The organism is Methylobacterium sp. AC315 (assembly GCF_979253755.1).
Map to the genome: position 1 here is coordinate 169,835 of NZ_CEEDEA010000001.1, position 112,584 is coordinate 282,418.

Here is a 112,584-nt window from a genome sequence, read left to right on the forward strand (position 1 = left end):
TGGCCGTACATCTTCAACATCGGCGCCAAAGACAGCCCGCTGAAGGACGTGCGCGTCCGCCAGGCGCTGAACTACTGCGTCGACCGGGCCGCCATCGTCGAGCTGCTCAACGGCACGGCCGAGCCGGCCTCGGGCTGGCTCAACGACAAGGACCCGAATTTCGGCGCGCCGAAGAACCGCTACGGGTTCGACGCCGCCAAGGGCAAGGCGCTGCTGGCCGAGGCGGGGTACTCGGAGAAGAAGCCGCTCAGCCTCAAGGTGATGATCTCGTCCTCGGGCTCCGGCCAGATGCTGCCGATGCCGATGAACGAGTACCTTCAGGAGAACCTGAAGCAGGCCTGCAACGTCGAGCTGAGCTTCAACGTGGTCGAGTGGCAGGTGCTGCTGAATTCGAGCCGGGCGCTGCCGGACGCCCCGAGCCTGCAGGGCTCGATGGCCCTCAACGTCTCCTCTCCCTCGTCCGACCCCAGCGTGATGGCGCGCTACTTCGCGGGCGACCGGTTCCCGCCCGGCGGCTTCAACTTCCCGAACTGGAAGGACGATGCGTTCGACGCCGCCCTGAAGGCGCTCGCCGAGACCGACGACGCGAAGGTGATCGATGCGCAGACGGCGCTCGCCCACGAACGGCTGGTGGACAACCCGCCCTGGCTGTTCATCGTGCATGACCTCAACCCACGCGGGATGTCGAAGAAGATTCACGGCTTCGTCTCCCCGCAATCCTGGTTCGTCGACCTCACCCTCGTCAGCGTGCAGTGATCCCGATGGCAGATCTGAATCCCGTCGATGCGTCCGCGGCCGAACTCGCCCGGGCCATCGGTTCGAAGTCCTTGTCCCCGGTCGACGCGGTCGATGCGCTGCTCGGCCAGATCGAGCAAATGGAGCCCAAACTCCAGGCCTTCACGGAGGTGTTCGCCGCCGATGCACGCCTGGCTGCCGAGGGCGCCGAACGGGCGATCCGGTCGGGCCACGCGGTTGGACCGCTCCACGGCGTGCCGGTGGTGCTCAAGGATTTGATCGACCTTGAGGGCCGGATCACCATGGGCGGCTCGGCCGCCCACCGGGCGCGCCGGGCCGAGCGCACCGCGACCATCGCCCGCCGACTGATCGCACAGGGCATGATCGTGCTGGGCAAGACCCACACGGTGGAGTTCGCCTATGGCGGCTGGGGCACCAACCAGCATCTCGGCACCCCCTGGAACCCCTGGGATCTCGAGACGCCGCGCACCCCCGGCGGGTCGAGCAGCGGTACCGGCGTCGCGGTGGCGGCCCGGATGGCGCCCTGGGGCATCGGCACAGACACGGGCGGATCGGTGCGCCTGCCCGCCTCCTTCTGCGGGCTCACGGGCCTGAAGGTCACAGTTGGACGCGTCTCAACCTGGGGGATCGTGCCGCTGTCGACCACGCTGGACACGCCGGGCCCGCTCGCCCGCACCGTCGAGGACACCGCGCTCCTCTACGAAGCCATCTCGGGTCCCGACCCGCTCGATCCCACGACCCGGGGGATCGCCCCGGACGCGCCCTGGTCGATCCTGAACCGCGGCGTGCGCGGCCTTCGGCTCGGGCGCATGCCGGACGCCGAGCGGGACGGTGTCGCCCCCGACATGCTGCAGGCCTACGATGCGGCCCTCGATCTGCTGGCTCGGCAGGGAGCCGAGATCGTCGACGTCGTCCTGCCGTTCCGGTTCAGCGAATGCGTCGCCATGAGCGGCATCACCAACGCCGAGGCTTATTTCGTCAACGGCGCCCTCGCGGAAGACCCGGCCTCGCAGCTTGGCGACGCCGTGCGGGCCCGGATCCTGGCCGGCGCGAAGGTTACGGCCCAGGAGTATCTCAGCACGCTCCAGCGCCGGGCCGCGATGAAGCACGCCTACGCCGCCGCCCTCGACGGGATCGATGCCCTGCTGACGCCGACGACGGAATGCGCCGCCGTAGCCCTCGCCGAGGTCGACGAGGCGCACCTGCCGTCCCGGTTCACCCGCTTCGGCAACCTCCTCGACCTCTGCGCCCTGGCGCTGCCCGACGGCTTCACCGCCGCCGGTCTGCCGCTCTCGCTGCAGATCGTCTGCCGGGGTTACGACGAGGCGACGGCGCTACGGATCGGCCAAGCCTATCAGCGGGCGACCGACTGGCACCTGCGCCGTCCGCCGGTGTGAGGCCACGAACGATCGGCGCCTCATCGCTCTCCGGCTCCGCGGAGGAGCGCCATGCGGCAGGACAGCGTGAGGGCAGCGCGGCCGCACCGCGCTGAACTGACGATGCAGCACCAAGCGGCGCCGCGCACAATCTATCGAGGCAACCCCGAGTCCATCCGGTCCGGGCCGCAAGCGTTCTGACGGTCGGGATCTGCGGCTGGAGCCGCACGTGCAGAAAACCGATCTCACCGACGATACATAGACAGCCGGCCACGCGTGCCGGACCCTCTGCGAGGAGACCGAGCCACCACGTCGCCGCCACGCAAGCGAAGGCGAGGAAGCAGGCGGAAAGCGCAGCACGCGCGGGGTGCTTCCACCGCCCCTGCGCTGATCCGTCGTCGTCCTGGGATGTCGGAGCCATCTGCGGCTCCCGATAATGGAACCGCAACGATCCTGTACGATGAAATTTGGCAATGACCTGAGCACCCAGGCCCATTCCGGGCGGGTCGCCGCTTGGTCGGCGCGGATGGTGACACGGCCCTTCGCGATACGGCCCCTCAAGCGGAGCGAACCCGCGCGCTCAGGCAGCCGGCGCCTGGCCCGACACCACGACGCCGAGTGTATCGAGCAGAGACGACCGCGCCCGGCTGACGCGGCTCTTCACGGTGCCGACCTGGCAACCGAGCTTGCTCGCGGCCTCCTCGTAGGTGTGGCCCTCGGCGCCGACCAAGAGTAGCGCCTGCCGCTGCGCCGCCGGGAGGGTCCCGAGCTGCTTCCAGACGACCTTGAGAGTGCTGGCATCCTCCTGGTCGGACAGGCTGGTCATCTGGCTCGCGTGGGTGCCGTCCACGTCCTCGACCTCGCGCCGGTTCTTGCGCAGCTCCGAGTAGAACTGGTTGCGCAGGATCGTGAACAGCCAGGCGGTGAAGTTCGTCCCGGGCCGGAACCGGGCCTGGTTGGCCCAGGCCTTCACGAAGGTCTCCTGCACGAGGTCGTCGGCCCGGCTGACGTCGCCGACCAGCGACAGCGCGAACGTGCGCAGCGCGGGAAGCGCCTTGATGATGTCGCTGCGGAAATCGAACGCCACGACCTGGCCGTGCGCCGCCACGGCCGCCTCGAAGCGCTCCATGAGAACGGCGAGCTGGGGTGGCAGCGGCTCCTGCTCGACGACCTGGAAATAGTCCCGGATCGGCAAGGCGAGATGCTGGCCGAGGATCGTTGCGTATCGAGGCGGGGTGCTGCCCGAGGGGTTCGATCCATCATCGATCATGCGCGTTCCCTGCGGTCGAAGACTTGGTATACTGGAATGGCTCTAACCCGGTATCTCGGCAATCCTGAACCGTTACCAAACGCTCCCGACAGCATCGGGAAATTTACGCAGACTTGCTGAATGCCGAAGACGGTCGTCGCACCCTCCCTGTGGCGGCCGGGCGCGCAACGATGCAGAATGCGGGTCGCCAGGAGAGCGGGATGAGCCAGGACGACCACGACCACCACCACGCCCACGACCATGAACATCCGCACGGCAGCGAGCTGTCGCCGCTCGAGGCGCGAGTCCGCGCCCTCGAGTCCCTGCTGACAGAGAAGGGCTACATCGAGCCCGCCGCCCTCGACACCCTGGTCGAGCTCTACGAGACGAAGGTCGGGCCCCACGCGGGAGCACGGGTGGTGGCCCGGGCCTGGGTCGATCCCGATTATCGCGCCCGGCTGCTGGCCGACGCCACCCCGACGATCGCCGAGCTTGGTATCGGCGGTCGTGGCGGCGAGCACATGGTGGTGGTGGCCAACACCCCCGAGACCCACAACCTCGTCGTGTGCACGCTCTGCTCCTGCTATCCGTGGCCGGTGCTGGGCCTGCCGCCGGTCTGGTACAAGGCGCCGCCATATCGAGCGCGGGCGGTGATCGATCCGCGCGGCGTGCTGGCCGAGTTCGGCGTTACCATTCCCGAGACCACGCGGATCACCGTTTGGGATTCCACCGCAGAGACCCGCTACATGGTCCTGCCAATGCGCCCTGCCGACACAGAGGGCCTTTCCGAGGAGGCTCTCGCCGCCCTCGTCACCCGCGATGCGATGATCGGCACGGGCCTGCCCGGGCTGCTTCCAGCGGAGATGCCCCTATGAACGGCGCCCAGGACCTCGGCGGCGCGCACGGCTTCGGGCCGGTGGTGCCCGAGCCCGACGAGCCGGTGTTTCACGCCGCATGGGAGCGCCGCGTCTTCGCGATGGCGATGGCCATGGGCTACACCGGCGCCTGGAACCTCGACGGCAGCCGTGCCAACCGCGAGTCGCTGCCGCCGGCGCACTATCTCGCGTCGAGCTACTATGAGATCTGGCTGGCGGCCCTGGAGAAGCAGATCGCCGCCACAGGCCTCGCCACGCCGGAGGAAATCACAGCGGGCCGGGCCTCCGCACCGGCCAAGCCGGTGGCACGGGTGCTCGCCCGGGACGGGCTGGAGGCCCGCTTCCGGGCCGGCTTCCCGAGCAGCCGCGACCCCGCCGCGCCCGCCCGCTTCACGGTCGGCGACGCCGTCCTGGCCCGGAACATCCATCCGACCGGGCATACGCGCCTGCCGCGCTACGTCCGCGGGCGGCGGGGCCGGATCGAGCGCATCGACGGCGCCTTCGTGTATCCCGATACCAACGCCTACGGCGCGGGCGAGAACCCGACTTGGTTGTACACCGTCAGCTTCACGGCTCGGGAATTGTGGGGCGAGAGCGGCGACCCGGGCGGGATCGTCACGGTGGCGGCGTTCGAACCCTACCTGGAGGCGGCGTGAGCGTCCCATCGCCCAAAGCCTTCGCGGCCCCCTGGGAAGCGCAGGTCTTCGCCCTGGTGGTGTCCCTGCAGGAGGCCGGGCTGTTCACCTGGGCCGAATGGGCCGAGCGGATCGGCCGGGAGATCCGGCCGGACGACGGGCCCGAGCGGGCCGCCGATTACGGTGCGTGGCTCGCGACCCTGGAACAGATCCTCGCGCAGCGCGGGGTTGCCCATCCCAGCAGCGTGGCCGCGCGGGCCGAGGCGTTCCTCCGCGCCGCCGCGGCCACGCCCCATGGCCAGCCGATCCGCTTGGAGAACGATCCGCTCTATCGGTCGTGATCCGTGAGGCCCTCGAGGGGCACCGGGGCGGCGTGGGGCCGGCCGGCCAATTGCGCGTCGATCAGCGCCAGAACCTCGCGCCGTCCGCAATTCTTCGCGGCTTCGAAGGGCGTCCAGGTCTGATCGAATTCGAACTGCGCGAAGACGGCGCGGTAGCGTTCCAGTTCCTTCGGCGTGAGCGGCACGCCGCGGACGAAGGCCTTGTGCGCCGAGATCGTCGTGGCCCGGCGCGGGTCGGCGGGGTCGAGCTCGAACTTCAGCGCGTCGCCGCAGAAACAGATCTTTCGGGCCCGGTCGAACAGGACGGCGTGGCCGTCGAAATGGCCGGCGGTGCGGTGCAGTTCCAGGCCCGGCAGCGGCTCCAGGACGTCGTCGTAGGGCCAGCTCACCTGCAGCGCCGCGCTCCAGGTGAAGTCGGCCGCGGGCAAGCACAACTCGGGGTCGAACCGGTCCTGCAGTTGCACGAGGGCGCCATAGGCATGCGGGTGTGAGGACGAGAGCACCTGCATGCCGCCGAGCGTCTCGATCTGGTCCAGGGCGGCCTCGCTGAAAACCGGGCAGCCCTCGAAGCCCATATTCCCGTTCTCGGTGCGGATCAGGTAGGCCGAGGGGCCGATGCCGGAGACGGGCTCGTTCCAGAACCGCCACACGCCAGGCTCCAGTTCCTGCCAGTGGCAGGGAAAGGCATCCTGCGCCTCCCGCGTCGTGCGGAATCGCCAGCCGTCCTGCGGCACCACGTGGCGGGCGTCGAGGCACATCGGGCAGGACGGGGGCGCCTCGAAATGGCGCTGCCAGAACCCGCAATTGTCGCAGGTGTAGGCGGGCAGGTTCAGGGCGCCCGCGAAGGGCAGATAGCCGGGCATCGTCTCGAGCCTCTCCTGGCGAATGGTCCCGGATTCCCAAAGGGCTCAGCCCTTTGGCCGGCTTCGGGGGTGGAACCGCCCGAAGCATCGGGCGAAGCCCGACACCAGGGGTACGCCCTGGACCTGCAAAAGGTCTCAGACCTTTTGAAACCAGGACGTGTCTAGTGGGTCCGGTCAGGTAGCGCAGCGCGCCGCGAGCGGGAGGCCGCCACGGCGGCGCCGGCGAGACCCAGCAGCGCGAGCCCGGCCAAGCCGCCCACCACCGCGTCGCGGGTGCGGCTGGTGACGAACTCGCTGCGGGTCGATTTCATCCGATCGTTGAACCGCCCATCGATGCCGACATCGCCGGGCACCGGGTCGAACAGGTTGCCCGCCATGTCCGGGATCGTCGTGTCGGACAGCTGCGCCGACCACATCGTGGCCGCCTTGCGGTCCGCCAGCGCGGGGGCGAGCGCCTGGGCGGCAGCCATCATCATCGACGAGCGCCCGACCCAGACTTCCCGGCGCGGGTGCTCGGCGGCGTATACGATCGCCTCCGCGCAGAGCCGCGGATCGAACACCGGATCCGGGGCATACTGGCGGTGGCCGGTACGGTTGCGCGCCCAGTTGAACTGCGGCGTGTTGACGGCCGGCAGGTAGACCACGCTGAGGCTCACGGCGACGTTGTCGTGGAGCAGTTCGCAGCGCAGGGCGTCGGTGAAGCCGGAGACGGCGAACTTGGCCGCACAATAGGGCGCCTGGAGCGGCGCCGCCCGGATCGCCAGACCCGAGGAGACCTGGATGATCGCGCCGCGGTTGCGCCGCTTCATGTAGCGAAGCGCCGCGAGCGTACCGTAAACCTGGCTCAGGTAGGTGGTCTCGGTGACCCGCCGGTACTCATCCGGCGTGATCTGGTCGGCCGGGTTCACCACGGTCGCCATGGCGTTGTTCACCCAGGCCCGGATCGGGCCGAGCTCGGCCTCGATCCGGGCTGCGGCCGCATCGACGGCCTCGGCATCGGCGACGTCCGCCGCGATCGCCAGGACCGGCTGGCCGTAGGCAGCGAGCGCCCGCTCGGCGGCGGCGAGCCGCCCGGGATCGCGCGCCACCACCGCCACCGACCATCCGCCGGCGGCGAAGCGATGCGCGGTCGCGAGCCCGATTCCGGCGGTCCCTCCGGTAACGACTGCAACCCGTGCCATCCTGGCCTCGCCTGAGTGGAGAAAATCGCAGCGGCAACGGGTGCCGACGCCCACGGTTGCGCCGCACCGCCGTGCCGGAACGTCACGGCCACCGGTCTTTTTGGAACCCGGCGCGCAACGTCCGCCGACGAGCGCTGTTGATCCTGCGTAGTCGCGCGCTCTCGGCGTGCAGCCGGCCAAAGGATCGCAGCCATGCGCTACGGACGACGGTTCTCCCTGCCGATCGATCCCTGGCCGCAAGCCTCGCTGGGTGAGCGGATGTCGGTCGGCCTGGTCCTGACCTTGCTGCTGCTGGTGCCGTTCTGCGCTGCCAGCGCCGTGATGGTCGTGAGCGCGGCCATCGGAACTTACATCGCCTGGTCCTACGATCTCGGCGCCTCCCTGCGGAGCGCCATTGAGCGCCAAGTCGGCAAGCTCGCAGACAGGCATGGCCGGATCGTCCGGAAAGCTTGACCCGAATCGCGACAGCAATCGGGCTCGGATGTTGGCTGGCCTCGTGCGCCTGCATCGACCCGATGAGATATCAAGACCGAACCGGAGCCGGCTTGCAAAGCTTGACCCCGTCATCGGTCGGATTGGGTCACCTGCACTGAAGCCCCGCTCCGTCTTTGCAAGCAAAGCGCGCTGAGGCAGCGGGCGATCTCCCAACCTTGACGCAGCACCGGCACGATTCCTCGCGCTCTCGAGGACGAAACTGTCGGGATGACGCGCAAACCGGTGTATGGCGACCCCACAACCACCGCGTCACGCAGGTCCGATTTGACCTCGACGCATCGAGTGGGCCAGTCAGGTTCGGAACCGAGAGATCGCCATGTTCCGTTCCCTGATGAGTGCCCGGCGCTTCGCGCCGCTGTTCTGGTGCCAGTTCTTCTCGGCGTTCAACGACAATTTCCTCAAGAACGCGCTGGCGTTCCTGATCCTGTTCGGGATCGGCGGACAGGCGGATGCCCATGCCGGTGTCCTCGTCACCTTGGCGAGCGCGGTGTTCATCGGGCCGTTCTTCATCCTGTCGGGCCTCGGCGGGCAATGGGCCGACCGGTACGACAAGGCGCTGATGGCCCGGCGGCTCAAGTTCGCCGAGATCTTCGCCGCCGGCACCGCGGTGATCGGCTTCCTGCTGCATTCGGTCCCGGTGCTGTTCGTGGCGCTGGGCCTGTTCGGGACGATCGCGGCCCTGTTCGGGCCGATCAAGTACGGGATCCTGCCGGACCATCTGCGCCGCGAGGAGCTGCCGGCCGGCAACGCGCTGGTCGAGGCCGCGACCTTCCTGGCGATCCTGCTGGGTACGATCGCGGCCGGCGCGGCCTCGGCGATGGGCGGCTCCGGCCTCGTGTTCGGTGCCCTGGTGATGGGCTTCGCGGTCCTGTGCTGGCTCTCGGCCCGGATGATCCCGCCGACCGGGGAGGGGGCGCCGGACCTGCACGTCGATCGCAACGTGGCGCGCTCGACCGCCTCGCTGCTGCGCGACCTCTGGGCCGACACGCGCCTGTGGCGCGGCTCCCTGACGGTGAGCTGGTTCTGGCTGGTCGGCGTCGTGGTGCTGTCGCTCCTGCCGGTCCTGGTGCGCGACGCCTTCAACGGCACCGAGACCGTGATCACCCTGCTGCTGGCACTGTTCTCCGTCGGCATCGCGGTGGGATCGGGGCTCGCCTCGTGGCTCGCCAGCGGCCGGATCGTGCTTCTGCCGACGCCGGTCGGGGCGGTTCTGATGGGCCTGTTCGGCCTCGACCTCGCCTGGACGATCGGACATCTTCCGCCGCCGTCCACGGCGGCGATCGGACCGTTGGACTTCCTGCGGACCGGCGACGGCCTGCGCACCGCCATCGGGTTCCTCGGCCTCGCCATGTCGGGGGGCCTCTACATCGTCCCGTCCTTCGCGGCCGTGCAGGCCTGGACCGAGAAGGCGATGCGGGCCCGGATCATCGGGGCGGTCAACGTCGTGACCGCGGCGTTCATGGTGGCCGGCACCCTGGCGCTGGCGGCCCTGCAGGGCGCGGGCCTGTCGATCGCCAGCCTGCTCGCGGTCGTGGCGGTGCTGAACCTGATCGTCGGCGCCGTGGTGTTTGCGACCCTGCCGACCAGCCCGTTCCGCGACGCGCTCTCGATCCTGTTCCGGGCCTTCTATCGGCTCGAGGTCCGCGGACTCGACAACGTCGCGGCGGCCGGGCCGAACTGCATCCTGGCGCTCAACCACGTCTCGTTCCTCGACGCGCCGCTGGCGCTGTCGCTGCTCGACCAGGAGCCGGTCTTCGCGGTCGACAGCGGAATCGCGCAGCGCTGGTGGGTGCGGCCGTTCCTGCGGGTCACAAGGGCGATGCCCCTCGACCCGACCCGGCCGCTCGCCACGCGGACGCTGATCAACGCGGTCAAGAATGGCGAGACCCTGATCATCTTCCCCGAGGGACGGCTCACCGTCACCGGCAGCCTGATGAAGGTCTACGACGGCGCCGGGCTGATCGCCGACAAGTCGGGCGCCATGGTGGTGCCGGTGAAGATCGACGGGTTGGAGCGTACCGCGTTCTCGCGCCTGTCCCGCGGGCAGGTCCGCCATCGCTGGTGGCCCAAGGTGACCGTGACGCTAATGCCGCCGGTGCGGCTCGCCGTGGATCCGGCGCTGCGCGGCAAGGCCCGGCGTCAGGCGGCCGGGGCAGCCCTCTACGGCATCATGTCCGACCTGCTGTTCCGCACGGCCGACACCGACCGGGGCCTGATGGCAGCGCTGATCGAGGCCGGGGACCGCCACGGCTGGCGCCGCACCGCCGTCGAGGATCCGGTCACGGGCCGCCTGTCCTACAGCCGCCTCGTCCTCGGCGCGAACGTGCTCGGCCGCAAGCTGATGCCGCTCGCCCCGGAAGGCGGCCGGATCGGCGTGATGCTGCCCAACGCCAACGGCGCAGCCGTAACCCTGTTCGGCCTGGCATCGGCGGGCCGGGTGCCGGCGATGATCAATTTCTCCGCCGGCGCGGCCAACGTGCTCTCGGCATGCCGGGCGGCGCAGGTCGACAAGATCCTGACCTCCCGGGCCTTCATCGAGAAGGGACGGCTCGGCACCCTGATCGAAGCGATCAAGGGACAGGTCGAGCTGATCTACCTGGAGGACGTGCGCGCCACCGTCACGACGCCGGACAAGATCCGCGCCCTGCTGGCCGGGCGCAAACCCCTGGTGCGGCGCACGGGCGAGGATCCGGCCGCGGTGCTGTTCACCTCGGGCAGCGAGGGTACGCCCAAGGGCGTGGTGCTGGCCAACCGCTGCATGCTCGCCAACGTGGCCCAGGTTGCGGCCCGGATCGATTTCGGCCCGACCGATAAGGTCTTCAACGTACTCCCGGTGTTCCACGCCTTCGGGCTGACCGCCGGGCTGGTCCTGCCGCTGGTCTCGGGGGTGCCGGTCTACCTGTACCCGTCGCCGCTGCACTACCGGATCGTCCCGGAGCTGATCTACGGCTCCAACAGCACGGTCCTGTTCGGCACCGACACGTTCCTCGCCGGCTACGCCCGGGCCGCGCACGCCTACGACCTGCGCTCGCTCCGCTACGTCGTGGCCGGGGCCGAGGCCGTGAAGGAAACGACCCGCAAGACCTGGGGCGAGAAGTTCGGGCTGCGGATCCTGGAGGGCTACGGCGTCACCGAGTGCGGACCCGTCGTCGCGCTGAACACGCCGATGTTCAACCGCTTCGGTACGGTCGGGCGGATCCTGCCCGGGATCGAGACCCGCCTCGAGCCGGTGCCCGGGATCGACGATGCCGGCCGCCTGTCGGTGCGAGGCCCCAACATCATGCTGGGCTACCTGCGGGCGGAGAAGCCCGGCGTCCTGGAGCCGCCGCCGGGTGGCTGGCACGACACCGGCGACATCGTAGCGATCGACGCCATGGGCTTCGTGACGATCAAGGGCCGGGCCAAGCGCTTCGCCAAGATCGCCGGCGAGATGGTGTCGCTCGCCGGCATCGAGGCGCTCGCGGCCGAGCTCTGGCCGAGCCAGCCGAGCGCGGTCGCGGCGGTGCCGGACGCGCGCAAGGGCGAGCGGCTGGTGCTGTTCACGCAGGAGAAGGGCGCGACGCGTCCCGCCTACCAGAGCTTCGCCAAGGAGCGCGGCGCCTCCGACGTGGCGATCCCCGCCGAGGTGGTGGTGCTGGACGCGATCCCGATGCTGGGCAGCGGCAAGGTCGACCAAGTCTCGGTGGTCAAGCTTGCGCACGAGCGGGCGAAAGAAACGGCGGCAGCCTGACCGGCCGTCCCATCCCACCCCCGCGCGTCCCCCAAACGGGGGATGCGGGCGGCATCGCGTTAGCATGGTATCACGAATACAGTCATGATTCGATCAATCTTGAGTGATCGAGATTCAGGGACTGAATTCCGCGATTCGCGCGTGTGTCGACGAGGGGTTGATCATGCAAAAGGGCAGGCGATTTCCGATCTGGCTGACTCGGCGGGCCTACTTCAAGCGTCTCGAACGCTGGGCGAAGCCCGGCAAGGCGCGCAAGCCCGCGCCGCCGAGCGCCGAGATCGCGCCTGCAATGCTGTCGTCCAACGTCGTGCCGTTCCCGATCCACCTGGCCCAGGCGAGCCGGCCGGCTTTCCCGGACCTGCGCGGCGTCGGCATCGGCTGAACCGCCGCCCCGGGCCTTGCCTGCCGCGGCGGATCGTTGAATCTGTGCGCCCTGGCAGACCCGGGATCTGGAGGATGCGTGCCGCACCATGGGCCTGATCCCGGCGCGGCCGCCGCGTCCAGGCTTCGCCGCGCGGCCCGCGCGGGCCGCGCGATGGCGGCACTTCTGGTCGTGCTGGTCTTGGCCGGCGCCGGGCTGGTCTGGTGCTACGCCGCTTCGCTGCCGCCCCTCGACCTGGCGGCGGCCTCAGCGCGCTCGACCGTGGTGCTCGACCGGTCCGACACGCTGCTGCGCCCCTTCGCCACCGCGGACGGCCGCTGGCGGCTTCCGGCCAGAGCGGCGACCGTCGATCCGCGCTACCGGGCGATGCTGCTGGCCTACGAGGATCGGCGCTTCGAGACCCATCCCGGCGTCGACCCGATGGCGATCCTGCGCGCCGCCGGTCAATGGCTGGGGCATGGCCGGATCCTGTCGGGCGGCTCGACCCTGTCGATGCAGGTCGCCCGCCTGGTCGAGCCGCGCCACGGGCGCTCGCTGGAGGCCAAGGTCCGTCAGATGGCGCGGGCTGTGACGCTGGAGCGGCAGCTCGGCAAGGCCGCGTTGCTCGACCTCTACCTGGCGCTCGCCCCCTATGGTGGCCCGCTCGAGGGCGTCCGGGCGGCGAGCCTGGCCTATTTCGGGCGCGAGCCGGCGCGGCTGACGGCGGCGCAGGCGGCCTTGCTCGTCGCCCTGCCGCAATCCCCAGAGACCCGCCGGCCGGACCGCTTCCCGGGCCGCGCCCGGGCCGCCCGCGACAGGGTGCTCGATCGGGTGGCCGGGCGCGGGCTGATCAGCGTGGCCGAGGCCGCTGCCGCCAAGGCCGAGCCGGTCCCGACCGGGCGGAAGCCGTTCCCGATGCTGGCCGCCCACGCCGCCGAGGAGGCGGTCGCGGCCGAGCCCGGGACGGCGGTGATCCGCCTGTCCATCGACGGGCGGCTGCAGGCGCGCCTCGAGGACCTGGCCGCCGAGCGTGCCGCCGCGACCGGACCGGCCCTCTCGGCGGCCATCGTCGTGCTGGACAACCGCGACGGCCGCGTGCTGGCCCAGGTCGGCAGCCCCGGCTACCTGGATCCGAGCCGTCGGGGCGCGATCGATATGACGCTGGCGGTGCGCTCGCCGGGCTCGGCACTGAAGCCGTTCATCTACGCCATGGCCTTCGAGGACGGCCTCGCTCATCCCGAGACGTTGCTGGAAGACCGCCCGGCCCGGTTCTCCGCGAGCTATGCGCCCGAGAACTTCGACCTGACCTTCCAGGGCACGGTCACGGCGCGGCGCGCCCTGCAGCTCTCGCTGAACGTGCCCGCGGTGGCGCTGATGGAGGCTGTTGGGCCCGCACGCTTCATCGCCCGGCTGCGGGCGGCCGGCGCCGGGATCCAGCTGCCCCGCGAGGCCGCCCCGGGCCTGCCGGTGGCGCTGGGCGGCCTCGGCATCACGCTCACCGACCTCGCCCGGCTCTATGCCGGCCTCGCCCGGGGCGGCGGAGTGCCCGACATCCTGCGCCGGGCCGGGGGAGCCGCCGGAGCGGGCACGGAGCGCCGGGTCACGGAGCCGGTCGCGGCGTGGTACGTCGCCGACATCCTGCGCGGGACGCCGCCGCCGGAGAACGCGCTGTCGAGCCGCATCGCCTACAAGACCGGCACGTCGTTCGGCTATCGCGACGCCTGGGCGGCGGGGTTCGACCGGCACGTCACCGTGGCGGTCTGGATCGGGCGGCCCGACGGTGCCGCGGTCCCCGGCCTCGTCGGGCGGGTGGCCGCGGCCCCGATCCTGTTCGATGCCTTCGCGCGCCTCGGGATCGAGCCAGAGCCGGTCCCACAGCCCCGCAACGCCCTGAGCGCCACCGAGGCCGGCGGCTTGCCGCCGCCGCTCCGGCGCCTGCGCCGCGACGGGGCGGAGACGGCCGGCCCCTCCCTCAAGATCGCCTATCCCCCGGACGGGGCCCGGATCGATCTTGGCCTCGCGGCCGATCCGGTCGGGCATGGGGACGGAGGTCCCAGCCTCGCCCTCAAGGCCCTCGGCGGCGTCCCGCCGCTGACCTGGCTGGTCGACGGCCAGCCGGTGGCCCAGACACCCCGCCGGCAGGCCGCGTGGGTCCCGAACGGCGCCGGATTCGCGCGGATCTCGGTTCTCGACGCCACCGGAGCGAGCGACAGCGTCTCCATCCGCCTGGAGTGAAGTGCCGCCTCAGCGTTGCCGACGATCAGAGGCGCCGGGACGCGACATTATGTGCGGGCTAATACGGTCACCAATGTCAGTCTTCATACGAAGATTCATCGGTCATCAACGAATACCGGCCTAATGCTGGCCAGTGAGGTCGGTGATGGCTTGGAAGGTCGGCGCCGCGATCGCGGGGCTTCTCGGTTTGGTGGGTGTGACGGCTGGACTCGGCGGCGGTGCTGATCCGCGCCGGGCCGGCTGGCGCGAGACCTATCGGCCGCCTGCCGAGATCCCGTTCCCGGACGAGAACCCCTACTCGGCCGCCAAGGCCGACCTGGGCCGGCGCCTGTTCTTCGATCCGATCCTGTCCGGCGATGGCACCCGGGCCTGCGCCACCTGTCATCTCCCCGATCTCGGCTGGGGTGACGGGCGCGCCCGCGCCGCGACGCGGATGCAGGGCGACATGGACCTGCGCACGCCGACGCTGATCAACATCGCCTGGCAGGACGGCCCGATGGGCTGGGACGGAAAGTTCAAGACCCTCGAATCCGTCGCGGCGATGCCAATGATCTCGCCGTCCAACATGAACCTGCCGATGGCCGATGCGCTCGCCCGGCTGTCCGCCGACTCGAGCTACGCGGTCGCCTTCGCCACCGCATTCAACGATCCCGCCATCACCCGGGACCGGCTGGAGGCGGCGCTGGCGACGTTCGAGCGCCTGATCGTGACCGGGACGAGCCCGTTCGACCGCTGGATCGCCGGCGACGAGGCCGCCATTGGCGAGCCGGCTAAGCGCGGCTTCGACCTGTTCAACGGCCGGGCCGATTGTGCCGGCTGCCATTCCGGCTGGTCGTTCACCGACAACTCGTTCCACGACATCGGAGTCGGCACCGGCAACGATATCGGCCGGGGCCGCTTCAAGCCCACATCGGTCGCCCTGCGCTATGCCTTCAAGACCCCGACCCTGCGGGAGATCGGCCGCCGGGCCCCCTACATGCACGACGGCTCGTTGGCGACCCTGGAGGCGGTGATCGATCTCTACGACCGCGGTGGGATCGAGCGCCCGAGCCGCTCCCGGGCGATCAAGCCGCTCCATCTCAGCGCGACGGAACGCGCGGACCTGCTGGCGTTCCTCAAGACGCTCTCGACCGAGGCGGCCCCCGACCTGACGACGGCATCATTCACCACCGCGGCCCCGGCACCGTGACGGCGGCAGCGCAGATCACCGCGTCATTCCAGGGCGCCGCAGGCGAGCCCGGAACGACGAGCGGGTTGGTTTGGCACGACGGCAACACCCAAGCCGCGGACACGCATCGCGTTGTCTGCCGCCCGACACCGAGCCCCGATAGGCTCGCGACGGCGACCGTCAGCGCGCCAGCCCCGGCTGCGGCGCTCCGATCGCGCGCCGCTCGGTCGCTTCCGGCGCGACGCCGACGCGAGCCTCGATGACCGCGTAGCGATGGGAGAGGTTCGCGAGGCTGACGATGATCCACACGCTGCCCAGCAGGCTCGCCGCCAGCACGCCGAGCAGGACGTAGACCGTGCGGGTGTTGCGCCGTACTTCGACCGACAGGTCCAAGGCGAGGTCCCGGTTGCCCTGGAACAAGGCGTCCCGCGCGGCGACCAACTCGTTGTGCATCTCGCTGATGACGTGGGTGGCGTTGTAGAGCAGCAGCAGGTGGACGACGAAATCGTCGTCTGTGGTGGTGTTGAGGGCGGCCGCGACGCGCACGGCGAGCTGCCGCTCCCAGGGCAGCAGCTCCCGGCCGTGGACCGTCCGGTAGAACCGCTCGAGGTTGTTCACGGACGGAAGGCCTCGCGCCAGGCCGTGTGGAAGTTGCGCCGCAGGCGCCGGCCCTCGACGCGCAGGCGCATCGGCGCGGTCGTCGCCAGTTCCAGCCAAGTCGTGTGCTGGATCCGCAGCGCCTCGATCAGGCGCTCGCCGATCCGCTCGATCTCGGTGGCGCGGAAGTTCGGTTGCGCCCGCAGCTGCCGCACCACGTCGGAGGCTTCCAGATAATCGAAGTTGGTCGCCTGGGCGGTGTTCTTGGCGAGGATCGCCCGGTCGCATTCGAGCAGCAGCGGACGGAGTTCCCGGAGCACGTCGAGGGCGGTGGGATCGACGGCACCGGCGGCCACGACCACGCAGAGGCGGATCTTCTCCTCGCGGCAACTCTCGACGATGATCTCGGTGCTGCGCCGGGTCGTCTCGGTGTCGCCCGCTGGGAAGTCGACCACGACGAAGCGCTCGGCGGCGTCCGACACGCGCTCGATCAGGTCCTGGACCAGGGTCGGATCGACGCGGCCGGTGGAATCCTCGGCCCGCAGGCGCTGCCGGAAGCAGGACACGCCCGGACGGCGCGGCATGAAGCTCTGGCTGCCCGGGTCGGTCTCACGCATCAGCGCCGTGTGGAAGTGCCGGTTGGCCGGGTCGGTGTCGACCGCAAGGACCGGCCCGACCTCGGCACAGAGATCCGCGATCTGCAACGCGATGGTCGTCTTGCCGACGCCGCCCTTGCCGCCCAGGCACAGGATCAGGACCTTGGTGTTGCCTGGGCCGAGCAGATCCTGCTGGATGTCCTGAAGCTCGGACGGGGTGTACCAGGCCGGAACCTTGAGCTGCGTGACGTCGGTCATGAAAGTCTCCTCGGGTTGAAGGGCGCAGGTCGGCGTCCGCGCGGGCGCTGCTGCGCCGGGCCGGGACGGTCCTGCAGGGGTTTCAGGGTCGGTATCGTCGATCCGGGCTCGTCCGGCGGGCAGCCGGGCCGCCTGTCTGCGCACGGTCGATCGCCGACCGGGACGCGGTGAACGGGCCTCGCGACGGCGGGAGAGCGGGGCCGCGATTTTGGGCGCTTGGGCCGGGCACGCTCAAGCCGGACGCCCGCCCAGGCATCGGCCGATCGCTCGCCCACCGCCCGATGGCCGGCGATCCCCGCACAGTGGCGCAGTGGACGCGGGATTGCGGAACCGGATGTGGCCCCGCCGTGGCATAGCGCCGTACAGGTCGGGACCCGAAATGTTTGCCCTCGTCACGCCTCGCACTCCGTTGCCGGCCCGGTGCCGCGGCGGGACCGCGTCAGTTCGTCGTCTGGCCAGCGTCGCGCAGGAGCGAGAGTTCGCCCAGCGCGGCGACAGAGGCAAGCCTATAATCCGAACTGTTGACAGCTTATCCGTACGTATGATCGCAATTTCTCAGACTCCGTTCGCAAAAAATGTCTCTTTCTTCGATAAAATTCCATCATCTCCGATTTTAAATACATATATATTCAAATATATACATCTAGCGCACATCAATATACGCGGGATCTAAGGCTAAATACCGCCAAATGCTCAGATGATACATCTTGGTCATCGAGGCGTATTGGGACGCCACCGCTGGCGGCGCGTCCTCAGATCCCGTCTCGAAACACGATTGCGGTTGCCGGTGAGGCTCAGGACAGCGGATGGCTTGCCGTTTCCGGATCCGGGATCAGGCCATCGCGGGACCGGCGCGCGGCTCGGCAACGCTTGAAATCCACAGCGTTAACCTTCCACTCATATTCGTTAATAAACCATTGGCGAGAAGCCTATTAACCTATCTAAATAGAGCGGTAACCACGGTGTCGACATGCACCGGTGAGGCTCCGATGCTACCAATCAAGACAAAGCGCACGTCAGCCGGATACGCTCTCACCGCCGCCGGAGCCGCGAGCCTCGCGGCCACCGGCGAGGCCCAGGCCCACGTCAAATGGTTCTGCGCCTACGACGTCGCCGGGCAGCCCCAGGGCCTCGAGCAGGTGCTGTGCGCCAACTTCGAGGGACTCACCGTCCTGGCTCTGGTGTGCCTGATGTTCGGGTGCCTGGCCGAGGGCACGCCGCTGGGCGGCGCCCTGCTCAACGCGCTGGATCGTGTGACCTCCCGGGTCCGGACCGACACCGAGCTGCTGGTCCGCGCCACGCTGGGTTTCTTCTTCGTCTCGCTCTGGGAACTCGGTGGCATCATCCTCACCCCCGAACTCAAGACCGACGTCGCCTGGATCCCGTGGTTCCAGCTCGCGCTGGCCGCCGGCCTGATCTGGCGCCGAACCATGCCGCTCACCGGCCTGGGCATCGTCTTCCTGTTCAGCTTCGCCACGGCGCAATACGGCGTCTTCCACTTGGCCGACTACCCGATCTTCCTGGGCGTGGCCGTCTACCTGATCTGCCGCGGCCTGGACCTCTCGCCCTTCGGCGTGCGCCCGCTCGACATCGTGCGCTGGACCGCCGCCATCACGCTGATGTGGGCGTCGATCGAGAAGTGGGCCTATCCGGAATGGACTGCGCCGCTAATCGCTGCCAAGCCGCAGATGACGCTCGGCGCCACCCCGGAACTGTTCATGCAGGCAGCCGGCGTCATCGAGTTCACCCTGGCCTTCGCGCTGCTCTGGACCCCGCTGGTGCGGCGCGCATCGGCGATCATTTTGGCCGCGATCTTCGTCTCGGCGGTGTTCGAGTTCGGCAAGGTCGATGCGATCGGGCATTCCGGGATCATCGTGGTGCTGATGGCAATCGCCGCCGACGATGTCCGGATCGCGGTCCGGGCCCGCCACGTGGTGCTGGCGCCGGCCTGGTACGGGGCCGCCCTGGCGCTCTTCCTCTTCCTCTACTACGCGGGCCACGCGGCCCTGTTCGGCGGGCTCGACACCCTGCCGGTGATCTGAGGCGCGGATCAGCGCGCTGCGAGGAGCGGCGCGAACACGTCGGTCAGGCCGGTGATCAGGATCTGGGTCCCGACGCAGAGCAGCAGGAACGCGAACAGGCGGCCGGTCACCCGCGCCCGGGCCGGGCCGATCAACGCCACCACCCGGTCGGCCGAGGCGTAGATCAGCGCCACCGCGAGCGCCACGACGAGAGCCGCCAAGGTGACGCCGAGATAGAAGCCGAACCGGTCCGCGTAGGCGGCGGGCCGGTTCGCGCCCAAGCTGATCGCCACCGCGATGGTGCCGGGCCCGGTGGTGAACGGCAGGGTCAGCGGGAAGAACGCGATCTCGGCCAACGGCGCCGGCGCCGGGTCGCGGCTCGCCTCGATCAGGGTCGTCGCCCCGCGGTCCTTCGAGCCGGACGCTTCGGCCTGCTTGCGGGCCTCGCGCGCCTCGGGGCGGTTGAGCTGGGTCCAGGCCGAGGACATCACCACCAGTCCGCCCGCGATCCGCAGGGCCGCCAGGGTCACTCCGAAGAAGTTGAGGATCGGTGTGCCGGCCCAGAGGGCGCCGAGCATCACCAGGGCGGCGTAGACGCCGATCTTGCGCGACAGCAGCACCCGCTCGGCATGGCTGTAGGCGGTGGTCACCTGCGCGAAGATGAAGGCCCCGCCGATCGGGTTCACGATCGCGATCAGGCCCGAGAAGGCGAGCAGGAACTGCTGGATTGTGAAATCGATGCTCATCAGGGCCGCCGCCTAGCCCAACAGGCCTCCGACGACCAGCCTATCGCTCTTCAGCCCGGCGACGGCGCGGGCACCAGCACCCGCGCGGGGGCGAGGCGGCGGGCGCGGCGCACCTGCTGGACCGCGATCGGTCGGTAGAGCTGCTTGGTCGCGTGGACCACGTGCAGGCCGGCGAAGGGCAGGGCCAAGCCTGAGCCAAGCCGCTCCCAGGCGGGACCGGTGCGCAGCATCAGCCGCGAGCGCACCGGCGGCATGTACAGGGTCTCGGCCCAGCCCTCGGGCGAGAACAGCGTGTCCCGCATCAACCGGCCGAGCTGCGAGCGGCTGTAGGGCTGGCCGTGGCCGAACGGCGTCGCCTCGCGCCGGGCCCAGACGCCGCGCCGGTTCGGCACCACCAGGATCATCCGGCCGCCCGGGGTGAGGGTGCGCCAGACCTCCTGCAGCAGTTCCGTCGGGCTCTCCACCGATTCGAGCGCGTGGACCAGGACGACCCGGTCGATGGCGGCCTCGGGCAGCGGCATCATGGTCGGGTCGGCCAAAGCCGTGCAGGACCGGCCGGTGCCGGGCCAGTTCACCACCCCTTGCGTCGCCGGCATGAACGCCAGAGTGCGCTCGGCGATGCAGTGGATCGGCCCGAGATACGGTGTCGCGTAGCCCAGTCCGAGGACCCGCAGGCCCGAGACCGAACCCAGGAACCCGTGAAGGGCGCGGGCGACGACGCGGTGCGTCTCGGCCCCCAGGGGGCTGGCATAGAAGGCGCGCAGGCCGTTGACGTCGAGACGCATGGACGAACAGGACACCGAGCCCGGGACAATGATCAACCTCAATGGTGAGACGCGATGCGCGCCGCAAGCGCCATCGATCCCCCCCGGCGAAGGAACCCGCTCGATCGCCGCCGGTTCACGGCTGACGTTTCGCGCTGCGACGCGCCGGTGCAGTGTCGCAGCCCCGGGAGAGGGAATCCGATGGCTGCCGAGACCGAGATCCGAACCTTCCTGTGCCGCAGCGACAATATCGGGGTCCTGATCCGAGATCCGGCCACCGGCGCCTGCGCGGCGATCGACGTGCCGGAGGCCGGCCCGGTCCTGAAGGCCCTCGACGAGACCGGCTGGCGCCTGACCGACATCCTCGTCACCCACCGGCACGGCGATCACATCGAGGGCATCCCGGCGGTGAAGCGGGCGACCGGAGCCCGGGTGGTGGCCCCCGCCAAGGCGGGCGGCGCGGTGCCGGATGTGGACATCACGGTCCGCGAGGGCGACACGGTGCAGGTCGGCGGGCTGAAGGCCCAGGTCTGGGAGACCCCCGGCCATTGCGCCGACCACGTCACCTACTGGTTCGCCGAGGCCGGCGTCGTCTGCTCCGGCGACACGCTGTTCACCCTCGGCTGCGGCCGAGTGATGGAGAGCCCGCCCGAGACCTTGTGGCGCTCCCTGCGCCGGTTCGAGCAACTGCCCGACGAGACCCGCGTCTTCAGCGGCCACGATTACGTCTTGTCGAATGCCCGATTCGCACTGGCGGCGGACCCGGAGAATCGCGACCTGATGGCGCGCAAAGTGGAGGCAGACCGTGCGAAGGCCGAAGGACGCTTCCTGATTCCCTCGACCATGGGCGCGGAGCGCGCGACCAATCCGTTCCTGCGCAGCAGCCTGCCTGCCCTGGCTAGATCAGTTGAACTCGGAGCCGGCACAGATCCGGAAGCGGTGTTTGTGGCACTGCGTGCGTGGAAGGACCGCTTCTAGAGGCGGTGATAACCAAGAAAATTTTGTTGCGTTCTCAAGCCGAACTGACCCATACCCTGTGCAAGCGGTACCAATCCGCTAAGTCAACGGGCTCCCGGGGGGAAGCCGTAACGTCAACGCGAAGCGCCGGGACGCTTTCGCCGGTCTGATGGGGGTCCGTCTCGCCCTACCACCTGTCCACCTCCCGCCTTCCGCTTCCGTTCCTTAAGCCAGAATCCGACGGGGCTAAGGACGAGGCGCTCAGCGCAAAGACCAAGATTCCTGCAAGCGACACGACCGCCAGTGACGCGCTTCGCGACACCGGCGAGGTGGCAACCCCGTCGCGTCCCCGCGCGCCGGTCGCGGCCGATGTGCGGCTGCTCGGCATCGCCACCGAACACCTCTCCCGCCTTGGGCCCAAGCGCGTGACGGTGGTGGCCGTGGCGGCGGAAGCCGGCATGACGCACGCCAACGTCTACCGCTACTTCCCGTCGAAGGACGCGCTCCTCGACGCGGTGGCAGGGCGCTGGCTGCGCGAGGTCGAAGCCCGACTCGCCGGCATCGCCGACGCACCCGACCCGGCCGACGACAAGATCGAGCGGCTGCTCACCGCCCTGGCCACGGTGCAGCGCGACGCGCTGTTCGACGAGCCGAACCTGTTTGCGGTCCATCTCGACGCCACGGTGTCGGCCCGGCCGATCGCCCGGCGGCACCGGGTCCGTTTGCGGAGCCTCGTCGAGCGGGTGGTCGAAGAGGGAATCACCTCGGGCATCTTTTCGGCCCGGGACCGGGAGCGGGCGATCGCCTACATCTTCGATGCGAGCTACCGCTTCACGCATCCGCTGGCGATTCAGCACGATGCCGACGTACCGCGGGACCTGATCGAGGCGCGATTCGGGGCGGTCATCCACGCGATCCAGCGGGTCCTCCGGTCTGGGATCCTCTGAGGACGGACCACACTCCAGTGTTGGTCGACAACGCTTCGAAAGGCCCGGACATCGCGTCCGGGCCTTTCGCGTTTTTGGCCATGATGGTGCATTATGGCTCAGCGAGTTCGACGGCCCTGAATTTCCTGAAATGACAGGATCTCGGATCTGTTATCTGAGCTTTGCCGCACCGGCGGGGCCGGGTGCAGTGCACCTAAAAGCCTCGTCGCATTGGCGTTTCGTCGCCCGGGCTTGCGCCCTCCACGTCAGGCCCGGGCCAGCCCGGCCAAGTCTGCAACGGTCCATCGGGTTGAAGCGACGAGGCTTTTCGGCCACACAACCGCGCAGATTCCAGAGCGGCGAATCCCGCGCCGGCACCGACCAGTGGACGGTCCCGGCGCCTCGCCGATCCCACCGAAGATGACACGCAGCGGAGGTTGATCCGACATGGCTCGCAACAAGATCGCGCTCATCGGTGCCGGCCAAATCGGCGGCACCCTGGCCCTCCTGGCTGGCCTGAAGGATCTCGGCGACGTGGTGCTGTTCGACATCGTCGACGGCGTGCCGCAGGGCAAGGCGCTCGACATCGCCGAGGCCGCCCCGGTCGAGGGTTTCGACGCGACCTACGCGGGCGCGAGCGACTATGCAGCCATCAAGGGCGCCGACGTGGTGATCGTCACCGCCGGCGTGCCGCGCAAGCCCGGGATGAGCCGCGACGACCTGATCGGCATCAACCTCAAGGTCATGCAGGCGGTGGGCGAGGGCATCAAGGCCTACGCCCCGGACGCCTTCGTGATCTGCATCACCAACCCGCTCGACGCGATGGTCTGGGCCCTGCAGAAGTTCTCGGGGCTCCCCACCAACAAGATCGTCGGCATGGCCGGCGTGCTCGACTCGGCCCGCTTCCGCCACTTCCTGGCCGAGGAATTCAAGGTCTCGGTCGAGGACGTCACCGCCTTCGTGCTGGGCGGCCACGGCGACGACATGGTGCCGCTCACCCGCTACTCGACGGTCGCGGGCGTGCCGCTCACGGATCTGGTCAAGCTCGGCTGGACCACCCAGGAGAAGCTCGACGCCATGGTCGACCGCACCCGCAAGGGCGGCGGCGAGATCGTCAACCTGCTCAAGACCGGCTCGGCCTTCTACGCGCCGGCCTCCTCCGCCATCGCCATGGCCGAGAGCTACCTGCGCGACAAGAAGCGGGTCCTGCCCTGTGCCGCCTATCTGGACGGCCAGTACGGCGTGACCGGCATGTTCATCGGCGTGCCGATCGTCATCGGCGCTGGCGGCGTGGAGCGCGTCCTCGAAGTCACGTTCGACCCGGCCGAGAAGGCGATGTTCGAGAAGTCCGTCGCCTCGGTGACCGGCCTGATCGAAGCCTGCAAGAGCGTCGACGGCAATCTCGCCTGATCACGGGGCGAATAGTGAATAGGGTTTGGCGATTGGTGACCCAGCCGAGGTCCTATCGCACTCTAGAAGCTACTCGCTATTCGCTACCCCCTACTCGCTCCTCCGTATGAGGTCCCGATGAACATCCATGAATACCAGGCCAAGGCCGTCTTGAAGGAGTTCGGCCTGCCGGTCTCCCGCGGCGTTCCGATCTTCGATCCGTCGGAGGCCGAGGCCGCCGCCAAGGAGCTCGGCGGCCCGGTCTGGGTCGTGAAGAGCCAGATTCACGCGGGCGGCCGCGGCAAGGGCACGTTCAAAGGCGCCCCGGAGGGTGCGAAGGGCGGCGTGCGCGTCACCAAGTCGATCGACGAGGTGAAGCTTTACGCCGGCGAGATGCTCGGCCAGACCCTGGTGACGATCCAGACCGGGCCGGCCGGCAAGCAGGTCAACCGCCTCTATATCGAGGAGGGCGCCCAGATCGCCGAGGAGTTCTACCTCTCGATGCTGGTCGACCGCGCCACCGGCGGCGTGGCCTTCGTGGTCTCCACCGAGGGCGGCATGGACATCGAGGCGGTCGCCCACGACACGCCCGAGAAGATCCACACGATCCCGGTCGATCCCGCCACGGGCGTGATGCCCCATCACGGCCGCGCGGTCGCCAAGGCGCTGGGCCTTTCCGGCGCTCAGGCCAAGGAAGCCGCCTCGCTCACCGAGAAGCTCTACGCGGCGTTCGTGTCCAAGGACATGAGCATGCTGGAGATCAACCCGCTGGTGCTCACCGCCGACGGCCACCTCAAGTGCCTCGACGCCAAGATCTCGTTCGACTCGAACGCGCTCTACAAGCATGCCGACATCGTCGCGCTGCGGGACGAGACCGAGGAGGACGCCAAGGAGATCGAGGCGTCGAAATACGACCTCGCCTACATCGCGCTGGACGGCACGATCGGCTGCATGGTCAACGGCGCCGGTCTGGCCATGGCCACCCTCGACATCATCAAGCTCTACGGCGAGAGCCCGGCCAACTTCCTTGACGTCGGCGGCGGCGCCTCCGAGGAGAAGGTGACCGCGGCGTTCAAGATCATCACCGCCGACCCGCAGGTGAAGGGCATCCTCGTCAACATCTTCGGCGGGATCATGAAGTGCGACGTCATCGCCCGCGGCGTCATCGCCGCCGTCAAGGCGGTGGGCCTGCAGGTGCCCCTGGTGGTGCGCCTGGAAGGCACCAACGTCGAAGAGGGCAAGGACATCATCCGGGGCTCCGGCCTCAACGTGATCCCGGCGGACGACCTCGACGACGCCGCCCAGAAGATCGTCGCCGCCGTGAAGGGAGCCTGATCATGTCGGTGATGATCGACGCGAACACCAAGGTCATCTGCCAGGGTTTCACCGGCAAGAACGGGACCTTCCACTCCGAGCAGGCCATCGCGTACGGGACCAAGATGGTCGGCGGCACCAGCCCCGGAAAGGGCGGCGCGAGCCATCTGGGCCTGCCCGTGTTCGACACGGTCGCCGAAGCCCGCGAGGCCACCGGCGCCGACGCCTCGGTGGTCTACGTGCCGCCGCCCGGCGCCGCCGACGCGATCTGCGAGGCGATCGCCGCCGAGATCCCGCTGATCGTGTGCATCACGGAGGGCATCCCGGTGCTCGACATGGTGCGGGTGAAGCGGGCGCTGACCGGGTCGAAGTCGCGCCTCGTCGGCCCGAACTGCCCCGGCATCGTCACAGCCGGCCAGTCGAAGATCGGCATCATGCCGGCCAACATCTTCCGCCAGGGCTCGGTCGGCATCGTCTCGCGCTCTGGCACGCTGACCTACGAGGCCGTGTTCCAGACCACCAACGCCGGCCTCGGCCAGACCACGGCCGTGGGTATCGGCGGCGACCCGGTGAAGGGCACCGAATTCATCGACGTACTGGAGCTGTTCCTGGCGGACCCGAAGACCGAGTCGATCGTGATGATCGGCGAGATCGGCGGCTCGGCCGAGGAGGAGGCTGCGCAGTTCCTGCGGGACGAAGCCAAGCGCGGGCGCAAGAAGCCGATGGTCGGCTTCATCGCCGGACGCACGGCGCCTCCGGGCCGCCGCATGGGCCATGCCGGCGCGATCATCTCGGGCGGCAAGGGCGGCGCCGAGGACAAGATCGCCGCCATGGAGGCGGCCGGCATCCGTGTCTCGCCGTCGCCGGCCCGGCTCGGCTCGACGCTCGTCGACGTCCTCAAGGGCTGAGGCCAGCGCGCCTGCGTTGCGGCCGGCGCAGGGCCGCGACACCCATATCGACCTCGTCGGGGCGCGTTTTTGGCCCCGGGTCAATTTCAGGGCGATCCGCACTGCGAGCGGGTCGCCGACAGGGCAGCTGGCCTGCCCGCGCGACAGGATGAACGGACCATGGCACGCCAGGACGTGAACGAAGCGCTTCTCGAAACCTCGTTCCTCTACGGCGCCAACGCCGCATACATCGAGGAATTGCAGGCGGCCTACGCCCGCAACCCGGCCTCGGTGGATCCGGAATGGCAGGCCTTCTTCAAGGGCCTGGGCGAGGACGAGACCCTCGTCGAGAAGAACGCCGCGGGCGCGTCCTGGGAGAAGCCGAACTGGCCGGTGCCGGCGAATGGCGAACTGGTTTCGGCGCTCGACGGCAATTGGGGCGCGCTCGAGAAGGCGATCGGCGACAAGATCGTCGCTCGGGACGCCAAGGAGCCCAAGCCCGGCAAGCCGGTCGACAGCGTCGCCGCCACCACGGGCGTGTCCGTCGAGCAGGCGGCCAAGGATTCGGTGCGGGCGATCATGCTGATCCGCTCCTACCGGATGCGCGGCCACCTGCATGCCAAGCTCGATCCGCTCGGCCTCGCCCCGCGCGGCGACCACGAGGAGCTGCACCCGCAGCATTACGGCTTCACCGAAGACGCCGACTGGGATCGCCCGATCTTCCTCGACAACGTGCTCGGCCTCCAGTTCGGGACGATCCGCGAGATCGTCGACATCCTTGAGCGGACCTATTGCCAGACGCTCGGCGTCGAGTTCATGCACATCTCCGATCCCGCCGAGAAGGCGTGGATCCAGGAGCGCATCGAGGGCAAGGACAAGGAGATTTCCTTCACGCCTGAAGGCCGTCGGGCGATCCTCAACAAGCTGATCGAGGCCGAGGGCTTCGAGAAGTTCCTGGACCTGAAGTACACCGGGACCAAGCGCTTCGGCCTCGATGGCAGCGAGTCGATGATTCCGGCGCTGGAGCAGATCATCAAGCGCGGTGGCGCGCTCGGCGTGCGCGAGATCGTGCTCGGCATGGCGCACCGGGGCCGGCTCAACGTGCTCACCAACGTGATGGCGAAGCCGTTCCGGGCGGTGTTCCACGAGTTCAAGGGCGGCTCCGCGTCGCCGGCCGAGGTCGAGGGCTCGGGCGACGTGAAGTACCACCTGGGCGCCTCGTCCGACCGCGCCTTCGACGGCAACAACGTCCACCTGTCGCTCACCGCCAACCCGTCCCACCTCGAGATCGTCGATCCGGTGGTGCTCGGTAAGGTGCGGGCCAAGCAGGACCAATGGGCCAAGCCGCATATCCAGCGCGCCAGCGTGCTGCCGCTGCTGATCCACGGCGATGCCGCCTTCGCCGGGCAGGGCGTGGTCGCGGAATGCTTCGGCCTGTCGGGGCTTAAGGGCCACCGCACCGGCGGCTCGGTGCACTTCATCATCAACAACCAGATCGGCTTCACCACCGACCCGCGGTTCTCCCGCTCCTCGCCTTATCCGTCGGACGTGGCGAAGATGGTCGAGGCGCCGATCTTCCACTGCAACGGCGACGACCCGGAGGCCGTGACCTTCGCGGCCAAGGTGGCGGTCGAGTACCGGCAGAAGTTCGGCAAGCCGGTCGTGATCGACATGCTGTGCTACCGCCGCTTCGGCCACAACGAGGGCGACGAGCCGGCCTTCACGCAGCCGAAGATGTACCAGCGGATCCGCAAGCATCCCTCGGTGCTGGAGACCTACGGCCGCCGGCTCGTGGACAACGGAACCCTCGACCAGCCGGCGCTGGACGCCCGCAAGGCCGAGTTCCGCCAGATGCTCGACAGCGAGCTCGACGTCGCCACCAACTACAAGGCCAACAAGGCCGACTGGCTCGACGGCCGCTGGTCCGGCTTCAAGGCCGTGCACGAGGACGTCGACGACCCGCGCCGCGGCCGCACCGCGGTGCCGGCCGAGACCCTGCAGGAGATCGGCCGCAAGATCACCCAGGCGCCCCCCGGCTTCCACCTGCACCGGACCATCCAGCGGTTCATGGACAACCGCGCCAAGGCGGTGGAGACCGGCGCCGGCATCGACTGGGCGACCGCCGAGGCCCTGGCCTTCGGGGCGACCCTGCTCGACGGCAACCGGGTCCGGCTCTCCGGCCAGGACGTCGAGCGCGGCACCTTCTCGCAGCGCCACGCCGTTGTGATCGACCAGGAGAACGAGCAGCGCTTCACGCCGCTCAACGCCATCCGCGACGGCCAGGCCTCGATCGAGATCATCAACTCGATGCTCTCCGAGGAGGCGGTGCTCGGCTTCGAGTACGGCTACTCGCTGGCCGAGCCGAACGCCCTGGTCCTGTGGGAGGCGCAGTTCGGCGACTTCGCCAACGGCGCCCAGGTGGTGATGGACCAGTTCATCGCGAGCGGCGAGCGCAAGTGGCTGCGCATGTCCGGCCTCGTGCTGCTGCTGCCGCACGGCTACGAGGGCCAGGGCCCCGAGCATTCCTCCGCCCGCCTGGAGCGCTACCTCCAGGCCTGCGCCGAGGACAACATGCAGGTGGCCAACGTCACCACCCCGGCCAACTACTTCCACATCCTGCGCCGGCAGCTGAAGCGGGACTTCCGGAAGCCGCTGGTGCTGATGACGCCGAAGTCGCTGCTGCGCCACAAGCGGGCGGTCTCGACGCTCGACGCGCTGGCCGAGGGTTCCACCTTCCACCGCGTCCTGTGGGACGATGCCGAGGAGGAGGGCGCGCCCAACAAGCTGGTGCGCGACGACAAGATCCGCCGCGTCGTCCTGTGCTCCGGCAAGGTCTATTACGACCTGCTGGAGGAGCGCGAGAAGCGCGGCCTGAACGACGTCTACCTGATGCGCGTCGAGCAGCTCTACCCGTTCCCGCTCAAGGCACTCGCCAACGAGATGGGCCGGTTCCGCAACGCGGACGTGGTCTGGTGCCAGGAGGAGCCCAAGAACATGGGCGCCTGGTCCTTCGTCGAGCCCTACCTCGAATGGGTGCTCGGCCAGGCCGGCTCCGCGGTGAAGCGCGCCCGCTACGTCGGCCGTCCGGCCTCCGCGTCCACGGCCGTGGGCCAGATGTCCAAGCACCAGGCCCAGCTCCAGGCGTTCCTCAACGAGGCGCTGGCGGTCTGATTTTATGGAGCCCGGCGGTCATCCGCCCGGGCGCCGCCGCCCTCAACAATTCCAGGCCGTCCGGCACGGCCCAACCGATCCGGAAGTGCGAAAGACCATGGCTACCGACATCCTCGTCCCGACGCTCGGCGAATCCGTGACCGAGGCCACCATCGGCCGCTGGTTCAAGAAGCCCGGCGACACGGTCGCGGTCGATGAGCCGATCGTCGAGCTCGAGACCGACAAGGTCACCCTGGAGGTCAACGCTCCGGCGGCCGGCCAGCTCGGCGAGATCCTGGTCAAGGACGGTGAGACGGTGGAGCCCGGCGCGCTGCTCGGCTCGATCGTTGAGGCCGGTGCCGCTGCGGGCTCCGGCGGCGGCAAGAAGGCCGCCGCCAAGGAGGCCCCGAAGGAGGCCGCCGAGACCAAGTCCGAGAGCCGCAGCGAGGCGCCGAAGCCGGCCGCCCCCGCGAAGTCCGAGGCGCCCGCCCGGGAATCGTCCGCCGGCTACGGCAACCACGGCGACGCCGGAGCCCCGGCCTCCCAGCGCCCGACCGGCGACAACGGCCCGGCGGTGGCCAAGCTCGCCCGCGAGAGCGGCGTCGATCCCTCCGGCATCAACGGCTCCGGCAAGGACGGCCGCGTGACCAAGGGCGACATGCTCGGCGCAATCTCCAAGGGCCCGAGCCCGGCCCCGGTCGCCCCCGCCAGGGAGGCCCGCCCGACCCCGCCGCGCGCGCCCTCGGCGCCGGACGATGCCGCGCGCGAGGAGCGCGTGCGCATGACGAAGCTGCGCCAGACCATCGCGCGCCGCCTCAAGGACGCGCAGGACACCGCTGCGATGCTGACGACGTTCAACGACGTCGACATGTCGGCCGTGATGGCGCTCCGCAGCCAATACAAGGACATCTTCGAGAAGAAGCACGGCACCAAGCTCGGCTTCATGGGCTTCTTCACCAAGGCGGTGATCGGCGCACTCAAGGACGTGCCCGCGGTCAATGCCGAGATCGACGGGCAGGACCTCGTCTACAAGAACTATTACCACATCGGCATCGCGGTCGGTACCGATAAGGGCCTGGTCGTGCCGGTGGTGCGCAACGCCGACGACCTGTCGATCGCCGGCGTCGAGAAGACGATCGCCGGCTTCGGCAAGAAGGCCCGCGACGGCAAGCTGTCCATCGAGGACATGCAGGGCGGCACCTTCACGATCACCAACGGCGGCATCTACGGCTCGCTGATGTCGACCCCGATCCTCAATGCCCCGCAATCGGGCATCCTCGGCATGCACCGCATCGAGGAGCGCCCGGTGGTCCGTGCCGGCAAGATCGAGGCGCGGCCGATGATGTACCTCGCACTGTCATACGATCACCGGATCGTGGACGGTAAGGAGGCCGTGACCTTCCTGGTGCGGGTCAAGGAGGCGCTGGAGGATCCGGCCCGGCTCGTGCTGGACCTGTGATCCGGTTTGGCGGGGGAATGATCGTGGCCTCGATTGGAAAGTCTCGCTGATCGCGGTCGACGATCGCCATCGTCGAGGGCGTTCGGATCACGATCTGTCTCAACGATCATCTGCCGCCACATCTGCACGCATTCTTGTCCGGCCAGGAGGCGAAGCATTCGATCATCACGGGCGAAGTCCTCAGCGGGGCTTTGCCGCGTGCGAAGGACAAGGACATCCGGGCGTGGCTGGATGCCAACCGCGAACAGGTTTCCTATGTCTGGCGAGAGATCCGGGCCGGTCGCTACAACGGGGGAATGATCGAATGACGTCGCATCGGATCGCCTCCGTGGAGCCTCTTCATTATCCGGCTCTCCGCGTCACGTTCGTTGACGGCATCGCGGGCATTCTGGACTTTTCGGACTCCATTACGACGGGCGCCATCTTCGCGCCGCTCGAGGACGAAGCCTTTTCCCGGACCGTCGCTGTCGGCGATCACGGACGGACCTTCGGCTGGAAACTCGACGCTGTCGGGCGCGAGATCGGTTTCTGCCCCGACGCCGCACGGATCCGGATCGAGACCCAGATCGTCGAGGTTCTCGCGAGCCGCTACGAGTCGGCCCACGCGGCAGCCGCATGAGTGAGCCCATGAACAGACCCAACGTCGCCATCGTCACGGGCGGCAGCCGCGGCATCGGTCGGGCGGTATCGCTGCTGCTCGTCGAGCGCGGCTACGCGATATGCCTGAGTTACGTGTCGGACACGGCCGCGGCACAGGCGGTGGTGGATGCGATCACCGCCAAGGGCGGCAAGGCGCTGGCCGTGCGCAGCGATGTCGGCGTCGAGGCCGACGTGCTGGCGCTGTTCCAGGCCGCGGACGGGCTCGGCCGGCTCGCGGCGCTCGTGAACAACGCGGGCGTGGTCGATATGAAATCCGACGTGGCCGACATGAGCGCGGCCCGGCTCCAGCGCATGATGACCACCAACGTGGTCGGGAGCTTCCTGTGTGCCCGCGAGGCCGTGCGGCGCATGTCGACCAGGCGTGGCGGGGCAGGGGGCGCCATCGTCAACCTGTCCTCCGTCGCGGCCCGGCTCGGTGGCCCCGGCCAGTTCGTCGACTACGCCGCCTCGAAGGGCGCCATTGACTCGCTGACCACCGGGCTCGCCCGCGAGGTGGCTGGGGAGGGCATCCGCGTCAACGCGGTGGCGCCCGGCATCATCGCCACCGAGATTCATGCGAGCGGCGGCGAGCCCGACCGGGTCGAGCGCCTCGGGCCCGGCGTCCCGATGGGCCGCGCCGGCACCGCCGAGGAGGTCGCCGCGCCGATCGCATGGCTGCTCTCGGAGGAGGCCGCCTACACCACGGGCGCCATCCTCGACGTCGCCGGCGGCCGCTAAGCCGCCCTCGATAACCCTTTCTCTTCGACCGCCCCAGGCGGCATGACCGACCGGAAGCGAATTCTCATGTCCTACGATCTCGTCGTCATCGGCACCGGCCCAGGCGGCTACGTCTGCGCGATCCGCGCGGCGCAGCTCGGCCTGCGGACCGCCGTGGTCGAGAAGCGGGCGACCCACGGCGGTACCTGCCTCAATGTCGGCTGCATCCCGTCGAAGGCACTGCTGCACGCCTCCGAGGCGTTCGAGGAGGCGACCAAGCATTTCGCCGATCTCGGCATCGAGGTGAGCGGCGTGAAGCTCGATCTCAAGAAGATGATGAGCTTCAAGGCTGAGGGCGTCGCCGGCAATACCAAGGGCGTCGAGTTCCTGCTCAAGAAGAACAAGGTCGACACCTTCCATGGCACCGGCAGGATCGCGGGCGCCGGCCGGGTCGAGGTCGTGTCCGAGGATGGCGGCAACCAGATGCTCGAAACCAAGAGCATCGTCATCGCCACCGGATCCGACGTGACGCGCCTTCCGGGCGTGACCATCGACGAGACGGTCGTGGTCTCCTCCACGGGCGCCTTGGAGCTCGACCGGGTGCCGAAGAAGCTCCTGGTCATCGGCGCCGGGGTGATCGGCCTGGAACTGGGCTCGGTCTGGCGCCGGCTCGGCGCCGAAGTCACCGTGGTGGAATACCTCGACCGGGTGCTGCCCGGTATGGACGGCGAGGTTGGCAAGCAGTTCCAGCGGATCCTGACCAAGCAGGGCATCCAGTTCAAGCTGTCGACCAAGGTGACCGGCGTCGAGGTCGGCAAGAAGGGCGCCAGCGTCAGCGTGGAGCCGGCAGCGGGCGGCGCGACCGAGACCGTGCAGGCGGACGTGGTCCTCGTGGCGATCGGCCGGGTGCCCTACACCGAGGGTCTCGGGCTGGACACCGTGGGCGTGCAGCGCGACGACAAGGGCCGGATCCTCACGGATTCCCACTACGCTACCAACGTCACGGGCATCTACGCGATCGGCGACGTGATCGCGGGGCCGATGCTGGCCCACAAGGCGGAGGACGAGGGCGTCGCCATCGCCGAGATGCTGGCCGGCCAGTCAGGCCACGTCAATTACGGCGTTATCCCGAACGTGGTCTACACGTTCCCGGAGGTGGCCTCCGTCGGCAAGACCGAGGAGGAGCTGACCAAGGACGGCATCGCCTACAATGCCGGCAAATTCCCGTTCACGGCCAACGGCCGCGCCAAGGCGAACGGCACCACGGACGGGTTCGTCAAGGTGCTGGCCGACGCGCAGACCGACCGGGTTCTCGGCGTGCACATCGTGGGCGCGGATGCCGGCAACCTGATCGCTGAGGTCGCGGTGGCGATGGAGTTCGGCGCCTCGTCCGAGGATATCGCCCGCACCTGCCACGCGCATCCCACGCTGACCGAGGCGGTCAAGGAGGCAGCCCTGGCCGTGTCCAAGCGCGCCATCCACGTCTGACAGGTCCAGCCGATCCGGCGCGGGATCAGGCGATCTTGCGCCGGGCGTTCGGGAGGTCCGCGATCCGCAGGAGCGCGCTTGGGGCCGGCGGCGCCGTCAGGGCGTTCAGGAGATACGGCCGGCGCAAGCCCAGGGCGTTGTGCAGCGCCAGGTCGATGTCGCGGGCGTAGAACGGCATCCGCAGCACCGCATCGACCCCGAAGTAGCGCCCGGCCTGTGCGATCGGCTCCAGCTCCGACGTGGTCAGCAGGGTGATCCGTGTCGGCAGCCCGAGGGGCTGGATCTGACAGGCGAGTTCCATCCCTTCGATGCCACCGAGCTTCACGTCGAGGAACGCGAAATCGTAGGCACGGAGCTTGAGCTGGCTCAGGGCATGGTGGCCGCAATTGGTCTCTTCGAGTTCGATTGCGAAGCCGCTGCGGGCCACCACCCGGCTGATCGCGGTCCGCCCGGCGGGGGACGAGCAGGCCAGCAGCGCCCGGGTCGGGGTGCGGCGGCGGGCATCGGCATGCAGCAATGGCTCGATATGGCCCGGGTCGAGCGGCGTCTTCAGCACCTCGTAGGCGCCGAGGCTCTGGGCGATCTCCTGCCAGTGCGGCAGCACCCGGTTGGCGACCAGGACCAGGCAGGGCGGCTCGGCACCGGCCCGGCGTGCGACCGCGACCGCCTCGGGCCCGCTCAGGTCGGCGAGCTGGAGCCCCACGAAGGCGAGGCTCGGGCGTTTCTTCAGAAGGATGTCGCACAGCGCCTGACCCGACGTGGCCTCGTCGATCACGGCGCGGGAGTCGAAGCGTTCGACGATTGCCCGCAGGGCGGCGCGGCGTCCCGCATCGCAATCCGCGATTGCGACACGCGCCGGCGACCCCGCCTGATCAAGCTCCATGGCCATGCCCCGACACTCGCATCCCCCAATCCGGATCATGGATGCAGGTGATGACGAAGCCCTTAAAAAGCAGCCTAATAAGCTCAGTCTACGGATTATTCGAACGGACAACCCATAAGAATAGCAACTTGCACTATCACCGACAGTCTAGATCACCGGCCCGCCCGCGGATGCGCCGCCGTGTAGGCGCTCATCAGCCGGGCGGCGTCGACCTGGGTATAGAGCTGCGTGGTCGACAGGGAGGCGTGGCCGAGCAGTTCCTGGATCGCCCGCAACTCGCCCTGGCGGGCGAGCAGATGCGTCGCGAAGGAGTGGCGCAGGGCATGGGGCGTCGCACTTTCGGGCAGGCCGAGCGCCCCCCGGGCGCGGGCCACCGTGTACTGGATGATGCGCGGCGAGAGCGGCCCGCCGCGGGCCCCCACGAAGAGCGGCCCCTCCGGCGGCAGCGGCAGCGGGCAGGCGGCGACGTAGTCGGCCACCGCCCGCGCCACCACTGGCAGGATCGGCACCATGCGCTGCTTGCCGCCCTTGCCGAGCACCGTGACCTGATCGCTGCCTGGGAGCGGGGCGTCGCGCCGGGTGAGGCCGAGGGCCTCGGAGATGCGCAGGCCGGCGCCGTAGAGCAAGGCGAGGACGGCGGCGTCCCGGGCCAGCACCCACGGCGCGCGCTCCTCGCCGGCCCGGATGGCCGTGTCGGTGAGCGCCACCGCGGCGGCGACGGGCATCGGCCGGGGCAGCCGGCGCGGGACCTTGGGCGCACGCACGCCGCCGAGCGCCGAGACGCTGCCGTAGCCCTCGCGCTCCAGGAAGCGCCCGAACGAGCGCAAGCCCGCCAGCATCCGCATCAGCGAGCGTCCGGATACCTCGTCGGCCCGGCGGGCGGCCATGAAGGCGCGGATGTCGCGGACCTTCAGGGCCACCAGCATCGGAATGGTCGGGGTGCCGAAGCGCGAGGCCAGGTGGACCAGGAACTGGCGCAGGTCCCGGCTGTAGGCCTCGACGGTGTTAGGCGACATCCGCCGCTCCCGCGCCAGCCCGTTGGCCCAGGCATGGACCACCTCGCGCAGGCGCGCGTCGCCGGGAATCAGGATCAGGTCGTCTGCCGTGTCGCGCGCGCTCATCGCCTCACTCGACCGGTATTTTATTGTCGGGGACTTAACGCCGCGCAGGGCCGCGCCTCAGTTCAGAATTCCATCCTTGCCCTGGAAACCCGCCAGCGGCGCGGTGAGGACGCAGAGCAGACCGGTCTCCCGGTACTCCAAGGCGACGTCCCCGGCGACCGTGCCCGCGAAGGCGCGCTCGATCAGGCGGGTTCCGAACCCCTTGCGCGACGGCGCGGTCACCGGAGGCCCACCGGACTCGGCCCAGCTGAGCCGAAGGTGCGGATTGTCGTCCCGGGTCTCGATCTGCCAGGTGACGCCGACAGCGCCGGCTGCCGCCGAGAGGGCCCCGAACTTCGCCGCGTTGGTCGCCAGCTCGTGGATCATCAGCGCCAGGGCGAGGGCCGCCTTCGGCCCGATGTCGAGGGGCGGCCCCTCGATCCGCAGCCGGCCGGCGCGGGCGTTGTCGTGGAGCGCCAGCGCGCCGCGGATCACCGCCTCCATGCCGGCCCGCTCGGCATTGCCGGCGAGCAGGATATCGTGCGCCTTGCCGAGCGCCAGCAGGCGCTGCAGCAGGGCGTCGCGGGCCGACGCGACGTCGGGGGCGTCGCGCAGGGTCTGCGAGGCAATTGCCTGGACCATCGCCAGGGTGTTCTTCAGCCGATGGCTGAGTTCCTGGCTGAGCATCTCGCGGTGGGCGTCGGCCTCGGCCTGCTGGGTCGCATCCAGCATCACGCCGGTCATTCGGGTGGCCCTGCCCTCCGAGCCCCGGACGATGATCGCCCGGTTGAGGACGGTGGCATAGCTCCCGTCGGCCCGCCGGAAACGGTATCCCTCGCTCCAGCGCAGGGGTGCGCCGTCGATGGCCGCCTGGACGCTGCGGCGAACGCGGTCGCGATCCTCGGGATGGATGTGCGCGTACCACCAGTCGTTGCTGGGTTCGATCTCGCCCGGCTGAAATCCGTACAGCGCCGACAACCCGTCATCCCAGTGGATCCGGCCCGTCTGCGGGTTCCAGTCCCAGATCAGGTCCGTGGTCGCCCGCGACGAGAGGCGGTAACGCTCCTCGGAGACCGCCAGGGCGTCGCGGACCAGGCGCTCGGCCGCCAGCGCCGCCTCCCGCTCCCGGACCGCGCGGCGCAGTTCGAGCTGCGCCATCACCTGCCGCGCCAGGGCCCGCAGTGCGAAGGCCTGATCCGGCTTCAGCCCGTCCGGCCGAGGTTTCGTGTCGATCACGCACAGGGTTCCGAGCGAGACGCCGTCATCGGTCCGCAGCACAGCCCCGGCATAGAACCGGATGAACGGCGTTTCCGTCACCAGCGTGTTCTCGCGGGTGCGCGGATCGGCCGTCAGGTCGGGGATCACCAGCAGCCCGTCCTCGGCGGTCAGCGCATGGGCGCAGACCGACTGGCTCAAGGGCGTCTCGCAGGATGGGAAGCCGCATTGAGCCTTGAACCATTGCCGGTCGGCCGCGACGAGGCTGACGAGGCCCACCGGCACCGCGCAGATCTGCGTCGCCAGCGTGACGATGTCGTCGAAGGCCGGCTCGCGCGGCGTATCGAGGATACCGTAGCTGTGGAGGACCTGGAGGCGGGCGGTCTCGATCGGGTCTGACATGGCCGGGGTGGTGGATCGGGCGGGGCCCGGGAAGCACGCGGAAGCGATCGGGACAGGTCTTAGCCGATCTTGCGCGCGTGAGCATCTTGCACTTCGGGGTAAGGTTTTCCGAGGATGCGGCGTCGCCCGCTTGTCCATCTCACCTCGCCCCTGGTCGATACCCATGCCAAGGCTCGTGCGATGACGCTCCTCGTCTATGCCGGCGCCGCCCTCGCGGAAATCGCTGGATGCTTCGCCTTCTGGGCCTGGCTTCGGCTCGGCCGCTCGGCCTGGTGGGCGCTGCCGGGGACCGCCTCCCTGGTGGCGTTCGCCGGCCTGCTGACCCTGGTGGACAGCCCGGCGGCGGGGCGCGCCTTCGCGGCTTATGGCGGAGTCTACGTGGCCGCCTCGGTGCTGTGGTTGTGGCTCGCGGAAGGGCAGCGGCCGGACCGCTGGGACCTCGCCGGCAGCGCCGTCTGCCTCGCCGGCACGGCAATCATTTTGCTCGGGCGGCGGGGGTGAGGGCGCCTCATCGCCCCATCGTGTAGAACTCGTCGTTGGGCCGCAGATCCGTCACGCTGGCCAGCCGGTTCGACAGGGCGAACAATGCGGTGATCGCGGCGACGTCCCAGATGTCGTCGGGGCTGAAGCCGTGGCCCGCCAGCACGTCATGGTCCTCGGCCTCGACCGTGTGGGCCGCCTGGGCCACCTTGAGCGCGAAGGCCAGCATCGCGCGCTGGCGCGGGGTGATGTCGGCCTTGGCGTAGGCGACCGCGACCTGGTCGGCGAGCAGCGGGTTCTTGGCGCGGACCCGCAGGATCGCCCCGTGGGCGATCACGCAGTAGAGGCAGTTGTTGGCCGCGCTGGTGGCGACCACGATCATCTCGCGCTCGGCCTTGGTCAGGCCGCCGGGCTTGTCCATCAGCGCGTCGTGATAGGCCATGAAGGCGCGGAACTCGTCCGGGCGGTGCGCCAACGCCAGGAAGATGTTGGGCACGAAGCCCGCCTTCTCCTGCACCAGGGCGATGCGGGCGCGCAGATCCTCGGGCATCTCGGACAGCTTCGGCACCGGAAAGCGGCTGATCGGTGCTGACGCGCTCATGGTCGGGCTCCCTGAATCCCGGTCCCTTGGTGAAACCGGGCGTTCACGATACGTACGGCACGCTCGGGCCGATCGTCGAGGGCGGACGGCCGATAGGATGCGGCCGCCTTTCGGAACACGACGATGGACGAGACAAAAAGCCCTGGAGCGTCATGAGCAGCATCGTCCGCATCCTGGGGATCGACCCGGGGCTCCGCCGCACCGGCTGGGGCCTGATCACCGCGCAGGGCAGCAAGCTGAGCTACGGCGATTGCGGGGTCGTCACCTCGGACGGCGACCTGCCGCTTGCGCTGCGCCTGCGCGAGCTGTTCGAAGGGATCGGGCGCATCGTGGCGGCGCAGACACCCGACGAGGTCGCCGTGGAGGAGACCTTCGTCAACAAGGACGCCCAGGCGACACTCAAGCTGGGCCATGCCCGGGCCATGGCGCTGGTGGTGCCGGCGCTCGCCGGCCTCCCGGTGTTCGAGTACGCCGCCAACCTGATCAAGAAGACCGTGGCGGGCTCCGGCCACGCCGAGAAGGTGCAGATCCAGGCGATGGTCCGCTTCCTGCTCCCGAAGGCCGAATTCCGTGTCGCCGACGCCGCCGACGCGCTGGCCATCGCGATCACTCATGCCAGCCACCGCGACGCGCACGCCCTGCGCAAGACGCACCTGCCGGAGGGCAAGCGGCGCAACCTCACCGGACAGGCGGCCGCTGGGCAAGGGCTGGCCGGAAAGGGATTCTCGGCCGCGGCCGCCGCGCGCATCGAGGCGGCCCTGGCGAAGCAGGTCTGATCGGGCAGGATCTTCAGAAAGCTTGGTGGGGGAAGTAGGACTCGAACCTACGAAGCTTACGCAGCGGATTTACAGTCCGCCCCCTTTGCCGCTCGGGACATTCCCCCAAGGCAGGTTTCTCACCCGCGGCGCCCTTATGGTGAGGGGCTGGCCGGGTGTCAACGCTTGTCGTGGCCGGATCCCGCCTCCCGGGCTGGGTTTACGACACTTCTGCGGGATTGAGGGGGCCGAACCGCTGCGCGGCGCATGCGGTGCTGGGTCCCGGATCAGGTTCCGCTCCGCTCCACATGCCGGGAAAGCGGCGGTGCGGGATGAAACGCCGCTTTCCCGGGCGCATGCAGCGCCCGCGGAATGCGGCCCGGAATTCAACATGGGATGCCCCGCGCAGCGGCTCAATCTGAAAGAACCTGCGCCAGCGACCTCAGCGCCCGGGAAGAAAACGCGAACGTTCCGCGTCCCGAGGGATTCACAAAGGAATCCGGATCGGCCACGGTGCGCCGATGTCGCCCTGCTTCGCCGGCCCTTGACCCGTCCCGCCCCGTCCCTGCGGTCGCACCAGCGTACGTTGATGGCCCTCGTCGCGGCCATGGCGAGCGGGCAGGCGGGGCATGTCCAGAAGATCCTGGCGGCGGTGACGCCTGGCGGCGGCAAGTCGCTGCTCCCGGTGATTGCAGCGCATACGCTGATCGCCGCGGGCCGGGTGGACCGCGTGGTCTGGGTGGTGCCGCGGGACTCCCTGCGCCTCCAGGCCGAGGAGGCCTTCGCCGATCCGCTCTGGCGGGCGACGTTCGGGCATGCGCTCAGCGTGCGCGCGGCCGACAACGAGCGCGATCCCGCCCGGGGCCTGGCCGGCTACGTCACCACCTATCAGGCGGTGGCGGCTGCCCCGGCGCTGCACCTCGCGGAGGCGCGGGCCCACCGCACCCTGCTGGTGGTCGACGAGGTCCACCACCTGCCGGTCCCGGGACGTCCCGGCGCGGAGGAATCCTCCACCGAAGAGGCCGAGGCCGGGGCGTGGTCCCGGGCGATGCTGCCCGTGATGGAGGCGGCCGAGATCGGCCTGTTCCTGTCCGGCACCCTGGAGCGGGCGGACGGGCGGCGCATCCTCGGCCTGCCCTATCGGCCGTCCGCCCTCGGTCGCGGGCCGGAACTGGATCTCGAAGCGCCGGGGCTTGCGGTGATCGGCTACTCGCGTTCGCAGGCGCTGGCCGAGCGGGCGGTGCTCCCGGTCACCTTCGGGGCGATCGACGGCGAGGCGAGCTGGCTCGAAGGCGGCCGCATCGCGGGCGACAGCCCCCGGGTCGGGCCGCACCGGCTGGGCGCCGGCTCGGTGCGGGTCACCACCCGGCCGGCCCTTTTCACGGCCCTGAGAACCGGATTCGCCCGGGATCTCCTCAGCGAATCCTTCTTCGCCACCAAGCGCCTGCGCGCTCGGCGCCGGCTCGAACGCGACCTGCCGGCTGGCGAGATGGCACGGGGACTCGGCAAGCTCCTGGTGGTCGCCCCGGACCAGGCCAGCGCGCGCGCCTACCTGACGACCTTGCGGAGCTGGATGCCGGCCGGGCAGGGCGAGCGCGACGTCCGCCTGGCAACGTCGGGGCAGGGCGATGCCCACGCGGCCCTGGCGGCGTTCCGCCTGACCGCGGAGCCGGCCGTGCTGGTCACCGTGGCGATGGCCTACGAGGGGCTCGACGCCCCCGAGGTCGCCGTGGTGGCAGCCCTGACCCATATCCGCTCCCGGCCCTGGCTCGAGCAGATGCTGGCCCGGGCAACCCGGGTCGATCCGCATGCGGGACCCTACGAGTCCCAGCAGGCGCTGATCTTCCACCCGGACGACCCGCTCTTCGCCCGGTTCCGCCTGGAGCTGGAGACCGAGCAGGGCAGCAGCGTACGGCCCAAGCGCGAGCGGCCGGCCACCGCGCTCGTGCCGGAGCGGACCCCGTGGCGGGACGAGGATCCCGGGGGGATCACGCCGCTGGAGAGCAATGCGATCGGGCTGCGCTACGCTCTGCTGCGCCCGCGCCTCGCCGAACCCGCCCCGGTGGCGCCGGCGCCCGAGCCGCCGTCGGTCACGGAGCGGACCCTGCGCCAGCGGCTGGCCGTCGCGGTGGCGAGCCAAGCCGTGGAAGACGAGGCGTCACTGCGCGTTCCCCGCGGCAGCAACCTCGCGCATCGCTATAACGCGGTGCTGAAACGCGTGCTCGGCAAGGGTCGCGCGACCATGACCCTGCCCGAACTCGAGGCCGCGCTCGCCTGGCTTGAACGCAACCGGCTTTCGGACCATCTCGACCGCCTCGACGGCGATACCCGCTACGCGTGGTCCGCCCGCCAGCGCCGCAGCCGCTGGCTGCCGGAGCGCGCCGCGGGACGCTGACCCGTCGCGGATGGGGAGGAGTGCCCGATGACCGAGACCCTGCCGGCCGCCTTCGCGGCGACGCTGACCAAGCCCGAGCCGCCTTCCGCCTGGCCGGCGCCGCGCGCCGCCCTCTGGTGGCTCGCCAAGGATGGCACCGAGACCGCCGACGCTGCCTGGGCACGGGCGCATGCCCTCGTCCAGGACGCCTCCGGGCCGGACGCCGCCTGGGTCCACGCCCATCTCCACCGGATCGAGGGCGATGCCGGCAATGCGCGCTACTGGTACGACCGCGCCGGCCGCCCGGTGCCGCGCGGCACGCTCGCCGAGGAACGCGCGGAGCTCGCCGCCGCCCTATCGGGCGCGGATTGAGCGTCGAACTCACGGTCGTCGTGGGGCAGGGGAGGGTTCCGGTCCTCAGCCGGTCGGCCAACCCTGCTGATGTCTGCTGCCGACCCTATCGGGGAACCAAGACCGAATATCCGACCGACATATCCTTCAAATGCGGTGTGACAGGATTGATTTTCCGACCGATATTCAAATCGAGAGCGTCAGAGGTTCTACATCGACCGAGTCTGCTCAGATCGAACCCTGTGCATTTCCCGTTGACTACGTGGTCTTCGGTACCGCACAGCGCCCAGATCTGACTAAGGCTGGACCCGTCGAGTTCGGACCACGAGGAACGTGCCGGTCATCGTAATGAGCCTGGGGTGCTTAGTCTGCAGTGTGGGTCTGGCGGGTCTTTCGCTGCGCGACCCGGCGCGCGCCGTCGTCCTCGAACGCTGGAGCGGCATCTTCCTGGTGCTCGGGCTGACCCTGCTGGGGATCGCGCTGCACGGCGCCCGCGGCTAGTCTCGGCACCGCGCAAACCGATTCTCGGAACGCCTGGGCCGACAACCGGTTGACAGCCCGCCCGGCGCACAGGTCGGGCCTCGATTATCGGAGCGGACCTATGAGCCTCCTCGGCAGCATCGTCGGCAAGATCCTCCATCCGTTCGGCGGCGGTTCCGCGGACGCCGCGCCCGCGTCCACGTCGGGCTCCGCGAGCGGCTCGACCGGCTCGGGCACGGCTTCGGCCCCCGGCAGCGCGGGCGGCGGCGAGCCCGTGGACGTGGAGGCGGTGCTCACCGGCCTCGCCGAGAAGAACGGGCAGAAGCTCGACTGGCGCCACTCGATCGTGGACCTGATGAAGCTGCTCGGCCTCGAGTCGAGCCTGACCGAGCGGAAGCAGCTCGCCGACGAGCTGCACTACACCGGCGACAAGGACGACTCGGCTTCGATGAACATCTGGCTGCACAAGCAGGTGATGAAGAAGCTCGCCGAGAACGGCGGCAAGGTTCCGGAAGACCTGAAGAACTAAAACCGAGACCTGAAGGCCCGGCGCATCGAGCGGCGCCGGGCCTTTCTTTCAGCGCCCGGTGCGGACCCGGGTCCAGAGGCGGGTGACGTAGCGCTGCGTCCGGTCGTCCCAGGCGGTGTTGATCGACAGGCGCTGCATCGTCGCCTCGTCCGGGTAGATGCCGGGGTTGCTCAGGATCTCCGGCTTCACGAACTTCTTCGCCGCGAGGTTGCCGCTGGCATAGGCCACGAAGTTGGTGTTGGCCGCCGCCACCTCGGGCCGCAGCATGTAGTCGATGAAGGCCAGGGCCTCGGCCGGGTGGGCGGCATCCTTCGGAATCGCGAAGGTGTCGAACCACATCAGCGCGCCCTCCTTGGGCACCACATACGCGATCTCGATACCGTTCTTGGCCTCCTCGGCCCGGCGCTTGGCCTGCAGCACGTCGCCCGAATAGCCGACCGCCACACAGATATCGCCGTTGGCGAGCGCCTGGACGTATTCCGATGCGTGGAACTTCCGCACGGTGCCTCGGACCTTGTAGAGCGCGTCGGTGACCAGGGTCAGGTCGTCCAAGCGCTTGGAATCGGCCTTCGCGCCGAAGACCGGCAGCATGCTGGGGATCAGATCCTCGGGACTGTCGAGCATCATGATCCCGCAATCCTTGAGCTTGTTCGCGGATGTGGGATTGAGGACGACGGTCCAGGAGTTCAGCGCCGCGTTGACACCCAATCGCTCGCGCACGGCGGCGACGTTGTAGCCGATGCCGGTGGTGCCCCACATGTAGTCGACCGCGTAGGTGTTGCCGGGGTCGTAGACGGCCAGCCGGCCCGCGATCTCGGGCCAGAGATTGCCGAGATTCTTTAGCTTCGCCTTGTCGAGGGGCAGGAAGGCGCCGGCCCGGATCAGCCGCTGGAGATAGGGGCCCGACGGCACCACGATGTCATATCCGGAGCGGCCGGCCAGCAGCTTGGTCTCCAAGATCTCGTTGTTGTCGTAGGTGTCGTAGACGACCTTGATCCCGGTCTCCCGAGTGAAGGCGTCGAGCACCTTCGGGTCGATGTAGTCCGACCAGTTGTAGATGTTGACGACCCGCTCGTCCGCGGCCCGCACGGGCGCGGCCGGGCCGAGGACGAGGAGGGCGGCGAGCAGCGCTGCCATCCCGGTCCGCAAGCCGCTCTCCGAGCGCGCAGCCGCCCAGCGGCGGGCCGGGACGAGGCGCCGGAGCGATCGTCCGACCCGGCCCGTCCCGGCCGCGATCACGCCAGCCTCGCCGCGACGACCACGATCTCGACCAGATATTGAGGATCGCACAGCCGCGCCTCGACGGTGGCACGCGCCGGCGGCTGATCCTTGGACACCCAGGCATCCCAGGCGGCGTTCATCTCAGCGAAATGGCCGATGTCGGCGAGGTAGATCGTTGCCGTGAGGATGTGATCCTTGTCGCTGCCGGCGGCCGCGAGCAGGCGGTCGATCTGGTCCAGGATATTCTGGGTCTGGGCGGTGACCCCGGTGCCGACCGGGTCCGATGCAACCTGGCCGGCAAGGTAGATGGTGTTGCCGTGGATGGCGCCCTGCGACATCCGCGAGCCCGGTTCGATCCGTTCGATGCTCATTCAAGTCTCCAGCCGGCGAAACGCCGGTATCTGCCGCGGCTCCGGGCCGGTCGTAAAGGGCCGCGCGCCGACGCGCCGCGGGAACCGGCGGAAAATTCTCCCTTCGTGTGCAGTTGCGAGCAACCGGTGCCGACCGACGTGCGTTCACACGGCATCGCTTGTCACGCCTTGGGGTTCGTCATGGGTATTCTCTGGACCATCATCATCGGGTTCCTCGCTGGAATCATCGCGAAGTTCCTCATGCCCGGACCGAACGAGCCGTCGGGCTTCATCCTCACCACCATCCTGGGCATCGTCGGCGCCTTCGTGGCGACCTTCCTGGGCCAGGCTATCGGCTGGTACGGACCGAACCAGGGAGCGGGCTTCATCGGAGCCATCGTGGGCGCCGTCGTGGTGCTGTTCATCTACGGCATGATCGCCGGCCGCCGCCGCACGACCATCTGACCGGTTCCGGCACATCGGAAAACGAAGGGGCGCCCCGCGGGGCGCCCCTTTTTTGTGGCCGGTCGATCCGGTCGGACCCTCAGAGGTGATCGGCGGCCGCCTTGACGGCGCAGTGGCCGGTGGCGCCGCGCACTGCCAGGCCGACGCCGACGACCAGCGCCAGCAGGCTGAGGATCTTGTTCGGCCGGGGCTGCGCGGCCGCCGCGGCGATCCCGAGGCCGAGCGCGACCGACACGGCCCGCTCGGTGGTGGACAGGTTCGGCTGCCCACTGAAGATGTCGTTGATCATATCGTTGGCCATGAAACGCTTCCCGTTGTGAGATCGCGGTGCGAACGCGGGCGCGGAGCCAGCGTTCCGTCCGCGCCGCACGATGGAGCGCTGCATATCGCGCACGGCGATCAGTCGTCGCAGCTGAACGCGGCCGGCAATCTCGGCCCCGGGACGGCGGCGGTGCCGGCTGCGCGTCGGCCGTGACGCGGTGCAGTCAGAAATCGGCCTCACCGCGGCAGACATGCGTCGTCACGCATGAAAAAGGCGCGGCCCCGGGGGACCGCGCCTCGCGCATCGTACCCGTGCGGGCCAAAGCCCGCACGGGAATGTCTCAAGCGATTACTCGCCGGTGGGTTCGCGGCGACGCTCGCCACGGTGGCGGCCGCCGTTATCCTCGCGCCGGGGCTCGCCGTCCCGGTCGCTGCGGCTGGAATCGCGCTCGGACTTCACCTTCTCGGTGATGTCCTCGCCGGTCTGCTGATCGACGACGCGCATGGACAGGCGAATCTTTCCGCGGTCGTCCTGACCGAGGAACTTCACCTTGACCTTGTCGCCTTCCTTGACGACGTCCGTCACCTTGGCGACCCGCTGGGCGGCGAGCTCCGAGATGTGGACGAGGCCGTCCTTGGCGCCGAAGAAGTTCACGAAGGCACCGAACTCCATGCACTTCACGATCGTGCCGTCGTAGATCATGCCGTTCTCGGGCTCGGCGACGATCGAGCGGATCCAGTTATAGGCCGCCTTGATCGCCTTGCCGTCGGCCGAGGCGATCTTCACGATGCCGGTGTCCTCGATGTTGATCTTGGCGCCGGTCTTCTCGACAATCTCGCGGATCACCTTGCCGCCGGTGCCGATCACGTCGCGGATCTTGTCGGTCGGGATCTGCATCGTCTCGATGCGCGGGGCGTATTCGCCCAGCTCCGGCCGGGCGTCGGTGAGGGCCTTGGCCATCTCCTGCAGGATGTGGGCGCGCCCGTCCTTCGCCTGGTCGAGGGCGACCCGCATGATCTCCTCGGTGATGCCGGCGATCTTGATGTCCATCTGGAGCGAGGTCACGCCCTCGTCCGTGCCGGCCACCTTGAAGTCCATGTCGCCGAGGTGATCCTCGTCGCCCAGGATGTCGGACAGGACCGCGAAGCGCTCACCCTCGAGGATGAGGCCCATGGCGATGCCGGCCACCGGGCGGCGCAGGGGTACGCCGGCATCCATCAGCGACAGCGAGCCGCCGCAGACCGAGGCCATCGAGGACGAGCCGTTGGACTCGGTGATCTCGGACACGACGCGGATCGTATACGGGAACTCGTGGGCCGGCGGCAGGACCGGCCGGATCGCCCGCCACGCCAGCTTGCCGTGGCCGATCTCGCGACGGCCCGGGGAGCCCATGCGGCCGGTCTCGCCCACCGAATAGGGAGGGAAGTTGTAGTGGAGCAGGAAGCGCTCCTTGTAGGTGCCGTCCAGCGAGTCGATGAACTGCTCGTCCTCGCCGGTGCCCAGCGTGGCGACCACGAGGGCCTGTGTCTCGCCGCGGGTGAACAGCGACGAGCCGTGGGCGCGGGGCAGCACGCCGACCTCGGAGACGATCGGGCGGACCGTCTTCAGGTCGCGGCCGTCGATGCGCGAGCCGGTGTCGAGCACGTTCCAGCGCACGACCTTCGACTGCGCCTCCTTGAAGGCGGCCTTGACCTTCTCGGCCGGGAACTTCTCGGCGTCCTCGGCGCAGAGGGCGGCCATCACCGTCGCCTTCACGGCGTCGACGGCGGCGTAGCGCTCCTGCTTGACGGTCTTGGTGTAGGCGGCGCGCAGCTCGGTCTCGCAGACCTCGAGGACGGCCTTCTCGACGTCGGCGTTCTCGGGGGCCTTGAAGTCGCGCGGCTCCTTGGCGGCCTTCTCGGCCAGGCGGATGATCGCCTCGATGACCGGCTGGAAGTGCTTGTGGCCGAACATCACGGCGCCGAGCATCACGTCCTCGGACAGCTCCTTGGCCTCCGACTCGACCATCAGGACGGCGTCCTGGGTGCCGGCGACGACGAGGTCGAGGCTCGACTCCTCCTTGGTCTCGGTGACCAGCGGGTTCAGCCGGTAGCCGCCGTTGATGTAGCCGACGCGGGCGGCGCCGATCGGGCCCATGAACGGCACGCCCGACAGGGTCAGGGCGGCGGAGGCGGCGACCATCGACACGATGTCGGGATCGTTCTCGAGGTCGTGGGTCAGGACCGTGATGACGACCTGGGTGTCGTTGCGCCAGCCGTTGATGAACAGCGGGCGGATCGGGCGGTCGATCAGGCGGGAGACCAGGGTCTCCTTCTCGGAGGGACGGCCCTCGCGCTTGAAGTAGCCGCCCGGGATCCGGCCGGCGGCGTAGGCGCGCTCCTGGTAGTTCACGGTGAGCGGGAGGAAGTCGATGCCGGGCTTCGGCTCCTTGGTGGCGACCACGGTGGCGAGCACTGAGGTCTCGCCGTAGGTGGCGATCACGGCGCCGTCAGCCTGCCGGGCAACCTTGCCGGTCTCCAGGACGAGCTTGCGGTCGCCCCACATCAGCTCTTCACGTTGAACGTCGAACATTCTTGTCTCTTCCTTACCTTCGGCGGGCCCGGCCCGGCGCCGTCGGGGGCAAGACGGCCAGACACTTCGTCCAATGAAGTGTCTCGCGATCCTGCCCCGACGCTGGCGCCTCGAAGCGGCCCGTTTTCGAGCGGCCGGACCCATTCCGGCAGCCCGAGATTGTGAAACGCGGCCCCGAGCCGGGCTCGGAACCGCGCGTGGTCGGTCTTAGCGGCGGATGCCGAGGCGCTCGATGAGGGCGCGGTAGCGGGCCTCGTCCTTGCGCTTGACGTAGTCGAGCAGCGAGCGGCGCTGCGAGACCATCTTCAGCAGGCCCCGGCGGGAGTGGTTGTCCTTGCCGTGGGTCTTGAAGTGGCCGGTCAGGTTGGTGATCCGCTCGGTGAGGATCGCGACCTGGACCTCCGGGGACCCGGTGTCCTTGGCGTCCTTGCGGTGTTCCTTGATGAGCGCGGTCTTGCGCTCTGCCGTGATCGACATCGCATACCTTTCGGGTTGTGCAGGTCAGATGCGGCGCCCCGATCGGGGCGCTCGAGCTCGGCGTTCGGCCGGTGCCGGGATGTCGTCCAGCACGGTCACAGCGCCAAGCGGCTCAAGCCCCGCCCGGTAACCCGGGCCGAGGCTGCGTGATCCATACACGAAACCACCGGATAAACCAGCCCCGGGCCCGGGCGGTCCGCCGAGGGAAGGTTTAACACCGGCGTGCTAGAGCATCGTCCCGAAAGGTTGCCGCCGGCTTTCGGACAAAGATGATGCAGGATCAGACACTTACGTCTTCATCCCGGCTGCCGGGACGACGCTGGGGCGGGAAGGCCCGACGCAGAGCGGCCCGCCGATGAACGCCAGTCTCACGGACGCGTGCGGGATCCTGGCGGCGACGCTGCTCGGTGTCCCCCTGCTGCTGCTGCCGGGCTACGCGCTGGGCGCTCTGACCGGGATCCTCGGCTTCCGCGCCCTCTCGCCCGGCGATCGGCTCCTGTGCGCGGCTCTGCTGGGCATCGGCCTGCTGCCGGTTCTCGACAGCCTGCTGGTCCAGGCCGCCGGCACCCCGGCCGCCGCGCTGGCCAACCTCGCGCTTGGGCTGGCCGGGCTGGGGCCGGCGATCCGCGCGCTGCGGGGCCGGATCGATCTCTCCGCCGCGGCGTGCGGCCTGGCGCTCGCCGGGCTCTGGCTCGGGATCGTCGGTTACGCGCTGATCGACATCGATACCGGCACGGGCCTGTACCAGCCCGTCACCGTCATCGACCTCGTGAAGCACGCAAGCCTGACCCGCGCGATCGTCCAGGACGGCCTGCCGCCGGTCGATCCGTTCTTCGCCCGGCCCGAGCGCGCCGGCTACTATTACTTCTTCTACGCGCTGTGCGCCCTGATCGACCGGGCCGGCGGAACGCTCGTGGACGGGCGCACCGCCTTCGCGGGGCTCGCGTTCTGGACCGGGGTCGGGCTGCTCGGCCTGTTGGACCGGTTGCTCGCCGCCACCGGCCTGGTGCGGGAGGCCTCCCCGCGCCTCGTACGCCGTGCGACCCTCCTGCTGCTGCCGGCGGCCGGGCTCGACATCCTGCTGGTCCTCCGCGACCGAATCGCCACCGGGCTCTGGATCCCGATGCCGGAATGGCTGAACGACCAGGTCCTGAATTGGCCGAGCTCCCTGGTCTGGGTCCCGCACCACGTCGCCGCCACCCTTGCGGCCTGGCTCGGGCTTCTGATCCTCGCGGAGGCGGCGGACGGCACCCGGCGCGCACCGGGCGTCGCGGTCGCGGTGGCGGGCATCGCCTTCGCGGCCTGCGCGGGCCTGTCGGTCTGGGTGTGCCTGGGCGCGGTCGCGGCGGCCGGAACCTGGCTGACGCTGCTCGCGCTCGAGCGCCGCTGGCGCGATGCCGGACGGCTGGTCGCGGCCGGGCTCGTCGCCGCACTCCTCGCAGCACCCTACCTGTCCGGGCTCGTTGCGAGCCGGCATGAGGCCGGGCAAGCGATCGTCCTGGCGGTCCGGAGCTTCGGCCCCCTGGAGGGATTCGCGGACGGGCCGCTCCTGAGCCTGCTCCGCCTGATCCTGCTGCCGGTCAACTACTACCTGGCCTTCGGCGTCTTCGCTGCCGGCGCGTTCCTGTTCTGGCGTGTCGTCCCCCGGCGCGCTGCGCATGCGCGCGAGGCGGGACGCCTGCTCACCATCGTGGCGGCGTCGTCCCTGCTGATCGGCGGCTTCCTGCGCTCGGCGATCCTCTACAACGACCTGGGCTGGCGCGTGGTGTTGCTGGCGCAGGTCGCCGCCCTGGCCTGGACCGTCGCGGCGCTGGCGCGGGGCGCCGGCACGCGGCTCCGGCTGCCCGGCCTGCTCGCGGCGCTGCTCCTGCTCGGCTATGCGACGACGCTCTACGGCTTCGCCGGGATGCGGGCCTACCGCATCTCCGGCCATCCGAGCTTCGCGTTCCTCAACGCACGCCCCGACATCGATCGTGCCCTGCGGATGGCCTATGAATGGGCCGGCACGTATCTGCCGCGGAGTCTCGTGCTTCAGCACGCGGCCGCCGAACCGCGCGTGTTCGACTTCGGCCTCTACGGACGCCAGCCGGTCGCGGTGGCCGACCGGGAGGCGCGGCTGTTCGGGGCCTCCCCCGAAGCGGTCGCGGCGCGGCTCGCGCAGGTCGGGCCGATCTTCTCTGAGACCCTCGGGGCAGACGACGTCCGGCGCCGGGCCGCCGCCGCCGGCATCGGCGCACTCATCGTCACCGCCCGAGACGCCCCCTGGACGGACCCTGATTCCTGGGTCTGGCGGAGCCGGCCGCTCTACGCGTCGCCGTTGGTCCGGATCCTGTCCGTTCAGGATCTCAGCCAGGACTCGAGCGGGGCAGCGCGATGACCCGGCCCGCCCCCGCACGTCTGAATGGGGCGCTGCGCTGGCTCGCGGCCCAAGGGGCGCTGCATGCCGGAGCAATCCTCATCGGGTTCGGCTGCTTCGTGCTGCTGTTCCGGACGGACCTCGCATCCAACGTGACGATCCTTTTCTATCGCGGCCTGATCCTGCTGCTGGTGGCTTTCGCGGTCACGGCCGGCGCGATGACGACGCTTGCCGGCCTCGGCCGTCCCTGGGGCCTGCATCGCAGGGATGCTCTGGGAGCCTGCGTGCTATCGCTCGCCCTGAACCTCAGCGTGTTCGTGATTCTTCCGGTGACGATCGACCGCTCGATCAGCGTCTTCCTGCTCGGCCAGATGGCGGCCCGTCCCGAGGAGAGATTCAGCGCCGCGCGCGCGCGCGCCTTGTTCGAATCGGTCTATCTCGGGGAGTACCGGCAGATCGAGCGGCGCCTGGCGGAGCAGACCGCCTCTGGCAACGTCGCGCCGTCCGGGGACGGCTACGTGATCACCCCGCAGGGCCGCGCCTTCATTAAATTCTCGGCCTCCGTGGCCCGACTCTTCCGAACCGATCCGCGGATGGTCGAGGTACAGCCGCCGGCCTCGGACAAGGCAACGCCATGAACACGACGCCGGCACCAAGAAGCAGAAAGCTTCAATGTGCCTAAAAATTCGACCTTTTGCATATTTTGTAGTTCGTTTCAGTATAAAAAATCTATTCGATACCAGAAACCGATCAAACACCAAAAAATTACATTGATAAAATTGCGTGATCGATCAAAGATTTTACTGAGTTATAATAGGGGTTGAATTTCATTGGTGCATTGCACTCGTGATATCATGTGGGATCCGGTGCACCAAGCAGGACGCGTGATCCTCGCCAGGTCGGCGGGATCCTCGACCCCGGCGCCGTCGAGTCGGGCGGCCGGCACCGCGGCCACGAAGGCGGACCGGTCCCTGTCGGTGGCAGCCTGCGCGGGGGATGCCGCCTTCGAGGTACAGCGGGCCTCTGCGGCCGCCGCGGAGCTGGGTTCGTCGATCGTCGAGCTCGGCCGGCAGGTGGGCGCGTCGGCGACGTGGCGGCGCTGATCTCTAACATCGCGGGCCAGACCAAACTGCTGGCTCAGAGCGCCAGGATCGAAGCGGCACGGGCCGGGGCTTCGCGGCGGCTTCCTGAACGCCGTACGTGCGGCTTGACGTCGCGGCTCGGATCTTGCTCACCGGGTTCCCATCCGACGCAGCTGATGCCGGACGACCGTGAGCCGCGACATGACCGACACCGCTGCAATCGCCCGGATCGAGAGCCCGGCGAACGGTCATCCCGAACTCGCGCGGAGCCTTACGGCCCCCGGCCTCATCGCCATCGGGCTCGGCGCCACGATCGGCGCCGGCATCTTCGTTCTGACAGGAACCGCGGCGGCGCAATATGCTGGGCCGGCCCTCAGTCTGTCCTTCGTGATCGGCGGCATCGCCTGCGGCTTCGTCGGCCTGTGCTACGCCGAGCTGGCCGCCATGATCCCGGAGGCGGGATCGACCTACACCTACACCCGGGCGACCCTCGGGGTTTTCCCGGCCTGGATCATCGGCTGGGACCTCGTGCTCGAATTCGCCCTGGCGGCTGCCACGGTGGCGGTGGGATGGTCCGGCTACGCGCAGTCGCTCGCGGCGGATTTCGGCCTGACGCTGCCGGCTGCGCTGTCGGGGGCGCCGGGGGATGGCGGCTGGTTGAACCTGCCGGCGGTCGGTATCGTGCTGGCGCTGACCGCGCTCTTGACCCGCTCGACCCGGGACGCCTCCCTGATCAACGGGCTCCTGGTGGTTGCCAAGATCGCGATCATCCTGGCCTTCGTGGGCGTCGGCGCCGTCCATCTGCAGCCGGCGCTGTGGCACCCGTTCGTGCCCGAGAACGCCGGCACCTTCGGCAGCTACGGCTGGAGCGGCGTGTTCCGCGGGGCCGCGGTGGTGTTCTTCGCCTTCATCGGCTTCGAGACCGTGGCCACCGCGGCGGGCGAGTGCCGGGCGCCCCAACGCGACGCGCCGGCCGGGCTGATCGGCTCGCTGGCGATCAGCACGGTCCTGTACGTGGCGGTGGCGGCGGTGCTCACCGGCCTCGTGCCCTACCGGGAGCTCGACGTCGCCGACCCGATCGCCAAGGCGATCGACCGGCTGGCGCTGCCCAGCTTCGCCATCGTCATCAAGATCGGTGCGCTGATCGGGCTGACCACCTCGGCGCTCACCGCGCTCTACGGGCAGGGCCGGATCTTCTTCGCCATGGCCCGGGACGGGCTGCTGCCGCCCCCGTTCTGCCGGGTCGATCCGGCGACCCGGGCGCCGGTGTCGAGCCAGGTGGTGATCGGACTGTTCACGGCGGCGGTGGCCGGGCTGGTGTCGATCGACATCCTGGGCGAGCTCGTCAGCATCGGCACGCTCCTGGCCTTCAGCCTCGTCTGCGCGATCGTGCTGATCCTGCGCCGCACGGACCCAGGCAGGCCCCGGCCGTTCCGAGTCCCGGCGGCGACCCCGATCGCCGTGCTCGGTATCCTGTCCTGCGTGATCCTGATGGCTTCGCTGCCGCCGGACACCTGGATCAGGCTCGCACTCTGGCTGGTGATCGGGCTGGCGATCTACGCTGGCTACGGCCGCCGCAACGCCCGGCTCACCCGAGAAGGTTGAGCGTCGCCCGGCTCACCGTGTCGATCGACGCCTCGGCGCTGAGGTTCAGCTCGTAGTTGCGGATCACGCGCTGCAGGTCGGCCGATTCGAGGGCGACGTTGACGTTGGGCAGGCGGACATAGCCCTGCCGATCGGCGGACACGTTGGTCGGGTCGTAACGCCTGCGGAAGTCGCTCGAATCGCGCACGATGCGGCCGACCGGCTCGCGCCCCGCCTCGACATCGACCGGACGGAACACCGCGATCTTCCGGGCGTAGGGCGCCCCATTGGGATTGGCCGGGACCGAATCGGCGTTCGCGATGTTCTCGGAGATCGCACGGATCTGGCCGCTCTGGATCCGGCGGCCGTAGGCCAACGCATCGGTGGCCGCCTTGAGGGGGCTTGTATCCGGCATGCGATCGGGCTCGGTCGGAACGGGACGTTGGGCTGACCGATCCTTCTCGAAACAGGCTTAAGGGCCGGTTAACCGGCCCGGCCAGACAGGCTCACCGCCTCGCGCAGGTCCCGTCCGTCGGTCAGGCGCAGGCCCCTCCGGCGCAGGGAGGCGAGCAGCGCGCGATCCGGAAACGGACAGTAGGGCAGGACGGCGGTGCTGCGGCCCTCGGGCATGCGGCCGGTGCGGGCGATCTCATCGAGCAGGCGGTCCAGCAGTCCGCGGCCATGGGCGTGGAGCGCCACGGCCGCCCGGGTGGCGGTGGTGTCCGCGGGCAGCGGCACGGCCTCCTGGGCGAGGATAGCCCCGGTGTCGATCGTGGCGGCGAGCCGGTGCAGGGTCATGCCGAAGGCGCCCGGGCCGTCCGCTAGGGCGTGGATCGTCGGGACCGGCCCGCGATGGCGCGGCAGCAGCCCGGGATGGCCGTTGATGCCGCCGAGCCGCGCCAGCCCGATGGTCTCGGCCTTCAGGATCTGATCGAAATGATAGGTCAGGATCAGGTCGGGGGCGGTCTCGCGCACCCTCTGTGCGACCTCGGGACCGTTGACGTCGTCCACCGTCAGGGTCGGGATGCCGAGGCGCCGACACAGGGTCTTGAGCGGCGTCGATTCCGGCGCGTCGCCGCTGCCAGCCACGGCCTGGGTCAGGGGCGCCAGCGGCCGCAGCAGGTCGGGCAGCCCGAAATTCACCGCCAGATACGGAAGGATCCCGGTCCCCGACCGCGTGAGGTGGCGCCGGACCTGCCCGGTCAGCCCGCCGCTCGACGGCCGCTCCGCGTTCGAGAGCCCGACGAAGGCGATGTCGGCGCTGTGATCGGCCACGAACCGGCGCACCACCCGGGCATTCGGCAGCGCCTCCAGCACGAACAGGGCGATCCGGGCGCGGCTCATCAGCGGCGCGGCCGCCGCTGGAACCGGAAGGCGTAGAGCCCGGCCCGGCGAATGCTCTCAGGAAGAAGTAGGACGGTCCTGGCCAGGGCCGCCAGCGCGAACGGGAAGGCGATCACGTCGCGATCCTTGGCGACGCCCTTGGCGATGCGCAGGGCAGCCTGCTCGGCGCTCATCTCCAGGGGCCGCCAGCCCTTCAGCTCGCCGCCCATCGGGGTCTTCACGTAGCCCGGCGCAACGACGTTGACCTTCACGCCCCGTGGCCCGACCTTCTGGCGCAAGGCCAGCCCGTGGGCGACCAGGGCGGCCTTGGCGCCGCTATAGGCCGGGGCATCCTGCAGCGGCGCGTAGGCCGCCAGGGAGGAGACGAGCACGATCTGGCCGCTGCCGCGCTGAAGCATCAACGTCAGGGTGGGCAGCACGATGTTGAGAGAGCCCGTGTAATTGATGTCGGAGGTCTCGAAGGCCGTCTCCTCGGACTCGACCTCGCCCTTCTGGTTACCGCCGTTCACGGCCGCGTTGGCGATCACGAGGTCCAGCGGCTGCGCGGCGTGAAGCCTGTGGATCAGGGCGATCGCGGCGGCCCGGTCACGGGTGTCGAGCCGCACGGGCTCGACGGTCGCGCCGCTCGCCCGGCAATCCCGGGCCACGGCTTCGAGCCGCTCGACGTTGCGTCCGACGAGGATGAGGCTGGCGTCGGCACGCGCGTAGTGGCGTGCGAGCGCAGCGCCGATACCGCTCGACGCGCCAGTGATCAGAATGCGGGGCATGGTGCGGGTGCTACGCCGCGGAGCACGGACAAATCAAGGCCGGGGACGGCTCTTCGGTGACTTAATGGGTCGGCCGGCCCCGGAAACTGTCAGCCGGAACCGACACGTTTGCCGCCACGCTTCAGTAGACGGGCGCGAGTTGCCCGTCGCTCTCGCCGCCTTCGCGGATCACCCGCGCGGCGGCCAGCATCGAATCGGGGAGGGCGGATTCCATCCGCGGCACCGAGCCGGCCACCGCCCGCTCGATCGCCCCCTTGGAGAAGAAGCCGCCGTTGACCTGTGTCCGGTGTAGCACCACGCGGCGGAAATCGGCCATCAGGCCCATGTCCGGCGGGGTCGGGTTCGTCCAGAACCCATCGAGGTCGGCCTGATGGGTCAGTCCGGCCATGTTGTAGATCGCGGTGCCGACCGCATGAGTCGGCCGGCCCATCTCCAGCGACAGCATGCCGACGGTCGAGTTGACGATCACGACGCCGCGGGCGCCCTTGATCAGCGACGGAAGGTCGCCGCCGTCGATGAAGTCGAGCCGGTCGCTGACGCCGTGGCGCCGAGCCGAGGCACGGGCGAACTTGCGCCAGTTGATCAGGCCGCTGTCCAGCGGATGCAGCTTCACGAGGAGGCGCGTCGGCGCCGAGGACGCGTCCGCGAAGGACTTGATCACCCGGTCCATGAAGCCTTCGACGCCCAGGAACGGCGAGTGCACCCGGATCTGGTAGTCGCTGTCGAGCTGGAGCGGCAGAAGGAAGTAGTCGCAGCCGACCGCACGGTAGATCTCGTCGCAGCGCGCTGCCTCGCGGCGGGTGTGGGAGCGGCGGCTGAACTTCTTGATCCAGCCCGCGTACTCGGCCGCGATATGGGTCGGCCGGTGGCTGCGGAAATGTGGGAAGAGATAAGGGAAGGCGATGTTGGCGATGTTGTAGCCGACATCCCAGACGCTGCGGCGGGCCATATCGCCGGTTGAGGGCATCGCCCGGCCGGGCTGGGGCAGGCGGCGCGCCAGCGCGCGGACTTCGGCCGCCGTGCGGGGCAGGGACGAGAAGCCGTTCACCCCGCCGAGCTCGCAGGTGATCCAGTTGGGACGGATGTAGCCTTCCTCGAACACGTGGACGCGCAGGCCGCGGACCTCCGCGATCATCCGGGCCGCCCGGTGGAACGGCCGGCAATCGCCGAACAGCACGATGTCCGTGACGGCCTCGCGGTCGAGATATGATTCGAGATACGTGCCCCACGCCTCGCGGCGGCCGCGGTAATTGTCCGCCTTACCGTTCCAGAACAGCCAGTCGCCGGGGCACAGGTTGATGCGCCGGACCTCGTGTCCACGGGCGCGCAGCGCCGTGCCGAGATCGGAGAAGAACGGAGACGCGATGCCCTGCAGGAACAGAAAGGTTGCGGGGCGGTCGCGGAGGGCGTCGGGGGCGGTCTTATGCATTCCGCGGCGCTTCTATCCTTGACCCTCGGCCGGACGGAGCCGGACCGGAAAGACTGACCTGAGGTGGCACGCCTCGGCGCGAGCCGGCAATCCGAGGCCGCGTCGCAGGAGGGCGTTTCCGCTCCGGCGTGGCCCGTCTGCAACGGTCGCACTTTCGCGGCCCCCGCCTGGATTGAAGGGTCAATCACGGCGACGATATGTCCAAATCCTTTCCGCGACGTGACGCTTTGCGCGAACGGCCGCGCTTGTCCCTGTGATTTCGGTGGTTTTGGGCCGGCCATCCCATGCCGGGGAAAATGCGCTACACGACGGCCCGAACGAGTCAGATGACCGGAGCCGGGCGCCCCATCATGTCCCTTGAACCGACCCCGTCGCTCTATGCGACCGGCCGGACGATCCACCGCCTGCGGACGGAGATCGAGGCCGCGACGGGTCTCGCCTTCGGGCCAATGCGGCCCGGTGCAGTCGGCGCCGTCTGGCAGGCGGGAAGCCTGGCGGCGCGGCTGCTCGCGCTGACCGGCCGGCGCAGGCTCGTCGTCGCGCCGGGTCCCCTGGTCAGCCCGTACGATCGGCCGGAGACGGGCTTCGCATCCCTGCGGATCAGCCTCGACGACGTGCCGCTCGGCGGGGAGGGCGGCATCCACTACCTCGATCCCTGGACCCGCGCGCCGATCGGCCGCGAGGCCTGCGCCGAGGCGGTGGCCTGGCTCGCCGCACGCTTCGCCGAGAACGACCGGCGCGTCGTCTATGTCGGCATGTCACGCTGGAAGAGGCCGGCCCTCGACGTGCTCGGCACCGGGCCCGCCGGGCGCCCGGTCCACACCATGACGGCCGAGGCCGCGGTCGAAGCGGGCCAGCGCCATCACGGCCGGATCCTCGCCTGGGCGACGCGGGCCCCGGGCAAGCTTGAAGACGCCTGCACGCTGGCCGGCCTGCCGCTCGCCCGGGTGGAGGACGGATTCCTACGCTCGGTGGGCCTCGGGGCGAGCTTGCAGCCCGGCGCCTCGATCGTGGTCGACGACCTCGGCATCTACTACGATCCCCGCAGGGAGAGCCGCCTGCAACGGCTGCTGGCCGAATCGGATTTCCCGCCCGAACTCGTGAGCCGGGCTAAGCGCCTGCGTGAGGAGGTCGTGGCCCGCCGCCTCAGCAAGTACAATGTTGGCCTGGACGCCGCATCGCTCGATTGGCCGGCCGGCCGCAGGATCGTGCTGGTGCCGGGACAGGTGGAGGACGACGCCTCGGTGCAGCACGGCTCGCCGCTGGTCCGGTCCAACCGGGCGCTGCTCGAGGCCGCCCGGCGGCGCAACCCCGACGCCTTCCTGCTCTACAAGCCCCATCCCGACGTCGAGGCGGGGTTTCGCCCCGGCATCATCCCGGAGGCGGAGGCGCTGGCGCTCGCCGACCGGATCGTGGCGGGGGTCAGCATCGTCGACCTGCTCGACCGGGTCCACCACGTCGAGACCATGACCTCGCTCGCGGGCTTCGAGGCGCTGATCCGCGGGCTCACCGTGGCCACTCATGGCCGTCCGTTCTACTCGGGCTGGGGCCTGTCCGAGGATCTGGCGCCGGGAGCCGACCGTGGCCGCAAGCTCACCCTGGACGAGTTGGTAGCCGGGGCGATGATCCTCTATTCGCGCTACCTCGACCCCGTGGCGATGAAACCCTGCAGCCCCGAGCAGCTTCTCGACCGGCTGAGCGCCGCCCGCGAGGCCGCACCGCGCAGCGCGCTCTCGATTGGCCGCACCGCCCATTGGGTCATGCGCGCCCGCTACGGCTTGTTCAATCCGATCGTGCGGGCGTTGCGCCGGCGCCGCGGCGTCGGCCGCGAGGCTGGACCGCGCTGAGGGCAGGGAGCACCGCCGTGACATCCGGTGTCCCGGATTTTTCGAGCCCGCAAACGGGGATAGGGCCGGCTTCTCTTGTAGCGGAAGAGGGGGTGACGCCGAGGCCCCCGCTTCACGGAACGTCCCGAAGCCCTTGTTTCAACATGTTCTTCCGTGCCGGGTCGGATGCCGTATCGCTCGCTCGCGCGCTTGCCCCTCTCCGAGTTCCAGGACCTTGACGACGTTCCTCACCGCCGCCAGCCTCGCGCTGGCCCTCTGCCTCGCCCTCGAAGTCTTCGTCGGCGATTCGCTCACCCGGGCCAGTCTCGCGCCGCGCGATCTCGCCCTGCGGTTGCTCGGCTACTCGCTGATCCTGCTGTTCTGGTTCTGCTTCTCGTGGCGGCCGTGGCTGGCTGCCCTGACCTGCGTGGTCTCCGTGGCGGCGCTGATCTATGTCAGCCGCGCGAAGCGATCGGTGATCGGCGAGCCGCTGCTGTTCAGCGACTTCGTCCTGCTGCCGCAGGTGCCGCGACACCCGCAGCTCTACTACATCCCGCCGCTCTGGGATCCGCGCATCGCGGTCCCGGTGATCCTGACCCTGATCGCGACGGTGATCTGGTACCGGACAGAGCCCAGCGTTTTGCCGGGCGGGCCGCTCCTGCGCGTCGCGGCGCTGCTCGGCTTGCCGCTCGCCCTGTGGATCCTGTTCCGCGCCGCGTCCCGGCCGCCGCTCGCTGGCCTCGTCGCGCAATGGTTCCCGGAGCCCGACCTGGAGGCCGACGTCGCGCGGGTCGGCCTGCCGGCGAGCCTGCTCGGCTACACGGCCCGGGCGCTGGCGGGCAGCGCCCCGGTCCCGGACGTGCCGGTGCTGCCGGCCGGCCCGGGCGACGACGTGGTCGTGGTGATCCAGCTCGAATCGTTCATCGACCCGGAGCGCCTCGGCGGCCCGGCACTGCCCGCGATGGAGCTGTTCCGCACCCGGGCTGCGCAATACGGCCGGCTGCGGGTCCCGGCGCACGGCGCCTACACCATGCGCAGCGAGCACGCCGTGCTCACGGGCCGCCCCTCCGAAAGCCTCGGCTTCGGCCGGTACGATCCCTATACCTCCCGCAGCGGCGACGAGCCGACCAGCCTCGCCCGGCTGGCCCGGAGCCGGGGTTACGGCACCCTGTTCCTGCACCCGTTCCACCGGGATTTCTTTCGCCGGGCGAAGGTCATGCAGGCCTTCGGCTTCGGCGACCTGGTGATGGGCGAAACATTCGCGGCCGCCCCCCGCATCGGCCCCTATGTCGGCGACGTCGCCCTCGGGGAGCGTCTGCTCGATGAGGTCCGGGGGCGGCGCACCCCGCTGTTCCTGTTCTGCGTCACGATGGAGAATCACGGACCGTGGAAGCCCGGTCGGCTGCCCGGGATCGACGCCCCGGAGGCGCAGTACCTCCACCACGTGGTCAATACCGGGCGGATGGTCGAGAACCTCGTGGCCGGGCTCGACGCCCTGGCGCGCGAGCGCGGCCAGACCGTCACGCTCTGCGTCTTCGGGGACCACGCCCCCTCGCTGCCGACCTGCAAGCCCGGGTTCGGCGGTCAGGCGACCGATTACGCCCTGTTCCGCTTCGGCGGGCCCCCTGTCCCGCCGAACCGACGGGACATCGCTGCCGATGCCCTGGGACGGGAGCTGCGGTCCACCCTGGCTGGCGCCCTTGCGGACATGCCGGCAAGGACGCGATAAGGTTAAGCTTGACGGTAACAAGCTCGGCAGTGCCACGCTGGTGACGCATTGCCGGCCGATAGCGAAGCTGTCCGAGAAGTGGGTTCCGCACGGCGCCCGCCTGTTCGACGCGGCCGTTAAAGCGATCGCAGCGTTTGGCGGTCACCATGGATGTCCCGGTCCGAGCCAGCGATGGCGCGGAGGCCGGCGAGGAGAAGTCTCTGTGATGCTGCGTAAGACGGCGCTCTCAGCGCTGATGGCCGCCCTCGCGGCAGGGTCCATCGGCGGCTGCACGTACCTGCCCGCGGCGGGTCCGACGGCCAGCGCGATCGAGGCTGGCGCGGAAGTCGCCACCGCCGACGGCGGCGTGCTCGCCCGCTACGAAATCATCGACGTCACCCCATCCGTGGTCGAGGCCCTGCGCGGCCGGCCCCTCGACAGCCTGCTCGCCTCCTTCGGCGACCACCGCCCCTCCACCGAGCCGGTGATCGGCATCGGCGACATGGTCTCGGTCTCGGTCTGGGAGGCCGGTTCCGGCGGCCTGTTCTCCGGCCCGCTGGTGGCCGACCGCTTCTCCGCCGGCTCCAAGTCCGCCCTCATCCCCGAGCAGCCGGTCGGCCGCGACGGCGCGATCTCGGTGCCCTATGCCGGGCGCATCAAGGTCGCCGGCCGCCGGCCCCAGGACGTCCAGGGCCTGATCGAGAACGAGCTCGCCGGCAAGGCGATCCAGCCGCAGGTGCTGGTCTCGGTCACCCGGCCGATCAGCCAGGCGGTGACCGTCACCGGCGAGGGCGCCGCCGGCGCGCGCCTGCCGCTGTCGGGCCACGGCGACCGCATCCTCGACGTCATCGCGTCGGCGGGCGGCAACCGCTCGCCGGTCTCGGAGACCTTCGTGCGCCTGTCGCGCGGGCCGCTCACCGCCACGGTGCCGCTGACCACGGTGGTGTCGAACCCCAAGGAGAACATCTACCTGCGGCCCAACGACGTGCTGACCCTGGTGCGCGATCCGCAGACCTTCCTGGCGGTGGGCGCGCTCGGCCAGGCGACCGAGCTGCCGTTCCAGGCCGACGGGATCACCCTGGCCCAGGCGCTCGCCAAGGCGCGCGGCCTCTCGGACTTCGCCGCCGACCCGGCCGGCACCTTCATCTTCCGGTTCGAGCCCGCCAGCGTGGTGCGCCGCCTCAACCCGGCCACCAAGCTCACCGGCACCCCGCTGGTGCCGGTGGTGTACCGGATCAACATGCGCGACCCCAACAGCCTGTTCACCACCCAGGCGTTCCGCATGCGCAACCGCGACCTGATCTACGTCTCGAACGCCCCGTTCACCGAGGTCCAGAAGGTGCTGACTGCCTTCAGCGGCGTCACCGGCCCGCTCAGCTCCGCGGCCACCGCCTACGCCTACGCCAAGTAGGCTGGCCGACACGCCGGCCTCCGGGCCGGCGTGGGATCCGGAGCCCACATGCAAACAGGGCGCGGATGCCATCCGCGCCCTGTTTGCATGTGGGGTGGTGGAACGCGCCGAGACCGGCGCGGTCCGGATGCTCAGCCGCGCTTGGCCAGAAGCTGCTCGATCAGCGAGCCGCCCTTGTCGATCGCCGTCATCTCCTCGGCCACCGCGTTCACGGTGTCGCGGATCTGGTCCGCGGTGTGCTCGGAGGTGAGGAAGAAGCGCAGGCGCGAGGCCCGCTCGGGCACGGCCGGGTGGATGATCGGCTGCACGTTGATGCCGCGGCGGAACAGGCGGTCCGACAGGGTCACGGCCTTGAGCGAGTCGCCCACGATGATCGGCACCACCGCGAGGCCGAGGCTGAAGCCGGTATCGAGGCCGAGCTTCTTGGCGGTAGCGAGGAACAGCGTGCCGTTCTGGCGCAGGCGCTCGACCCGCTCCGGCTCGGCATGCATCACCGCCAGCGCCGCCTCGGCGGCGGCGGCGAGCGGCGGCGACATGCCGACGCTGTACACGAAGCCGCCCGCCGTGTGCTTGAGGTACTCGATCAGCGCGATCGGGCCGCAGATATAGCCGCCGCATGTCGAGAGCGTCTTCGACAGCGTGCCCATCCAGAGGTCGACCTCCTTCGGGTCGACGCCGCAATGCTCGAACAGGCCCGCCCCGGTGCGGCCGGTGACGCCGAGGCCGTGCGCCTCGTCGACCATCAGCCACGCATCGTAGCGCTTCTTGAGCGCGACGAGACCCGCGAGGTCCGGCGCGTCGCCGTCCATGCTGTACAGGCCCTCGACCACGATCAGCGCCCGGCGGTGCTCGTGGCGGGTGTTCTGGAGCAGGCTCTCCAGGGCGTCGAGGTCGTTATGCGCGAAGGAGCGGCGCTGGGCGCCGGAGAGCTGCGCGCCGGTGACGATGCTGTTGTGGGACAGCGCGTCGTGGAAGATCACGTCGCCGGCTTCCAGGAGCGCCCCGATGGTCGTGACGTTGGTGGCGTGGCCGCTCACCATCACGATGCAGCCTTCGGTGCGGTAGTGCTTGGCCAGGGCCTGCTCGAGGCTGATATGGCCCGGCCGCTCGCCCGCCACCACACGGCTCGCCGACGCGGAGGTGCCGTAGGCGTCGATCGCCTCCCGGGCCGCGTTGCTGACCCGGGGATGCCCGTTCAGGCCAAGATAGTCGTAGGACGAGAAGTTGGTGAAGGTCTTCTGGTCGATCCGCGTGGTCGCACCGGCCTTCGCGTCGTGGACGCGAAAGAACGGGTTGCCCAGCCCGATCAGCTGCGCCGCCTGGCGCTGCAGCTGCAGCTCGCGGTAGCCCGGCAGGTTCTCGAAGTTCTGCGCGGCCGATTGCCCGGCCGGCGAAGCCGCCTTGACGGGCGCCGGGCGCGGCGTCGCGCGTCCGAGGCGGTTCGTCACGAAGCCGGCGAGCGCCGCGCGCCCGCCGTCAGGCCGTGCCGTATCGGTCATGAGTTGGTCTCTTTGAGCTCGCTGTTGGTCTTCTCGATGAGTTCCCTGAGCGGCGCCATCATCTGCGCGTCGATCTCACCACCGATATGCTTCGAGACGAGGCTCATCGCGACACCGGCCGCTTCATCCATGGGCGCGGAAACCGCCTGAATTAAGGACTCCGACAACTCGTTGACCGTCATGCCGGACGACAGGCCGGCGGGCGGCGCATCGAGGGCGAAGCGCTCCTGCAGGCTGGCGCCGAGCTCGACGCCCATCAGCGAGTCGAGGCCGATCTCGGAGAGCTGGCGCACGCGGCTGATATCGTCCTTGGGCAGGCGCAGGATGCGCGCGATGTCCTCGACGATCGCGTCCGACACCGTCTTGCGGACCGCATCCACGTCGCCTCCCTTGAGGAGCGCGCCGATGTTGATCGCCTGGACGCCGCCGGCCTCCGCCTGCTGATCCGACCCGAGACCGGCGTAGCTCGGCGAGCGCATCGTGGCGAGCCGCTCGCGCGCCTTGCCCCAATGCATCGCCGCGATGGCGATCACCGCCTCGTCCGGCGAGGTCCCCTGGCTTTCCAAGGCGTCCGCCATCAGCTCGAGGCAGCGGCGCGCCTCCATCGGTGTAACGCCGACGCGGCCGGCGAGGCCTTCCATGACCGCCTTGTTGCGGGCGAGCATGCCGACATCGCCGATCGCGCCCCAGGCCACCGCCAGCGCGGGCAGGCCGCGACGACGGCGCTGCCGGGCCAGGCCTTCCATGAAGCCGTTGGCGGCGACGTAGGAGCCCTGGCCGGGGTTGCCGATGAACGTCGTCGCCGACGAGAACATCACGAAGTAGTCGAGGCTGCGGTCCCGGGTGGCGGCGTCCAGGTGCTGGGCGCCGACCACCTTCGGGCCGATCACGGCGTCCAGCGCCGCCGCGTCGATGTTGGCGATCAGGCCGTCCTGAAGCACCGCCGCGGCATGGAGAACGCCCGCGAGCGTCTTTCCACCCTGCTCGATCTCCACGATCAGGCGATCCACCGCCGAACGGCTGGTGATGTCGACGGCCTTGGCCTCGACCTTGACGCCGCGCCCGGCGAGTTCGGCGACGATCGCCTTGACCTCGTCGGTGGTCGCGCCCTTGCGGCCGGCGAGAACGAGGTGCCGGGCGCCCCTGTCGACGAGCCAGCGGGCCGCCTCCAGGCCGAAGCCGCCGAGGCCGCCGGTCACAAGGTGGACGCCGGTCTCCGAGACCGTGAACGGCCGCTTGGTCTCCTTGATGATCGTGCCGGCCTTAGGCGGGCTGATCACGATCTTACCGATGTGACCCGATTGCTGCATCAGGCGGAACGCGTCGGAGGTCTCGGCGGCGGTGAACGGCTGGTAGGGCAGGGGCTTGAGGCCGCCGTCGTTGAACAGGGCCATGACCTCCCGGAACATCCGCGCGCCGTCGTCGCCCTGGTGCTGGATCACCTGATCCAGGTCGACGCCGAAGTAGCTGAGGTTCCGCCGGAACGGACGCAAGCCGATATGGGTGTTGGCGACGTAGTCGCGCTTGCCCAGCTCGACGAAGCGGCCGAACGGCCGGAGGGCGTTGAGCGAGCGCTCCATCGCCTCGCCGAACAGGCTGTTCAGCACGATGTCGACGCCGTCGCCGGTGATCGCCCGGATCTCGTCCACGAAGGCGAGGGAGCGGGAATCGAGCACGTGCTCGGCGCCCAGCGCCTTCACCAGGGCCCGCTTCTCGCGGGAGCCGGCGGTGGCGATGACCCGCGCGCCCTTCAGCTTGGCGATCTGCAGCGCAGCGAGGCCGACGCCGCCCGCGCCGCCATGGACCAGCACCCATTCGCCGCGCCGCATCCGGGCGCAGGAGACGAGGCCGTAATAGGCGGTCAGGAACGCCACCGGGACGGTCGCAGCCGCCATCGGGTCGAGGCCCTGCGGGCTCGGCGCGACGACGATCTCGGGCACCACGATGTGGGTGGCGAAGCCCGATTGGGCGAAGGCGACGACCGGGTCGCCGGCCTTGAAGCCCTTCACGCCGGGGCCGACGGCGGTGACGCGGCCGGCGCATTCGAGGCCGAGGCGGGGGCCGGCGAAGCCGTCCTCCAGGATCTCCTCGGGCAGCATCGAGAGCGCCCACAGGACGTCGCGGAAGTTCAGGCCGGTGGCCTCGACCGCGATCTCGATCTCACCCTTGCCGGGGGTGCGGCGCTCGGCCGGACCCCAAACCATCTCGTTGAGGCCGCCGGTGTTGCTGCGCTCCAGGCGCGCGGCCTCGGCCGGGACGGCATCCGCCGGATCCCGGTGCTTCGGCCGGCCGGCATGGAAGCGCACGACCTGCGTCCGCTCGTCGTCGAGGACGATCTCGGTCTCCGGCGTACCGGAGAGGATGAGGTCGCGCAGGCGCTCGGACGCCCGCTTCGACGACATCTCGGGCGAGAGGTCGATGCGGCGCACGTCGAGGTTCGGCGCCTCGTTGGCGAGCGTCCGGGAGAACGCCCACACGCCGGCCTCGATGTTGGTGGTCTGGCCGCCGCGGTCGCGGGTGGCGCCCGGCGCCACGACCCACAGGCGGGTCTGGCGGGCACCGAGATGCTCCGTGCAGCGCTTCAGGCTGAGGCAGCGGTCGCGCAGCCGCTCGGACGCCTCGCCGCCGCGGGTGAAGGCGCCGGCCAGGAACACCACCGTGTCGGGGGTCTCCTTCTCCAGCTCCATCAGCGACGTCTCGGAGTCGAGGATGATCGAGACGTGCACGCCGCCCGCGACCAGCAGGGTCGCCAGGGACGAGGCCGTCTCGGCGGCGAACTCGTCGTCCGAGCCGATCACGAAGGCGAAGCTCTGCGCCGGGGCGGGGCCCGGACGCACCGGGGCCTCGGCGACCAGCAGCAGGTCGTCGCCGTTGGCCGACGCCGCGCGCTCCACCGCGACCTTGACCAGGCCGTGGGCGCTGAGCGTGCGCTGCCAGCCCTCGATATCCTCGAGGCGGCCGACGGGCATGCCGCCCACGGCCTCCTCGAACCAGCCGCCCGTGAGGCCGAACACGAGGTCGCGGAACAGGGACGCGCCCGGCTCCACGGCCACCAGCAAGCCACCGGTGGCGAGCGCCCCGGAGAGCTGCCCCGGCAGGGCGCGGTCGCCGCGATGCAGGCTGCCGGCCGCCAGGATCAGGTCGAAGCTGCCGGGGGCGAGTTCGTCGGCAGCCTCGACGACGGCGGCGCCGTTGGTGAGCGACAGGCGGGCACGCTCGGCGAGCCGGCGATCTGCCTCGAACACGGTGAGCCGGGCCTCGGCCGCGGCGGCGAAGGCCGCAGCCTGGGCGGAGAGCGGGCCGAATCCGACCTGCAGGACCCGCAGGGCGCGCTCCTTCGGCAGGTGTCCGCGGCTGGCCTCGATCAGGCCGGCGACCACGTCGGCCGTGTGGCGGGCGGTGGCCGAGCGCATGACGAAGGCGTCGATCGCGCCCTGAGGCAAGGCCGGGGCCTCGGTCAGCTTGCCCGCGAGCAGGCGATCGACCATGGCGCCGACATCGGCAATCAGCACCAGTTCGGCGGAGAGATCCGGGTGGTCGCCCGCGATCCAACGCATGATCTCGTCGGGAGCCGGCAGAGCCGAGCCGTCTTCGCCCAGGGTCCAGTTCTGGCCGGCACGCTCGGCCAGGCCGCTGCTCTCCAGGGCGTAGAGCGCGTTCAGCACCCAGGGGCGCAGGGCCTCGGGCACCCGCCGGTCGGCGACCGAGACGGTCCCGCCCTCGGCGAGCCCGGAGGCGAGACGATAAGCCAGCGAGGTCGCCCAACCCTCCAGCAGGAGGTGGCCCGGGGACAGGGCGGCGTCGGCCGGCCCCTTCGCCTCGGCGGTGAGCGGACGCAGGCGGGCGGCCACGCTCGGCCGGCGCTCCATTGGGATCGCGGTCGGCTCGGTGGCGAGTTCCGGCACCTGCGAGATCGCGAAGGCCGAGAGGTCGCCGCCGCCCTTGGCGCGCAGGGCCTGGAAACGGCCCTCGCGGATCGTGGCGACCACTGCGCCGTCGGCGTCGAGCAGGGTGAAGTCGGCCAGGATCGAGCGCTCGTTGCAGCGGCGCGTCCGGATGATCGAACGGGCGATCACCGCACCGGGGCGCAGAAGCCGCACCTCGCCGAAGCGCACCGGGATGTAGGCCTTGCCGGCGTTCTCGCCGAGCAGGTCGGCGAACAGCAGGATCAGCCCGTGGAAGCAGGCGTCGAGGCGGGCCGGGACCAGGGTGAACCGGTCGTCGGCCACGGCCGGCAGCAGGTCGGACACGATGGTGGTGTCATCCAGCCGGGCGCTCATGGCGACCTGCTGGAAGCTCGGGCCGAAGCCGAGGCCCGAGGCCCGGGCGCGGCCGTAGAGAGCGTCGCCGGACAGGACCTGCTCGCCGGCGGTGTCGAAGTCGAACCCGTTCAGGTCGGGCGCCTTCGGAGCCGTGAACGTGCCGTCGACGATCTTGGCCTGGGCGTGGAGTTGCCAGGGGGTCTGGGTCAGGCGCGGGCGGCTGAGGACCTGGATGCCGTTGCCGGTCCCCGACAGACGCACCGCGACCTCGCGCAGGGCCTCCTCGGCGAACACCATAGGCGACAGGATCTCGAAATCGGCCAGCACCACCTCGTCGTGGCGCATCGCCTCGCGGACGCAGGCCAGCGCCATCTCGACGAAGCCGGCGCCGGGCATGATCACCTGGCCGTCGACCCGATGATCCTCCAGCTCGGGCAGGGTGGCCGGATCGACGAAGCCGTTCCACTCCAGGCCGTCGAAGGTGGTCCGCGATCCGATCAGCGGGTGGTAGGGGCGGGCGCTCATCGCGCCGACGCTCTCCGGGGTGTCGGCCAGGCGGAACGGACGCCGCTGCCACGGATAGGTCGGCAGGCGCACGTCGCCCCGGGGGGCGTCGCCGAAGAGCAGGGATTCGTCGACCTGCGCGCCCTGGACCAGGGCGGCGCTGACCGCCTTGGCGATCGGGTCGCCGCCCGACGCCTTGCGGTGCATGACGCCGACCGTGGCGGTCTCGATGCCGAGCGGCTCGACCGCGTCGCCGACATGGGACATCAGCGTCGCGCGCGGGCCGACCTCGACGAACACGCGGGCGCCGCGGCGGGTGGCATCCTGCACGGCCTCGCTGAAGCGCACCGGCTCACGGATGTTGCGCCACCAGTAACCGGCGCCGAAATTGTCGCCCTCCAGCACGCTGCCGGTGACGGTGGAGACCATCGCGGTGGTGCCGGCCTTCGCCTTCAGCCCGGCGAGATCGCGCAGCAGCGGCTTCTCGGTCGGGTCCATCAGGCGCCCGTGGAAGGCGTAGGCCAGGTCGAGCTTGCGGCCGCGACGGCGCTTGCGCGACAGCGCTTTCAGGGCGGCCTCGATGTCGGCCACCGGCCCGGCGACCGTGACGGCCTTCGGGCTGTTGTAGGCGGCGATGTCGAGGGACGGGTAGTCCTTGAGGAAAGCCTCGACCTCCTCGGACGGCATCAGCAGCACCGCCATGGTGCCCTGGCCGTGCGTCGTCTCCTGGTGGTGGCTGCGGTAGTAGATGACCCGGACCGCGTCCTCGAGGCTCAGGACGCCGGCCGCCTCGGCGGCTGCGATCTCGCCGACGCTGTGGCCGAGCACGTAAGAGGGGATCAGGCCCTTGGCCTTGAGGGCCGCCGTCGAGGCGCTCTCGATGGCGAAGATCAGCGGCTGCGAGACGCTGGTGAGCGCCAGGCGCTCGTCGAGGTCCTCGGCGTAGAGGGCCTGCTTCAGCGACCAGTCGGCATAGGCCTGGAACAGGGTGTCGACCCGGTCGAAGGCGGCCCGGAAGGTCGGGTTCTCCTCGTAGGCCTCGCGGCCCATGCCGGCCCACTGGCTGCCATTGCCGGAATAGACGAACGCCACCTCGGCGGCGCGGTCGACCGCGGTGCCGGTGAAGGCGTCCTGGGCATCCTCGCCCTCGCCGACGGCGCGCAGGGCGGCGGCCACGTCGGTCTTGCCGTCCAGCGTGATCGCCAGGCGGGCGGGCAGGCGCTCGCGCCGGTGCGCGACCGCGGCGGCCACCGTGGCGATCCGGCCGGGCTCGGCTTCGAGCCGCTCGGCATAGTCGAGGGCGAGCTCGTTCAGCGCGGCGCGGGTCTGGGCCGAGAGCAGCAGAACCTGCGCGGACGGCGCCGGGGTGGCCTCCGCCGCCTGCGTGCCGACGTTGCCGTCGGTGATCACGACGTGCGCGTTGGTGCCGCCGAAGCCGAAGGAGTTCACGCCCGCGTAGCGCTCGCGCGGACCGCGGGTGATCGGCAGCGCCTCGCGGACGACGCTGAGGTTCAACTCGTCGAACGGGATGTCGGGATTCAGCTCGGCCGCGTGCAGCGAGGGCGGCACGAGATTGTGCTCCAGCGCCAGCGTCGCCTTCATCAGGCCGGCGAGGCCGGAAACCGGCTCGGTGTGGCCGATATTCGTCTTGATCGAGCCGATCGGCAGCGGCGCCTGACGGCCGCGCCCGAGCTTGGTCCCGATGGCCGAGGCCTCGATCGGGTCGCCCACCGGGGTGCCGGTGCCGTGCGCCTCCATGAAGGCGAGGTCGTCGAGGCCGATCTCCGCGTCGCGGTACACCCGCTCCAGCAGGGCACCCTGGGCGTAGCCCGACGGCAGCGAGATGCCGGTGGTGCGACCGTCGGAATTGATGCCCGATGCCACGATCCGGGCGCGCACGGTGGCGCCGTTGCGCCGCGCGGCCTCGGCCGATTGCAGCACGAACACCACGCCACCCTCGGAGCGCACGTAGCCGTCTGCGTTCTTCGAGAACGCCTGGCACAGGCCGGTGCGCGAGAGCATCTGCGCGGTGGAGAAGCAGATGAAGTTGAACGGGCTCGCCAGCACGTTGACGCCGGCCACGATCGCGGTGTCAACGCGGCCCGACTGGATCGCCTGCACAGCGTTGTCGAAGGCGACGAGGGAGGACGAGCAGGCCGTGTCGACCGTGAAGCTCGGGCCCTTCAGATCGAAGATATACGAGATGCGGTTCGAGATGATCGAGAGCGTGTTGCCGGTGGCCGCGTAGGCGTCGCCGGAGGCCGCGTCGAGGATGCGCAGGTTGCCGTAATCGAGCGACGAGGCGCCGACGAACACGCCGATGTTGCTGCCGGCCACGCTTGACGGGCGCAGGCCTGCATCCTCGAGGGCTTCCCAGGTCAGCTCCAGCAGCATCCGCTGCTGCGGATCCATCTGCTCGGCCTCGCGGGGCGAGATGCCGAACACGGCCGGGTCGAACGACCAGATATCGTCGATGACACCCGCGGCCCAGGTGTAGCTCTTCCCGCGCTCCTGGGCGCGCGGATGCGCGAACCGGTCGAGGGAGAAGCGGTCACTAGGAACCTTGCTGACGGCGCAGCGTCCCTCGGACAGGAGTTGCCATAGCCCATCGACGCTGGGGGCCCCGGGCAGTCGGCATGCGCGTCCGACGATCGCAATGTCTGTACGTTGTGTCACGTTCGGTTCGCACACGCTCGTTATCGGAAGTCGGCTCGGCTCGCGACGAGTGAGTACCGTCTCACCCCTTACTGTGGCACCATTGCGGTGTCCAACCTGCCCCCAGGCAAGGTCATCCCCGCCCGGCCAGATTGCGCCGCGCTGTGACATGTATTCATCAGACTGCAGTCCAGTGCCGGCGGCCGAAATGCCAAGTTTGCTCGGCATGACGGCCTGTTGAGACGGTCGCGCGACCATCGAAATGCCACAGTTGCGCGTCGGCGGACGGAGCCCGTCTACCCGGGCCGCGAGGGTTTTCCAAAGAGATCTTTGCTGCAGCCTGCAGATCTAGAACCGCAACGGGACGGCTCATCGCTGGTCCGCCAACGCTCAAGACGTGCCCGGAGCGGCATAATCCTTGGCGCTATCCTTGGATCGTCCGACGCCGCGATAGGTGAAACCGTGGCGCTCGGCCGTCTCGGGATCGTAGATGTTGCGCAGGTCGATGAGCACGGGCGCGGACCCGGCCGGCGCCATGGTCTGCCGCAGCCGGTCGAGATCGAGCGCCCGGAACGCGTTCCACTCGGTGACGATCACCAGGGCGTCCGCGCCCTCCGCGCAGGCATAGGGGCTCTCGGCATAGTCCAGGTCCGGCATCAGCGCCCGCGCCTGGTCCATCCCCTCCGGGTCATAGGCGCGCACCTTGGCGCCGGCATCCTGAAGGCCGGCCACGATCGACAGGGACGGCGCCTCGCGCATGTCGTCGGTGTCGGGCTTGAAGGTCAGGCCGAGCAGGGCCACGGTCTTGCCCCGGACGCTGCCGCCGCAGGCCTTGATCACCTTGCGGGCCATGGCGCGCTTCCTCTGGTCGTTGACCGCCACCACGGTCTCGACCAGCCGCAGCGGCGTGCCGGCATCCTGGGCGGTCTTGACCAGGGCGAGCGTGTCCTTCGGGAAGCACGAGCCGCCGTAGCCAGGGCCGGCATGCAGGAACTTGCTGCCGATCCGGTTGTCGAGGCCGATGCCGCGGGCCACCTGCTGCACATCGGCGCCGACCTCCTCGCACAGGTCGGCGATCTCGTTGATGAAGGTGATCTTGGCGGCCAGGAATGCGTTGGCGGCGTACTTGGTCAGCTCCGCCGTGCGGCGACTGGTCACCACGATCGGCGCGGCGTTGAGATAGAGCGGCCGGTAGACCTCGCGCATCACCGCCTCGGCGCGGGGATCCTCGCTGCCGACCACGATCCGGTCCGGACGCTTGAAGTCGGAGATCGCCGCGCCCTCGCGCAGGAATTCCGGGTTCGACGCCACGGCGACATCCGCCTCGGGCCGCAAGTCACGGATGATGCGCTCGACCTCATCGCCGGTGCCCACCGGGACCGTCGACTTCGTCACCACCACGGTGAAGCCCGAGAGCGCCCCGGCGATCTCCCGGGCGGCATCGAACACGAAGGACAGGTCGGCGAAGCCGTCGCCGCGCCGCGAGGGGGTCCCCACCGCGATGAACACCGCGTCGGCCTCGGCCACGGCGTCCTGCAGGCTGGAGCCGAAGGCGAGGCGGCCCTGGCGGACGTTCTCGGCGACGAGGGCGTCGAGCCCGGGCTCGTAGATCGGCATGCGGCCGGCGTTCAGGCTCGCGATCTTGTCCGGGTCGCGGTCGATGCAGACCACGCTGTGGCCGAAATCGGCCAGGCAGGCCCCGGACACCAGGCCCACATACCCGGCCCCAATCATCGCAATCCGCATACGGCCCTCCCGGCGACCCGCCGTGCGGCTCGTTGCACTGCAGCATGATCCGAGACCAGCGACGATGCAACCCGGGCCGCTCGGCAGCGCCCATTTCTATCATGCGCATGCAACACCGCGGAAACACGACTGTTTTTTGACAGCGTCGACGCTCGCAGCTTGACGGGGGCCGGAGCTTGTCGCCGGCGCGGGCCTTCCGCGGGCGCGTTCGCGGCTTCGCAGCGCGGTCGGCTTCCTGTAGAAGCGCGCCCGCCGGCCGAACGAGGCCGGGCGCCGCCAGGCCCCATACATAGGATCGGCGAAGGACCGCGATGACCGAATTGCCGAACGTGCACGTGCGCGCCGAAATCCTGGCCCAAGCGCTGCCCCACATGCAGCGCTACGACCAGGAGATCGTGGTCATCAAGTATGGCGGCCACGCCATGGGCGACCGCGCCGCGGCCGAGGATTTCGCCGAGGACATCGTCCTCCTGGAGCAATCCGGCGTGAAGCCGATCGTGGTGCACGGCGGCGGCCCGCAGATCGGCAAGATGCTGGACCGGCTCGGCATCCAGTCCGAGTTCCGCGGTGGCCTGCGGGTCACCGACGAGGCCACCGTCGAGGTGGTCGAGATGGTCCTGGCCGGCTCGATCAACAAGCAGATCGTCGGCTGGATCTCAGCGGAGGGCGGCCGGGCCATCGGCCTGTGCGGCAAGGACGGCAACATGGTCCGCGCCAAGCGGGCGATGAAGACCGTCATCGATCCCGAGAATCACACCGAGCAGACCGTCGATCTCGGCCTGGTCGGCGAGCCGGACCATGTCGAGCGCGGCGTCCTCGACGCGGTGCTGAAGGCCGAGCTGATCCCGGTCCTCGCGCCGGTGGCCTACGGGGCCGACGGGCAGACCTACAACGTCAACGCCGACACCTTCGCGGGTGCCATCGCGGGGGCTCTGCGGGCCAAGCGGCTGCTGCTGCTCACCGATGTCCCGGGCGTGCTCGACAAGGACAAGAAGCTGATCCCCGAGCTGACCGTGGAGGATTGCCGGCGCCTGATCGCCGACGGCACGATCACGGGCGGCATGATCCCGAAGATCGAGACCTGCATGTACGCAATCGAGCGGGGTGTGGAGGCGGTCGTCATTCTGGACGGCAAGGTCAACCACGCGGTGCTGCTGGAGCTGTTCACCGATTACGGTGCCGGCACCCTGATCCGCCGGAGCTGATCTCCCTGGGACGGCGATGGGCGGATCGGACGCGGCAACGCCCGCGCCGCTCGCGCATTGTCGTCGTCCCGGCTCAGCCTCGCGCAAGCCCGCGCTGCAAGCCTGACCGCTCCAGGGCGCCGATTCCGGAGGGATCGTCGGCCGGGCCCGCATCGCACCGAGGGTTTTGGGCTGCATCCGATTGCAACGCGATCGGGCCTGGCCCTAGAATCCCTCAGGTTCAGGATCTCAAAGGGACACGGTGCACCACCCGGAGAAAGCCCAGTTCACCACACCCGCCTCCCGTGGGTTTGCCGATGTCGACACCTGGGTGTTCGACCTCGACAACACGCTCTATCCGAGCGACGCGCAGGTCTGGCCGCAGGTGGACGAGCGCATCACGCTCTATGTCATGCGGCTCTATGGGATCGATGGCATCTCGGCCCGCGCCCTGCAGAAATACTTCTACCACCGCTACGGCACGACCCTGACGGCGCTGCTGACGGAGGAGGGGGTCGATCCGCACGACTTCCTCGATTTCGCCCACGACATCGACCACTCGACGATCAAGCTCGACCAGAGCCTCGGCGACGCGATCGAGCGGCTGCCCGGGCGCAAGCTGATCCTGACCAACGGGTCGCGCCGCCATGCCGAGAACGTCGCGGCCAAGCTCGGTATCCTCGACCATTTCGAGGACGTGTTCGACATCGCAGCCGCCAACTTCGTGCCGAAACCCGAGCGCTCGACCTACGAACGGTTCCTGGACGCCCACGGGGTCGAGCCGACTCGCGCCGTCCTCTTCGAGGACATCGCCCGCAACCTCGCGGTACCGCACGATCTCGGCATGGCCACCGTGCTGGTCGTCCCCAAGATCGTCGACCCCTACCGCGAGGCCTTCGAGCAGGAGGCGGTGCGCGAGCCGCATATCGACCACATCACGGACGATCTGGCCGCCTTCCTGTCGGCCTGCGTGCTGCCCGAGGCCACGCGGGGCTCAACGGCCGCGGATCGCCCCTGACGCGACGGCCGGCATCGGCAATCGACAAGCCGTCGGGGATCCTGTAGAGGGCTGCGCAACTCACAACAGGATCGCCGAAATCCTGGTGCCGGACGCCCATGAGGGGCGGCACGGCGCAACGGCTGGAGCTATGCCATGAACATCATCGAGCAGCTGGAGCGCGAGGAAGTCGCGCGCCTCGCCAAGACCATTCCCGATTTCGAGCCGGGTGACACGCTCATCGTCAACGTCCGCGTCAAGGAAGGCGAGCGCACCCGCGTCCAGGCCTACGAGGGCGTCTGCATCGGTCGCCAGGGCGGCGGCCTCAACGAGAGCTTCACGGTCCGCAAGATCTCCTACGGCGAGGGCGTCGAGCGCGTCTTCCCGGTGCATTCGCCGATGATCGATTCGATCAAGGTCGTCCGCCGGGGCAAGGTGCGCCGGGCCAAGCTGTACTACCTGCGCGACCGCCGCGGGAAATCGGCCCGCATCGTCGAGCGCACCGATCGCTACAAGTCCAAGGATACCCCGAAGGCGGCCCCCGCCGCCGCCGAGTAAGGCCCTCGGGTACCCCGGCTCGCAGCCGGGGAACCCGCAGTTTTCAACCGGCCCGGCTCAGCCTGGCCGGTTTTTTCATGCAAGCGGCTCAGGCGGCCCGGACCCGATCGAGGAAGTGGGTGATCTCCGCGGAGAGCAGCCTGGACTTCTGCGACAGTTCGGCGGCGGCACCGAGCACCTGCTCGGCCGCGCCCCCGGATTCCTGGGCGGCGGTCGAGACCTCGGCGATGTTGCCGGTCACCGTGCTGGTGCCGTCCGCCGCCTGCGCCACGCTGCGCACGATCTCGCCGGTGGTCGCCTCCTGCTCCTCGATCGCGGCCGCGACGCTGGTGGCCAGCGTGTTGACCTCGGTGACCGTGCGGCCGATCTCCTGGATCGCCTCCACGGCCTGCCGGGTCGAGACCTGCACGGCGCCGACCCGGGTCGCGATCTCCGCCGTCGCCTGCGCGGTCTGGTTGGCCAGTTCCTTCACCTCGCTGGCCACCACCGCGAAGCCGCGCCCGGCCTCGCCGGCGCGGGCCGCCTCGATCGTGGCGTTGAGCGCGAGGAGGTTCGTCTGGCTGGCGATCGCCGCGATCATGCTGGCCACCGCGCCGATCTTCTCCGCGCCCTCGGCGAGGTCGCGCACGATCGCGTCGGTCCGCTGCGCCTCCGTGGCCGCCTGGCCGATCATGGCCGACGAGCGCGCCATCTGGCCGGAGATCTCCCGGATGGTCGTCGACATCTCCTCGGTCGCAGCGGCCACGGTCTGCACGCTGGCGGAGGTCTCCTGCGCGGCCTCGGCGACCTGGGCGGAGCGCGCGCTCGTCCGCGTCGCGCTCTGCGCCATCGTGGCGGCGTTGGCCTGCATCGCCGTGGCGGCGGAGGTCAGGCCCCGCATCAGGGTCCCGGCACTGCCCTCGAACTGCCGGGTCAGGGCATCGAGAGCCTGAGCGCGCTCGATCTTGGCCTCGGCATCCCGGGCGGCCGCGACGTCCATCTCGCCCTTGGCGACCAGGGCCTGGCGGAACACCTCGACGGTGGCGGACATCCGGCCGATCTCGTCGCGCCGCTCGCTATCGGAGACCGGGCTCGTGATGTCACCCTCCGCCAGGGCCTGCATCCTCCGGTGCAGGCGGCCGAGCGGCCGGGTGATGCTGCGCCCGATCAGCAGCGAGCCGAGCACCGAGACGCCGACGATGCCCAGGAGCAGGCCCACCACTGTGATCGCCAGCGACCGGAACGCGGCCGCGATGTCGTCGGTATAGGCGCCGGTGACGATGAAGATGTCCCAGGGTGCGAAGCGGGACGCCACGGACACCTTCGGAAAGACACCCTCCCGTCCGGGCCGGAGGTAGGTGTATTCCAGCATCGTCGAGTCGGACGATCTCAGGCCAGCGATGAAGGCGCGAATGATCGGTATGCCGTTGACCGTGAGATCCAGCTGGTTCTTGCCGACGTCCTTCCGGTTCGGCGCGGCGATGGTCCTGCCGTCCATCGCGTAGATCGATATGTAGTTGGTTCCGCCGCTGTAGCGCATCGCCATGGTCGATTCGGCCAGCTCGGTCAGGGCAGCTTCCCTGGTCATGGTCCCGGCCTTGACCCGCTCGTCGAGGGCCTGGGCGTGCGACTGGATCAGCTCGACCATGGCGCGCAGCGACTGGACGCGCTCGTCCAGCATTTCACGGTGGAATAGATTGAGGCCCAAGCCACCGATCGTAGCAATAATCAGACACGTCAGTATCGTGAGAAGCGAAAGCTTGCGTGACAGCGTCAAATTCGCGAGAGAAAAGCGCATATCGATCTTGATCCTATACGATTGAGGATCAATATGCTCAGCGCAGCGCATAACTCAAGATTCTCTATCAAAAAACCTTTCGCGGACAGTAAAATAATTTCTATATTTGCAACCGCAGTGCGATTAAATACCGACAATCATTATTTGATCTTAAGTAATCGTTCGACCGAACGCAGATCATATCAACAATTTATATTGGAGAGTACGACAGTTCGGATACAGTGCAGCCGATCCATCTCATCGCCGCATGGCAGATCCGCGATGGTGAATGTGAGCGTGCGGATCGTGGCGGCGGGACAGGCCTGGCCCGCAGGGACCGTTCGAGCAGGAGCCGTGCGCCACAAGGGGGCAAGCCGCGCCGATGGCCGTGGCGGTCACCCTCCAACGTCCTCGAGCGCGCGATACTCCGGGCGGCGCGGGGCCGACCAGCGGCGAAGGGCAGGATGCGGGTCTCCCGTCCGATTCGAGCGCGAGACAGGGTGCACCTGTTCCACCGAACCCCGGTCCCTCACCCCGCTCCTTTCCGGAGCGGGGGGGGCGTCACTGCGCTCTCGCGTCGATTCCGGCCCCAAACCTTCGGGGACCATCCTGCCTCTCTTGGCGAGCCAGGATGGCTTCCTTGGCGAGCCAGGATGACTCCCCGCGAAAAACACCGCGTCGGCCGCCGTGCGTGGAGACCCAAGCGGCCTACACCCTCTCAGCTTCCGCGCAGGGCTTCCAGCACCTTGCCGCCGGGGCGACCCGTCGGAGTCATGCCGAGCTTGCGCTCGACGTCCTTGATCGCGTCGCGGGTCTTCTGGCCGACCTTGCCGTCCGGCTCCCCGACATCGTAGCCGCGGGCGGCCAGCCGGGTCTGGAGGTCCCGCCGCTCGGCCCGGGACAGGGGCGGGTCGTCGGTCGGCCAGGCCGCCTGGACGCCGGCCTTGCCACGCAGCCGGTCCGACAGGACCGCGATGGCGAGACCGTAGGATTCGGCCGCGTTGTAGGAGTAGATCGCGTCGAAGTTCCGGGTGACCAGGAAGGCCGGTCCGTCGATGCCGGCGGGTGCGATGATGCCGGCCGGTCCCTCGCCCGAGAGCGAGCGGCCATCCGCCCGGGTCACGCCGAGCGCGGCCCAGTGGGCGATCGGCTTCTTGTTCTTCCGGCCGGCGGAGGCGACGCTGAAGCCGCGGGGCAGCTTGACCTCGTAGCCCCAGACCTGGCCGTTCTGCCACTTGGCCACGTGCAGGAAGTTCGCCGTGGAGCCGACAGCATCGGCCACCGAATCAACCACGTCCCGCCGGCCGTCGCCGTCACCGTCCACCGCGAGCCTTTGATAGGTGGTCGGCATGAACTGGGTCTGGCCGAAGGCGCCGGCCCAGGAGCCGGTGAGCCTCTCCGGCGCGATGTCGCCGCGCTCGATGATCCGCAGGGTGGCGATCAACTCGCCGCGGAAGAAGTCCCGGCGGCGATTGCTCGAGCAGGCGAGCGTCGCCAGCGACTGCACCAGCGGCATCTTGCCGAGGTTCTTGCCGAAGTTGGACTCGACGCCCCAGACCGCCGCGATGGTGTAGCGGTCGACCCCGTAGCGCGCCTCGGCCTGGGCCAGGGCGGACGCATTCTGGCGCATGGCCGCGCGTCCGTCCTCGACCCGCTCATCGTCCACGAGCGCCGCCATGTAGTCCCAGATCGGCGTCTTGAACTCGGGCTGCGCCTGCGAGAGCTCGATCACCTTGTCGTCGAAGCTGATGCCGCGGGTGGCCGCCTGGAAGGCCTGGGCCGACACCCCGGCCGCCGCCGCCTGCCTCTGGATGCCGGCGAGGCACGAATCGAAATCGGCGCGCGCCGGCACCGCGGCGAGGCCGGCGAGCAGACCGACCCCGAGCGCGACGCCCGATCCGAGGGAGTGAATCCGCATCCTGGCGATCCCGTTCGACGTCCGTTGCATGAACTTCGAATCAGGCAACACCAGGGTTAAGGAGCGGTTAGGCCGCACCGAATCCACCGGCCCGCCCGACGGGCCCGGACGCCGCCGCGCTGCGCCCGAAGTCCGGACCGTGAAATTCAATCGTCCGGTCGCGGTGTCAGTACGGAAATAGATTTGGCGGCGGCTTTAGTTTTCCGACAATCGATGCCTTGGTTGTTGCTAATTAATATCTTCTAATACTTCACAAATGCAGCAATATATTAGAATATTCCCGCCTATTCAATCGGCAATCCGCTCGGAACGATGCGATTCTTGACGGCAACTTATTAACCCACGACTGTTCATATAAGACGGAATCAGTTTTTGGACGACGGCAGGAAATCTGGACCATGCGCCTGGTAGATCTATCGATTGCGAAGAAAGTCTTTGGTTCATTCGCTGTTTTAATCATTATCGCGCTGGTAAGCGCGGTTATCAATCATCGGAAACTATCGTTCATCCAATCGTCGATTGGATGGTCGGAGCATACCTACGACGTCCTGAACGTGAACGCGTCCCTGATCACCACGATGGTCGATCGCGAGACCGGCCTGCGGGGCTATCTGGTGACCGCAGACCCGGCGTTCCTCGCGCCGTATCGCAGCGGCACGCAGGCCTTCGACGCGAATCTACAGCGGCTTCGGACGCTGACATCGGACAATCCGGCGCAGCAGGCCCGCATCGCCGAGGTCGAGACCCTGGCGAAGCGCTGACAGGCCGACATCGCCGAGCCGGAGATCGGCCTGATGGGTCAGCCGAGTACCCAGGCGGAGGCCCGCGCACGCGTGGGGGGCGGCGCCGGCCGGGCGCTCATGGACGCCATTCGCGCCAAGGGTGGGGAGATCGAGGCGACCGAGCGCACCCTGCTGACGGCCCGGCAGGCCGACGAGGCCGACGCCTTCTCGACATCCTACGCGGCGACGCTGCTGTCCCTCGTCGCCCTCCTGGCGACCGCCATCGCGGGCGCCTTCCTGCTGACCAAGCTCATCGCCATCCCGACGCGCACGATGACGCTGGTGATGGGGGAGCTGGCCCGGGACAATCTCGACGTCACCGTCCCGAGCAGCGACCGGCGCGACGAGATCGGCGGCATGGCGGCGGCGGTCGAGGTGTTCAAGGCCGCGCTGATCGCCAAGCGGTCAGGCGACGCCGCGACCGCCCGGGAAGCGGATGCCAAGGCCCGCCGCGCCGCCCATCTCGACGCCGTGGTGACGCGGTTCGAGACCGAGGTGTCCGGCCTCACCCAAGCCATGGCCGGGGCCGCCACCGAACTCGAAGCGACGGCGCAGTCGATGACCGGCATCGCCGAAGAGACCGACGCGCAGGCGCAGACGGTGGCGGGCGCCGCCGAGCAGGCCTCCTCGAACGTGCAGACGGTGGCCGCCGCCACCGAGGAGCTGTCGATCTCGATCCGGGAGATCAACAGCCAGGTCACCCGGGCGGCCCAGGCCGCGAGCGCGGCCTCCGACGAGGCGATCCAGACCGACGGGGCCGTACAGGTGCTCGCCGAGAGCGCGGAGAAGATCGGCAGCGTCATCGCGTTGATCTCGCAGATCGCCGGGCAGACCAACCTGCTGGCGCTCAACGCCACCATCGAGGCCGCCCGGGCCGGCGATGCCGGCCGCGGCTTCGCGGTGGTCGCCAGCGAGGTCAAGGAGCTGGCCGGCCAGACCACCCGCGCCACCGAGGAGATCGGCGCGCAGATCGGCGCGATCCAGACGGCCACCGGCCACGCGGTCTCGGCGATCCGGTCGATCGCCCGCATCGTCGGCGAGATCGCCACCAGCTCCACCGCGATCGCGGCCGCGATCGAGGAGCAGGGGGCGGCCACCCAGGAGATCGCCCGCAACGTCCAGCAGGCCGCCTCCGGGACCGAGCGGGTCACCGGCAACATCGTCGACGTCAAGCGCGCCGCCGGCGAGACCGGCTCCGCGGCGACCCAGGTGCTGGGCGCAGCGCGCGGCCTCTCCCAGAACTCGAACGACCTCACCCGCGCGGTCGCGACGTTCCTGGCGGACGTGAAGGCGGCCTAAGCGGAGGTCCGCTCAGACTTGCGAGAGCTTTCGCGTCGCCCGCTCAGGCCCATTCCCGAGCGGCGAGCTTCTGCTCGTAGGCGTCGATCGCGGCGGCGCGCTGCAGGGTCAGGCCGATCTCGTCGAGGCCGTTGAGCAGGCTGTGCTTGAGGCCGCCGTCGATGTCGAAATGCAGGGTGCCGCCGTCCGGCCCTTTGATGGTCTGGGCGTCGAGATCGACCGACAGGGTCGCGTTCGAGCCGCGCTCGGCGTCCTCGAACAGCTTCTCAAGGTCGTCCGGAGCGACCGTGATCGCCAGGATGCCGTTCTTCGCGCAGTTGTTGAAGAAGATGTCGGCGAAGCTCGTGGAGATCACGCAGCGGATGCCGAAATCGGCCAGCGCCCAGGGGGCGTGCTCCCGGGACGAGCCGCAGCCGAAATTGTCGCCGCACACCAGGATCTTCGCGTTCCGGTAAGCCGGCTTGTTGAGCACGAAGTCCGGGTTTTCGGAGCCGTCGTCCTTGTAGCGCATCTCGGCGAACAGGCCCTTGCCCAGGCCGGTCCGCTTGATCGTCTTCAGGTACTGCTTCGGGATGATCCGGTCGGTGTCGACGTTGATGATCCGCATGGGCGCCGCGACGCCCTCCAGCGTGGTGAATTTTTCCATCGTCTGCAGGCTCTTGGTGAAGGCACGGTCTGACGCCGGTTTAGCAGCCTCGGCGGCGGGTCGGAAGCGTCAGGCCAGATCCCCGGCCTCGGCGCTCCGCAGGGTGCCGTCGTGGAGCGCCGAGGCGACCAGCGCCCCGGCGATCCCGGCCGCGCGCAGGGCCCGCAGGTCGTCCGCCCCGCGCACCCCGCCGGCCGCGTAGACCCGGCGGCCCGGGGCCCGCACGGCCCGGAGCGCGTCGAGGTCGGGCCCGGCCCCGGCGCCGACCCGGGCCAGCGTCATCGCGATCACGTCCGGCGGCCAGAGCCCCGGATCGTCGTGGAGCGCGGCCGGGCCGAGGCGCTCGGATCCGCGCGTATCGAGGGACAGCACGGCGCGTTCGCCGAGATCGGTGACGAGCCCGGTATCGTGCTGGCTCTCGCTGCCGATCACGGGCCGCCCGAAGCCGGCGGCGAGGAACGCCGCGACCCCCGCCGATTCGGAAAAGCCCGCATCGACCCACAGGCCGAGTCCCGGGCATGCGCGGGCGATCGCCTCCAGGGCCCGGAGGTCCGGCCTGATCCCGTCGATAATCGCGTCGAGATCGGCGACGTAGAGCGTTTGGGCGGGCCACGCGTCGAGAAGACCGCGCGCGATCGCATCGGGCGCGGAGCCCTTTGCCAAGGGCGTCTCGATCGGGGCATAGGAGGAGCGCTCGCCGCGGCGCGCCCGCACCACGCGGCCGCCGCGCAGGTCGAGCACCGGGATCACCGCGAAGCCGGGGCGCCCGAGTCCGTCATCCATCGAGGCGCGCGTCGCGGTCATATGCCCATGCCAGTCCCAAAGCAGATCGGGTGGGACCTCGGTGGGGTCCACGTCAAGGCCGCGCTGGTCGAGGATGGCCGGGTCGTGGCGGCGGCCCAGGTCCCGTGCCCGCTCTGGCAGGGCGTCCCGGCCCTGGACGGGTCCCTAGCGACCTTGCCCGACTGGGCGCGCGGCGAGGCCCGGCACGCGGTCACCATGACGGGCGAGTTGACCGACTGCTTCGCCGGCCGCCGGGAAGGCGTGGCAGCGCTCTCGGGCTGGGCCGAGCGGCACCTCGCCGGCCCGGTGCGGATCTACGCCGGCCGCTCAGGCTTCGTGGCCCCGAACGCGGCAGAGGAGGTTTTCGCGGACGTCGCCTCGGCCAATTGGCACGCCACGGCGGCGCTCGCCGGGCAGCATGCGCCGGACGCGCTCCTGATCGATGTCGGCTCGACCACTGCCGACCTGATCCCGATCGCCGCCGGCCGCCCGGCGGCCGCCGGCTACAGCGACGCCGAGCGCCTGGAAACCGGGGAGCTCGTCTATACCGGGATCGTCCGCACCCCGGTGATCGCGCTCGCCGACCACGCCCCCTTCGGCGGTCGCCGCACCCGGCTGATGACCGAGACGTTCTCCCACATGGCCGACGTCTACCGGATCCTGGGGCTGCTGCCCGAGGGGGCCGACCAGCAGGCCAGCGGCGATCGCAAGGGCAAGTCCGTCGCCGAGAGCGAGACGCGGCTCGCCCGAATCGTCGGGCGGGACCGCGAGGAGGGCACCCCCGAGACCTGGACGCTGCTGGCGGGCCACTTCGCCGAGACGCAGCTGCGGCTGCTGCACGACGCCGCCGCCACCCTGCTGAGCCGGTCCGATCTCACCCCGGGAGCGCCGCTCATCGCGTGCGGCGCCGGCGCCTTCCTGGGCCCGCGCCTCGCCGCGCGGCTCGGGCGGCCGACCATCCCGCTGGTGAGCCTGCTGCGCGGCCGGATCGCCGGAGAGCCCGACTGGATCTCGACCTGCGGGCCGGCGGTCGCCGTCGGCCTCATCGCCTCGGAGGACGCATTCGCATGAGCGCCATCAAGATCCTGGCCCGGGTTCTGACCAGCCGGGTCGGGCCGCATATCGAACTGGCCGTGGAAACCGAGACCGGTGAGGTCCTGAAGGTGCTCGCCACCGAGGATCAGATCGATCGGCTGGTGGACGAATTGGAGGACATGCTGAACTCGCCCGTGGAGCCGGAGGATGGCGAACCGCCGGAGGCGGCTTGAGGGTCGGCGGGTCGAGACCGGCCATGAGACCGGCATGAGCCTGATCGCCGCCAAGATCGCCATCACCCCGGCCCTGATGTGGGCCGTGTCGGCGGCGGCCCGCCGGTGGGGCAGCCTGGTCGGCGGCCTGCTGTCGGGCCTGCCGCTCACCTCGGCGCCGATCTCGATCTACCTCGCGCTCGAGCAGGGCAAGACCTTCGCGGCCGATGCCGCCGTCGGCTCGGCGGAGGGGCTGGGGGCGGTCACGCTCTGCTATCTCGCCTACGTGGTCTGCGCCCCCCGGATGGGCCCGGTCGCGGCCCTCTGCGCCGCCCTGTTGGCCTTCGTCCTCGGCGGCCTCGTGCTGCACGGGCTGATTCGGCCCGGGCTATGGCTCGCGGCGGCGATCGACCTGCCGGCCATGGCCCTGGTCGTGGCGCTCTGCCCACCGCCCGCCGGACCCGCGCCCGCCGGAGCGCGCCCGATCCCGCCGCGCTGGGACATGCCGGCGCGCCTCGCGGCCGCGACCGCGCTGGTCCTGCTGGTCTCCAACCTCGCGCCGTATCTCGGCTCCGGCCTGAGCGGCCTGCTGGCGCCGATCCCGATCATCTCCTGGCCGCTGATCGCCTTCGCCCGGTTCCAGGACGGCGTCCGCGCCTCCCTCGACGTGGTGCGCGGCAGCGCCCAGGGCGCCTTCGGCGTGCTGGCCTTCTATGGATGCGTGCACCTGTCGCTCGGGCAGACCGGGCTGGTCACGGCCTACGCGGTGTCGATCGCGGTGTCGGCGGCCTGCGTGCTGCCGTGGCTGATCGTGGGGCGCCGCCGACGCGCCAAGCGTTCGGCCGCGCCCCGGCCGGCCTGATCGGACCGGGTCGAGGCGGGGTCACCCGTGTTCCTGGACGTAATCCCAGACCTTCGAAATGACGACCGATCCCTCGCCGACCGACGATGCGACGCGCTTCACGGACGCGGCGCGCACGTCGCCGACCGCGAAGATACCCGGTTGCGACGTGGCATAGGGCGAGCCGGCGCCGACGGCTTCCCCGGTCAGGACAAAGCCGTTGCGATCGAGTTCGACGAGGCCGGACAGCCAGCCGGTATTGGGGGCCGCCCCCACCATGACGAACACCGCGCAGGTCTGGATCGTCCGGACCGTCCCGTCGGCGATGGTGCGGATCGACACGGCGTCGAGGGCGTCCTCCCCATGTAGCGCGCTGAGCTCGGCGCCGTACTCGATCGTGATGGCCGGATCCGCCTCCAGGCGGCTCGACAGGTAGCGCGACATCGAGGTTGCCAGCGACGGCCCGCGGACCAGAAGCCGGACATGCCGGGCGGAGCGGCTGAGGAACATCGCCGCCTGCCCGGCCGAGTTGCCGCCGCCGACAATGACGGTCTCAGTGTTCTTGCAATAGCGGGCCTCGATTTCGGTGGCCGCATAATAGACGCCCGCCCCCTCGAACGCCTCCAGGCGATTGATCGGCAGGCGTCGGTACTGGACGCCGGTAGCCACGACCACGGCCTGGCCGCGCACCCGCTGGCCGTTGTCGAAGGTCGCGCAGTACGCGTCGTCGTCGAGGCGCTCGAGCTTCGCCACGCGCCGAGGCATCGCGAACCGCGTGCCGAACTTCATCGCCTGGACTTCGCCGCGCCAGACCAGATCGGCCCCGGAGATCCCGGTCGGAAACCCCATGTAGTTCTCGATCCGGCTCGACGTGCCGGCCTGCCCGCCGATCGCGACGTCTTCGACCACCAGGGCGCGCAGCCCCTCGGCGCCCGCATAGACGCCCGCCGCCACGCCGGCTGGACCGCCGCCGACGATCAGCACGTCGAAAGCCTCGTCGTCGATCAGGTTGTAGTTCAGGCCGAACAGCTGCGCGACCTTGTCGGGCGTCGGGTCTGCGACGACGTTGTTCCGGCCGAAGATCACGGCCGGCCGGTCGGCGGGAACCGAACAGGTCGTGGCGACACCCTCGGCCTCCGGACTGCCGAGCGCGTAGGACCGATAGGGCAGGCGGTTACGGCTGGCGAACTCCGCGATCCGCCGGACCGCCCGGTCGTCGTCCTCGCCGATCAGGACGAGCGTGCCGTCGCGCGAATCGAGCTGCCGCCGCCGCCGTGCCGCCAAGACCGTGATGACGATGTCCGACATCTCGGGGATCTCGGCCATCAGACGCAGCATCGCGGCCCGCGGCACCTCAATCACATCCGTATCGGTGACCGTCCGCATCGGCATCGACCAGCTGCCGCCGTTGAGGAAGGAGATCTCGCCCATGAACTGCGTCGGCCCCAGGGTCGAGGGCAGGTGGCGCTCGTCCGTGAACGGGTTCACCACCTAGATCTCGCCGTCCTCGACATAGACGAAGCGGTCCGCCGGCTCGCCGGCGCGAACCAGGACGGTCCCGGCCGGGTAATGCCGCGGGACTCCCACGGCTCTGATCGCGGCGACATGCGAGGCCGCGAGGGGGACGCGCTGCATCACGCGCAGATCCGGGCCGATCGTTTCCATGGCCTGCCCCCTCGCACTTCTGCCGCCGTGACGCCCGGTCGGCCACGGGGGACGAGGACCCGTTCCAGGGGCGGGTTCGTCTTCGCGACCTGTGCGGGCGAATATCCGCCCGAGGTGCAACGAAGGATTGTCCAAGGTCAAGCTTGACCGGCCTGGCCCATCCGATCCGAGGGCCTTCGCCCAAACGCGCGACGGGCTCGGCCCGCCTGGTCATGCCCGGTCACAGCGTGCCGGTGACCGCAGTCTCCAAAACGAGAAGACCCGCGGCCGTGGGGCCGCGGGTCTTTCGAGAACACTCCGATACCGGTGGGTCAGGCGGCCGTGCGCTTGCGGGCTTCCTGCTTGGTATCGACGCCGGCCGCTTTGATCTCGGACAGCTTCTGGGCGACGTTGCGCGAGAACACGAACTCGGCCGGGCGCTGGTTCTCCAGGCTGACCTCGGGGGCCATCGCACCGTCGGTCTTGATGCCGCGGATCGCGTGAACGAGCGGCTTCCAGGGCTTGCGGACCGAATCGACGACCGAGGAGGCCTCGTAGCCCGAGTGGACCATGCAGTCGGCGCACTTTTCGTAGTTGCCGGTGCCGTAGGAATCCCAGTCGGTCTCTTCCATCAACTCCTTGAAGGTCGCCGCGTAGCCCTCACCGAGCAGGTAGCAGGGCTTCTGCCAGCCGAACACGGTGCGGGTCGGGTTGCCCCAAGGCGTGCAATGGTAGGTCTGGTTCCCGGCCAGGAAGTCGAGGAACAGGCCCGACTGCTGGAAGGTCCACTTCTCGCGGCCCTTCTCCTTGCCGTGACGGAACACGCCGCGGAACAGCTCCTTGGTCGCCTTCCGGTTCAGGAAGTGCTTCTGGTCGGGGGCGCGCTCGTAGGCGTAGCCGGGGGAGACGGTGATGCCGTCGATGCCCATCCGGGTCACGCTGTCGAAGAAGTCGGCGATCTTCTCGGGCGAGGAATTGTTGAAGAAGGTGCAGTTGATGGTGACCCGGAAGCCCATCTCCTTGGCCTTGGCGATGGCCGCGACTGCCTTGTCGTAGACGCCGCGCTGGCACACCGACTGGTCGTGCATCGACTGGTCGCCGTCCAGGTGGATCGACCAGGTGAAGTACGGGCTGGGCTTGTAGTCCTTGATCTTCTTCTCGAGCAGAAGCGCGTTCGTGCAGACGATCGCGAACTTCTTCTGGTCGATAATGCCTTGCACGATCTGCGGCAGATCCTTGTGCAGCAGCGGCTCGCCGCCGGCGATCACCACCACGGGTGCACCGCACTCGCGGACCGACTCAAGCGCGTCGGCGACCGGGAGACGCTTGTTGAGGATCTCGTCCGGGTAATCAATCTTGCCGCAGCCGGCGCATGCGAGATTGCAGCGGAACAGAGGTTCCATCATCATCACAAGCGGGTAGCGCTTGCGGCCCGTGAGGTGCTGCTTGAGGATGTAGCCGCCGATCTTCGCGACGTACCGGAGGGGGATACCCAAGATTGCGGCTCCTTGACTGCGTCGGCCCCGGGGCGATCGGGGTGCTTACCGCGAAAAAAACACGAATTCCAGCGCTCTAGCTTGGAACTAATCTGAAATGATCCCGTTTCGGCGGGACCATGACGACTTATTCTGTTCCTGACGCAACCGCGCCACATGGGCGGCGATCGGCAGGGAGGACGGATGGGATCGCCCGACGGTTGAGGACAGCACGCGCAATGCGTCCGCAATGCGACCGAAATCCCAAGATTTTGATCCCGATCCCACGATTGCAGTGCGGTATCGCACATCCGCCCAGGCGAAGACCGAGCCCCGGCCTTCGCGTTGCAATCTGGGATCGCCCTCTTTACTGAGCCCTGTGGCCGCGATGCAAGGGGTGGCCCGTACCGAGCGGCTGCGCGCGGGCCCGCATCGGACCGGTTCGACTTGCGCGCGCCCGCGGCGCGACCAGATCGGGCGGTGCGGCGTTCCCCGAACGCGAAGGTTGCTTGTGCGGCTCAGCTGCGCGCGCACGGACCTCGGGGCGTATCTCGGGCCGGACTTCACGCGGCCCGTCGAGCCCGGCGGGTCTTCGAAGCTGGTCGGGCCGATCCGGCCGGGGCATTTGGGATGAGCCGGTCGCGCATGGGGCGCGTCCGGGGCGAACAGGCAGGGTGCTCGTGATCGAAGGTCTCGTCGCGTTCTCGGTGCGGTATCGGTGGATCGTGATCGCCCTGATGGCGTTCGTCACGGTCGCGAGCCTCGGGGTTGCGGCGCATCTGTTCCGCATCAACACCGATGTCGAGCGGCTGATCGATCCCAAGGAGCCCTGGCGCCAGGACGAGATCAACTTCGAGAAGGCGTTCCCGCAGCGCGGCAACACCCTCGTGGCGGTGATCAACGGCGAGACGCCCGAGGAGACCGAGGAGGCGGCCGCCAACCTGGCCAAGGCGCTGAGCGCCCACAAGAACCTGATCGAGACCGTCTACCGGCCCGACGGCGGCCCGTTCTTCGACAAGAACGGCCTGCTGCTGATGCCCCAGGCCCAGCTCGACAAGACGCTGGAGGAGTTGACCCAGCAGCAGGGCCTGCTCGGCCCGCTTGCGGCCGACCCGTCCCTGCGCGGCGTGATGCGGGTGCTGTCGCTCGGCGCGCGGGGCGTGAAGACCGGAGACGCCAAGCTCGAAGACCTCGACAAGCCCATGGGGCAGATCGATGCGACCCTGCGGAAGGTTCTGGACGGCAAGCCCGCCCGGATGTCCTGGCAGGAGCTGCTGGCCAACGGCGAGAGCAGTGTCACGGACAAGATGAAGTTCGTGATGATCCAGCCGGTGCTGGACTTCAACGCGCTGGAGCCCGGCTACCAGGCGACCAAGCTGATCCGCAACGTGGCGCAGGATCTCAAGATCAACGCCGAGAATGGCCTGCGCATGCGGCTCACCGGCACGGTGGCGGTGGCGGACGAGGAGTTCGCGACGCTTTCGGAGGACGCTGCCCTCAACAACAGCATCATCGTCGGCGCGATCGTGCTGTTCCTGTGGCTGGCCCTGCGCTCCGGCAAGCTCGTTGGCGCGGTGCTGATCACGACCTTCGCGGGCCTCATCGTCACCGCCGCCCTCGGCCTCGTCATGGTCAAGGAACTGAACCCGATCTCGGTGGCGTTCGCGGCCCTGTTCGTCGGACTCGGCATCGATTTCGGCATCCAGTTCTCGGTGCGCTACCGGGCCGACCGCTACGAGCAGCCGACGCTCCAAAGCGCGATCCGGGCCGCCGCCCGCGGAGTCGGCTGGTCGCTGACGCTGGCCGCCGTATCGCTGGTGGCGGGCTTCTTCGCGTTCCTGCCGACCGCGTTCCGGGGCGTCTCGGAGCTGGGCCTGATCGCCGGCGTCGGCATGGTCGTGGCCTTCCTGTTCTCCCTGACCCTGCTGCCGGCGCTGATCGCGGTGTTCAAGCCCAAAGGTGAGAAGGCCGCGGTGCAGACCGAATGGCTGGTCGGCGTCGATCCGTGGATCATCCGCAAGCGCAAGCCGATCCTGATCGCGGTGGGCCTCGTGACCCTGGCCGGCGCGCCGCTGCTCTGGCACCTGCCGTTCGACTCGAACCCGATGCACCTGCGCAGCACCAAGACCGAGTCGATCGCCACCTATCTCGACCTGATCAAGAACCCCGAGACCAGCCCGAACCTCATCGACGTGCTAGCCCCCAACGTGGACGCGGTGCCGGGCCTCACGAAGACGCTGGCGGCGCTGCCGGTGACCTCGTCGATCAACAGCATCGACACCTTCGTGCCGCGGGACCAGGACAAGAAGCTCGCTTCCATCGCCGACACGGCGCAACTGCTCGATCCGGTGCTCAATCCGGGCCGCAAGCCGCCGCCGCCGACCGACGCCGAGAACGTCAAGGCGCTCAAGGATGCCGCCACGGCGCTGAACGGCGTGGCGGGCGACGGGAAGGGCGGGGCCGCGGGCGTGCAGACCGCCAAGCAGCTTGCCGGCACCCTCGACACGCTCGCCGGTGGGCCGGTGCAGATGCGCGAGGCAGCCTCGGTCGCCCTCACGAAGGACCTCGTCCCGCTGCTCCAGCGGCTGCGCGACCTGCTCCATCCGGAGAGGATCACGCTCGACAACCTGCCGCCCCAGCTCAAGGCCGATTGGGTCGCAGCGGACGGGCGCGCCCGCATCGAGGTGCATCCCAAGGGCGATTCGAACGACGACGAGGTGCTGCGGACCTTCTCGGACGAGGTGCTGAAGGTTGCCCCCCACGCCACCGGTGCACCCGTGGCGACGACGCGGTCGACCTACACGATCCTGGGCGCCTTCGTTCAGGCGGCCATCACGGCGTTCGTGCTGATCTTCGTCATCCTGTCCGTGGCGCTCCGCAAGCCGTGGGACGTGGCGATGACCCTGGGCCCGCTGGTGATCGCGACCCTGTGGACCCTGATGGCCCTGCGCATCATCGGCATGCCGCTGAACTTCGCCAACATCATCGCCCTGCCGCTGATGCTCGCGGTCGGCGTCGCGTTCCACATCTACTACGTGATCGCATGGCGGGCGGGCGTCACCGACATGCTGGCCTCCAGCCTGACCCGGGCGATCTTCTTCTCGGCGCTGACCACCGGCAGCGCCTTCGGGTCCCTGGTGCTGTCGAGCCATCCGGGCACGGCCAGCATGGGCAAGCTGCTGGCGCTGTCGCTGTTCTTCACGCTGATCGCGGCGTTCTTCGTGGTGCCGGCGACCCTGGGCGAACCGCCCACGCAAGCCGACGACGACCGCCCGGAGGGCGAGAAGGCCGCGGCGGCCGCGCTTCGGAAGAGCGCCGCCCTCTCGGATCCGGTGCCCGCCAAGTAGAGTCTGCTTCCGCGGGACGGGGCGCATGATCGAGAGCCCGGTGCGGGGACGCGCCGGGCTCTCGATCGGTCAGAGCACCTTTTCGAAGAAACGGTCGGGGTAGGGGTCGTCGTTGAAGCGTTCGATCTCGACCCAGCCCGTCTTGCGGTAGAGCGCCAGGGCCTCCGGCAGGGCACTGTTGGTGTCCAGGCGCAGCGCCGTGACCGACAATGCACGGGCCCTGTCCTCGACGGCCTGCATCAGCCGTCCGGCCACGCCGAGGCCCCGGGCGACGGGGTCGATCCAGAGCCGCTTGACCTCGGCGACCGGGCCGCCGCTCCCCTTCAGGGCGACGCAGCCGACTGGCAGACCGTCGGCCATCGCGAGCAGGAACGCGCCGCGCGGCCGGACCATCGCGGCCGCCTCCGGGTCGCGCGACAGGGTGACGTCGAACCCGGTCCGCAATCGGGATGCGAGTTCGGCGTAGTACGCCTCCAGGCATGTGCGGGCGGCCTCGCCCCGGGGATCGACCTCCGTGATCGCGATCCTGTCGCGTCCGAGCATCAGGGCAACGAGATCCATCGCGCGCAGAAGGTCCTCCACCCGGGGCGCCCGCGTCAGCACCGCCGAGGCGCGGGCGTCGGACAGGCCCTCGTAGGCCGCGAATTCCCGCTGCCCGGCCTCGGTCAGACGCGCGACCCGGCGGCGGGCATCGTCCGGATGGGGCTCGGTGGCGACAAGACCCTCCTCTTCCAGGCTGCGCAGCAAGCGGCTCATCAGACCCGAATCGAGGTCGAGATAAGCGCGGATCTCGGCGACATCGGTCCGTCCGGCGCCGATCGCGTTGACCACACGGGCCGCCCCAAGGGGACGGCCCCGGCCGAGGAAGGAACTATCGAGGGCCCCGACCTCCGCGGTGACGGCACGGGCGAAGCGACGGAAGCGGGCAATGGAATCGGGCGTCATGATACCTGACTTTAGTCAGGTATCATGACGGGTCAATGAGGGCGACTGGTCAAGCCCAGCAGCTACGCGGCGAAGTCCGAAAACCCGCCCCTGAGTGCCCCTGACGCGTCGGCGGCCGCCCGGGAGGCGGGGGCGATCAGCGCGTCGCGCTCGGCGCCGTAGACGTAGCCCGGCGCCTCGCCGGCAAAGCCACCTTCCGTGGCCGGGTGCGTGTACAATTCGGTGAGGCCGTCCGGGAGATGGGCCAGGAGCGCTGCGACCCGGGCCGGCGTCATCGCGCCGGACCAAGCGAGGCCGAGGGTCCGGTCCGGGATCAGCAGGCCGGCTTGGCGGGCGCGCACGGCGAGCAGGGCCGCCCAGGGGGCGATGTCCAGGGCCGGCCGGGGCCGGGCGCTGGCCTCGGCCCGGCGGAGCAACGCGCGAGGCTCCCGGGGCACACGGATCGCCCGCATGCCGTAGCCGCGGCCGATGCGCAGCACCGCGCCGGCGATCAGCGGATGGACGTGGAAGTGCTTGTGGGCGTTGACGTGGTCGAGGGCTAGGCCGCTCGCCCGGTAAGCCTCGAACTGCGCCTCGATCTCGGCGGCGAGCTGACGCCGGGCGGCTGGCTTCCGGGCGAGGTCGAGGCCGACGCGGGCCATGTCGGCGCGCATCAGGCCGGTCGCATCGGTGAGGTCGGGGAGTTGCGCCGCCGGAAGGGTCGGCCAGGCCTCCACCAGCACGAGATGGAGGCCGACCCGCAGGGACGGCATCCGCTTGGCCCGGGCCACGGCGTCGGCGGCGGCCGGCGCCGAGACCATCAGGCTCGCCGCGGTGAGGATCCCCTCACGGTGAGCCTGCTCGACGGCCTCGTTGACTTCGAGGCTCAGCCCGAAATCGTCGGCCGTAACGACAAGACGCTTCACAACGACCTCGTAAGGGGTGTCGAGAGGGCGAGCCCTCTCGCGGGTCCAGGGCGGAGCCCTGGGGAGGGTGCGGGGCGCTGCCCCGCCCCCGCCGGGGCCGCAGGCCCCGGACCCAGGTTCTTACGCCGCCTTGGCGGTGCCCTGACGCTCCTTGAGGAAGCGGTAGAACTCCACGCCCTCGCGCAGGCGGCGCTTCATCATGTCGGGGGAGCGCACCATCTCGCTGACGATGGAGGCGATCTTCGGGGCGCGGAAGTAGAACTTCCGGTAGAACTCTTCCACCGCCGCGAAGATTTCGGAATGCGACAGGTGCGGGTAGTGCAGCGGAGCGATCTGCACGCCGTTCTCATCGACCAGTTCGGCGTTCTCGATGTCGAGCCAGCCGTTCTCCACCGCCTGCTTGTACAGGAACGTGCCCGGATACGGCGCGGCCAGCGACGCCTGGATCGTGTGCGGGTTGATCCGCTTGGCGAAGGCGATCGTCTCCTGGATCGTCTCCTTGGTCTCGCCCGGCAGGCCCACGATGAAGGTGCCGTGGATGGCGATGCCGAGGTCGTGGCAATCCTTGGTGAACCGCTCGGCCACCTCGACGCGCATGCCCTTCTTGATGTTGTTCAGGATCTGCTGGTTGCCGGACTCGTAGCCGACCAGCAGCAGGCGCAGGCCGTTCTCCTTGAGCACCTTCAGGGTCTCGCGCGGCACGTTCGCCTTGGCGTTGCACGACCAGGTCACGCCGAGCTTACCCAGCTCGCGGGCGATCTCTTCCGCGCGCGGGAGGTTGTCGGTGAAGGTGTCGTCGTCGAAGAAGAACTCCTTGGTCTGGGGGAACTCCTTCAGGCAGTACTTGATCTCCTCGATCACGTGGGCGACCGAGCGGGTGCGGTAGGTGTGCCCGCCGACCGTCTGCGGCCACAGGCAGAAGGTGCAGCGGCTCTTGCAGCCCCGGCCGGAATAGAACGAGATGTAGGGGTGCTTCAGGTAGCCGATGAAGTACTTCTCCATCTGCAGATCGCGCTTGTAGACGCTGGTGACGAACGGCAGCTGGTCCATGTCCGTCATGATCTCGCGGTCCTCGTTATGGACCACGACGCCGTTCTCGTCGCGATAGGACAGGCCCTTGATCTCGGACATCGGCGTGCCGTCGGCGACTTCCTTGACGGTGAAGTCGAACTCGTTGCGGGCGCAGAAATCGATGCAGGGCGCCTGGGCCATGGCGCCGGCGGCGTCGACCGCCACCTTGGCGCCGATCAGGCCGGCCTTGAGCTTCGGGTTGGCAGCCTTGAGCGCCTCGACGGTCTTCACGTCCGACTTGAACGACGGCACCGAGGTGTGGAGCACCACGAGGTCGAAATCGTTGGCCTGGGCAACGATCTCGGCGAGCTTGATGTTGTGCGGGGGCGCGTCGATCAGCTTCGAGTTCGGCACCAGGGCGGCCGGCTGGGCCAGCCAGGTCGGGTACCAGAACGACTTGATCTCGCGCTTGGCTTGATAACGGGAGCCGGCACCGCCGTCGAAACCGTCGAAGGTGGGGGCCTGGAGGAAGAGCGTGCGCATGGGGTTCAAGGCCTCAGGGCGTTGCCGGGGGAGGGGTGAGGAAGCGAGAGCCGGGTTCAACGTGTGGGTGCGCCGGCGTCACGGCCGAGGTCGGCGTCCGGGATCAGGGTACCGTCCGCAACCACGTGATAATCATGACCTTTCCATGTCACCGCCCCCGACATGAAGGCCCAGGAGAAGTTCAGGAACGAGAGGATGTCGCGGATCGGCAACAGTCCGTAGGGGTGCGGGGCGAGGCCGAAGGCCCGCTCGAGCTGCCGGCACAGGACGATCCGGCCGGCGAGCGCCAGGCCCGCCACCACCAGCGCGCCGGTGCCGGCGCCGGGCAGGAGCGCGCCCACCAGGGCCAGCGGGAAGGCGTGGGTGACGATCGAGCCGGCATACCCGGCCGGGTCGACGTTGCGGATGGTGCGGTTCCAGCGCAGCTCGTGCCGCCACAGGCCGGAGAGGTCGGTGTCGACGCTGGTATGGCCGATGGTGAAGCTCGGGATCACCACCCGGCCGCCGAGGCCGCGCAGGGCCGCACCGATGGCGTAGTCGTCGGCCAGGTCGTTGCGGAAGCGGCGGAAGCCGCCGACCGCGTCGAGGTTCGTCCGGGTGAACGCGATGGTGGAGCCGAAGCACGGCTTGGCGAGCCCGAGGCTCAGGCCCATCACCACGTTGGGCATGAACTGTACGTCGATCGCCAGCGCCGAGAGCTGGTCGTAGAGGCCCCGGAAGGCCGGGACGCCGTGGTACAGGCAGGTGACGCCCGAGACGCCGTCCTGCGACAGCTCGGCGACGAGCCGCTCCAGGTAATCCGGCCGGACCACCATGTCGCTGTCGGCCAGCACGATCACGTCGTGGGCGATCCGCTCGGCCATGTTGATCAGGTTCGAGACCTTGCGGTTCGAGCCGTGCTGGCGGCCGTCGATCACCAGGTCGATGCGGGCGGCCGGGTAGGCCTGCTTCAGCCGCTCGACCACGCCGATGGCCGGGTCGGCGGCCTTCTGCACCCCGAACACCACCTGGACCGGGCCGGCGTAATCCTGGCGCAGCACGGTCTCGAGATTCTCGTACAGGTTGGGCTCGAGGCCGCAGAGCGGCTTCAGCACCGTGACGGACGGGCGGGGCGCGCCCGGCTCCAGCGCAGGCACGGGACGCGCGGCGAACCGGCCGGCGCAGTAGGCGGCCGCCAGCGCGTAGAGGCAGCCCGCCGCCGCCAGGAGCAGGCAGAACAGCGAGAGCCACGACAATGCGTTGAGCGCCAGCGAGGTGAGATCCATCCGGTCGGGTCCGTGCGGTCGTCCGGCCGCCTCAGGCGGCGTTCGCCGCGTGCGACCCGATCGGGACGGCACGCATAGCGGCTGTGAGTACGACGTCGGCAGTCACGGTGTCGGTTTTGCGGCGAGCATGCCGTCGGCGCGCTGCCGGAGGAACTTCACCGCCCCGTCGGCACCGCCGGACTTCAGCGGGGCGGACAGCGCGTTGCGCTGGGCGGCGATCTCGCTGACGTCGCCGTTGAGCAGCACGTCCTGGATCCGGTTGTCGGCATTGACCACGAAATCGACCGCGGAATCGTCGCCGTCGGCCGCGGTGACCCGGGTGGGCACCACGCGCTGGCTGCCGCGCTCCTCGACCTTCGGGGTCACGTCGAACTTGCCGCCGGCCGCCCGGGCCAAGCGGTTGGCGTAGGTCACGGTCAGGCTGCGCTTGAACGCGTCGGTGACCGCCGCCTGCTGCTCCGGGGTGAAGCCCGACCATTTCGAGCCGACCGCGATCCGGGTCATGGCCGGGAAATCGAACGCCTTCTCCAAGGCCGGCCCCACGGCCGCGACCCGGTCGGGCAGGGGGCTCGGGCCGCCCTTCAGGGCGTCGGTGAACGCGGCGTAGAGGTTGCGCACGGTCTGAACCGCGGGATCGTCCGCGGCCCAGGCCGAGACCGGGGCGAAGAGGGGGGCGGCCAGGAGGACAGCGGCCGCGAGCCGACGGGTCAGGCGCACTTCTTCAACTCCTCGCCGTCGCCGATCCGCGAACCCATGCGGGGCGGGGCGTAGCTGTAGAACGGGCCGAGCGTGGCCGGTTGCGGCACCAGCTTGGCGGTGCGGCCGATGCCGGCGCCCGGCTCGGCGGCGGACTCGGCGGCGGATTCGGCAGCGACCTCGGCGGCGGTCTCGGCCGCGAGCTTGGCCTCGATCCGGTGCCAGAGCAGCAGGCCCGGCACGCCGACGCCGAGATCGGCGAAGCGCTTGACCAGCGACAGGGCCAGCGCCGCCTCGGCCGGAATGTTGAACAGGCCGCAGAGCGCGATCAGGCCACCCTCCTGGGCGCCGAGCGCGCCCGGCACCGCGAAGGCCGCGCCGCGGACCGCCTGGGCCAGGCTCTCGATCACCAGCGCCTGAGCAAAGTCGACCGGGTAACCCATGAAATGCAGGCAGATGTAGACTTCGAGGGTCCCAATGACCCAGCCGACGAGGTGGATCGCCAGCGCCGCGACGAAGCGGCCATGGTTGCCGTACATCCGGCGCAGGCTGTCGTAGAGCTGGTCGATGGCACCGAACGCGCGCCATTCACGGCCGGAGGCGAAGCGGGTCATCAGGCCCTGGATGATCCGGTGCCCGGCACGCCGCTGGATGAGGTAGAAGGCGCCCAGCGCCGGCACAGCGACGGCCAGGCCACCCGCCACCGTCCGGGCGATCGGCCCGTCGCCCGCGATCAGGACCAGCAGGCCGAGGCCGATCACCGTGAACAGGAGCTGGGTCAGCGCCTGCGTCATCAGGTCCACGAACATGCTGGCGCCGGCCATGGCACCGGGGACGCCGCGCTTGGACATCAGCCGTGCGCCGACGAAATCGCCGCCCACGGTCGCCACCGGCAGCAGCGTGTTGATCCCCTCGCGCACGAACCGCAGCGACACGCAGTCGCCGAGCCGGGCCATGCCCGCGGGGAACACGATGTGCCAGCCGAGCCCCGCCCAGGCGACGGCGGCCAGGCGGGCCACCACCACCAGGGCGGCACCCCAGCCGGCGCTCATGACGGCGGCCGACACGTCCTCCAAGCCGGAGGACATGAACAGGCCGACGACCGTGCAGAGACCGGCGATCGAGGCCAAGGTCGTCAGGCGCTTCATAATGGTCTTTCAAGCTCGCAAGTGGCTTGATGCGGGAAATCGGTCACGGTCGCGGCAGAAATAGGTCCGGGCGGCCAAGAACGTTTCTGCCACGTTGCAGCACGGATTACCGGTGTCTATCACCCGTTTGACACACCGGGGGCCAAAGCGGTGGCCGGGCCGAGGAGCCCGCGCAGAAGACCGCGGCACGTCGCAGAAGGGGCACACGTCATGGAGCGCGAATCACCGATCACGGCCGTTGAGGCCGTGAGCGACGACACGCATGCCGGCGGCCTCCGGGGCGGAATGGAGCCCGGCGTCCCGGCGCCTCACTCCCCGGTCATGGCCTGGAACGAGTGGGACCCGCTGGAGGAGGTGATCGTCGGATCCCTCGACGGCGCCACCATCCCGACCCATCACCTCACGGTGATCTTCAACCTGCCGCGGGCGGCCCAGCCGTTCTACCGCTTCGCCAGCGGCTGGAAATACCCGAAGTTCATGAAGAAGCTCGCGCAGCAGGAGCTCGACAACTTCATCAAGATCCTCGCCGGCGAGGGCGTCAAGATCCGCCGCCCGGACGCGGTGGACTTCTCCCGCAAATTCAAGGCGCCGCGCTGGACCTCCCGGGGCTTCTGCGTCGCCTGCCCGCGCGACCCGTACCTGGTCATCGGCGACGAGATCATCGAGAGCCCGATGTGCTGGCGCTCGCGCTACTTCGAGGGCGACGCCTACCGGTCGCTGTTCAAGGAGTATTTCCGCGCTGGCGCCCGCTGGACCTCGGCCCCGCGCCCGCAGCTCACCGACGACCTCTACAACTACGATTACCGGGTGCCGAACCTGAAGGCCGGCGAGCCCATGCAGTTCACGGTCAACGAGTTCGAGCCGGTCTTCGACGCCGCCGACTTCGTCCGCTGCGGCCGTGACCTGTTCGTGACCCGCTCGAACGTCACCAACCTCATGGGCATCGAGTGGCTGCGCCGCCACCTCGGCCCGGGCTTCCGCATCCACGAGATCGAGAGCCGCTGCCCGCAGCCGATGCACATCGACTCGTCGTTCATGCCGCTCGCCCCCGGCAAGGTACTGGTGAACCCGGACTACATCGACGTCGAGAAGCTGCCCGCCGTGCTCAAGAAGTGGGACGTGCTGATCGCCCCGCGCCCCGACCCGGTCGAGGGCTTCATGAGCAAGATCTCGATGTGCTCGCCCTGGACCTCGATCAACGTCCTGGCGATCACCGAGAAGAAGATCGTCGTGGACCAGAGCCAGCCGACCCTGATCAAGGCGCTTAAGGACTGGGGCTTCGACCCGATCCCGGCGCCATTCCTCAGCTACGGTCCGTTCGGCGGCTCGTTCCACTGCGCCACCCTCGACGTCCGCCGCCGCGGTGTGCTGAAGTCGTATTTCTAGGGTTTCGGAGCTGCGTGACGGCGTCCAACGCCGTCCGCAGGATAAATTACCGCGTCATCCCGGGGCGCTGCAGGCGGCCTCGGGATGACGAGGCGGGTGTTCAAGCGCCCGTGCAACGCTGGCACCCCCGCGAGAACGCGCGCGGCTTCACGGTGTGGCGCCCGCCGGTCACGGCGCGGAAATCCCCGCGATCAGCGCCGTGTTGAACCCCTCGGGATCGGACATCTGCGGCGCGTGGCCGAGCGCCGGGAACTCCACGAGCCTGGCCCCCGGGATCGCCTTGGCCGCCGCCTTGCCCAGCTCCGGATAGTTCCCAAGCTTGCTGCGCATGTCCGGCGGGGCGAGGTCCTTGCCGATCGCCGTGTTGTCCTTCTGGCCGATCATCAGCAGGGTCGGCACCGCGATCTGCGGCAACCGGTAGACCACCGGCTGGGTCAGGATCATGTCGTAGAGGAGCGCCGAGTCCCAGGCGACCGCCTCCTTGCCCGGGCCGGCGTTGAGCCCGGCCAGCATCGTCACCCAGGGCTCATAGCGGGGCTCCCACTGGCCGGCGTAGTAGGTGGCGGTCTCGTAGGCGCGGATCGAAGCCGCCGAGACCTTGAGCTCGCGCTTGTACCATTGCTCCACCGAGACCGGGGGGACGCCCTTGGCGCTCCAATCCTCCAGGCCGATCGGGTTGACCAGCACCAGCTGCGCGAGGTCCTTCGGGTAGAGCAGGGCGTAATGCGCGGCCATCATGCCGCCGGTGGAATGCCCCACCAGGATCGGCCGCGCGACCCCGAGCTTGTCGAGCAGGGCGTGGGTGTTCTCGGCGAGCTGCCGGAAGGTGAACTGATAGGCGGCCGGCTTGCTCGACTTGCAGAACCCGATCTGGTCCGGGGCGATCACCCGGTAGCCGGCCCCGGTCAGCGCCCGGATCTGGCTCTCCCAGGTCGCCGCGCAGAAGTTCTTGCCGTGGAGCAGCACCGCGGTGCGCCCGTTCGGCGTCGCGGGCCGCACGTCGAGATAGGCCATCTGCACGTCCTGGCGCTGCGACGTGAGGGTGAAGCGCTCGACCGGGAAGGGGTATTCGAACCCTTCGAGTTCGGGCCCGTAGGCCGGCTCGGCCGCAGCAGCGCTCGGAAGCGGGAGGGCCGGGATAGCCACGGCCAGGAGGGTGAGGGCGAGGACGGATCTGAGCATGGGCTGCCGGAAGCTTGAGCGGCGAGGGGCGTTGCGCCGTCCGCTCAGATCGGGCGGGCAGGACGCCCTGTCTACAGGATACCCTGTCCGAGTGGCGGCGACGCGCATCTTCGCGGCCGCGCCGGCCCGCGCTATCTGTCTCGCGTCCCGCCGGTCCGTGGCCCGGAGCCCCCACAAGGAATTTCCGACGATGCGCTTCCCCGCCGTGGCCGTCCTCACCGGCGCCCTGGTCCTCGCCGCGGTACCGGCCCGGGCCGCGGATGCCTGCGACGCGCTTGCCGCCAAGGTGATCCGGATCACGGGCGCCTCGCTCGCGGGCCGGGAGGGGCCCTACGCGGTGTTCCGGGCCCAGGATGCCGAGCGGATGAGCCTCGATTGCCGGGCACCGGCCCGGATCACCATCGCCTCCCGCGACCGGGAGCCCGGAATCGCCTTCTTCGTCCTGGTCGGGCTGGCTGCCCGGGCGCTCACCGGCGCGGAGCCGCAAGCGGCCGAGGTGCTGGCGCTCAACCTTCACCAGGACAGCCTACTGGCCGACGCGCCGCGGCGGGGCGGCACCGGCCGGGCGCTGATGCTGTGCGAGACCGGACCCCGGACGGATGGGCTCCGGGACGACCTGACGGTCTGCCGGGTCGCACCCCGGGCCGGGGTTTCGCGAATCCGCCGCGCGGGGTAGAGCGCTGCCCATGTCGACAAACGCAACACCCGGTCCCGTCGTCCAGGTCGGCGCGGCGCGCTTCGGAAATCACCTGCCGCTGACGCTGATCGCCGGCCCCTGCCAGCTCGAGGGGCGCAGCCACGCCCTGGAGATCGCCGCAGCGCTCAAGGAGATGGCTGCGGGTCTCGGCATCGGCCTCGTGTTCAAGACCTCGTTCGACAAGGCCAACCGGACGTCTGGGAGCGCCGCGCGGGGCATCGGCCTCGAAGGCGCCTTGCCGGTCTTCGCCGAGATCCGCGAATCCCTCGGCCTGCCGGTGCTCACCGACGTGCACGCCGCCGAGCATTGCGCGCCGACCGCCGAGGCCGTGGACGTGCTCCAGATCCCGGCCTTCCTGTGCCGCCAGACCGACCTCCTCCTGGCGGCCGCCGCCACGGGCCGGGCGGTCAACATCAAGAAGGGGCAGTTCCTGGCCCCCTGGGACATGAAGCACGTCGCCGCCAAGGTGACGGAGGCCGGCAACCCCAACGTCATCGTCACCGAGCGCGGTGCCTCGTTCGGCTACAACACCCTCGTCTCGGATATGCGCAGCCTGCCGATCATGGCGCAGGTGACCCACGGCGCGCCGGTGGTGTTCGACGCCACCCATTCGGTGCAGCAGCCGGGCGGGCAGGGCGCCAGCTCCGGCGGCCAGCGCGAATTCGTCGCCGTGCTGGCCCGGGCCGCCGTAGCGGTCGGCGTGGCGGGGGTGTTCATCGAGACCCACCCGGATCCGGACCGGGCCCCGTCGGACGGCCCCAACATGGTCGCCCTGCGCGACCTGCCGGCTTTGCTCGAGGACCTGATCGCCTTCGATCGCCTGGCCAAGCGCCGCTACGCCTGAGCCCGGTCAAGCCGGCCGGAGCACGTGGATCCGCAGGGGCTGGACCAGGGCGTAGCGCCCGTCTGCCTCGCACTCGGCCGCGCCCAGGAAGGCCGCCTCGACGATCGGCCGCCGGTCCCGGATCGTCGCCGTGCGGGCGGGATCGACCGCGCTGACCCGTGCCAGGAAACCGTCCAGGTCGGCGAAGCTCTCGCGCCGGGCGAGGGTCACGTCCTGGCGGCACAGGAAGGTCCCGGCCGCCAGGGCCGACGCGATGGCGTCCTGCGCTGCGGCCCGGACCGCCGTCTCGTCCTCGATCGGTCGCAGGGCGTCGAAGAAGCTGCCCTCGGCCAGGGGCTCCACCACCACCAGGGTCCCACCCGGCACCAGGATCCGGGCCGCCTCGCCGAGGGCGGCGGTGGGGTTGGGCACGTGATGCAGGGCATTGACCATCACGGCGGCATCGAAATGCGCGTCGGGAAACGGCAGGGCCTCGGCCGAGGCGGCTTCGAATCGCGCGGCCGGCACGGCGTCGCGGGCCTTGCCCAGGGCCGTCTCGCCCGGATCGACGCCCGTGACCAACGCGCCGTCCTCGGCGAGCCGTTTCGCCAGGGTCCCGGGTCCGCATCCGATGTCGAGGATGCGCTTGCCGGCGAGCGGCGCGAAGGTGTCGCGGATCAGCGTGAGGGCATCCATAGCGTTGGCTCTCCGGAACCGCGCCGTTCGCGGCGCCAGCGTAGGTAAGCAGTTTCCGCTTGGAACGGGATGCGCGAGCCGGCGTCATACCGGCTGAGATTGGGTCGGACGTCTCTCCGGTCGCGCCCGCATCCTGAGCTTGGAAGACCTCGAGGGCGCCCTCCAGCCAGCCGCGCGACCTCTGGAGGGCTAGCCCCGTCACACCTCAGGACGGGGTGAGATCGGGACCTTCGTCCCTCGAAACGGGCGTGAGATAGGAACCGGGCGGTCGGACGGTCGCGGCACCAACGCCCCGCCCTCACCCTCGACGCGACACCCGCCCGGTGCAGGCCCACCATGAGGCGGAAAGTATTCACAAGATCAATGGCTGGCACTTGCGAGTGCCCAGGCCACCGGCAGTGATTCCGGCCTACGGTGCGGAGATGAACCGTCGTTCAGGCCGTCATGGTTATCAAAATCCGCATGCGAAAAGTCGGAACCGTTCGTCGGGCAGCCACGTTGGTGGGCATGTTCGATCGAGGATCGAGAAGGAACGTCATGCGCAAGATCGGTATCATTGCCACCGCCGCCGCCCTGGCCCTCGGCAGCGTCGCCGCCACGACCGGCGCCGAAGCCCGTCCGTACGGCTTCCATGGCGGATACGGCCACGGCTATGGTCACGGCTACGGCTACCGGGGCGGACGTCGCGGCATCGGAACCGGCGCGGCCATCGGCCTCGGGATTGCCGGCCTGGCGGCCGGCGCGGTCGCTGCCGGCGCGGCCAACAACTACTACAACCGTGGCGGCTATGGCCCGACCTACGGCGCCCCGGCTTACGGCTACGGTGCTCCGGCGTACGGCGGCTATTACGGCGCCCCCTACTAAGGGCGACGATCCCAACGGATCTGAAGGGCGACCGGCGCGAGCCGGTCGCCTTTTTCATGTCCGGTCAGCGACCGCGATAGGGGGCGACCCCGGTGTCAGGCAGCCAGATCGTCTTCGGCGGCTCGCCGGTCTGCCAGAACACGTCGATCGGAATGCCGCCGCGGGGGTACCAGTATCCACCGATCCGCAGGTAGCGCGGCTCCAGCAGGTCGCGCAGGCGCTTGCCGATCGCCACGGTGCAATCCTCGTGGAACGCCCCATGGTTGCGGAACGCGCCGAGATAAAGCTTGAGCGACTTCGATTCCACGAGCCAGTCGCCCGGCACGTAGTCGATCACCAGGATGGCGAAATCCGGCTGGCCGGTGACCGGGCAGATCGAGGTGAACTCGGGCGCGGTGAACCGCGCCACGTAATCGGTATCGGCATGCGGGTTCGGCACCCGGTCGAGGCGGGCATCCGCGGGGGAGGACGGCAGCGGGGTGGGCTGGCCGAGCTGCAGGGTCTCAGGCGTGGTCATGGCGTCTTTATAAGCCTGCGTGCGGTCCGACGCACCCATGCGCGCCGCGACCAATTCTTTACCGGTTTCCGTCACGATCCGCGCAGCGGGTGGCCGTCGACGCTGTCCGAAGCCGGTACGATACGATGCGCCTCGTTGCCTTCGGGTTGATTGCGATGGTCGCGGCTGCAGCCGCTCCCGCCCGCGCTCGGGAAGACGACGCGGTCCAGCGCATGCTCGATGCCATGACCAGCCACGACCTCTGTGCCCGCAACTACGTCCAGCTGCGCCGGCTGAACCGATCCCTGGCCGCGACGCCGGTCCGGCACCCAGCCCCGCTGCGCGTGCGGTAGGCCCGCACGTCAGCGTTGCGCTTCATCGCTGTCACGACACGTGCACAGGCGCCGCCTAACCGGATGCTTGCCGCCGGACGCGGCTTGACGGATAAGCCGCCGCGATGCGCCGCACCCCGGATCGGGGCCGCCGCTGCCGACAAGCGGCCCCGCGAGAGGACCTGTAATGACCGCGATCACCAATATCAGCGCCCGCGAGATCCTCGATAGCCGCGGCAACCCCACGGTCGAGGTCGATGTCCTGCTGGAGGACGGCTCGTTCGGCCGCGCCGCCGTCCCGTCGGGGGCGTCCACGGGCGCCCACGAGGCGGTCGAGCTGCGCGACGGCGACCAGAGCCGCTTCATGGGCAAGGGCGTGCTCAAGGCGGTCGAGGCCGCACAGACCGAGATCCTGGACGCGATCGGCGGCATGGAGGCCGAGGATCAGGTCGCGGTCGACGAAGCGATGATCGAGCTCGACGGCACCCCCAACAAGGCGCGCCTCGGGGCGAACGCGATCCTCGGTGTCTCGCTCGCGGTCGCCAAGGCGGCGGCCGAGGCCTCGGGCCTGCCACTCTACCGCTACGTCGGCGGCGTGCAGGGCCGGGTCCTGCCGGTGCCGATGATGAACATCATCAACGGCGGGGCGCACGCCGACAACCCGATCGACTTCCAGGAATTCATGATCATGCCGGTGGGCGCGGAGTCGCTCGCCGACGCCGTGCGCATGGGCTCCGAGGTGTTCCACACCCTCAAGGGCAAGCTGAAGAAGGCCGGCCACAACACCAATGTCGGCGACGAGGGCGGCTTCGCCCCGAACCTGCCGTCGGCCGAGGCCGCCCTCGACTTCGTGATGGACGCGATCAGCGCCGCGGGCTTCAAGCCGGGCACCGACATCGCGCTGGCGCTCGACTGCGCCGCCACCGAATTCTTCAAGGGCGGCGCCTACGCGTACGAGGGCGAGGGCACGACCCGGTCCATCGAGGCCCAGGTCGATTACCTGGCCCAGCTGGTCGCCAACTACCCGATCCTGTCGATCGAGGACGGCATGTCCGAGGACGACTGGGCCGGCTGGAAGCTCCTGACCGACAAGATCGGCGCGCGCTGCCAGCTCGTGGGCGACGACCTGTTCGTCACCAACGTCGAGCGCCTCTCCCGGGGCATCGCGGAGCAGACCGCCAACTCGATCCTGATCAAGGTCAACCAGATCGGCTCGCTCACCGAGACCCTGGCGGCCGTCGATATGGCCCAGCGCGCCGGCTACACCGCGGTGATGTCCCACCGCTCCGGCGAGACGGAGGATTCGACCATCGCGGATCTCGCGGTCGCCACGAATTGCGGGCAGATCAAGACCGGCTCGCTGGCCCGCTCCGACAGACTGGCGAAGTACAACCAGCTGATCCGCATCGAGGAGGGCCTCGGTCCGCAGGCACTCTACGCCGGACCCGCGGCGATCAAGCACCTGGCGCGCGGCTGATCTGTCAACGGCCATATAAACCACCTTGTCATTCCGGGGCCGCGAGGCGGTACCCGGAATCCAGAAACTCCGTCGCGTCAGGACCGTGCACCGTGGGCGGTCCTGGAGTCCGGGGCTCGCCTGCGGGGCCCCGGAGTGACGGGGTTGGTATCCGAGTGCGCCTGCGCCGGTTCACGCCGCCGGCAGCGTCCAGACCTTCTGCGGCCGCGCCAGTCCCCGCAGCTCGATGATCCCCACCGGCTCCAGCGGCCGGGCGCACCGCTCCGCGAAGGAATCCGAGACCAGCAGCGTGTGGCCGAGCGCCTCGCACTGGCTCTCGATCCGGCTTGCCTCGTTCACCGCCCGCCCGATCACCGTGAAGTCGAGGCGGCGCTCGGTGCCGACATTGCCGTAGACCACCGTCCCGAAATGCACGACGCAGTCGGCCGTCAGTTCCGGTAGCCCCGCGGCCCGGCGGCGATCGTTGAGTGCGGCGTTGGCCGCCAGCCCGTCCGCGGCGGCGTCGAGGGCGCTGTTGCAGACGGGGCAGGGCAGGATGCCGGCGTCGGCCACCGGGAAGATCGCCAGGAAGCCGTCGCCGAGGAATTTCAGGATCTCGCCGCCGTGCCGGGCCACGGGATCGCCCAGCGCGTCGAAATGCTCGTTGAGCCAGGCGACCATGTCGTAAGGGTCGGCCCGGTCGGACAGGGCCGTGAAGCCGCGCAGGTCCGTGAGCAGGATCGCGGCCGGGACGGCCCGGCCCTGGCCGCGCTGGATCTGCCCGTCGAGAACCCGCTCCGCGGTGGAGCGCCCGAGATAGGTCGCCGTGACCTCGCGCAGGGTATGCCCGAGGCCGAGCTTGGCCACCGCCAGCGCGAAGGTCGGCATCACCGCCGCGACCGCCGCGAGGTCGGCCTGCGAGAAGCCCGCGCGGGCCTGGGTGCAGAACGAGATCGCGATGCCGCGCAACGCCGTGCCGGGTGCGAAGCCGACGATCTGGACCGCGTACTCGGTGCCGCCCTCGGCGCGCAGGGCGTGCAGGATCGGGTAATCCGTTTCCGGACCGGGGCTGTCGAGGCGCCAGCGTCCGAAGGTCTGGCCCCGCTCCAGCATCGCGAAGATCGGGCTGCGGAGCCAGTCGGCCTCCTGCTCGGCGCCGTGCGGGTTCGGCACGAAGGTCAGACCCTGGTCGAGGAGCCAGTTCAGGCTGACGCCCCGCACCGTCGGGTCGATGGCCGGCGACATGACGCTGACCCGCCAGAGCGGGACGCCGGCCGCGCACAGGGCCTCGCAGACCCGGGCCAGCATCGTGTCGTGGTCGTCGGTCGCGGTCGCGTGCTCCGCGATCCAGCGCGTCAGCTCCGTCATGTCCATCGGTGCGCCGGAGTTCCCTTCCCTGGGTCCGGATCATACCCGATGGGCACGAACCGGCAGCACCGAAAAACTCCGTTAACCTTTCCGCGCGAAGCTGGCGCCATGGTCGTCCGTCGCCGCGTCAGAATGGTCATTTTGCCCCTGGGTCTCTGGACCCTGTCGGCGCTCGTGGTCGGCTTCTTCGTGTGGCAGGCCGAGAGCGGCAACCGCGGCCTCGAAGCCAAGAAGGTGCTGAAGATCCGCGCCTACGGCCTCACCCGGGAACTCGCCGCCGTGCGGGCGGAGCGGGCGACCTGGGAGCACCGGGTCACCCTGCTCAAGAGCGACCAGATCGACCGCGACCTCCTCGAGGAGCGCGCCCGGATCGTGCTGGGCCGCGTCCACGCCAACGACGTGGTCATCATCACACCCTGAGATCACGCCCTGCCGTCGCGCTGCGACCTGAGGTCAGCCCTGTCGCGCCCTGAAAGCCGGTAGTTCCCGGTCGGGGCGATACCGTCGTTTCGCTCTGACAAGAGGGGCGACCTGTCAGAGCGTCCACCCTCGCTTTCCAAACGGTGCTGTCCTACACCCCGTTCCAGTCGCGTGGAATCACGGGGAGAGCGCCGATGGACGCTGCCAAGGAGCCTGCGAAGGACGATTCGTCCTCGCAACCGCAGATCGGAAGCTCGGAGGCTGGAAGCGCTCAGGTTATCGACGCGCACAAGCCGGCGCCCAACATGCCGCAATTCAACCGCGAAGAAGATCTCCACGCCTATCACGAGATGCTGCTGATCCGGCGTTTCGAGGAGAAGGCCGGCCAGCTCTACGGCATGGGCCTGATCGGCGGGTTCTGCCACCTCTATATCGGCCAGGAAGCCGTGGTGATCGGCATGCAGATGGCCTCGGTCGACGGCGACCAGGTCATCACCGGCTACCGCGACCACGGCCACATGCTGGCCTGCGGCATGGACCCCAAGGGCGTCATGGCCGAGCTGACCGGGCGCCGGGGCGGCTACAGCCGTGGCAAGGGCGGCTCCATGCACATGTTCAGCCGCGAGAAGCAGTTCTTCGGCGGCCACGGCATCGTCGGCGCCCAGGTCTCGCTCGGCACCGGCCTCGCCTTCGCAGACCGTTACCGGGAGAACGGCAAGGTCAGCCTCACCTACATGGGCGACGGCGCGGCCAACCAGGGCCAGGTCTACGAGAGCTTCAACATGGCGGCGTTGTGGAAGCTGCCCGTGGTCTACGTGATCGAGAACAACCGCTACGCCATGGGCACCTCGGTGGCCCGGGCCTCGGCGCAGACCGACTTCTCCAAGCGCGGCCTCTCCTTCGGCATCCCGGGCGAGCAGGTCGACGGCATGGACGTGCGCACGGTGCGCGAGGCGGCGGCGCGGGCGGTCGAGCACGCCCGCTCGGGCAAGGGCCCCTACATTCTGGAGATGCAGACCTACCGCTACCGCGGCCATTCCATGTCCGATCCGGCCAAGTACCGGACCAAGGACGAGGTCTCGAAGATGCGCGACGAGCACGACCCGATCGAGATGGTGCGCAAGCGCCTGCTCGAGCTGCACAGGGTGCCGGAGGCGGAGATCAAGGCGACCGACGCCAAGGTCCGCGAGACCGTGAACGCGGCGGCCGAGTTCGCCACCAACGATCCCGAGCCGGATCCCGCCGAGCTCTGGACCGACATCCTGCTGGATGCGCACGCCTAGCGCGTCCGCGAAACCCTGGCCGCCCCGACCGAAAAGACGACCGCAGAGCTGAGCATGGCGACCGACATCCTGATGCCCGCCCTCTCCCCCACCATGGAGGAGGGCAAGCTCGCCAAGTGGCTGAAGAAAGAGGGTGACCCGGTCAAATCCGGCGACGTGCTGGCCGAGATCGAGACCGACAAGGCAACCATGGAGGTCGAGGCGATCGACGAGGGCGTGCTCGCCAAGATCCTGATCGCGGAGGGCACCGAGGGCGTCGCGGTCAACACGCCGATCGCCATCATCGCGGGTGAGGGCGAGGACGTGGCCGAGGCAGCCGCCGGCGGCGGCAAGGCCAAGCCCAACGGCGCGGGCGGCCACCCGGCCCCGACGCCGGACATGCAGGCCGAGGGGATGGCCGAGAAGCCCGCCCCGGCGGCCAAGACCGGCTCCGACGCCCCGAACGCGCCGGCGGCGCCGGCCATCATCACCAACAAGGCCGACGAGCCGGTGATGGAGGAGTTCCCGGCCAACACCCCGATGGTCACCACCACGGTCCGCGAGGCCCTGCGCGACGCCATGGCGGAGGAGATGCGCCGCGACGGCGACGTCTTCGTCATGGGTGAGGAGGTCGCCGAGTATCAGGGCGCCTACAAGATCACGCAGGGGCTGCTGCAGGAATTCGGCGCCCGGCGGGTGGTCGACACCCCGATCACCGAGCACGGCTTCGCCGGCATCGGCGTCGGCGCGGCGTTGTCCGGCCTGAAGCCGATCGTCGAGTTCATGACCTTCAACTTCGCCATGCAGGCGATCGACCACATCATCAACTCGGCGGCCAAGACCCTGTACATGTCCGGCGGCCAGCTCGGCTGCCCGATCGTGTTCCGCGGCCCCAACGGCGCGGCCGCCCGGGTCGGCGCCCAGCACAGCCACGATTATTCCGCGTGGTACTCCAACGTGCCGGGCCTGAAGGTGATCGCCCCCTACACGGCCTCGGACGCCAAGGGCCTGCTCAAGGCCGCGATCCGCGACCCGAACCCGATCATCTTCCTGGAGAACGAGATCCTCTACGGCCAGTCCTTCCCGGTGCCGCAGCTCGACGACTTCGTGCTGCCGATCGGCAAGGCGCGGGTTCACCGCACCGGCAAGGACGTGACCATCGTGTCCTTCGCGATCGGCATGACCTACGCGCTCAAGGCCGCCCAGGCCCTGGCCGAGCAGGGCATCGAGGCCGAGGTGATCGACCTGCGCACGATCCGCCCGATGGATTCCGAGACGGTGGTGCGCTCGGTGAAGAAGACCGGCCGCTGCATCACCGTGGAGGAGGGCTTCCCGCAATCCGGCATCGGCGCCGAGATCGTGGCCCGCCTGATGGTCGACGCCTTCGACTACCTCGACGCCCCGGTCCTGCGCATCACCGGCAAGGACGTGCCGATGCCCTACGCGGCGAACCTGGAAAAGCTCGCCCTGCCGACCGTGGCCGAGGTCGTCGAGGCGGCCAAGAGCGTCTGCTACAAGTGACGGGACTCGCGGGCGGCGCCGCAGCCCCGTCCGTCTGCCTCGAACGGGTTCGGAAACCAGCCGGCGCGCCATGAGCCAGGATCCCACACAGGACTTCGTCGAGCTGGCCGTCCCGCCGGACGCCCGCGCGCAGGGCGGCATTGAGGTGCTGCGCGCGGCCGTGGTGGACGGCGCCGTGAGCGTGGCGCTGCGTCGGTCGTTCGACGATCCCGCGACCTGGGGACGGCTGCTGCTCGACCTCGGCCGGCAGGCGGCCCGCGCCTACGCGCTGGAGACCGACATGTCGGAAGAGGAGGCGTTCGAGCGCATCCGCGCCGGCTGGGAGGCCGAGGGGCTCGACCCCGGCGGCTTCAACTAGCGATGGCGGCATCCGACCATGGCTGAGGCAGCGATCCGACTGGCAACCTACGCCGATCTCGTGGCCGTGCCGGAGCATCTCGTCGCCGAGATCATCGATGGCACCCTGGAGACACACCCGCGTCCGCGGCCTGGGCACGCCAGCGCGGCAGTACGGCTCTCCAGCGAGCTCGATTTTACCTTCAGCCGTGGGCGTGGGGGTCCCGGGGGTTGGATCTTCATGATCGAGCCGGAGCTTCATCTCGACCCTCACGTGGTCGTGCCCGATCTCGCTGGCTGGCGCCGCGAGCGGATGCCGACCGAACCCGCGGATGCCTTCATCACGACCGCGCCGGATTGGGTCTGCGAGATCCTGTCGCCGTCCACCATGCGCCTCGACCGCGGTCCCAAGCGCCGCATCTACGCGGAGGCGGGGATCGGCCACCTCTGGCTGCTCGATCCGGCCGCGGGCGTGCTGGAAGGGTTTGCCCTGATGGACGGGCGCTGGCTGCTGCTGGCCACGATCCAGCGCGGCGAGACCGTGGCCCTGCCGCCCTTCGACGCCGTCCCGTTCCCCCTGGACGACCTGTTTCCTTTCGACGATCCGGCCGCCCCGGCCTTGCCCGAGACCTGATGCCATGCCGATCAACGTGCTCATGCCCGCCCTCTCGCCGACCATGGAGAAGGGCAACCTGGCCAAGTGGCTGAAGAAGGAGGGCGACGCCGTGAAATCCGGCGACATCCTCGCCGAGATCGAGACCGACAAGGCGACCATGGAGGTCGAGGCGATCGACGAGGGCGTGCTCGCCAAGATCGTCGTGCCCGAGGGCACCGCCGACGTGCCGGTCAACGACCTGATCGCGGTGATCGCCGTCGAAGGCGAGGATCCGTCGAGCGTGCCGGCCACGGGCGGCGGCAAGGCCGAGCCGGAGGTCAAGACCCAGCCAAAATCCGGGCCGACATCGGCCGAGCCGGCGCCGGCCGACCAGAACACCACGCCCGGCGGCGGCCACATGTCCTACGAGCGGGTGAACGCGGCGCCGGAGGGCGCCCAGCCGGGCGGGACCGCGCCGCAGCAGCAGGGCGGTTCGGGCGGCCGGGTCTTCGCCTCGCCGCTCGCGCGCCGGATCGCCAAGCAGGAGGGCGTCGAGCTCGCCGCCGTGGAGGGCACCGGCCCGCACGGGCGGATCATCGCTCGCGACGTCCAGGCCGCCAAGGCCTCCGGGACCACCAAGGCGCCGGCCGCCCAGCAGCCCGCCGCCGAGGCGCCCAAGGCGGCAGCGCCCGCTCCGAAGGCGGCGCCCGTGGGCGGGGCGCCGGCCGGCCTCACCCTCGATCAGGTCCGGGGCTTCTACGCCAAGGGCTCCTACGAGGAGGTGCCGCTCGACGGCATGCGCAAGACCATCGCCAAGCGCCTCACCGAGGCGATGCAGGTGGCCCCGCACTTCTACCTCACGGTGGATTGCGAGCTCGACGCGCTGATGGCGCTGCGCGAGACGCTCAACGCCTCCGCGGGCAAGGACAAGGACGGCAAGCCGGCCTTCAAGCTGTCGGTCAACGACTTCGTCATCAAGGCGATGGGCCTGGCGCTCACCCGCGTGCCCGCCGCCAACGCGGTCTGGGCCGAGGACCGAGTGCTGCGCTTCAAGCAGGCCGAGGTCGGCGTCGCGGTGGCGATCGACGGCGGGTTGTTCACTCCGGTGATCCGCCGGGCCGACGAGAAGACCCTGTCCACCATCTCGAAGGAGATGAAGGATTTCGCCGCCCGGGCGCGTGCGAAGAAGCTCAAGCCGGAAGAATACCAGGGCGGCGTCACCTCGGTGTCGAACCTCGGCATGTTCGGGATCAAGCACTTCACCGCGGTGATCAACCCGCCGCAATCGAGCATCCTGGCGGTGGGGGCCGGCGAGAAGCGCGTCGTCGTCAAGGACGGCGCCCCGGCGGTGGTCCAGGTGATGACCGCCACCCTGTCCTGCGACCACCGCGTCCTCGACGGTGCGCTGGGCGCCGAGCTGGTCGCGGCCTTCAAGGGGCTGATCGAGAACCCGATGGGCATGTTGGTCTGAGCCGGAGCACGCAATGTCCGACACCTACGACATCCTCATCATCGGCGCTGGCCCCGGCGGCTACGTCACGGCGATCCGGGCGGCGCAGCTCGGCTACAAGACGGCGGTGATCGACCGGGAGCACCTGGGCGGCATCTGCCTGAACTGGGGCTGCATCCCCACCAAGGCGCTGCTGCGCTCGGCCGAGATCTACCACTACATGCAGCACGCCTCCGATTACGGCCTGTCGGCCAAGGAGGTGTCGTTCGACACCGCGGCCATCGTGAAGCGCTCGCGGGGCGTCTCGGGTCGGCTCAACGGCGGCGTCGGCATGCTGCTGAAGAAGAACAAGGTCGACGTCATCTGGGGCGAGGCCTCGGTCGACAGCGTCGCCACGGGCAACCAGCCCGGCCAGGTCACCGTAAAGGAGTCCAAGCGCGCCGAGCCGCCCAAGGGCGCCAAGGGAGCGGGCAGCTACCAGGCCAAGCACATCATCGTGGCCACCGGCGCCCGGCCGCGGGCGATCCCCGGGATCGAGCCCGACAAGAAGCAGATCTGGACCTATTACGAGGCCATGGTCCCCGAGACGATGCCCAAGAGCCTGCTCGTCATGGGCTCGGGCGCGATCGGTATCGAGTTCGCCTCGTTCTACCGGACCATGGGCGCCGAGGTGACCGTGGTGGAGCTGCTGCCGCAGATCCTGCCGGTGGAGGATGCCGAGATCGCGGGCCTGGCGCGCAAGCGCTTCGAGAAGCAGGGCATCAAGATCCTCACCGGCGCCAAGGTGACCAAGGTCGAGAAGGGCGCCGATTCGGTCACGGCGACCATCGAGGGCGGCGACGGCACGT

Annotated in this window: 98 protein-coding genes and 1 tRNA gene (2 of these 99 only partly in view); 58 read left to right on the forward strand and 41 right to left on the reverse strand. The window is 69.6% G+C overall.

Translation table 11 applies throughout. From position 1 onward, the window contains the following. Window positions 1-756 carry the 3' portion of an ABC transporter substrate-binding protein gene (locus tag AC0IY0_RS00800; RefSeq protein ID WP_147907316.1) on the forward strand. 846 nt of this gene lie to the left of the window's left edge, so 756 of the gene's 1,602 nt are visible here — the last part of the coding sequence; its start codon lies off the left edge, out of view; it ends in the stop codon at window positions 754-756. A gap of 5 nt (window positions 757-761) precedes the next feature. Further along, window positions 762-2,153 carry an amidase gene (locus AC0IY0_RS00805; protein ID WP_471762826.1) on the forward strand — a complete coding sequence of 464 codons (1,392 nt, stop codon included), beginning with the start codon at window positions 762-764 and terminating at the stop codon, window positions 2,151-2,153. 559 nt (window positions 2,154-2,712) lie between these two features. Here the strand turns inward: AC0IY0_RS00805 and AC0IY0_RS00810 are convergent. Beyond that, window positions 2,713-3,402, reverse strand: coding sequence for a sigma-70 family RNA polymerase sigma factor (locus tag AC0IY0_RS00810; RefSeq protein ID WP_147907318.1), 690 nt, complete (start codon window positions 3,400-3,402; stop codon window positions 2,713-2,715). 200 nt (window positions 3,403-3,602) lie between these two features. Between AC0IY0_RS00810 and nthA the strand changes: the two genes are divergently transcribed. The 3 genes from nthA to AC0IY0_RS00825 are packed head-to-tail and all read left to right on the forward strand — an operon-like array spanning window position 3,603 to window position 5,232. Next, a complete protein-coding gene (gene nthA / locus AC0IY0_RS00815; RefSeq protein ID WP_471762827.1) occupies window positions 3,603-4,256 on the forward strand; it encodes a nitrile hydratase subunit alpha in 654 nt (217 codons plus the stop codon). After that, a complete protein-coding gene (nthB, locus tag AC0IY0_RS00820; RefSeq protein WP_471762828.1) occupies window positions 4,253-4,912 on the forward strand; it encodes a nitrile hydratase subunit beta in 660 nt (219 codons plus the stop codon). Before nthA ends, nthB begins: the two co-directional genes overlap by 4 nt. Beyond that, window positions 4,909-5,232, forward strand: coding sequence for a nitrile hydratase accessory protein (locus tag AC0IY0_RS00825; RefSeq protein ID WP_471762830.1), 324 nt, complete (start codon window positions 4,909-4,911; stop codon window positions 5,230-5,232). Before nthB ends, AC0IY0_RS00825 begins: the two co-directional genes overlap by 4 nt. On the opposite strand, the gene AC0IY0_RS00830 is transcribed toward AC0IY0_RS00825, so the two are convergent. Both AC0IY0_RS00830 and AC0IY0_RS00835 read right to left on the reverse strand, forming a co-directional pair. After that, on the reverse strand, window positions 5,220-6,095 hold the full coding sequence (locus tag AC0IY0_RS00830) for an MBL fold metallo-hydrolase (RefSeq protein ID WP_471762831.1): 876 nt from the start codon (window positions 6,093-6,095) through the stop codon (window positions 5,220-5,222). The two genes, AC0IY0_RS00825 and AC0IY0_RS00830, sit on opposite strands and share 13 nt — an antisense overlap. A 161-nt stretch (window positions 6,096-6,256) precedes the next feature. After that, window positions 6,257-7,276, reverse strand: a complete 1,020-nt coding sequence (locus tag AC0IY0_RS00835; RefSeq protein ID WP_147938188.1) for an SDR family oxidoreductase — start codon at window positions 7,274-7,276, stop codon at window positions 6,257-6,259. A 192-nt stretch (window positions 7,277-7,468) separates the two neighbouring features. On the opposite strand from AC0IY0_RS00835, the gene AC0IY0_RS00840 reads away from it, so the two are divergent. From AC0IY0_RS00840 to AC0IY0_RS00860, 5 genes are all read left to right on the forward strand, one after another. Then, on the forward strand, window positions 7,469-7,729 hold the full coding sequence (locus tag AC0IY0_RS00840) for a hypothetical protein (protein ID WP_419830260.1): 261 nt from the start codon (window positions 7,469-7,471) through the stop codon (window positions 7,727-7,729). A 358-nt stretch (window positions 7,730-8,087) separates the two neighbouring features. After that, window positions 8,088-11,501, forward strand: a complete 3,414-nt coding sequence (locus AC0IY0_RS00845; RefSeq protein WP_147907325.1) for an acyl-[ACP]--phospholipid O-acyltransferase — start codon at window positions 8,088-8,090, stop codon at window positions 11,499-11,501. Window positions 11,502-11,604: 103 nt separating this feature from the next. Next, complete coding sequence (locus AC0IY0_RS00850) at window positions 11,605-11,883, forward strand: hypothetical protein (RefSeq protein WP_246692607.1); 279 nt, start codon at window positions 11,605-11,607, stop codon at window positions 11,881-11,883. A gap of 153 nt (window positions 11,884-12,036) precedes the next feature. Then, window positions 12,037-14,097 (forward strand): penicillin-binding protein 1C, encoded by a 2,061-nt coding sequence (gene pbpC, locus AC0IY0_RS00855; protein ID WP_471762832.1) that lies wholly within the window; start codon window positions 12,037-12,039, stop codon window positions 14,095-14,097. Window positions 14,098-14,242: 145 nt separating this feature from the next. Next, on the forward strand, window positions 14,243-15,286 hold the full coding sequence (locus tag AC0IY0_RS00860) for a cytochrome-c peroxidase (protein WP_471762833.1): 1,044 nt from the start codon (window positions 14,243-14,245) through the stop codon (window positions 15,284-15,286). A gap of 159 nt (window positions 15,287-15,445) precedes the next feature. Here AC0IY0_RS00860 and AC0IY0_RS00865 read toward each other — a convergent pair whose 3' ends face one another. Together AC0IY0_RS00865 and AC0IY0_RS00870 are read right to left on the reverse strand one after the other, a co-directional pair. After that, window positions 15,446-15,883 (reverse strand): hypothetical protein, encoded by a 438-nt coding sequence (locus AC0IY0_RS00865; protein WP_147938192.1) that lies wholly within the window; start codon window positions 15,881-15,883, stop codon window positions 15,446-15,448. Continuing rightward, window positions 15,880-16,716: a nucleotide-binding protein gene (locus AC0IY0_RS00870; protein ID WP_147907329.1), complete on the reverse strand. Its 837-nt coding sequence runs from the start codon at window positions 16,714-16,716 to the stop codon at window positions 15,880-15,882. Before AC0IY0_RS00870 ends, AC0IY0_RS00865 begins: the two co-directional genes overlap by 4 nt. Window positions 16,717-17,705: 989 nt before the next feature. Between AC0IY0_RS00870 and AC0IY0_RS00875 the strand changes: the two genes are divergently transcribed. Continuing rightward, entirely contained in the window at window positions 17,706-18,758 is a 1,053-nt protein-coding gene (locus AC0IY0_RS00875) for a hypothetical protein (RefSeq protein ID WP_147907330.1), read from the forward strand. An 8-nt stretch (window positions 18,759-18,766) separates the two neighbouring features. Here AC0IY0_RS00875 and AC0IY0_RS00880 read toward each other — a convergent pair whose 3' ends face one another. Both AC0IY0_RS00880 and AC0IY0_RS00885 read right to left on the reverse strand, forming a co-directional pair. Then, on the reverse strand, window positions 18,767-19,483 hold the full coding sequence (locus tag AC0IY0_RS00880) for a MarC family protein (protein WP_419830255.1): 717 nt from the start codon (window positions 19,481-19,483) through the stop codon (window positions 18,767-18,769). Between the two features lie 50 nt (window positions 19,484-19,533). Further along, window positions 19,534-20,268, reverse strand: coding sequence for a methyltransferase domain-containing protein (locus AC0IY0_RS00885; protein ID WP_147907332.1), 735 nt, complete (start codon window positions 20,266-20,268; stop codon window positions 19,534-19,536). Between the two features lie 180 nt (window positions 20,269-20,448). On the opposite strand from AC0IY0_RS00885, the gene gloB reads away from it, so the two are divergent. The 11 genes from gloB to lpdA (AC0IY0_RS00940) all read left to right on the forward strand — a co-directional run bounded on the left by gloB (window position 20,449) and on the right by lpdA (AC0IY0_RS00940) (window position 33,173). Then, window positions 20,449-21,225, forward strand: coding sequence for a hydroxyacylglutathione hydrolase (gene gloB / locus AC0IY0_RS00890; protein ID WP_471762834.1), 777 nt, complete (start codon window positions 20,449-20,451; stop codon window positions 21,223-21,225). 308 nt (window positions 21,226-21,533) lie between these two features. Then, window positions 21,534-22,151: a TetR family transcriptional regulator gene (locus tag AC0IY0_RS00895; protein ID WP_238261510.1), complete on the forward strand. Its 618-nt coding sequence runs from the start codon at window positions 21,534-21,536 to the stop codon at window positions 22,149-22,151. Window positions 22,152-22,577: 426 nt separating this feature from the next. After that, complete coding sequence (gene mdh, locus AC0IY0_RS00900) at window positions 22,578-23,540, forward strand: malate dehydrogenase (RefSeq protein ID WP_471762836.1); 963 nt, start codon at window positions 22,578-22,580, stop codon at window positions 23,538-23,540. Window positions 23,541-23,657: 117 nt separating this feature from the next. Next, complete coding sequence (gene sucC / locus AC0IY0_RS00905; protein ID WP_147907335.1) at window positions 23,658-24,854, forward strand: ADP-forming succinate--CoA ligase subunit beta; 1,197 nt, start codon at window positions 23,658-23,660, stop codon at window positions 24,852-24,854. A 2-nt stretch (window positions 24,855-24,856) separates the two neighbouring features. After that, window positions 24,857-25,741: a succinate--CoA ligase subunit alpha gene (sucD, locus tag AC0IY0_RS00910; RefSeq protein ID WP_147907336.1), complete on the forward strand. Its 885-nt coding sequence runs from the start codon at window positions 24,857-24,859 to the stop codon at window positions 25,739-25,741. A gap of 159 nt (window positions 25,742-25,900) precedes the next feature. Continuing rightward, the gene (locus tag AC0IY0_RS00915) at window positions 25,901-28,891 is read left to right on the forward strand and encodes a 2-oxoglutarate dehydrogenase E1 component (protein WP_419830254.1); all 2,991 of its coding nucleotides are present in this window, start codon (window positions 25,901-25,903) and stop codon (window positions 28,889-28,891) included. A gap of 97 nt (window positions 28,892-28,988) precedes the next feature. After that, the gene (odhB, locus tag AC0IY0_RS00920) at window positions 28,989-30,329 is read left to right on the forward strand and encodes a 2-oxoglutarate dehydrogenase complex dihydrolipoyllysine-residue succinyltransferase (protein WP_471762837.1); all 1,341 of its coding nucleotides are present in this window, start codon (window positions 28,989-28,991) and stop codon (window positions 30,327-30,329) included. An 86-nt stretch (window positions 30,330-30,415) separates the two neighbouring features. Continuing rightward, window positions 30,416-30,637, forward strand: a complete 222-nt coding sequence (locus tag AC0IY0_RS00925; RefSeq protein ID WP_281408881.1) for a DUF4160 domain-containing protein — start codon at window positions 30,416-30,418, stop codon at window positions 30,635-30,637. Further along, window positions 30,634-30,948 carry a DUF2442 domain-containing protein gene (locus AC0IY0_RS00930; RefSeq protein WP_147909298.1) on the forward strand — a complete coding sequence of 105 codons (315 nt, stop codon included), beginning with the start codon at window positions 30,634-30,636 and terminating at the stop codon, window positions 30,946-30,948. Before AC0IY0_RS00925 ends, AC0IY0_RS00930 begins: the two co-directional genes overlap by 4 nt. An 8-nt stretch (window positions 30,949-30,956) precedes the next feature. Beyond that, window positions 30,957-31,706, forward strand: coding sequence for an SDR family oxidoreductase (locus tag AC0IY0_RS00935; protein ID WP_471762838.1), 750 nt, complete (start codon window positions 30,957-30,959; stop codon window positions 31,704-31,706). 66 nt (window positions 31,707-31,772) lie between these two features. Then, the gene (lpdA, locus tag AC0IY0_RS00940; RefSeq protein ID WP_471762839.1) at window positions 31,773-33,173 is read left to right on the forward strand and encodes a dihydrolipoyl dehydrogenase; all 1,401 of its coding nucleotides are present in this window, start codon (window positions 31,773-31,775) and stop codon (window positions 33,171-33,173) included. A gap of 25 nt (window positions 33,174-33,198) precedes the next feature. Here the strand turns inward: lpdA (AC0IY0_RS00940) and AC0IY0_RS00945 are convergent, their stop codons facing one another. The 3 genes from AC0IY0_RS00945 to AC0IY0_RS00955 form a co-directional block, all read right to left on the reverse strand. After that, the gene (locus AC0IY0_RS00945; protein ID WP_246692373.1) at window positions 33,199-34,062 is read right to left on the reverse strand and encodes a response regulator; all 864 of its coding nucleotides are present in this window, start codon (window positions 34,060-34,062) and stop codon (window positions 33,199-33,201) included. Between the two features lie 146 nt (window positions 34,063-34,208). Beyond that, a complete protein-coding gene (locus AC0IY0_RS00950; RefSeq protein ID WP_471762840.1) occupies window positions 34,209-35,177 on the reverse strand; it encodes a tyrosine recombinase XerC in 969 nt (322 codons plus the stop codon). A 57-nt stretch (window positions 35,178-35,234) separates the two neighbouring features. Continuing rightward, window positions 35,235-36,773, reverse strand: a complete 1,539-nt coding sequence (locus tag AC0IY0_RS00955; RefSeq protein ID WP_187193649.1) for a PAS domain-containing protein — start codon at window positions 36,771-36,773, stop codon at window positions 35,235-35,237. A gap of 180 nt (window positions 36,774-36,953) precedes the next feature. Between AC0IY0_RS00955 and AC0IY0_RS00960 the strand changes: the two genes are divergently transcribed. Beyond that, the gene (locus AC0IY0_RS00960) at window positions 36,954-37,274 is read left to right on the forward strand and encodes a YnfA family protein (protein WP_147909293.1); all 321 of its coding nucleotides are present in this window, start codon (window positions 36,954-36,956) and stop codon (window positions 37,272-37,274) included. Between the two features lie 7 nt (window positions 37,275-37,281). Here the strand turns inward: AC0IY0_RS00960 and AC0IY0_RS00965 are convergent, their stop codons facing one another. After that, a complete protein-coding gene (locus tag AC0IY0_RS00965; protein WP_419830250.1) occupies window positions 37,282-37,854 on the reverse strand; it encodes a peroxidase-related enzyme in 573 nt (190 codons plus the stop codon). A gap of 152 nt (window positions 37,855-38,006) precedes the next feature. Here AC0IY0_RS00965 and ruvC point away from each other — a divergent pair, with 152 nt between their 5' ends. Further along, on the forward strand, window positions 38,007-38,630 hold the full coding sequence (gene ruvC, locus AC0IY0_RS00970) for a crossover junction endodeoxyribonuclease RuvC (RefSeq protein WP_147940450.1): 624 nt from the start codon (window positions 38,007-38,009) through the stop codon (window positions 38,628-38,630). 23 nt (window positions 38,631-38,653) lie between these two features. Here ruvC and AC0IY0_RS00975 read toward each other — a convergent pair. Then, window positions 38,654-38,737 (reverse strand) — tRNA-Tyr (locus tag AC0IY0_RS00975). 416 nt (window positions 38,738-39,153) lie between these two features. Here AC0IY0_RS00975 and AC0IY0_RS00980 point away from each other — a divergent pair. The 4 genes from AC0IY0_RS00980 to AC0IY0_RS00995 all read left to right on the forward strand — a co-directional run bounded on the left by AC0IY0_RS00980 (window position 39,154) and on the right by AC0IY0_RS00995 (window position 42,343). Continuing rightward, a complete protein-coding gene (locus AC0IY0_RS00980; protein WP_471762841.1) occupies window positions 39,154-41,004 on the forward strand; it encodes a DEAD/DEAH box helicase in 1,851 nt (616 codons plus the stop codon). Between the two features lie 27 nt (window positions 41,005-41,031). Beyond that, window positions 41,032-41,355: a hypothetical protein gene (locus tag AC0IY0_RS00985; RefSeq protein WP_147940451.1), complete on the forward strand. Its 324-nt coding sequence runs from the start codon at window positions 41,032-41,034 to the stop codon at window positions 41,353-41,355. Window positions 41,356-41,709: 354 nt separating this feature from the next. Beyond that, on the forward strand, window positions 41,710-41,835 hold the full coding sequence (locus AC0IY0_RS00990) for a hypothetical protein (protein ID WP_281408711.1): 126 nt from the start codon (window positions 41,710-41,712) through the stop codon (window positions 41,833-41,835). 100 nt (window positions 41,836-41,935) lie between these two features. Then, a complete protein-coding gene (locus tag AC0IY0_RS00995) occupies window positions 41,936-42,343 on the forward strand; it encodes a DUF3597 domain-containing protein (RefSeq protein ID WP_147940452.1) in 408 nt (135 codons plus the stop codon). A 48-nt stretch (window positions 42,344-42,391) separates the two neighbouring features. Here AC0IY0_RS00995 and AC0IY0_RS01000 read toward each other — a convergent pair whose 3' ends face one another. Further along, the gene (locus AC0IY0_RS01000; RefSeq protein WP_471763017.1) at window positions 42,392-43,480 is read right to left on the reverse strand and encodes a polyamine ABC transporter substrate-binding protein; all 1,089 of its coding nucleotides are present in this window, start codon (window positions 43,478-43,480) and stop codon (window positions 42,392-42,394) included. A gap of 98 nt (window positions 43,481-43,578) precedes the next feature. After that, window positions 43,579-43,935, reverse strand: coding sequence for a RidA family protein (locus AC0IY0_RS01005; protein ID WP_147940453.1), 357 nt, complete (start codon window positions 43,933-43,935; stop codon window positions 43,579-43,581). Window positions 43,936-44,115: 180 nt separating this feature from the next. Here AC0IY0_RS01005 and AC0IY0_RS01010 point away from each other — a divergent pair, with 180 nt between their 5' ends. Further along, a complete protein-coding gene (locus AC0IY0_RS01010; RefSeq protein ID WP_147909286.1) occupies window positions 44,116-44,379 on the forward strand; it encodes a GlsB/YeaQ/YmgE family stress response membrane protein in 264 nt (87 codons plus the stop codon). A 79-nt stretch (window positions 44,380-44,458) separates the two neighbouring features. Here the strand turns inward: AC0IY0_RS01010 and AC0IY0_RS01015 are convergent, their stop codons facing one another. The 3 genes from AC0IY0_RS01015 to rpsO form a co-directional block, all read right to left on the reverse strand. Then, window positions 44,459-44,680 carry a YgaP-like transmembrane domain gene (locus AC0IY0_RS01015; RefSeq protein WP_147909285.1) on the reverse strand — a complete coding sequence of 74 codons (222 nt, stop codon included), beginning with the start codon at window positions 44,678-44,680 and terminating at the stop codon, window positions 44,459-44,461. Between the two features lie 309 nt (window positions 44,681-44,989). Further along, entirely contained in the window at window positions 44,990-47,212 is a 2,223-nt protein-coding gene (pnp, locus tag AC0IY0_RS01020; protein WP_471762842.1) for a polyribonucleotide nucleotidyltransferase, read from the reverse strand. Between the two features lie 207 nt (window positions 47,213-47,419). Next, window positions 47,420-47,689, reverse strand: a complete 270-nt coding sequence (gene rpsO / locus AC0IY0_RS01025; RefSeq protein ID WP_007560136.1) for a 30S ribosomal protein S15 — start codon at window positions 47,687-47,689, stop codon at window positions 47,420-47,422. 355 nt (window positions 47,690-48,044) lie between these two features. On the opposite strand from rpsO, the gene AC0IY0_RS01030 reads away from it, so the two are divergent. From AC0IY0_RS01030 to AC0IY0_RS01045, 4 genes are all read left to right on the forward strand, one after another. Further along, window positions 48,045-50,066: a hypothetical protein gene (locus tag AC0IY0_RS01030; RefSeq protein ID WP_471762844.1), complete on the forward strand. Its 2,022-nt coding sequence runs from the start codon at window positions 48,045-48,047 to the stop codon at window positions 50,064-50,066. After that, on the forward strand, window positions 50,063-50,683 hold the full coding sequence (locus AC0IY0_RS01035; protein WP_147909282.1) for a hypothetical protein: 621 nt from the start codon (window positions 50,063-50,065) through the stop codon (window positions 50,681-50,683). Before AC0IY0_RS01030 ends, AC0IY0_RS01035 begins: the two co-directional genes overlap by 4 nt. Window positions 50,684-50,929: 246 nt before the next feature. Beyond that, window positions 50,930-51,148, forward strand: a complete 219-nt coding sequence (locus AC0IY0_RS01040) for a hypothetical protein (protein ID WP_471762845.1) — start codon at window positions 50,930-50,932, stop codon at window positions 51,146-51,148. A gap of 180 nt (window positions 51,149-51,328) precedes the next feature. After that, the gene (locus AC0IY0_RS01045) at window positions 51,329-52,732 is read left to right on the forward strand and encodes an amino acid permease (RefSeq protein WP_471762846.1); all 1,404 of its coding nucleotides are present in this window, start codon (window positions 51,329-51,331) and stop codon (window positions 52,730-52,732) included. Here AC0IY0_RS01045 and AC0IY0_RS01050 read toward each other — a convergent pair. The 4 genes from AC0IY0_RS01050 to AC0IY0_RS01065 all read right to left on the reverse strand — a co-directional run bounded on the left by AC0IY0_RS01050 (window position 52,716) and on the right by AC0IY0_RS01065 (window position 56,251). Next, complete coding sequence (locus AC0IY0_RS01050; RefSeq protein WP_147940460.1) at window positions 52,716-53,126, reverse strand: flagellar basal body rod protein FlgC; 411 nt, start codon at window positions 53,124-53,126, stop codon at window positions 52,716-52,718. The genes AC0IY0_RS01045 and AC0IY0_RS01050 overlap by 17 nt on opposite strands. Before the next feature lie 68 nt (window positions 53,127-53,194). Next, window positions 53,195-54,055, reverse strand: a complete 861-nt coding sequence (locus tag AC0IY0_RS01055) for a formyltransferase family protein (protein WP_147940461.1) — start codon at window positions 54,053-54,055, stop codon at window positions 53,195-53,197. Next, window positions 54,055-54,822 carry an SDR family NAD(P)-dependent oxidoreductase gene (locus tag AC0IY0_RS01060; protein WP_147909276.1) on the reverse strand — a complete coding sequence of 256 codons (768 nt, stop codon included), beginning with the start codon at window positions 54,820-54,822 and terminating at the stop codon, window positions 54,055-54,057. The genes AC0IY0_RS01055 and AC0IY0_RS01060 overlap by 1 nt, the downstream gene beginning before the upstream one ends. Window positions 54,823-54,943: 121 nt before the next feature. After that, entirely contained in the window at window positions 54,944-56,251 is a 1,308-nt protein-coding gene (locus tag AC0IY0_RS01065) for a capsule biosynthesis protein (RefSeq protein ID WP_147909275.1), read from the reverse strand. Between the two features lie 350 nt (window positions 56,252-56,601). Between AC0IY0_RS01065 and AC0IY0_RS01070 the strand changes: the two genes are divergently transcribed. From AC0IY0_RS01070 to AC0IY0_RS01080, 3 genes are all read left to right on the forward strand, one after another. Beyond that, a complete protein-coding gene (locus AC0IY0_RS01070; protein ID WP_471762848.1) occupies window positions 56,602-58,098 on the forward strand; it encodes a capsular polysaccharide export protein, LipB/KpsS family in 1,497 nt (498 codons plus the stop codon). 214 nt (window positions 58,099-58,312) lie between these two features. Further along, on the forward strand, window positions 58,313-59,806 hold the full coding sequence (locus AC0IY0_RS01075) for an LTA synthase family protein (protein ID WP_419830240.1): 1,494 nt from the start codon (window positions 58,313-58,315) through the stop codon (window positions 59,804-59,806). Window positions 59,807-60,011: 205 nt separating this feature from the next. Beyond that, window positions 60,012-61,196 (forward strand): polysaccharide biosynthesis/export family protein, encoded by a 1,185-nt coding sequence (locus tag AC0IY0_RS01080; protein WP_461231783.1) that lies wholly within the window; start codon window positions 60,012-60,014, stop codon window positions 61,194-61,196. A 131-nt stretch (window positions 61,197-61,327) separates the two neighbouring features. Here the strand turns inward: AC0IY0_RS01080 and AC0IY0_RS01085 are convergent, their stop codons facing one another. The 3 genes from AC0IY0_RS01085 to AC0IY0_RS01095 all read right to left on the reverse strand — a co-directional run bounded on the left by AC0IY0_RS01085 (window position 61,328) and on the right by AC0IY0_RS01095 (window position 71,862). Beyond that, on the reverse strand, window positions 61,328-62,695 hold the full coding sequence (locus AC0IY0_RS01085; protein WP_147939207.1) for an aminotransferase class I/II-fold pyridoxal phosphate-dependent enzyme: 1,368 nt from the start codon (window positions 62,693-62,695) through the stop codon (window positions 61,328-61,330). Next, the gene (locus tag AC0IY0_RS01090) at window positions 62,692-70,137 is read right to left on the reverse strand and encodes a type I polyketide synthase (RefSeq protein ID WP_471762849.1); all 7,446 of its coding nucleotides are present in this window, start codon (window positions 70,135-70,137) and stop codon (window positions 62,692-62,694) included. Before AC0IY0_RS01090 ends, AC0IY0_RS01085 begins: the two co-directional genes overlap by 4 nt. Before the next feature lie 369 nt (window positions 70,138-70,506). Then, a complete protein-coding gene (locus AC0IY0_RS01095; RefSeq protein ID WP_471762850.1) occupies window positions 70,507-71,862 on the reverse strand; it encodes a UDP-glucose dehydrogenase family protein in 1,356 nt (451 codons plus the stop codon). Window positions 71,863-72,173: 311 nt separating this feature from the next. Between AC0IY0_RS01095 and argB the strand changes: the two genes are divergently transcribed. The 3 genes from argB to rplS all read left to right on the forward strand — a co-directional run bounded on the left by argB (window position 72,174) and on the right by rplS (window position 74,601). Next, window positions 72,174-73,067, forward strand: coding sequence for an acetylglutamate kinase (gene argB, locus AC0IY0_RS01100; protein WP_147910002.1), 894 nt, complete (start codon window positions 72,174-72,176; stop codon window positions 73,065-73,067). 241 nt (window positions 73,068-73,308) lie between these two features. After that, window positions 73,309-74,064, forward strand: a complete 756-nt coding sequence (locus tag AC0IY0_RS01105) for a pyrimidine 5'-nucleotidase (RefSeq protein ID WP_147910001.1) — start codon at window positions 73,309-73,311, stop codon at window positions 74,062-74,064. 135 nt (window positions 74,065-74,199) lie between these two features. Further along, the gene (rplS, locus tag AC0IY0_RS01110; protein ID WP_147910000.1) at window positions 74,200-74,601 is read left to right on the forward strand and encodes a 50S ribosomal protein L19; all 402 of its coding nucleotides are present in this window, start codon (window positions 74,200-74,202) and stop codon (window positions 74,599-74,601) included. Between the two features lie 88 nt (window positions 74,602-74,689). On the opposite strand, the gene AC0IY0_RS01115 is transcribed toward rplS, so the two are convergent. Then, on the reverse strand, window positions 74,690-76,288 hold the full coding sequence (locus AC0IY0_RS01115; protein ID WP_471762851.1) for a methyl-accepting chemotaxis protein: 1,599 nt from the start codon (window positions 76,286-76,288) through the stop codon (window positions 74,690-74,692). 787 nt (window positions 76,289-77,075) lie between these two features. After that, window positions 77,076-78,275 (reverse strand): lytic murein transglycosylase, encoded by a 1,200-nt coding sequence (locus tag AC0IY0_RS01120; RefSeq protein WP_147939203.1) that lies wholly within the window; start codon window positions 78,273-78,275, stop codon window positions 77,076-77,078. Window positions 78,276-78,673: 398 nt separating this feature from the next. Between AC0IY0_RS01120 and AC0IY0_RS01125 the strand changes: the two genes are divergently transcribed. Next, the gene (locus tag AC0IY0_RS01125) at window positions 78,674-79,036 is read left to right on the forward strand and encodes a CHASE3 domain-containing protein (protein WP_471762852.1); all 363 of its coding nucleotides are present in this window, start codon (window positions 78,674-78,676) and stop codon (window positions 79,034-79,036) included. Between the two features lie 33 nt (window positions 79,037-79,069). Further along, on the forward strand, window positions 79,070-80,356 hold the full coding sequence (locus AC0IY0_RS01130; protein WP_471762853.1) for a methyl-accepting chemotaxis protein: 1,287 nt from the start codon (window positions 79,070-79,072) through the stop codon (window positions 80,354-80,356). A gap of 43 nt (window positions 80,357-80,399) precedes the next feature. Here AC0IY0_RS01130 and leuD read toward each other — a convergent pair whose 3' ends face one another. Together leuD and AC0IY0_RS01140 are read right to left on the reverse strand one after the other, a co-directional pair. Next, entirely contained in the window at window positions 80,400-81,002 is a 603-nt protein-coding gene (gene leuD, locus AC0IY0_RS01135) for a 3-isopropylmalate dehydratase small subunit (RefSeq protein WP_147909996.1), read from the reverse strand. 69 nt (window positions 81,003-81,071) lie between these two features. Continuing rightward, complete coding sequence (locus AC0IY0_RS01140; protein WP_471762854.1) at window positions 81,072-81,806, reverse strand: HisA/HisF-related TIM barrel protein; 735 nt, start codon at window positions 81,804-81,806, stop codon at window positions 81,072-81,074. 6 nt (window positions 81,807-81,812) lie between these two features. On the opposite strand from AC0IY0_RS01140, the gene AC0IY0_RS01145 reads away from it, so the two are divergent. From AC0IY0_RS01145 to AC0IY0_RS01155, 3 genes are read left to right on the forward strand one after another with little or no spacing between them, the layout of a single operon-like run. Continuing rightward, window positions 81,813-82,856 carry a hydantoinase/oxoprolinase family protein gene (locus AC0IY0_RS01145; RefSeq protein WP_471762855.1) on the forward strand — a complete coding sequence of 348 codons (1,044 nt, stop codon included), beginning with the start codon at window positions 81,813-81,815 and terminating at the stop codon, window positions 82,854-82,856. Continuing rightward, the gene (locus AC0IY0_RS01150; RefSeq protein ID WP_147907989.1) at window positions 82,853-83,053 is read left to right on the forward strand and encodes a hypothetical protein; all 201 of its coding nucleotides are present in this window, start codon (window positions 82,853-82,855) and stop codon (window positions 83,051-83,053) included. The genes AC0IY0_RS01145 and AC0IY0_RS01150 overlap by 4 nt, the downstream gene beginning before the upstream one ends. Beyond that, window positions 83,028-83,894, forward strand: coding sequence for a hypothetical protein (locus AC0IY0_RS01155; RefSeq protein WP_471762857.1), 867 nt, complete (start codon window positions 83,028-83,030; stop codon window positions 83,892-83,894). Before AC0IY0_RS01150 ends, AC0IY0_RS01155 begins: the two co-directional genes overlap by 26 nt. Before the next feature lie 21 nt (window positions 83,895-83,915). Here the strand turns inward: AC0IY0_RS01155 and AC0IY0_RS01160 are convergent, their stop codons facing one another. The 3 genes from AC0IY0_RS01160 to hpnH form a co-directional block, all read right to left on the reverse strand. Beyond that, on the reverse strand, window positions 83,916-85,364 hold the full coding sequence (locus AC0IY0_RS01160) for an FAD-dependent oxidoreductase (protein ID WP_471762858.1): 1,449 nt from the start codon (window positions 85,362-85,364) through the stop codon (window positions 83,916-83,918). Further along, window positions 85,365-85,538 carry a hypothetical protein gene (locus tag AC0IY0_RS01165; protein WP_471762859.1) on the reverse strand — a complete coding sequence of 58 codons (174 nt, stop codon included), beginning with the start codon at window positions 85,536-85,538 and terminating at the stop codon, window positions 85,365-85,367. It lies immediately after the preceding gene. A gap of 311 nt (window positions 85,539-85,849) precedes the next feature. After that, complete coding sequence (gene hpnH, locus AC0IY0_RS01170) at window positions 85,850-87,013, reverse strand: adenosyl-hopene transferase HpnH (protein WP_147854312.1); 1,164 nt, start codon at window positions 87,011-87,013, stop codon at window positions 85,850-85,852. Between the two features lie 659 nt (window positions 87,014-87,672). Here hpnH and AC0IY0_RS01175 point away from each other — a divergent pair. Beyond that, window positions 87,673-90,339, forward strand: coding sequence for an MMPL family transporter (locus AC0IY0_RS01175; RefSeq protein WP_147907986.1), 2,667 nt, complete (start codon window positions 87,673-87,675; stop codon window positions 90,337-90,339). A 69-nt stretch (window positions 90,340-90,408) separates the two neighbouring features. Here the strand turns inward: AC0IY0_RS01175 and AC0IY0_RS01180 are convergent, their stop codons facing one another. From AC0IY0_RS01180 to AC0IY0_RS01205, 6 genes are all read right to left on the reverse strand, one after another. Next, window positions 90,409-91,284 (reverse strand): bifunctional helix-turn-helix transcriptional regulator/GNAT family N-acetyltransferase, encoded by an 876-nt coding sequence (locus tag AC0IY0_RS01180; RefSeq protein ID WP_471762860.1) that lies wholly within the window; start codon window positions 91,282-91,284, stop codon window positions 90,409-90,411. Window positions 91,285-91,346: 62 nt separating this feature from the next. After that, complete coding sequence (gene hpnK, locus AC0IY0_RS01185; protein WP_471762862.1) at window positions 91,347-92,189, reverse strand: hopanoid biosynthesis-associated protein HpnK; 843 nt, start codon at window positions 92,187-92,189, stop codon at window positions 91,347-91,349. Between the two features lie 120 nt (window positions 92,190-92,309). Further along, a complete protein-coding gene (gene hpnJ / locus AC0IY0_RS01190; protein WP_147907983.1) occupies window positions 92,310-93,743 on the reverse strand; it encodes a hopanoid biosynthesis associated radical SAM protein HpnJ in 1,434 nt (477 codons plus the stop codon). Window positions 93,744-93,799: 56 nt separating this feature from the next. After that, entirely contained in the window at window positions 93,800-95,008 is a 1,209-nt protein-coding gene (gene hpnI / locus AC0IY0_RS01195; protein WP_471762863.1) for a bacteriohopanetetrol glucosamine biosynthesis glycosyltransferase HpnI, read from the reverse strand. A 102-nt stretch (window positions 95,009-95,110) separates the two neighbouring features. Continuing rightward, on the reverse strand, window positions 95,111-95,725 hold the full coding sequence (locus tag AC0IY0_RS01200) for an MlaC/ttg2D family ABC transporter substrate-binding protein (protein WP_471762864.1): 615 nt from the start codon (window positions 95,723-95,725) through the stop codon (window positions 95,111-95,113). Continuing rightward, the gene (locus tag AC0IY0_RS01205) at window positions 95,716-96,852 is read right to left on the reverse strand and encodes a flippase-like domain-containing protein (protein ID WP_147907980.1); all 1,137 of its coding nucleotides are present in this window, start codon (window positions 96,850-96,852) and stop codon (window positions 95,716-95,718) included. Before AC0IY0_RS01205 ends, AC0IY0_RS01200 begins: the two co-directional genes overlap by 10 nt. Before the next feature lie 210 nt (window positions 96,853-97,062). On the opposite strand from AC0IY0_RS01205, the gene AC0IY0_RS01210 reads away from it, so the two are divergent. Beyond that, window positions 97,063-98,238 (forward strand): amidinotransferase, encoded by a 1,176-nt coding sequence (locus tag AC0IY0_RS01210; RefSeq protein ID WP_147855762.1) that lies wholly within the window; start codon window positions 97,063-97,065, stop codon window positions 98,236-98,238. 168 nt (window positions 98,239-98,406) lie between these two features. Here AC0IY0_RS01210 and AC0IY0_RS01215 read toward each other — a convergent pair whose 3' ends face one another. After that, window positions 98,407-99,420: an alpha/beta fold hydrolase gene (locus AC0IY0_RS01215; RefSeq protein WP_471762865.1), complete on the reverse strand. Its 1,014-nt coding sequence runs from the start codon at window positions 99,418-99,420 to the stop codon at window positions 98,407-98,409. A gap of 190 nt (window positions 99,421-99,610) precedes the next feature. On the opposite strand from AC0IY0_RS01215, the gene AC0IY0_RS01220 reads away from it, so the two are divergent. Together AC0IY0_RS01220 and kdsA are read left to right on the forward strand one after the other, a co-directional pair. Next, the gene (locus tag AC0IY0_RS01220; RefSeq protein ID WP_471762867.1) at window positions 99,611-100,096 is read left to right on the forward strand and encodes a hypothetical protein; all 486 of its coding nucleotides are present in this window, start codon (window positions 99,611-99,613) and stop codon (window positions 100,094-100,096) included. Window positions 100,097-100,106: 10 nt separating this feature from the next. After that, window positions 100,107-100,961 (forward strand): 3-deoxy-8-phosphooctulonate synthase, encoded by an 855-nt coding sequence (gene kdsA, locus AC0IY0_RS01225; RefSeq protein ID WP_471762868.1) that lies wholly within the window; start codon window positions 100,107-100,109, stop codon window positions 100,959-100,961. A 6-nt stretch (window positions 100,962-100,967) separates the two neighbouring features. Here the strand turns inward: kdsA and AC0IY0_RS01230 are convergent, their stop codons facing one another. Then, window positions 100,968-101,636 carry a class I SAM-dependent methyltransferase gene (locus tag AC0IY0_RS01230; RefSeq protein ID WP_147939192.1) on the reverse strand — a complete coding sequence of 223 codons (669 nt, stop codon included), beginning with the start codon at window positions 101,634-101,636 and terminating at the stop codon, window positions 100,968-100,970. Window positions 101,637-102,173: 537 nt separating this feature from the next. Between AC0IY0_RS01230 and AC0IY0_RS01235 the strand changes: the two genes are divergently transcribed. After that, window positions 102,174-102,500, forward strand: coding sequence for a hypothetical protein (locus AC0IY0_RS01235; protein WP_147907975.1), 327 nt, complete (start codon window positions 102,174-102,176; stop codon window positions 102,498-102,500). A 64-nt stretch (window positions 102,501-102,564) separates the two neighbouring features. Here the strand turns inward: AC0IY0_RS01235 and queF are convergent, their stop codons facing one another. Continuing rightward, entirely contained in the window at window positions 102,565-103,017 is a 453-nt protein-coding gene (gene queF, locus AC0IY0_RS01240) for a preQ(1) synthase (protein ID WP_147907974.1), read from the reverse strand. Window positions 103,018-103,142: 125 nt separating this feature from the next. On the opposite strand from queF, the gene AC0IY0_RS01245 reads away from it, so the two are divergent. Both AC0IY0_RS01245 and eno read left to right on the forward strand, forming a co-directional pair. Next, window positions 103,143-103,349, forward strand: a complete 207-nt coding sequence (locus tag AC0IY0_RS01245) for a hypothetical protein (protein ID WP_471762870.1) — start codon at window positions 103,143-103,145, stop codon at window positions 103,347-103,349. A gap of 166 nt (window positions 103,350-103,515) precedes the next feature. Next, window positions 103,516-104,805, forward strand: a complete 1,290-nt coding sequence (gene eno / locus AC0IY0_RS01250) for a phosphopyruvate hydratase (RefSeq protein WP_147907972.1) — start codon at window positions 103,516-103,518, stop codon at window positions 104,803-104,805. A gap of 171 nt (window positions 104,806-104,976) precedes the next feature. Here the strand turns inward: eno and AC0IY0_RS01255 are convergent, their stop codons facing one another. Beyond that, window positions 104,977-106,158: an adenylate/guanylate cyclase domain-containing protein gene (locus AC0IY0_RS01255; RefSeq protein ID WP_147939188.1), complete on the reverse strand. Its 1,182-nt coding sequence runs from the start codon at window positions 106,156-106,158 to the stop codon at window positions 104,977-104,979. Window positions 106,159-106,260: 102 nt separating this feature from the next. Between AC0IY0_RS01255 and AC0IY0_RS01260 the strand changes: the two genes are divergently transcribed. From AC0IY0_RS01260 to lpdA (AC0IY0_RS01290), 7 genes are all read left to right on the forward strand, one after another. After that, window positions 106,261-106,572: an FtsB family cell division protein gene (locus tag AC0IY0_RS01260; RefSeq protein WP_471762872.1), complete on the forward strand. Its 312-nt coding sequence runs from the start codon at window positions 106,261-106,263 to the stop codon at window positions 106,570-106,572. 194 nt (window positions 106,573-106,766) lie between these two features. After that, on the forward strand, window positions 106,767-107,855 hold the full coding sequence (gene pdhA, locus AC0IY0_RS01265; RefSeq protein ID WP_471762873.1) for a pyruvate dehydrogenase (acetyl-transferring) E1 component subunit alpha: 1,089 nt from the start codon (window positions 106,767-106,769) through the stop codon (window positions 107,853-107,855). A 54-nt stretch (window positions 107,856-107,909) separates the two neighbouring features. Continuing rightward, window positions 107,910-109,355, forward strand: coding sequence for a pyruvate dehydrogenase complex E1 component subunit beta (locus AC0IY0_RS01270; protein ID WP_461231770.1), 1,446 nt, complete (start codon window positions 107,910-107,912; stop codon window positions 109,353-109,355). A gap of 70 nt (window positions 109,356-109,425) precedes the next feature. Beyond that, on the forward strand, window positions 109,426-109,713 hold the full coding sequence (locus AC0IY0_RS01275; RefSeq protein ID WP_419830229.1) for a DUF5076 domain-containing protein: 288 nt from the start codon (window positions 109,426-109,428) through the stop codon (window positions 109,711-109,713). 18 nt (window positions 109,714-109,731) lie between these two features. After that, window positions 109,732-110,325: a Uma2 family endonuclease gene (locus AC0IY0_RS01280; RefSeq protein ID WP_419830228.1), complete on the forward strand. Its 594-nt coding sequence runs from the start codon at window positions 109,732-109,734 to the stop codon at window positions 110,323-110,325. A 4-nt stretch (window positions 110,326-110,329) separates the two neighbouring features. Further along, window positions 110,330-111,757: a pyruvate dehydrogenase complex dihydrolipoamide acetyltransferase gene (locus AC0IY0_RS01285; protein WP_471762874.1), complete on the forward strand. Its 1,428-nt coding sequence runs from the start codon at window positions 110,330-110,332 to the stop codon at window positions 111,755-111,757. Between the two features lie 13 nt (window positions 111,758-111,770). Next, window positions 111,771-112,584: the 5' portion of a dihydrolipoyl dehydrogenase gene (gene lpdA, locus AC0IY0_RS01290; RefSeq protein WP_147907964.1), read on the forward strand. It continues 626 nt past the right edge of the window; the window shows 814 of its 1,440 coding nt (coding positions 1-814); it begins with the start codon at window positions 111,771-111,773; the stop codon falls past the right edge of the window.

Excerpts from the sequence above, each read along its gene's own strand:
- AC0IY0_RS00805 (WP_471762826.1), top strand. The coding sequence starts at position 762 with ATGGCAGATCTGAATCCCGTCGATGCGTCCGCGGCCGAACTCGCCCGG.
- AC0IY0_RS00810 (WP_147907318.1), bottom strand. The coding sequence starts at position 3,402 with ATGATCGATGATGGATCGAACCCCTCGGGCAGCACCCCGCCTCGATAC.
- nthA (WP_471762827.1), top strand. The coding sequence starts at position 3,603 with ATGAGCCAGGACGACCACGACCACCACCACGCCCACGACCATGAACAT.
- nthB (WP_471762828.1), top strand. The coding sequence starts at position 4,253 with ATGAACGGCGCCCAGGACCTCGGCGGCGCGCACGGCTTCGGGCCGGTG.
- AC0IY0_RS00830 (WP_471762831.1), bottom strand. The coding sequence starts at position 6,095 with ATGCCCGGCTATCTGCCCTTCGCGGGCGCCCTGAACCTGCCCGCCTAC.
- AC0IY0_RS00835 (WP_147938188.1), bottom strand. The coding sequence starts at position 7,276 with ATGGCACGGGTTGCAGTCGTTACCGGAGGGACCGCCGGAATCGGGCTC.
- AC0IY0_RS00840 (WP_419830260.1), top strand. The coding sequence starts at position 7,469 with ATGCGCTACGGACGACGGTTCTCCCTGCCGATCGATCCCTGGCCGCAA.
- AC0IY0_RS00845 (WP_147907325.1), top strand. The coding sequence starts at position 8,088 with ATGTTCCGTTCCCTGATGAGTGCCCGGCGCTTCGCGCCGCTGTTCTGG.
- pbpC (WP_471762832.1), top strand. The coding sequence starts at position 12,037 with ATGGCGGCACTTCTGGTCGTGCTGGTCTTGGCCGGCGCCGGGCTGGTC.
- AC0IY0_RS00860 (WP_471762833.1), top strand. The coding sequence starts at position 14,243 with ATGGCTTGGAAGGTCGGCGCCGCGATCGCGGGGCTTCTCGGTTTGGTG.
- AC0IY0_RS00870 (WP_147907329.1), bottom strand. The coding sequence starts at position 16,716 with ATGACCGACGTCACGCAGCTCAAGGTTCCGGCCTGGTACACCCCGTCC.
- AC0IY0_RS00875 (WP_147907330.1), top strand. The coding sequence starts at position 17,706 with ATGCTACCAATCAAGACAAAGCGCACGTCAGCCGGATACGCTCTCACC.
- AC0IY0_RS00880 (WP_419830255.1), bottom strand. The coding sequence starts at position 19,483 with ATGAGCATCGATTTCACAATCCAGCAGTTCCTGCTCGCCTTCTCGGGC.
- AC0IY0_RS00885 (WP_147907332.1), bottom strand. The coding sequence starts at position 20,268 with ATGCGTCTCGACGTCAACGGCCTGCGCGCCTTCTATGCCAGCCCCCTG.
- gloB (WP_471762834.1), top strand. The coding sequence starts at position 20,449 with ATGGCTGCCGAGACCGAGATCCGAACCTTCCTGTGCCGCAGCGACAAT.
- mdh (WP_471762836.1), top strand. The coding sequence starts at position 22,578 with ATGGCTCGCAACAAGATCGCGCTCATCGGTGCCGGCCAAATCGGCGGC.
- sucC (WP_147907335.1), top strand. The coding sequence starts at position 23,658 with ATGAACATCCATGAATACCAGGCCAAGGCCGTCTTGAAGGAGTTCGGC.
- sucD (WP_147907336.1), top strand. The coding sequence starts at position 24,857 with ATGTCGGTGATGATCGACGCGAACACCAAGGTCATCTGCCAGGGTTTC.
- AC0IY0_RS00915 (WP_419830254.1), top strand. The coding sequence starts at position 25,901 with ATGGCACGCCAGGACGTGAACGAAGCGCTTCTCGAAACCTCGTTCCTC.
- odhB (WP_471762837.1), top strand. The coding sequence starts at position 28,989 with ATGGCTACCGACATCCTCGTCCCGACGCTCGGCGAATCCGTGACCGAG.
- AC0IY0_RS00930 (WP_147909298.1), top strand. The coding sequence starts at position 30,634 with ATGACGTCGCATCGGATCGCCTCCGTGGAGCCTCTTCATTATCCGGCT.
- AC0IY0_RS00935 (WP_471762838.1), top strand. The coding sequence starts at position 30,957 with ATGAACAGACCCAACGTCGCCATCGTCACGGGCGGCAGCCGCGGCATC.
- lpdA (WP_471762839.1), top strand. The coding sequence starts at position 31,773 with ATGTCCTACGATCTCGTCGTCATCGGCACCGGCCCAGGCGGCTACGTC.
- AC0IY0_RS00945 (WP_246692373.1), bottom strand. The coding sequence starts at position 34,062 with ATGGCCATGGAGCTTGATCAGGCGGGGTCGCCGGCGCGTGTCGCAATC.
- AC0IY0_RS00950 (WP_471762840.1), bottom strand. The coding sequence starts at position 35,177 with ATGAGCGCGCGCGACACGGCAGACGACCTGATCCTGATTCCCGGCGAC.
- AC0IY0_RS00955 (WP_187193649.1), bottom strand. The coding sequence starts at position 36,773 with ATGTCAGACCCGATCGAGACCGCCCGCCTCCAGGTCCTCCACAGCTAC.
- AC0IY0_RS00960 (WP_147909293.1), top strand. The coding sequence starts at position 36,954 with ATGACGCTCCTCGTCTATGCCGGCGCCGCCCTCGCGGAAATCGCTGGA.
- AC0IY0_RS00965 (WP_419830250.1), bottom strand. The coding sequence starts at position 37,854 with ATGAGCGCGTCAGCACCGATCAGCCGCTTTCCGGTGCCGAAGCTGTCC.
- ruvC (WP_147940450.1), top strand. The coding sequence starts at position 38,007 with ATGAGCAGCATCGTCCGCATCCTGGGGATCGACCCGGGGCTCCGCCGC.
- AC0IY0_RS00985 (WP_147940451.1), top strand. The coding sequence starts at position 41,032 with ATGACCGAGACCCTGCCGGCCGCCTTCGCGGCGACGCTGACCAAGCCC.
- AC0IY0_RS00995 (WP_147940452.1), top strand. The coding sequence starts at position 41,936 with ATGAGCCTCCTCGGCAGCATCGTCGGCAAGATCCTCCATCCGTTCGGC.
- AC0IY0_RS01000 (WP_471763017.1), bottom strand. The coding sequence starts at position 43,480 with ATGGCAGCGCTGCTCGCCGCCCTCCTCGTCCTCGGCCCGGCCGCGCCC.
- AC0IY0_RS01005 (WP_147940453.1), bottom strand. The coding sequence starts at position 43,935 with ATGAGCATCGAACGGATCGAACCGGGCTCGCGGATGTCGCAGGGCGCC.
- AC0IY0_RS01010 (WP_147909286.1), top strand. The coding sequence starts at position 44,116 with ATGGGTATTCTCTGGACCATCATCATCGGGTTCCTCGCTGGAATCATC.
- AC0IY0_RS01015 (WP_147909285.1), bottom strand. The coding sequence starts at position 44,680 with ATGGCCAACGATATGATCAACGACATCTTCAGTGGGCAGCCGAACCTG.
- pnp (WP_471762842.1), bottom strand. The coding sequence starts at position 47,212 with ATGTTCGACGTTCAACGTGAAGAGCTGATGTGGGGCGACCGCAAGCTC.
- rpsO (WP_007560136.1), bottom strand. The coding sequence starts at position 47,689 with ATGTCGATCACGGCAGAGCGCAAGACCGCGCTCATCAAGGAACACCGC.
- AC0IY0_RS01030 (WP_471762844.1), top strand. The coding sequence starts at position 48,045 with ATGAACGCCAGTCTCACGGACGCGTGCGGGATCCTGGCGGCGACGCTG.
- AC0IY0_RS01035 (WP_147909282.1), top strand. The coding sequence starts at position 50,063 with ATGACCCGGCCCGCCCCCGCACGTCTGAATGGGGCGCTGCGCTGGCTC.
- AC0IY0_RS01045 (WP_471762846.1), top strand. The coding sequence starts at position 51,329 with ATGACCGACACCGCTGCAATCGCCCGGATCGAGAGCCCGGCGAACGGT.
- AC0IY0_RS01050 (WP_147940460.1), bottom strand. The coding sequence starts at position 53,126 with ATGCCGGATACAAGCCCCCTCAAGGCGGCCACCGATGCGTTGGCCTAC.
- AC0IY0_RS01055 (WP_147940461.1), bottom strand. The coding sequence starts at position 54,055 with ATGAGCCGCGCCCGGATCGCCCTGTTCGTGCTGGAGGCGCTGCCGAAT.
- AC0IY0_RS01060 (WP_147909276.1), bottom strand. The coding sequence starts at position 54,822 with ATGCCCCGCATTCTGATCACTGGCGCGTCGAGCGGTATCGGCGCTGCG.
- AC0IY0_RS01065 (WP_147909275.1), bottom strand. The coding sequence starts at position 56,251 with ATGCATAAGACCGCCCCCGACGCCCTCCGCGACCGCCCCGCAACCTTT.
- AC0IY0_RS01070 (WP_471762848.1), top strand. The coding sequence starts at position 56,602 with ATGTCCCTTGAACCGACCCCGTCGCTCTATGCGACCGGCCGGACGATC.
- AC0IY0_RS01080 (WP_461231783.1), top strand. The coding sequence starts at position 60,012 with ATGCTGCGTAAGACGGCGCTCTCAGCGCTGATGGCCGCCCTCGCGGCA.
- AC0IY0_RS01085 (WP_147939207.1), bottom strand. The coding sequence starts at position 62,695 with ATGACCGATACGGCACGGCCTGACGGCGGGCGCGCGGCGCTCGCCGGC.
- AC0IY0_RS01095 (WP_471762850.1), bottom strand. The coding sequence starts at position 71,862 with ATGCGGATTGCGATGATTGGGGCCGGGTATGTGGGCCTGGTGTCCGGG.
- argB (WP_147910002.1), top strand. The coding sequence starts at position 72,174 with ATGACCGAATTGCCGAACGTGCACGTGCGCGCCGAAATCCTGGCCCAA.
- rplS (WP_147910000.1), top strand. The coding sequence starts at position 74,200 with ATGAACATCATCGAGCAGCTGGAGCGCGAGGAAGTCGCGCGCCTCGCC.
- AC0IY0_RS01120 (WP_147939203.1), bottom strand. The coding sequence starts at position 78,275 with ATGCGGATTCACTCCCTCGGATCGGGCGTCGCGCTCGGGGTCGGTCTG.
- AC0IY0_RS01125 (WP_471762852.1), top strand. The coding sequence starts at position 78,674 with ATGCGCCTGGTAGATCTATCGATTGCGAAGAAAGTCTTTGGTTCATTC.
- AC0IY0_RS01130 (WP_471762853.1), top strand. The coding sequence starts at position 79,070 with ATGGGTCAGCCGAGTACCCAGGCGGAGGCCCGCGCACGCGTGGGGGGC.
- leuD (WP_147909996.1), bottom strand. The coding sequence starts at position 81,002 with ATGGAAAAATTCACCACGCTGGAGGGCGTCGCGGCGCCCATGCGGATC.
- AC0IY0_RS01140 (WP_471762854.1), bottom strand. The coding sequence starts at position 81,806 with ATGACCGCGACGCGCGCCTCGATGGATGACGGACTCGGGCGCCCCGGC.
- AC0IY0_RS01145 (WP_471762855.1), top strand. The coding sequence starts at position 81,813 with ATGCCAGTCCCAAAGCAGATCGGGTGGGACCTCGGTGGGGTCCACGTC.
- AC0IY0_RS01150 (WP_147907989.1), top strand. The coding sequence starts at position 82,853 with ATGAGCGCCATCAAGATCCTGGCCCGGGTTCTGACCAGCCGGGTCGGG.
- AC0IY0_RS01155 (WP_471762857.1), top strand. The coding sequence starts at position 83,028 with ATGGCGAACCGCCGGAGGCGGCTTGAGGGTCGGCGGGTCGAGACCGGC.
- AC0IY0_RS01165 (WP_471762859.1), bottom strand. The coding sequence starts at position 85,538 with ATGGAAACGATCGGCCCGGATCTGCGCGTGATGCAGCGCGTCCCCCTC.
- AC0IY0_RS01180 (WP_471762860.1), bottom strand. The coding sequence starts at position 91,284 with ATGACGCCCGATTCCATTGCCCGCTTCCGTCGCTTCGCCCGTGCCGTC.
- hpnJ (WP_147907983.1), bottom strand. The coding sequence starts at position 93,743 with ATGCGCACGCTCTTCCTCCAGGCCCCCACCTTCGACGGTTTCGACGGC.
- hpnI (WP_471762863.1), bottom strand. The coding sequence starts at position 95,008 with ATGGATCTCACCTCGCTGGCGCTCAACGCATTGTCGTGGCTCTCGCTG.
- AC0IY0_RS01205 (WP_147907980.1), bottom strand. The coding sequence starts at position 96,852 with ATGAAGCGCCTGACGACCTTGGCCTCGATCGCCGGTCTCTGCACGGTC.
- AC0IY0_RS01210 (WP_147855762.1), top strand. The coding sequence starts at position 97,063 with ATGGAGCGCGAATCACCGATCACGGCCGTTGAGGCCGTGAGCGACGAC.
- AC0IY0_RS01215 (WP_471762865.1), bottom strand. The coding sequence starts at position 99,420 with ATGCTCAGATCCGTCCTCGCCCTCACCCTCCTGGCCGTGGCTATCCCG.
- AC0IY0_RS01220 (WP_471762867.1), top strand. The coding sequence starts at position 99,611 with ATGCGCTTCCCCGCCGTGGCCGTCCTCACCGGCGCCCTGGTCCTCGCC.
- kdsA (WP_471762868.1), top strand. The coding sequence starts at position 100,107 with ATGTCGACAAACGCAACACCCGGTCCCGTCGTCCAGGTCGGCGCGGCG.
- AC0IY0_RS01230 (WP_147939192.1), bottom strand. The coding sequence starts at position 101,636 with ATGGATGCCCTCACGCTGATCCGCGACACCTTCGCGCCGCTCGCCGGC.
- AC0IY0_RS01235 (WP_147907975.1), top strand. The coding sequence starts at position 102,174 with ATGCGCAAGATCGGTATCATTGCCACCGCCGCCGCCCTGGCCCTCGGC.
- queF (WP_147907974.1), bottom strand. The coding sequence starts at position 103,017 with ATGACCACGCCTGAGACCCTGCAGCTCGGCCAGCCCACCCCGCTGCCG.
- AC0IY0_RS01245 (WP_471762870.1), top strand. The coding sequence starts at position 103,143 with ATGCGCCTCGTTGCCTTCGGGTTGATTGCGATGGTCGCGGCTGCAGCC.
- eno (WP_147907972.1), top strand. The coding sequence starts at position 103,516 with ATGACCGCGATCACCAATATCAGCGCCCGCGAGATCCTCGATAGCCGC.
- AC0IY0_RS01255 (WP_147939188.1), bottom strand. The coding sequence starts at position 106,158 with ATGGACATGACGGAGCTGACGCGCTGGATCGCGGAGCACGCGACCGCG.
- AC0IY0_RS01260 (WP_471762872.1), top strand. The coding sequence starts at position 106,261 with ATGGTCGTCCGTCGCCGCGTCAGAATGGTCATTTTGCCCCTGGGTCTC.
- pdhA (WP_471762873.1), top strand. The coding sequence starts at position 106,767 with ATGGACGCTGCCAAGGAGCCTGCGAAGGACGATTCGTCCTCGCAACCG.
- AC0IY0_RS01270 (WP_461231770.1), top strand. The coding sequence starts at position 107,910 with ATGGCGACCGACATCCTGATGCCCGCCCTCTCCCCCACCATGGAGGAG.
- AC0IY0_RS01275 (WP_419830229.1), top strand. The coding sequence starts at position 109,426 with ATGAGCCAGGATCCCACACAGGACTTCGTCGAGCTGGCCGTCCCGCCG.
- AC0IY0_RS01280 (WP_419830228.1), top strand. The coding sequence starts at position 109,732 with ATGGCTGAGGCAGCGATCCGACTGGCAACCTACGCCGATCTCGTGGCC.
- AC0IY0_RS01285 (WP_471762874.1), top strand. The coding sequence starts at position 110,330 with ATGCCGATCAACGTGCTCATGCCCGCCCTCTCGCCGACCATGGAGAAG.